We start from the raw sequence: 115,343 nt of genomic DNA on the forward strand, positions 1-115,343 counted from the left end.
TTTGGTCCCTCACCACCCACAAGCAGAAGGCCATGTTCAAGAGTCAGTTTGTTCGCCCTCATTTAGCGGACAAACACCGGCCCTTTGACGATGCCACGCCAAGCAAAGTGGTCGCTAATCAACACCGTTTTCGCCCACCACAATTTGTTATCGCCCGCAAAACCGGCCGTTTTTGGAAAATGCGCGACAAGATTTTCGAAGATGAACTACAAAACCGCCAGTAAGCCCCATGCCGTGGGCAAGTTCACTTTCTATTCATCTTGCCAGCTTTATACTCGGGCAACTTTGTAAAATAGGGTCCGGACATGCGAAACCGAACACTGACGCTTGCGCTTATACTCCCTTGTATGCTGACCATGCCAGCATTCGCCAGCGACGACACACAAAATGGGCACGAACTCATCCAAGATGCTTATAAAGAGGGCGCTCGCATCGAATTTGACGAGGATCAGGATGAAGTTTACGACGCGGTTAAAAAAGGGTTGATTAAGCCCTTCTCTGAACTCTATGCCACCGTTGATAAGCAGCTCAATGGACGTTTAATCAAAGTAGAGCTTGAAGAAGACGACAACGAGTGGGTTTATGAGCTTAAATTAGTGCATGAAAACAATGTCATTAAAGTCGAGTACAACGCGACCACTTTAGAACTGATGGAAATCAAAGGGCGCAATTTGCAAGACGTGATCAAAAAATAGAGTTTCTTACCGATGAAAATTTTAGTTGTTGAAGACGAGCCGCGTTTAGGTGAGCAAATTGTTCAATCTCTTGAGCAAACGGGATGGGTACCGGAGCTATCACAAGATGGTATTGACGCCCTGTATCGGGCTACTTCCGAAGAGTGGGATGCTATCGTACTTGATTTGGGGCTGCCCAAATTAGATGGGCTTACTGTCCTTAAAGGCATACGCGACGAAAACATCAACACGCCCGTCGTCATTTTAAGCGCACGCGACACCTTAACCCAGCGCGTAGAAGGGTTAAACGCGGGTGCAGACGATTATCTGACCAAGCCGTTTGAGATAGTCGAGCTGATCGCTCGTATTCGAGCGCAACTGCGCCGAGCCTCTGGCAACGCTTCGCCCGTACTGCAAGTTGGCGATTTGAGCCTCGACACCCGCTCTTCCAAGGTGATGTGGCAAGGCCACCCCGTGAGCTTAACCGCGCTTGAGTACAAGGTGGTCGCCTATTTCATGCACAACGCCGACAAAGTGATCTCCCGTACGGAATTGGTTGAACACATTTACAGGCAAGACTTTGACCGCGACTCCAATACGATTGAAGTGTTTATCGGTCGTATCCGCAAAAAAATCGCGCCACACATCATTAAAACCGTACGCGGTTTAGGGTACCAACTTGATGCCAGCTAAACTGGACTTACTCAAAAGCCTGAGCCTTAAGCGGCGTCTCTTTTTTGCTTCATTTCTTTGGGTTAGTTCCATGCTCCTCGCGGCGGGCGTCGGTATTCCCACGCTCGTCAAAGAGTATTTAGTGAGTGATATTAAAGGCCAATTGCAGCTTGCCATGGACGAAATCGCCGCCAACTTAGAAGCGAATGCACAAGGCAATTTGTTGCTTCCTGCGCGTCTTTCTGACCCCCGTTTCAGTCAGCCCTACAGTGGGCTCTATTGGAACGCGACATTGGGTGAGCAAACCCTGCGATCCCGTTCCCTTTGGGACAGAAACATCCAAACCAAAGCAACACCACTTGGTCAGCGTCTCATTGGTGCCAAGGAAGAGAATTTGATCGCGATAGAACAGCGCCTATATCTGCCCGAGTTTTCTACCCCGATAACCATTGTGATTGGCATGGATGAAGCGCCCGTTAAAGAGACACTACGCCAGCTCACTAAACAGTTGTGGATGATCCTCGGGCTGCTGCTCTTTGGTGTCATGAGCGTAATTGGCGTACAGATCGCTTGGTCATTTCGCCCACTCAATAAGCTGCAACAAGAACTCAAGGCATTGAAATCAGGCCAGCAAGATCAGTTGCAAGAAAGCTACCCCGCGGAAGTGGCACCGCTGATTAAAGACCTCAACGCCCTCTTGTTTCACTATCAAGAACTATTGCAGCGCGCACGTCACCACGCAGGCAATTTGTCCCACTCCCTAAAAACGCCGCTTTCGGTGCTGAAAAATGAAATATCGCAACTCAACGAACCAGAACGGCAGCAACTCTTACCGTCGTTGCAACAGATCCAAAACCACATTGATTACCACTTGAGCCGAGCCAGAATGGCGGGAGCGATGAACATTCTCTCGGTCAAATCCAACCCAAGCCAACGTGTCGACGCTATCGCCATGGCGTTTGATAAAGTCTACGCCGAGCGAGAAATCGTACTGGCCAATGAACTGGATGATGAACTTGACGTCGCCGTCGAGCAAAGTGATTTGGATGAGATGCTTGGTAACTTGCTGGAAAACAGCTACAAGTGGGGCAAAAGTTTCATTCGTATCTATGCAATCCGCCAACAAAGCACCATCGACATTGTGATTGAAGACGACGGACCTGGCATCGACGAAAAACATTTTGAACGGGTGACCCATCGCGGTGTCCGGCTCGATGAAACTACGGCAGGCACTGGGCTTGGGCTGAACATCGTCTCCGAAATGGCGCACAGTTATCGAGGTCAGCTAACGCTAGAAAAAAGTCAGCTGGGTGGCCTGAAAGCCATTTTGTCACTCAAATCGGCATAAGCCTGCCGTTTCTGACAGAAAAAGCTGAGGCATCGGGGTATTCACAGCAATTTCAGTTGCTCAAACCGCCATTGAGTGCTAGTATCCGCGCTCGCTTTGATAGGAATCTTGATTCCGATTGAAGCTTTACCATATATCTGTAAGGTCGCATTACAGAATATGAAGTTAAAAATGTTTACTAATTTGAGAGTAAAACTATGAAATTCGAAGCAGTCGTACGTACTGAACTAGGTAAAGGTGCGAGCCGCCGCCTACGTAACACTGGTAATTTTCCTGCTGTTGTATACGGCGGAGAAGCAGCACCAGTTGCAATCGCTCTGAACCACGATGACATCGTGAACCAAATGGACAAACCAGCATTCTACGAAGCAATCACTCTCGTGATCGCTGGCGAAGAAGTTCAGGTTAAGCCACAAGACGTTCAACGTCACGCGTTCAAGCCAAAAGTTGAGCACATGGACTTCATCCGTATCTAATTCCCTACCAAGGAATTAAATGGATAACTTCCAACCTTTTGCATAAATAAGATTTACGGCCTTACCAACCGGACAATCTAAAAAATTCGAGACCCCAGAGCCTTACCATCTCTGGGGTTTCACTTTTTATCAACACTGACTTTCTTTTCTGTTTTAAATTGCTCTCTTCTCCTTTATTCACCAATCTATTTTGAAAATGAACATAGATCATTGAGGACAAGACGATTAATTAGCATTTTCTAAATAATTTAGGTCAAACATACTCACGCTGCTGTGATGTTAAACAGAGATATCTTTATCATCCCATTCTGCTTTTGATATAACACATTAAATCTTAATAAAATATTTCTTACTCGGGTACTAAATTCTAAAGTGAGTCAAAAACCAACTAATATTGCTCACCAATTGCACACCTCTTATTTTTCATTTCTCTATTGATTCAAATTCAACGACCCAAATCACAAATTTATTTCAATTTAATAAAATATATCATCCAGAGCACTAAATTTGTGTATTTCTCGATAAGGCTTACAAGCTCATAAATTTCTTCTGCTAACAAAAGTACTAATAAGATTAGGATCACTAAAATTTAATATTAATTACGTATATTGCACGCCGTAACGATATGAAAATCACAAAGAAAGGATCCCTTATGAAGTTCTCCAAATCCCTGTTGGTGTTGTCCGTCGGTGTTGCTCTGGCGGGATGTGGTTCAGACAGCGATAACTCAGCCGCGACCGACAAAGACAAAGTCGTCACCTGTGCCACCGCAACTTCTTGTAGCAAATTTACTGTGCTGCACACCAATGATCATCACGGTCGTTTCTGGGAAAACAACAATGGTGAATATGGCATGGCAGCACGCAAAACGCTGATTGATTCGATCCGCGCAGAAGTATCGAGCAATGGTGGCACCTCAATTCTGCTCTCTGGTGGTGACATCAACACGGGTGTCCCAGAGTCCGACATGCAGGACGCCGAACCTGATTTTATCGGCATGAATCTGCTCGGCTACGACGCCATGGCGGTCGGTAACCACGAGTTTGACAACGAACTTAGCGTGCTGGACAAGCAAGCGAAACTCGCTGAGTTCCCAATGTTGGCGGCCAACATCTACAAAAAAGATGCCGATGGTAAAGTCACGGATGAGCGTTACTTCCAGCCGTATAAGGTATTCGATCTCAATGGCGTAAAAGTCGCCGTGGTTGGCCTAACCACGAAAGATACCGCGAAACTGGTCAACCCAGACAATGTGGCGAGCATCCACTTTGCCGATCCGCAAACGGAAATCAAGAAAGTTCTGGCAGAAATCGAAGCCAAAGAGAAAGTGGATCTTGTCTTTGCTACAACGCATATGGGCCACTATGCCAACGGAACACATGGTACTGAAGCACCTGGCGACGTAATGCTCGCTCGCTCGTTAGAATCCGGTAAGTTGGATGCGATTATTGGTGGCCACTCACAAAACCCCGTCTGTATGGAACCGGGCACCAATCAATACGCCAACTTTAAGCCGGGCGATGCCTGTGCTCCAGATCAACAGAACGGCACTTACATCATGCAAGCACATGAGTGGGGTAAGTACGTTGGTCGTGCAGACTTTGAATACTACGATGGCAAGCTGCATTTAGCTAACTACGCCTTGATTCCGGTTAACCTGAAGAAGAAAGACGCGGAGGGTAAATATCAGTTCATTACCAATGAAATCGAAGCTGATGCGACGGTTAAGGCTGTTCTTTCCCAGTATCAAAAGCAGGGTCAGGCGCTATTGGGAGAGAAAGTTTCAGAGACCGATGGCAAGCTGATTGGCGATCGCGCTATCGTCCGTTCACAGCAAACCAACTTAGGTCATCTGCTTGGTGAAGCTTATCGCACGTACAACTTAGTCAACGCAGACTTTGGTGTGATGAACTCTGGCGGTGTGCGCGCGTCTATCGAGGCGGGTGATATTACTTACCGCGACGTGCTGACGGTTCAGCCTTTTGGCAACTTTGTCACTAAAGCAACCATGACAGGCCAAGAGGTCAAAGATTACTTGAATGTGGTGGCCACTCTAACGGCGGGATCTGGCGGTTACGCGCAGCTCGACAACATCACCATGTCGGTGGATTGTGATGCCAAACAAGTCACCATCACAGATATCAACAACAAGGGCTTTGATCTCAACGCCACTTATAGCTTCTCTATCATTAGCTTTAGTGCCGCTGGCGGAGACAACTACCCTGTCATCGATGTGCAGTCAACTCAAATGACCGATGCTTCTGTGCTGCGTGAGTTTTTCGTCAATAACCCATCGATCTCTGCATCTGACTATGAGAAGAACTTGAACAACATTCAGTACCTCAGCAATGGTCAAGCGGTAAAAGGCTGTCCTGCACCTGCTCAGCCGGGCGCATAATCTTTCTACCTTTCCCTCAGACCGGAGCCCTGTGCTCCGGTTTTTTTGTACGGGTAATCTTATGAATTTGTTGTGTCTTTTCGTTAGCTGATAAAAAACCGTTTAAAGTACGATTGACGGCTGTTTAAGCGACTTCTATGTTTGATATTGTCTTTCAGTCAGCTGAATTGATTGACTCTGCGCCGTTTTATTCTCGCGCCAGAGCATGATGAGTGCTGTCGAAAGACGAGTTTGGCGTTAAAAATACTGCTCTCATACAATTTGTGTCTGTTTAAAGACCCCGAACCATGGGGGACACCACGATGTGTGCCTCAGTGAGCAGTGCGGAAACGCCAGTGTGTTTGGACTGCTGCATCGAGTTCGGGAGGTCAAAAATGAAACGAATCAGCAATAGCTACAGACTACAACTTATTAAAGAAGTGGTCACTCGCAGAGAACAGCAAGCGTGTAATGACCCCATGGCCAACTACATTCATCAACTATTAACGGAAAATCCCAACAGCAAATCGGATGCCGAGACGAACCATCGTTTCTCTGGTTGCCATTTCGATGAACATGCTGGCGGTTGGATAAGCGATCGTTGGGCGATGAAATAACCGTGGATGATAGGGAGCAATCGTGACAAATTCCCGGCTTAACAGAGCGCTTTGTCAATCTAGGCCGGGAATCGAGACTTGATTTGGCCATTTGCCGCCGAGAGAAAGGTGAGCTTAAAACAGTTCCTGTTGTGGTGAAAATCCAGTGTCGTCCTGCTGCAATGGTTTGTTGGCTTTACCCGCCAAGCGTTTGCGCTGATAACGCTGACGACAGAGCTTGATGATGTGCAGTTTCTGCGCAGAGGTAAACGTCAGCCAGTGAAAGCGCTCATCGCGATTGCGCATACACCCTTTGCAATAGCCTTTGTCATCGACCGTACAGACGCCCACACAAGGATTGGGTACGTTGAAAAATTCGAGCTGTTCCATATCCCTCCTGCTTTCTGAATTTCTTGTTCTACTCTAATCTCGTCACTCAACATCGTGGAAGCCGATTTTCCACAAAGTTTGACCTTCGCATAAACCAGTCAAAAAAGCCCTCAGAATGATGACCTTAAACTGACAAATACGCCGTGCGCTTAACTATACTTGCTCTGTTTTGCTCATTAGGAATCAATATCATGAAGCTTAGATCAAAAACCTTGCTCGCAGCAATTTCTCTCCCCTTGTTGCTGAGCGCCTGTGTTAGCAACGGAAACTCTATGACCTCAATAAGCGCGCAAGATCTGCAGCACCATCACTGGCAGTTAAGCCATATTGATGGAAAAGCGCTGACAGAAAATGAAGACACTCTCATTCCACGTTTAGAAATTGGCGAAAACCTTACCACCAACGGTTTTGCGGGTTGTAACCAATTTTTTGGCCAAGCCGAACTCAAAGGGACGCAACTGCGTATCGAGAAAATGGCCATGACGATGAAAATGTGCCACGAAAAACAGATGCAAGTTGAACAGCTAGTCTCCAGCACTCTCACTAATTGGAGTGAGGTGACTTTGACAAACGAAACTTTGACCTTAAAAAATGCGCAGCACGAGTTAATATTTACTCTGCGTGATTGGGTGAATTAGCGTCACGATTTCATCAAAAATGCCTTTTGCAAAGCAGCTTATCGCTGCTTTTTTATTCTATGTTGTCAAGGCACCAAAGAGATTGAGCCGCTCTTAAAACGCGGCCATTTTCATCCATTGACGAAGAAATTGCACAACCAATGGAAATCTCCTTCCTTTTGAAAGATTTTCAACTTTAATCTGGTCTCTCTTTTCTGACAGGTAATCACTCTTGACTTTTCACCATTAAGATTAATCTCATTGAGGGCGATTTTTTATTAACTTTGCGTTGATAATCAAAGGGGATAGATTAGTATCCACAAGAGGAAAAAAAGCCATTGGCTGCTCGCCAGTGGCTTTGCCGTTGCAACCTAACCAACGAAAAACACGGATTACGTATGAAAAAGCTTTTGAGCACCCTTGGTATTTTAGCCACCACATTGACGGCTTCTGGCTACGCAGAAACTTGGCAAGAAGTTGAACAGCAAGCCGATGGGCAAACGGTTTATTTTCACGCTTGGGGCGGCAGCCAAGAGATCAATCGCTATCTGCAGTGGGCAGGGAGTGAGTTAAAAACACGCTACAATGTCACGCTAAACCACGTCAAAGTGAGCGACATTGCACAAACCACCGCGCGTTTGATTGCAGAAAAAGCGGCGGGCAAAAACAGTGGCGGTAGTGTTGATATGGTTTGGATCAACGGTGAAAACTTCAAATCGATGAAAGACAACCAACTGCTGTTCGGCCCTTTTGTCGAGCAGCTACCGAGCTGGCAATACGTGGATAAATCACTGCCCGTCACGGTCGACTTTTCGGTCGCCACCGATGGTTTGGAAGCGCCATGGGGTGTTGGCCAGTTGGTCTTTATTCATGATACGCAAACCCTGAACAACCCGCCTCGCTCATTTGCGGAAATGCTCAGCTACGCGAAAGCTTTTCCTAACCGCTTAACCTACCCTCGCCCACCGGAGTTTCATGGCACCAGTTTTCTTAAGGCGATGTTGATTGAGTTGACTCAAAACGACCCTGCGTTGCAAAAACCGGTCTCTGATGCCGACTTTGCAAAAATCACCCAGCCTCTTTGGGCTTACTTAGACCAGTTTCACAAAGTGGCTTGGCGTGGCGGTAAACAGTTTCCGGCTGGCACCGCAGAATCACTCCAGTTGCTGGATGATGGACAAACGGATCTCGCGATTACGTTCAATCCCAATGCGGTCTTTTCAGCTCAAGCAAGCGGCAATTTAGCCCCAACCACCAAAGCATACGCGATGGACGCGGGGGCACTCTCGAACATTCATTTTCTCGCGATTCCATGGAATGCCAACGCCAGCGCTGGAGCACGCGTTGCGATCAACTTCTTGCTCAGCCCAGAAGCTCAATCGCGCAAAGGCGATCTGAACATTTGGGGAGATCCTTCGGTGTTGAGCAGCCAATATCTCTCAGGCAGCGCGAAAAACACTCAGCAGTTTAAATCCATTGCCGAGCCTCATCCAAGCTGGCAATCGGCGTTGGAGAAAGAGTGGCTCAAGCGTTACGGCAACTAAGCTAAACCGATGCTAAGAGCGCTTTATCTCGCCATGATCGCGGTGTGCATTCTCCCGACCCTGCCGGGTCTGATTGGAGTGTTGGTTTCCGCGCTCGGCTATGTACCGCCTATCGGCCTCAATCAGTTTTCACTGACTGGTTTTTCCGCCGTTTTTGCCTGGCATGGCGTTTGGCAGTCGATTGGTCTGACACTTTATTCCGCCATTCTGAGCAGCTATCTTGCCTGTTTGATAACATTTGCCATCTTACAGGCAGCCTGGAATCGCACATTTTGGCGCAAAGTGGAGCTAAGCCTTTCGCCGTTACTCGCCATGCCGCACGTCGCATTTGCGATTGGTTTTGCTTTTTTGTTTGCCCCGACAGGATTAGGCATGCGCGTTTTACAGCAGTGGTTCGGTTACGATCCCAGCGCTCAGACCGTTAACGATCTGGCGCTATTGGTTAAAGACCCTTACGCGCTGGGCTTAATTGTGATGCTCGCGCTAAAAGAAGTACCCTTTTTGCTGTTAATGAGCATTCCTATTTTGCGCCAGTTGAAAGTCGAACAAGTTGAGAAGGTTTGTCACTCGTTGGGGTATGACTCGGCGCAAACCTGGTGGAAATGCATTTTCCCGCAATGGTTCAGCAAGCTGCGTTTCCCGATGCTGGCCGTCATCGCCTACAGCTTGTCGGTGGTCGATGTGGCACTCATCATCGGCCCGACCAATCCTCCCACGTTTGCCGTATTGGTATGGCAGTGGTTCAACGATCCCGATCTATTGCTGTTACCACGCGCTGCCGCTGGTGCAGTGGTGCTGTTTGCCATCGCCAGCTTGCTGATAGCCTTTGCCAGAGTGATTGAATGGCTTGTGACACAGAAATATCGACGATGGCAATACGCTGGTCGGTTTGGTTTTGCTTTGCCAGGACGAGCACTCTTTCTGTCTATCGCCCTACTTGCCGTGTTGATGGCACCACTTTTGCTGCTGTGGAGCATTGCCCAGCGTTGGCGTTTTCCTGATCTGATGCCCAGCCAGTTTAGCTTGCGTTTCTGGCAACACGAGTGGCAGGGAACATTGGGCGTATTGCAGCAAAGTATGCTTATCGCCGTGATCTGTGCATCAATTGCGTTGTTACTAGCACTGATTGCTCATGAATATCGGCTGCGCTATCGCTGGCAAGTTCCGGGCTACGTGATCGCGATTCCTATGTTGATCCCTCAACTGTCAATCCTATTTGGCATGCAAGTCGTGACACTTTACCTAAGCAGCGACGGCTACTTTTTTTGGGTCTGCTGGGCGCATATCTTTTTTGCGTTTCCGTTCGTGTATCTATCGTTGGATGGCCCATGGCGAAGCTTTGATCAAGGATTGACTCGGGTCGCGTTAAGTTTAGGTAAATCACCACTGCAAGTTTGGCTTAAAGTTAAATTACCGATTTTGCTGCCAGCTGTCGCCTTTGCCTGGGCGGTCGGTGTCAGCGTCAGCTTGGCGCAGTATCTGCCAACCTTAATGCTGGGAGCAGGCCGTATCATCACCATTACGACCGAAGCGGTTGCTCTGTCGAGCGGTTTTGATCGGCGAGTGACCGCCATTTATGCTCTCTGGCAAGCATTGCTGCCATTGCTGTTTTTTTCCATAGCGATTGTCGTTAGCCGTTGGCAGGCAAAATATCGTCGTATTTCCATAAAAGGGTTACTCCTCCATGAGTCTTTGTCTCGAAAACCTCGCCATCCATAAAACCAGCGGCGAGCCACTGTTTTCCGCGTTGGATCTCACCGTGCAAAAAGGCGAGATCGTCACGCTAATGGGGCCAAGCGGTTGTGGTAAGTCGACCTTGTTGGATGCAATCGCGGGTCACCTTGCTAGCGAGTTTCGCTATAGTGGGCAAATTTGGCTCGATGGTGAGAAGCTTGATACGCTCGCCGCTCATCGCCGCCAAGTCGGTATCTTGTTCCAAGACGACCTACTGTTTCCTCACCTAACGGTTTGGGAAAATTTAGCTTTTGCCCTGCCCGATAATATCAAGGACGCCGAGCGTAAAACGCGCGCGATGGAAGCGCTGAAGTCCATTTCGCTCCCTATGCTCGCCAACTCCTTTCCCGACCAAATTTCCGGCGGACAGCGCGCGCGCATTAGCCTGACGCGTATGCTGTTGGCCCAACCCAAGGTGGCGCTGCTGGATGAACCCTATAGCAAGCTGGATAAAGATTTGCGTGCTCAATTTCGCCAGTGGGTGGTCGAACAACTGCGACAGGCGAACATCCCAACTTTGATGGTGACTCACGACGAGGATGACATCCCGGCTGGCAGCCGCTGCCTAACTTGGCCTTGGGAGAAGGAAAATGCTTGACCGTTTCACAATCAAAGCCATTCGCTGGCCGTTAACCCACAGCGCAACACTGGCTAATCAGTTGGGGATCAGCGCCAACCAAACCACAGTGGTCGGTTTTGCCATCGGTTGTTTGGCGCTCCCCGCCCTAGTTTGGCAACAGTACCACTGGGCGCTGGCTTTTATTGTGCTCAACCGCATTTGTGACGGATTAGATGGCGCACTGGCGCGCATTCAAGGTATCAGCGATGCGGGTGGATTTCTCGATATCAGTCTGGATTTTCTTTTTTACTCACTGATCCCGTTTGGTTTTGTACTGGCCAATCCGGAGCAAAATGCCATAGCGGGGGCATTTCTCATTTTCTCCTTTGTCGGGACTGGCAGTAGTTTTCTCGCTTTGGCGGTACTCGCCAGTAAACGCGGCATTGATAACCCTGCCTATCAACATAAATCGCTGTATTACATGAGCGGTCTGACCGAAGGGACAGAAACTATCGCCTGTTTTATCGCCTTTTGCCTCTTCCCGCACCATTTTGCCCTGATTGCTTACTTGTTTGGCGCGGCTTGCTGGTTCACAACCTTTACTCGGATTTATTCAGGTTTTCACACATTGAAAAGCTAATGGGATGACAAAGCCGGTTTTCGGTGCGTCTTTAGGGAGCAACCTTGCGCGTATAAAACCAAGCGAAGTAGGTAAAAAATTAGGCATTCAAACAGCGTGAAAAACAAAGTTCGATGTCTAAATGACTACAAACACGTTGTTATTTAGACATCACAACACTCAAGATAAACCAAATTAATCCAAATAAATCAATAGATTAAAAACTGGTACACAATCTGCTCTCTGGGGAAAACTTGATCAACATAATCATGACTGGAGAAGCAAAATGTTCTGTATTCAATGTGAACAGACAATTCAACCCCCTGTAGTCAAAGGCTGTTCATTCGCCCAAGGTATGTGCGGTAAAACCGCTGAAGTCTCAGACCTGCAAGATGTATTGGTTTATTGCTTGCAAGGCGTCTCTTTTTGGGCAACCCAAGCGCGTCGTTTCAATATCATCAACGATGAAATCGATCAGTGGGCTCCAAAAGCATTTTTTGCCACTCTGACTAACGTCAACTTCGATCCCGAACGCATCCTAGCGCTGACCTCGACTGCAGAGCAGTACAAAACCCAGTTGAAAAACGCGGTACTTTCAGCGAGCACACTCTCCTCCCAAGAATTGGATGAGTTCCCCAAGGTAGCCGATTTTGCACTCCCCAGCGCTGCCTCTGAGATCCTCGCCATAGCGCCTCAAGTCGCCGTCAACCGTGGTAAAGGAACGGTGCATGAAGACGTCATCGGCTTACGTCTACTTTGTCTTTACGGGTTAAAAGGCGCAGCAGCCTACATGGAACACGCACGAGTGCTGAGGCAAACCAGTGCAGAGATCTACGCCGAGTACCATGAGATCATGGCGTGGTTAGGCAGCGATCCCGACGATCTCAGCGCACTACTCGATTGCTCCATGCGGATCGGTTTGATGAACTATCAGGTGATGACGATGCTCGACCACGGAGAGACGGCCACTTTCGGTCATCCGCAGCCGACGGCGGTGAATGTCAAACCAGTCAAAGGCAAATGTATTCTGGTTTCTGGCCATGATTTGCATGACTTGGAGAAAATATTGCAGCAAACGCAAGGGACGGGCATCAACGTCTATACCAACGGTGAAATGCTGCCTGCCCATGGCTATCCTCAACTGCATAGGTACCCTCATCTGGTCGGTAACTACGGCAGTGCGTGGTAAAACCAGCAGAAGGAATTCGCCAATTTCCCAGAGGCAATTGTCATGACGTCCAACTGCCTGCTGAGCCCAAATGTCGGTCAGTACGCTGAGCGCCTGTTTACCCGTAGCATCGTTGGCTGGCCGGGCGTGGCTCACATTGGGCGTCGAAATTGAGGGGAAGTGGGTTTTTCGCGCTTATTCGTTAAGTTCACTTTCTGGCGAAGATTACCTGCAGCTCACCATTAAACGTATGGAGGGTGGTTTGGTCTCCAACTACATTTTTGAGTCACTGCTGCTGGGCGACACCGTACAAGCGTTTCCGCCAGCCGGCGAATTTAACTGCATCGATTCCCCGCCTAAATGGAGCCATGGGCAATAGAAAGCACTGCTGATCAGCGCGGGTTGTGGTGTGACTCCGGTTTTCGCCATGGCGAAATACTGGTTATGTAACGATGCAAAGGTCGATATTGCCTTTCTACACGTTGCGCGCTCTGCCGAAGAGACTATCTATTTTGACGATCTGCGCACCTATCAAAGTGTCTACGACGATTTCCATCTGCACTTGCTGCTGAAAAATGCCCAAGGCACTTCCCACCCTCAAGGTCGATTGGATGCACAGTGGCTGCAAAAACTGGTGCCTGATTTTCACCAGTGGACCGTCTATTTGTGTGGGCCGAACCAGTTCATGCAAGATACGCAAGCTTACTTGCAGCAACTTGGTTTTGATATGCAGCAGTTTCATCATGAGAGCTTTACCCCTGCCGAAAACACATCGCCTGTGCAAAGCGAACAAGGGGTACAGGTAAGCGTGCCAAACTTTGCACAAACCATTGATGCCAAGCGAGGCGAAGTGTTGGCCGACGTATTAGAAGGCGCAGGGCTGCCCCTGATTGTCGCCTGTCGAAGTGGTCTCTGTGGATCGTGTAAATGTCAAGTTCGCCACGGTTCGGTCATCTCCAGCAGTCAGGAAACCTTAAGTGCACAAGAGATAGAACAAGGCTTTGTGTTAGCGTGTTCGTCACAAATAGAATCGGATCTTGAAGTGACTTTAGGCTAAAGGGCAAAAAGCGCCAAGGTGGCGCTTCTTGTTTTGACGATGTGGCAGTTTTGGCGATGTGACGTTAGCTAAAGCGCAGCACTTTCAGCGCCGCTTCGCTGTCGATGTCCATGAACTCCGGCGGATTGAGCAAACGTTCGCGAAAAGTCAGTGATGGCGCTTCCTCTTGCATACTTTCAATCAAAAAGTCGCTGCTCACGGAAGGCGAGTTAACGCAGGCCAGCACCTCTCCACCCGTGGCGAGTAAGTCGGGTAAACGGCGTAAAATCTTCTTGTAATCGGATGTCAGCGCAAAGCTGCCCTTTTGGAACGAAGGTGGGTCAATAATGATCAAATCGTATTGGCCTGCCTTTTTGATTTTGCCCCAAGATTTAAAAATATCATGGCCAAGGAAGAACACCTGATTGAGGTTGTGTCCATTGAGTTTATGGTTTTCACGCCCTTTGGAAAGGGAGGCTTTCGCCATGTCGACGTTGACCACTTTGTCCGCCCCTCCGGCGATCGCCGCCAGCGAAAAGCCACAGGTATAGGCGAACAGATTGAGCACATTCTTCTGTTTAGCGTGCTCACGTACCCAATCACGACCAAAGCGCATGTCCAAAAACAGGCCAAAGTTTTGATTTCGTCCAATATCCAATTGATATTTAAGACCACTTTCAACTACCACAGGACGTGCATCCAGATCGCCCAGCAGCACTTCTGACGGCGCACCGTCTGCGTAGCGATGTTGGATCAGCATGCATCGGCCTTGCTTCTCTCGCCAGATATCCGACTGTGCAAAGCGCAGTAAACCCGCTCTTAGCTCAGTCAAAAAGTCTTCGTCAACTTGATGAAATAGATTGACGACCATCTGCCCTTGCAGCCAATCACAAGTGATTTGTTCTAAGCCAACAAAACGGCGACCACGGCCGTGAAACAGACGTCGTATTTCATCAGGTACACTCGCCAATTGCGCTTCGATATGTTGAAAAAACTGCGTCAGTTGGGAAACTTGCATTGAATTCTCTTTTTGATGGGTTGTTTGATTATTTGATGGTAGGCCACGACAACTGCCAAGGCGTCAGCCAGCTTTCAATGCCTTGTGAAACCACATCGCTATTCCATTTTTCCCCCAACGCAGGCTGGTGTCGCGGGTCGCAGACAAAGTGGAACGCTTCATCTTGGTAGGAAAAGCAGAGGCAAAATGCGTGTAAATAGCCTCTATCTGCTTCACTGCCCGCATTGTAGATAGCATCGCCGATGATCGCGGAACCAACCGATTTTAGCGCGACGCGGATCTGGTGGGTTTTCCCCGTGTGCGGCTTGCATAAAAACAGTCGTTCTCCAGGCTCTGCCGCCAAAGAGAAAAATTGGGTAATCGCAGGATTATGCTTGCTGCTGAGTAACTTCCACGCGGCGCGGCGCGAGCGTTCCATATCGCCAATCACCAGCCCTTGCTTTTTCTTCGGTTTTTTAGCTCCAAGCGCTAGATAAAATTTGGCTACCTTACGCTCGGCAAAAGCGCGTGAAAGCGCACTGGCCGCAGTTGCGCGTCGACCAAGCAATAAAATGCCCGAGGTCATTTTATCGAGACGGTGGATCAGATAGAGCTGTGTGTCACCACTTCGCTTCGCCACTTCATGCAATAACATGGTCTCACCATCATCTTTGTGTACGGAGACATTGGGATGCTTGTTGATAATGAGAAAATCAGGGTGAGTAAACAGAATGTCAAACATGGTAGTCAAGTAACTTTCGGGTGGCTGCCATCATCATGGCTGGTTTCATTATGAGGGGCGAAGTATACCTTTTCTCACTCTGAATACCAGTAACACAGCCGCAAGAAGTAAAGCCCCTTGCGGGGCTTAAAAGGTTATAAAATCGAGAAGAGGAACACAGCCATGATCGCTACCGGACATACGATGCGCACATACCAAGGCCAGATTTTCCAAAACAGGCCCTGAGCGATGTCTGGGTTGCCTTCTTTCAGTTCATTGAGCAGGTTGTTGCGGTTCCAGATCCAACCCACCACGATAGCCCATACCACACCAAGCAGTGGCTGCATGTAAACGGTTGAAATATCAGCAACTAGACCAAACAGAGCGCCAAAATTCAGCGAAATGACAATACTGACAATGAGGATCGCGCCACCAATGAGCCAAGTCGCGGTGTTGCGCTCCATTTTCAGCTCGTCTTGCGCACAGGAGACAGGCACCTCCAGCAAAGAGATCGAAGACGTGAGCGCGGCAATCACCATCAGGACAAAGAAACCGATACCCAGAATCACGCCGATCCCGCCCATGGTATCAAACATCGCAGGCAGCACCGCGAACACCAAGTCACCAGAGCTCATCAACTGGCCTGCGTCGTTAAAAATTTGCACGCCGTTGTTTTTGGCAACAAACATCGCAGGAAGAATCAGCAAGCCCGCCGCAAACGCGACACCCGTATCAATTGCCGCAACTTGACCTGCGGTTTTGGGAATATTGACCTCTTTTTGCAGGTAAGAGCCGTACACCATCATTGAGCCCACGCCCAAAGAGAGAGAGAAGAAGGCTTGTCCCATCGCATCGACCATCAAGCTTGCCGTGATGTGGGAAATGTCTGGAATCAGATACATTTTCAGACCTTCCATCGCTCCATCTTGAGTAAAGATGTACGCGATCATCACAGCAAAAAGAACGAACAGCATAGGCATCAAGCGAGTTGACCACTTTTCGATACCATCGGCGACGCCTTTTTGCACTACAAGAATAGTCAACAGCGAGAATAGAACGGCTAAGACGACGTTACGTGCACCACCGAAGTTGACCAGCCAGTCAGCTGCGCTTTGTAAACCGACCACTTCCAATGCAGGTGCTGCGGCAAAGCCCATCAACCAACCTGCCAAAATTGAGTAAAAACTGAGGATCATGGAAGCGGCGATCATGGCGATCAAACCAAACAAGCCTGCGGCTGCGCGATTTTTCGTCCAAATATTACGCAGTGAAGCAATCGGGTTCGATTGACCATGACGGCCTATCGTCAATTCTGCCACCAGCATAGGAAATGCCAGTAGGAAAACCATCGCCAAATAGATCACCAAAAATGCCGCGCCGCCGTTGCTCGCCGCTTTGGTTGGGAATCCCCAAACATTACCAAGACCGACAGCCGAACCTGCCGCCGCCATAATAAAGCCAAGTCTCGATGAGAAGTGGCCTCGATTGTTACTTGCCATAATTGTTACCGCTGTTGTGTGTGCTTTTTATCTTGTTTCGGCGTCAAACGTGAGGTGTAATAATTTTTGTACACCCATCGAAAATATCGGCCACGTGATGAATGTGGCAAGTAAATCAGTTTGAGCATAAAATTGGAAGCCCGGCTGACATAATTTCCTACCACAACTGTAATAATCATCATTAATCGCTGATTATTTACCCACAATGCAACATTTATGACCTGTTGTTAACAATTTTTAAACATGCTCATTCTGTTTGCGTGATACTGGTATCATTTGCTACCTATTCCTAATTGGTGTGTTTGCGCTTACTATCAAAAACGAGAAAAAATGTTTAGAGATCATGATGGATAAGTTCTACCACTTTCTTACTCTTGCTGGCATCGGTTTATATTGGGTACTGGTTGCGGGGGTCACCTTGCGAGTCGTGTTGAAGCGACGGGCCGTGAGCGTCTCGCTGGCATGGCTGATGATCATCTACATCTTGCCTGTATTGGGCATTGCCTGCTATTTCCTGTTTGGTGAGTTGAACTTAGGTCGTAAACGCGCCGAGCGAGCCAAAGAGATGTTTACTCCCTACGCCAAATGGTTTGCGCAGTTGAACGATTGCCAAGCACACACGCCAGAGTCGATGGGGCACCATATCTATCGGATAGATGAGCTGTGTAACAATCGCCTCGGCTTACCCGCTCTAAGCGGTAACTCGCTTTCGCTGCAACGCTCACCAGACGAGATCCTGCATTCTGTTATTCGCGATATCGAAGCGGCGCAAAGTTGCATTCGTATGGTGTTTTACATCTGGCATCCCGGAGGGCTCGCGGATTCGGTGGCCTCCGCACTGATTCAAGCAGCCAAACGAGGGGTGGATGTGAAACTGCTGCTCGATTCCGCAGGCAGCCCGCGCTTTTTCCGTAGCCCTTGGTATTCGATGATGAAAACCGCCGGCATTCACGTGGTTCAGGCATTAGAAGTGAGCCCTTGGCGGATATTCTTACGACGACTCGATTTGCGCCAACATCGCAAGATCATCGTTATAGATGATGAAATTGCTTATACAGGCTCGATGAATCTGGTTGACCCGGTTTTTTTCAAACAGAGCAGCGGCGTCGGACAGTGGATCGACATCATGGTGCGTATCACCGGGCCTACGGTGAATGTGCTCTCAGCCATCCATTGCTGGGACTGGGAAGTGGAGACTGGCTCTCGATTCTTACCAAGATTGCCCGAATGCCCTTTGGATGCCGAGCTGCATAAGCATCCCATCCAGGTGGTTCCCTCTGGCCCAGGTATGCCTGAGTATCTGATCTATCAAGCGCTGACGCTGGCGATCAACCAAGCCAACCATTCGGTGACAATCACAACCCCTTACTTTGTGCCAAGTACCGATTTGCTCGAAACACTCAAAATGACCGCGCAAAGAGGGATTCAGGTTGAGTTGATCATTCCGCACAAGAACGACTCTATGATGGTGCAGTGGGCCTCACGCGCGTTTTACACTGAGCTAATGGAAGCGGGTGTGAAAATCCATGAGTTTTACGGCGGCTTACTGCACACCAAATCGGTCGTCATCGATAAGCAATTCTGCCTAGTCGGCACGGTGAATCTTGATATGCGCAGCCTGTGGCTGAACTTCGAAGTCACTCTCGCTATTGAGGATCTGCAATTTACCTTAGAGATGCACCAGCTCCAGCAAGAATATAAAGCGCAGTCGCATAAACTGCGACTACAGCAATGGAATGAACGCAGCCTCTATTCTCGCTTCCTTGAAAGGCTCTTCTATCTGTTTAATCCTCTGCTGTGAACGTTAGGCCAAACGCTTTTAAGAAATGCTTTTTTGTTTGGCTTGTCCCCTTGCCAATCCCCTGCTGTCCATGTTTTAAATAGAGGATTCTTATTTAGGACAAGGAACTGATATGTCGCAAGGCAAACAAACAAAATTCGTGACGGCGGGACGCAACAAAAAGTGGACCAACGGAGTGGTAAACCCTCCAGTACAACGCGCTTCGACTGTCGTTTTTGAGAGTGTGGCGGAAAAGCATCATGCGATGGTGAATCGCGCCAACAAAACCTTGTTCTACGGACGTCGCGGTACGACAACGCACTTTGCCTTTCAAGAAGCGATGGTGGAAATTGAAGGTGGCGCGGGCTGTGCGCTTTACCCCTGCGGCACCGCAGCCATCAGTAACGCGATTCTTTCGTTCGTCGAGTCCGGCGACCATCTATTGATGGTGGATACCTGCTATGAACCCACCCGCGACTTCTGTGACAAAATCCTTAAAAAATTCGGCGTTGAGACCACTTATTACGATCCGATGATCGGTGAAGACATCCGTTCACTGATCAAACTGAACACCAAAGTGCTGTTTACCGAATCTCCGGGTTCTATCACCATGGAAGTACAGGACATTCCGACACTCGCACGCATCGCTCACGAGCACGGCATCATTGTCATGCTGGATAACACCTGGGCGGCAGGCGTGAATTTCTCGCCATTTGAACATGGTGTCGATATTTCCATTCAAGCAGCAACTAAGTACATCGTTGGTCATTCCGATGTGATGTTAGGCACCGCGGTTGCCAGCGAGCAATACTGGGATCAACTGCGCGAGCAAAGCTACTTGATGGGCCAGTGCGTTTCGCCAGATGACGCTTATCTTGGCCTACGCGGCATTCGTACTTTGGACGTGCGTCTGCGCCAGCATGCGGAAAACAGCCTAAAAGTTGCCGAATGGCTCGCAACGCGCCCCGAAGTCGACCATGTTCGCCACCCTGCTCTACCGAGCTGTCCGGGGCACGAATTTTTCAAGCGCGATTTCACCGGTGGCAACGGACTGTTTTCATTCGTGCTAAAAACCAGCTGTCCAAAAGCGACCACGGCACTGCTAGATGGAATGCAGCACTTTAGCATGGGCTACTCTTGGGGTGGGTTTGAAAGCTTGATCTTGGCCAATGAACCGAAGAGCTTTAACAGCCTGCGCACCATCGCCAATCCCAATTTTACAGGCACGCTCATTCGCCTACATATTGGTCTGGAAGATATCAACGACCTGATTGCCGATCTACAAGCCGGGCTTGAACGCTACAACGCTGTGCTGTTAGAAAAAGAAGTTTCACTCAGTCAGTAATCAAGATGTGACTCGCCCTCCGTTGTGGAGGGCGAGTTGTGTTAAAGGATTTGTCTTACTCACGCCCGAGTTAGTGTTGCGCTTTACAAGGACAGCCAACCACGTGATCATCGACCATACCAACCGCCTGCATGAAGGCGTAACAAATTGTCTCACCAACAAACTTAAATCCACGCTTTTTCAAAAACTTGCTCATTGCTTTTGATTGCTCGGTGGAGGCAGGCACTTGCTGCATCGACGTCCACGGATTCACCATTGGTTTATGTTCGACAAACTGCCACAACGCGTTACTGAGTGAGCCAAACTCTTGTTGTAGTGCAATCGCCGCTTTTGCATTACTGAACACCGAAGCAATTTTGCCTTTGTGTCTCACCACATCAAATCGTTCAATAATTTGATCGATACGCTCTTCGCCATACGTAGAGAGAAGCGATAAATCGTAGTCCTCAAATGCCTGACGATAACCTTCGCGCTTTTTCAGTACCGTAATCCAGCTTAACCCGGCTTGAGCACCTTCTAAGGTAATAAACTCAAATAATTTTTTGTCATCAAAAACAGGCTTCCCCCATTCAGCGTCATGATATTCACGCTCCAAGGGGTGGTTCATCGCCCATGCACAGGTATTCTGTTCTGTCATTCAATTATCCCTAAACAATGCGCTTTGCGGTCACGATAACCTCACCAAACAAAGCGCATCAAATCAACGCTCTCCCGTGCCTTATTTCGGCACAGCCACTTTATGGAACAGACGATACAGCACAGGTACGACAATCAATGTCAGTACTGTAGCAAATCCAAGACCAAACATAATTGTCACTGCCATCGGCTTGAAGAAAATATCAGGCAGTAACGGCACCATACCTAAAATGGTGGTAATCGCCGCCATACACACCGGACGCACACGGCTGAGTGAGGCATCAACCACCGCAATATAAGGGTCTTTACCCGATTTCATTTCTATTTCGATCTGATCCAGTAGCACAATACCATTTTTCAACAACATACCCGAGAGGCTTAAGAAACCAAGCAGCGCCATAAAGCCAAATGGGGTATTGAGTGCAAGTAAACCCGTCGTCACGCCAATCACCGCCAGGGGCACGGTTAACCATACGATGAGAGGTTCCTTAACCGAATTAAACAGGAACACGGTGATCAGGAACATGAATAGGTAACCCATCGGCATGGTCTGGAACAGCGATGCTTGCGCATCTCTTGATGACTCATATTCGCCGCCCCACTCTAGCGAATAGCCGGGAGGCATCGGAATCGCTTCAATTGCTGACATCAATCTCGTTTGTAGTGTCGCGGCGGTTTCTTCACCTAAAATGTCTGGGTCGGCCATCACCGTGAGAATGCGTTTGCGGTTTTTCCGTACTATGATGGGGTCTTCCCACTTGAGTTCATAACCCAAGGTGACCTGCTGCAATGGAATATACTCACCCAAAGCTGGGCTCCAGATCTTCATCCCCTCGATATTACGAATATCAACACGCTCAGCTTCAGGCAAACGCGCCATAATAGGCATCAAGGTTGTGCCATCACGGTATACCCCAACAGCCTTACCAGAAAACGACATCGCGAGGAAATCATCCACATCCGACTTGGTGATGCCATAGCGTCGTGCTTGGCTTTCATTAAATTGCGGCTCAAGTACTTTGGTCCGTTCTCGCCAATTGTGACGGACATTGGTCGCGCCGGGGTCTGCATACATCACGTCCATCACCTGTGATGCGATGGAGCGCAGCACTGTCGGATCCGATCCGACGATACGCGCCTCGATTTTCGCGCCACCACCAGGACCTAATTCAATCTGTTTCAGTTTGTAGTTAATTTCAGGAAAGTGATTACCGACATATTGGCGAAACTTATCCATCAGAGGTGCCAGTGTTTCGTAATTGGTCACGCGCGTCGTGATTTCGCCATAAGCGGCATAGCTTTTCTCAGGCGCGTAAGTCAGCATAAAACGCTGCAAGCCTTTACCAGCAGTTGTCGTTACATGTTCTACACCGTCTTGTTCTACCAACCAATCTTGCAATACTTTGAGTTTGGTGTTGGTCGCACGAATATCACTGCCTTCAGGCAACCAGATGTCCGCTTGGAATATCGGCGTCGTCGACGATGGGAAAAACGCCTGTTTAACCAAGGTAAAACCATACAAGCTGACGAACAAACCGACTAATAATACCCCTATCGTCAGCCACGCGCGCCGCATACAGAATTCGAGAAAGTTTTTGTATACGATAAAAATCATTCCCTTGTAGGGATCAACCTCGTCGCCATTTTGCTGCGCATTTACCTTTTGTCCTCTAAAAAAGAGATCGGCAAAAAATGGGGTTAGGGAGATAGCGGTGAACCAGCTCAACATTAAAGAAATCAATAGAACCGTAAACAACGTGCCACAATATTCACCCGATGCGTCCTGTGACAAACCAATCGGTGCGAATGCCGTTACAGCGATCACCGTGGCGCCGAGCAAAGGCCACTTGGTTTGCGTGACAATATCCGTCGCGGCTTGAAGACGTGTTCGTCCTTTTTGCGTGCCAATTAAGATACCTTCAACCACCACAATGGCATTATCGACCAGCATCCCCAGCGCGATAACCAAAGCCCCTAGGGAGATACGTTGCAAATCGATCTTAAAATACAGCATGAAGATGAAGGTACCGAGCACCGTCAGCAATAAGATCAAACCAATGAGTAACCCTGAACGTAATCCCATAAAAAACAGCAAGACAATGATCACAATCGCCACGGCTTGCCCGAGACTTACAACAAACCCACTGACCGATTTATCCACTTCTTTCGGCTGACTGTAAATTTCTGCTATGTCGATGCCAACGGGTTGTTGGTATTTTAGCTCGGCCAAACGTCGATCAAACAAATTGCCGACTTCCACCACGTTGACACCTTGAGCGAATGAAATGCCAATATTCAGCGCCAACTTACCGTTAAAGTTAATGATATTGCTAGGAACCTCAACATACCCACGTTTGATCTCTGCCACATCGCGCAGATAAATCAGCCCCTGCGCACCATTCTCTGTGATGATCAAATCGCCCAGTTGATCCACATTCTGAAACTCACCAGTAGGATGTATGCGAATGTACTCATCACCAATGCGAATCGCTCCGGCATCCGATACCGCATTCTGCGTTGAAAGTAAGTTGAACACTGTGTTGGGAGAAAGACCAAGGCTACTCAAGCGCTTCATCGAAACTTCAATAAACACTTGTTCTTGTTGCTGCGCAGACACCGATACCTTACTGACTCCATCGACCAGTTCCAGCTCTCGGCGCAAATAATCGACGTAATCCAGCAACTCTTTGTAACTGTAACCTTCTCCGGTAATCGCCAACAAAATCCCATACACGTCACCAAAATCATCAATCACTTGCGGCTCATTGACACCCGGCGGTAACTGGCCTTTCAAGTCATTGACTTTGCGACGCAGTTCATCCCAAATCTGCGGTAAGTCATTTGGCCCGTAGTTCCTTTTCATTGAGACGGTGATTTGTGACAAGCCTCGACTCGACAAGGAGTTCACTTCGTCTACATACGGAAGCTGTTGAATGGCTTTCTCTAGCGGGTAGGTCACTTCTTCTTCGACTTGCTGCGGTGTTGCTCCGGGATAGGAGGTCACCACCATGGCGTCTTTAATAGTAAAAGCAGGGTCTTCCAAACGCCCCAGACCAAAAAACGCCGCCGTACCACCAATCAAGAAAATCAACGAAATCATCCAGCTGATCACACGATTACGAATAAAATAGGCCGCAATTCCCGCTATTTCTTGGTCGCTTTGAGGCGAGTGTTGTTTGTTGTCAGTCATTGCTAGCCTCCTGAGCAATCACGTTTACCGCCATACCATCCCGCAGTCTGGCAATTCCCGCGACCACGACTTGATCATCCTTGTTTAAGCCTTGGTAGATCTGCACGCTCTCTTTCGAGGCTTTACCGACCACAACTTTGCGCTTACTTACCGTGCTATCGGCGTTCACAATCCAGACAAACTTGCTGTCCGTATCCAGCGGATCGCCATCAGCATTGAACACCGCTTCGATTGGTACTCGGATCCCTCGATTGAGCTCCAATCCCACCTGCTCTCCTCTCGTCGTCACTTCAACCGCCATGCCATCAAGAATGAACTCGTTTTCAGGCATTGGCATCGACAAGGTGACGGTAAACGTGCCCGTTGCGGGATCGGGTTCTGTGGTGAACTCTTGAATGCTTGCCATATATTCATTGCCACTAGGAACACGGACACTCGCTTGGACATGAGAAAGTTTTTCTTGGGATGGCTGGTTGCTATAGAGTTGATCGGGCAACTGTATGAGCACTTCCACGGCATCCAAACTGTGGATGTTGACCACTTGCTGGCCAACTTGAACATTCTCAAACTTCTCAACACTGACCCGAGAAATTATGCCATCCATCGGCGCTTTCAGTTGAGTAAATGAGAGGCGTAATTTAGCCAGTTCTAATTCGGCTAGGGCAATTTCTCTTTGTGCCGCAATTTCATCAAATTGCGATTTTGCCAACAGTCCTTTGTCAACCAGAGGTTTGGAGCGGTTGAACTGGCTGTCTACCACGGAAAAGCGCGCTTGGGCATTTTCAACGTCTAATCGATAGTCGGTTGGGTCGAGTTCGGCGATCATTGCGCCTTTAAGGATCCTATCCCCTTCACGAACATGCAGATTAGTGACCTCACCAGCAACACGAAAGCTCAACTGAGACCGTTGCGCGGCATGAGCCACCGCAGGAAAATAGAGATTGTCTGGTGTTGAGCTGTCTACCTGACTTGCCACTTTTACGTTGGGAATAACAGGGGCGGTGGCTTGTTGCCCTTCACCACATCCGCTCAACAGCGAGAGGGATGCCAACGCGCTAAAATATGTCCATTGCTTCACGTTACAGCCCTCGCTCTTTGATCCATTCACGCACTTTTATTCCTGCCTCTATACCGCTGACACCAGAAATAATGATCTTGTCGCCATCCTGAAGACCGCTCAATACTTCACGCTTAGGATTAAGTTCAATCGGCGCAGCCTGAACAATACCTTGTTCATCCACACGCCAGACATACTGCTGTTGCTCACGCATAAAAATGGCATTTTGCGGGATCTGCGTTGCGGCATTGGAAGACGCCACAAGACGCACATTGCCAGCCATGCCAGGTAATACCCCTAAATCTTGGGGGCGTTCCATAATCATGGTGACTTTGTAACTGCCTCTTGTGGAGTCTGATTCAGTATCTATTTCTTGAAAACGCAACGGAAATTCATGCTCAGGGAAAGCATCGAACTTCATACTGGCAACGGGCTCTTTTTCTGATGAAAAACGCCCGAGCAGATGGTCCGGCAATTGGAAAATCACCTTTAACAGTTGATTGCTCTGGATATTCATGACCGTCTGCTTCGCGCCAACGTATTCGTGCGTCTCCGCGATAACCAGTGATACTGTACCGTCGTAAGGAGCGACAAGCTTAGTGTAACGCAGGTTGGCTTCCGCTTGCTCTAAGGTGGCACGTGCCGATTTATGATTGGCTTGAGCCTGGTCAAAGTCTTGTTCTGAAACCACTTTGTCGGCGCGCAGTTTTTTAAAGCGTTCATATTGCACTTCAGCCAAGGTAAAATTCGCTTTGGCTTGTTTGCTAAGTAAGGCGTATTCGTCAGGATTTAGAGTGGCCAGCGTTTGGCCTTTACTCACTCGCTGCCCTGCGGTTACTTCAATGGTTTGCAACTGCCCAGGAACCCGAAAGGTCAGCACGGCTTTGTCGCCAGCTTCTGAAACGGCAGGAAAAGTACGTTCAAATTGGGAATTGCCAACGGAAACAGTAAATAACTTAGCTGGCCTGGATTCTGGTTCGGGAATTGGCGGGAGTTCTCGGCCACAACCACTGACTGTTGCCGCAACCGCCAGAAAAACAAACGCTCTTCTCATGGTAATCATCCGGTTAGATTTAAGTAACTAAACCTTAGATGACGTATGCTTTTTGTTCCAGTTCAGGTTGCTGAACTCTCGGTGGAACAGCAAAAATAAAGAGCAAGCCTGAAGCTTGCTCTCACTTTTTTGTTTGATTTGACTGGCACTTGGCTCGCTTAGAGCTTGCTAAACTCGCGGTTCACTTTGAACGTATCAGAAGTCACATACGCTTCCATATCGCGTACCCTGCCTTCAATTTTACTAAAGTCTTTTTCCAACACAGACAGCAGTTCTTCCGCGCTTTGCCCTGCCTGCCAAGGCTTTGCTTTGAGTTTGTGTTCCTGTTTTGCCTTGAGATTTTCTTCATATCTTATCGGCTGCTTTTCCAGCATCAACGTCATCGCGAAATAGGCCAAGATAACGAGAAAGCTGCCGCCGAGTAGCGCCGCCGAAATCACCAAGATACGAATCAGCCACACTTCCGCACCGAAAAAGTTGGCAATGCCCGCACATACTCCAGAAAGTTTGCCATTCACCGGGTCACGGTACAGTTCTCTATCACTCATATCTGCGCCTCCAATCAGGTGTTTCTGCGTCGAGAATGCGTTCCAGAGTCTCTAGTCGGTTCTGCAACGATTCTGCCCGTTCCGATAGAGACTCTAGCCTTTGCAGATCGACATTCGATAGCCCGCTGCTGGCTTTGCGCTTACTACGGTAATGAAGGAACAGCCAAAGTGGTGCGACAAAAATCAGAAAGACAGTTAATGGTCCAGCGATCATAAATGTCGTCATAGTGGCTCCTTGGATTATTTTTCTTGTGAGTTAACTTGTTCTTTTAGCTTTGCCAGCTCTTGTTCAATTTCGTCTTGCGCCTGAAGTTCGGCAAACTCTTGTTCAAGTGATCTGGACGCGCCACTGTTGGCGTAGAGATCCGCTTCCGCTTCAAGCTCATCGACTTTACGGGCGTATTGTTCAAATTTGGCCATCGCTTCATGGGTGCGGCCAGAACTTAGATGACGTTGTACATCGCGACGATTTGACGCCGCTTGATTGCGAATGGTCAACGCTTGCTGCTTGGCACGTGTTTCGGCAATTTTGGTTTCCAGTTTGCCGATTTCACCCGTCAACTTTTCGATGGTTTCTTCGACCAATGTCTGTTCAGTATGCAAGCCTTTGATAATATCTTGCAATTTTTGTCTTTCAATCAGCGCGGCACGCGCCAGATCTTCACGCTGTTTGGTCAACGCTAAGGTCGCTTTTTGTTGCCAATCGGCGATCTGTGCTTCCATCGCTTCAACTTTACGCGCCAGCTCTTTTTTATCCGCTAACGCTTTAGCGGAGTTGGTGCGCACTTCAACGAGTGTGTCTTCCATTTCCTGGATAATGAGACGAATCATTTTTTCCGGGTCTTCAGCCTTGTCGAGCAATGCGCTGATGTTGGAATTGATAATGTCTGCAAAGCGAGAAAAAATGCCCATAATGAAACTCCTCTGTGGCTCTCTGGACTCGTGCGCTGTGTTAGGGTGCACGACATAAAATACTTGGTTGCTAAAGGTATAACAATAAGCGTGCCAACTTAAATTTTTCTTTTTTTTCATACAGATAGCAAGTCGCTTGTCTGAACACCACACTATGCTATGATGATTCTCACCAATTTTTGGCAAATTTTACCACTTCGCCTCTGCTGACCATGAGAAGGATGTTATGAAGCAAAACCTTATCGGTGAATCGCCGGCTTTTCTTGCTGTGCTAGACAAAGTATCGCAATTGGCACCTATTGAACGCCCTGTCTTGATCATTGGCGAACGTGGAACGGGAAAAGAGTTGATAGCCCAGCGGCTTCACTATCTCTCAAAGCGTTGGGATAAGCCATTGCTGTCACTCAATTGCGCAACGCTCAGCGAGGGTCTGATTGACTCCGAACTGTTTGGTCACGAATCTGGCTCGTTCACGGGTTCAAAAGGAAAGCACAAAGGCCGTTTCGAGCGGGCTGAAGGTGGCACTTTATTTCTTGATGAACTGGCAACAGCACCGCTTATGGTTCAGGAAAAGCTACTTCGGGTGATTGAATACGGCGAATACGAACGGGTTGGCGGCCACCAAGCACTGACCGCCGATGTACGTCTAGTTTGCGCGACTAACGCCGATCTACCGCAAATGGCAGAAAGCGGTGTTTTTCGCGCCGACTTGTTAGACAGGCTAGCGTTTGACGTCATTATGTTGCCGCCGCTTCGAGAGCGTAGAGAAGATATCTTATTGTTGGCCGAACATTATGCAATCAAGATGTGTCGCGAGCTAAAACTCGATTACTTCGTCGGTTTTACGCAAAACGCCCAAAACCAGTTGAACGAATACCCATGGCCGGGCAATGTGCGTGAATTAAAGAATGTGGTAGAACGTGCTATCTACCGTCACGGAGTCGACCCTGACCCCATTGACGAATTGAGTTTCAATCCATTTGCCACCAGTTGGACACAGAAACACGCTGTAGTGACTCCGGCGGCTTCGCCCGCCAACCAGAAAGAGAGCCGCCCTAGCGCAACGACGGATCAGCCCTCCACCCAGTTTAATTTCCCATTGGATTATAAGCAGTGGCAAGAGAATCAAGATATTTTGCTGCTCACACAAGTACTGGAAGAGAGCAAATACAATCAACGCCAAGCGGCTGACTTGCTCGGCTTGAGTTATCATCAGTTTCGCGGCATGGTGAGAAAATACGCATTAGTTGGGCAAAACTAGCCTAACCTAGCACGAAAAAGCAGCGTGACAATGTTACACTTAACACAATCGCGCGAGTTGGTTTATTCAGGTGGAATACTTCTTCCCATAAGAAAAATTGCCTTGATAACGCCTTGCTGAAAAACGAATTTGTGTTTGGACCCCAGTGATAAAAATGGTAGATTAGTGCGCTATTTTGACGCTGATTCTCAGCTCATCCATATGAAACGTTTCATTTTATGAAAACATTGATACAGCTTGCATTCGGATTGATTGGCATCGGCCTACTTACGGGATGTGGTAATGAAGTTGACCACACAGAAATCCGTAAGGGCGGTTTTGTTTTCTGCGGCCAGAGTAATCTGAAAACTTTTAACCCTCAGCTCATTGATAGCGGGATTACCGCAGACGCGTTGAGTCCGCAAATTTACGATACTCTCCTCACGTTAGATCCCACCACACACCAACCGATCGCGAGTATTGCCCAGGATTGGCAGGTGAATAAATCTGGCACCGAATACATTTTTAATTTGCGAGCTGATGTCGCGTTTCAAAAGACGGCATGGTTTACCCCAACTCGCAACCTCAATGCGCAAGATGTGGTGTTCAGCTTTCGTCGTATCATTGATCCAACACATCCCTACCATTTGGTTGGCGGTGGCAGTTATCCTTGGTTTACGGGTATTGATCTGGTGAACTTATTGACCGATGTGGTTGCACTTTCCGATCATCAGGTAAAATTCATTCTCAGCCGTCCTAACTTTGCTTTTTTATCGAATCTCGCCACTAGCCACGCCGTGATCCTTTCCGCTGAGTATGGCCACCAACTGGCACAAAAGGACAGCAAAGAGAAAATGGACCTCTACCCTGTTGGTAGTGGACCTTTTGCGCTCGAAGAGTACCAAATCAATGATCTGGTTCGTCTGCGCCGCCATGAGCACTACTGGCGCGGGCCAGTTAAGATGGAGCAAGTGGTGTTCGATATTTCTCAGCGCGGAACAGGCACTTTGGCTAAGTTACTGCGCAATGAATGTGATGTGCTCAGTTCCCCCATATCGAGTCAGATCCCCGTTATTGAACAGCACCCCAGCATGGTTCTAACGGCGACACCTGCCATGAACGTTGCGTTTATTGCCATCAATACCAGCCATCTAGCGTTGCAAGATGTCCGTGTTAGACAGGCACTCAACTTGGCCATCAATCGACAAAATATCCTTGATTCTGTCTACTATGGCACGGGGACCATCGCTTACACCTTGCTGCCGCCAAGCTCTTGGGCATACCAAAAAGACAGCGTCAAGATTCGTTTTGACCGCAACTACGCCTTAGCCCTGCTGCGTGAGGCGGGCTATGAAAGCGGATTAACGCTATCTATGTGGGTCCCTTCAGAGCCGAGTGCCTATAATCCGAGCCCACGTAAAACCGCAGAACTGATTCAAGCCAATCTGGCCGATGTTGGGATTCAACTTAATCTGCTTTATGAAGAGCGTTTCGAACGAGTATTGCCAGATGAAACGGCCGCTGATCTGATTCTCACAGGCTGGGTCGCTGATACAGGCGATCCGGATAACTTTCTGCGCCCGCTGCTGTCGTGTAATTCTGAGCTTGCTGGCATTAACGTGGCGATGTGGTGCAACAGCGACTTCGATTTTCTGCTCGATCTCGCGCTTGAAACCGAAAAAAATCGTTATCGTTTAAACTTATATCGCCAAGCACAGAACATCCTCAATGAGGATTTCCCTGCCATTCCATTGGCACACGGCGTGCAATTCCGCGCCCACGACAAATCTCTGGTTGGTTTTAAATCCAGCCCGTTTAACTCGCAACCTTTCGACAGTGTGGAGAGAACCTATTAATGTTTTGGTACTCGGTTCGACGACTGAATCTGTTTGTCATTACGCTGACGATGCTTACCATCGCTGGCTTTTCCATTCTGCGCCTAGAGCCTGATTCGGTATGGGCGAGAGCGGATTTTTGGCAAGGTTGGCAGCTTTATCTCAGCGAACTAACTCAACTTAATTTTGGCGTGAGTAAGAATGGCAACCAAATCTTTGATGAGCTGGCAGTGGTGTTTCCCGCGACACTTGAGTTGTGTATTTTGGCCTTTCTATTGGCGCTATTTATCGGTATTCCGTTTGGCACGATTGCGGGAATGAAGCAAGGAAAATGGGTCGACACCACCATCTCATTCATCTCGATGTCGGGATACTCTGCGCCGCTTTTCTGGGTCGCACTGCTAATGTTGATGGTTTTTTCGTTGCACTTTGAACTCTTCCCAGTTTCTGGCCGTTACGATCTGCTTTACGAGATCCCTCATGTCACTGGGTTTGCTATTGTTGATGCGTTTTTGGCTCAAGGACCTTACAAAGCGCACGCACTGCAAAGTGTGCTTGAGCATTTAGTGCTCCCTTGCTTGGTACTGGCACTCGCGCCAACCACACAGGTGATTGGCCTGATGCGCGCTTCTGTGGCCGATGTCATGAGCCAGAACTACATTCGTGCAGCTCGCATCAAAGGTTTGAGCACTCGGCAGATCGTCACCCAGCACGTAATGCGCAATGCCATTCCGCCAATTATCCCCAAAGTGGGCGTACAACTTTCCAGTATGCTGACGCTGGTTATCATTACCGAGTCGATCTTTAACTGGCCTGGCGTGGGAAGATGGCTGCTTGATGCCCTCTCCAACCGAGATTATGCCTCCATTCAAGCGGGCGTTATGGTAGTGGCGACGCTGGTTCTGACGGCGAATATTCTGTCTGATCTGATTGGCGCGATGATAAACCCTCTGGTAAGGAAGGAATGGTATGCTAACCGATAGCGTCTACCAGGAAGAGCATATTCCAACGCAATTCGAGCGTTTCTGGCGTAGTTTCCGCAGTAATAATCTCGCAATGTTTGGTTTATGGTGTTTGGCGTTGATCACGCTCGTCACGCTGTTTGCGCCTCTGCTTGCACCTTACGATCCACAAGCGCAAACCAGCCAACTTTTGCATCCGCCTTCATGGAACCCAGCAGGCACAGTGGATTATTTTCTCGGTACCGATGACCTTGGCCGCGATATTTTGTCGCGTTTGATCATGGGCACTCAACCGACCTTCGGTGCTGCCGTGATCGTCACAGCTATCGCCGCTTTGATTGGCTGCGCCATCGGCATTTTGGCTGGCATGACCAAAGGCCTGTTGTCGAGTACCTTAAACCATTTGCTCGACACCATTATGTCCATACCTTCGCTCCTTTTGGCGATCATTTTCGTCGCGTTTTTCGGCGTTGGCGAGATGACGGTGCTGCTCGCGGTGTGTTTGGCGCTTATCCCGCGTTTTATTCGCTCGGTTTACATTGCGGTGCATACTGAGGTAGAGAAAGACTACATTATGGCCGCACGGCTTGATGGAGCAAATGACTTCTACTTGCTGTGGAACTCAATATTGCCGAATGTGCTGACGGTTGTCGCCGCTGAGCTGACGTTGGCGCTCTCCGTGGCGATTCTCGATGTCACCGCACTCGGTTTTCTTGGCCTTGGCGCACAAGCTCCCAGTACCGAATGGGGCGCAATCATTGGTGATTCGGTTGAACTGATTTATTTAGCGCCTTGGACGGTCACCCTGCCGGGATTATCGATCATGTTTACTGTGGTGGTGATCAACTTAGTCGGCGAAGGCGTGCGCCGCGCGCTCAATGCGGGGATTGAATAATGCCGCTGCTAGACATTCGTCATTTGACGATAGAAATCGAAACCCCTCAAGGCTTGGTCAAAGCGGTTGACCGAATGAGTTTAACCTTGAATGAAGGGGAAATTCGTGGTTTGGTGGGCGAATCTGGGTCGGGCAAAAGCTTGGTCGCGAAAGCGATTGTCGGCGTGTGTAAGGATAACTGGAAAGTCACCGCAGACCGTATGCGACTCGGCAACATCGACTTGCTCCAGCTCACTCCGAGCGAGCGCCGTCGCGTCATCGCCCGCGATATCGCGATGATCTTTCAAGAACCTTCGACCTGTTTGGATCCTTCTGAAGAGGTTGGCCATCAGTTGATTGAATCGATTCCATCGCGCACTTTCGATGGAAAATGGTGGGAACGTTTGAAATGGCGTAAAAAACGTGCGATTGCCTTGCTACATAAAGTGGGTATCAAAGATCACGAGCGCTTGATGAAAAGCTACCCCTATGAGCTAACCGATGGGGAATGTCAGAAAGTGATGATTGCGATGGCCATCGCCACCGCACCAAAGCTGCTTATCGCTGACGAGCCGACCAATGACTTAGATCCGATCACGCAAAATCAGATCTTGCGTCTGCTCAGTCGTATGAATCAGCTCAACAACACCACTATTTTGTTGATCGGCCACGATTTAACCAACATTACCCAGTGGGCTAGCCGCATCACTGTGATGTATTGTGGCCAATCGGTCGAATCGGCAGATACCGACAAAATCTTGGAAGGGCCTAAACATCCGTACACGGATGCTCTGCTCAAAGCCATGCCTGATTTTAACCACTGGATCCCGCACAAGCAGAAATTGCAATCGTTGCCCGGCTCCATTCCGCCTCTGCAACATTTGCCAATAGGCTGTCGACTTGGTCCTCGTTGTCCATACGCACAGCGTCAATGTGTGGAAATCCCTTACGCAAGACGAATTAAAAATCACAAGTTCAGTTGTCATTTCCCTCTTAATACGGAGAAAGATTCATGAGTGCTCTGCTGGAAGTGGACAATCTGTGCAAAGATTTTGTCACTCGTTCAGGCTTGTTTAGACGCAAAGTTCAGCATGCGGTCAAACCGGTGAGTTTTACCCTAGAAGCAGGGCAGACGATCGGTTTTATCGGTCAAAATGGCTCTGGAAAATCGACTCTGGCTCGCATGCTGGCGGGGATGGTTGAACCCACCTCAGGCGAGATACGCGTCAATGGTGAAAGACTGGAGCACAAAGATTACGCCACGCGCTGCAAGCTGATCCGAATGATATTCCAAGATCCCAACACTTCGCTCAACCCGCGTATTCAGATTGGACGCATTTTGGAAGGACCGCTGAAGCGAAACACCAACATGCCACCAGAAGCGCGTCTCAAACGTGTTAAAGACACTTTACTGCGCGTTGGCTTGCTGCCTGAACATGCCTACTTTTACCCGCAGATGCTGGCCGCAGGGCAAAAGCAGCGTGTTTGTTTGGCCAGAGCGCTGATTCTGCAACCCTCGATTATTGTCGCCGACGAAGCACTCAACGGTTTGGATATGGCCATGCGTTCGCAGATCATCAACCTGTTTCTTGAGCTTCAAGAAGAGATGGGTGTGTCGTTTGTTTACGTCTCGCAGCACATCGGTATCATCAAACACATTACAGACAAAGTGATGGTGATGCATGATGGCGATGTGGTCGAGTCTGGTGAGACACAACTGGTCCTTGGCGATCCTCAACACCCGATCACACAACGCTTGGTTGAAAACCATTTCTACAAAGCACCCGTCCATTATTGATCTCGGCAGGAACGACATTGGGCGATTGAGAGGATCACGCATTGGAGTCACGAATGAATCTCAAGATGAAGTCGCTGTGGAAAGGTTTTCTTGTGCTGCTTTTCTCTCCCGCCCTGCACTCTGCACCCCGGTTCGAAACTTGGCTTGACCCCGCGTTTGTCGAAAATGCCTTTATTCAAGTGGCGTTACGTGACGAATACAGCCCGGGCGAAAAGCCCATTCGCAAGTGGCAAGAGCCCATCTCTATTTTTGTTGAACATCAGGTCGGTGACCAAGCGCTGCACAACCAGTTGCTACAGATGCATATCGCCCACTTAACAAGTGTCACTGGTCTCTCGATTAAGGCGACCGATAACCGAAAGCAAGCCAACGTGGTCTGGGTGTTCACTCAAGAAGCAAACTATCAACAAGTGGTGAGTCAATGGATAGGCAAAGCGTCTGACGAAGAGCTCGCCAGTGCCATTTGCAAAGCAGGATTCAAGCAAAAAAATGGCGCGATCTATTCTGGCGCAGTGGTGATCCCTGTCGACAAGGCGCGAGAATATGGCAAGTTGGTCGCCTGTGTGGTGGAAGAGATCACTCAAGTACTTGGCTTACCGAATGATTCTGATGAAGCCTATCCTTCGATATTTAATGACCACTCGCCGGAAGAGCTGCTGTCACCGCTGGATGTGGTCTTACTCGCCCTGCTCTATCATCCAGAGATTAAAGCGGGCATGTCGGAAAACGAAGTCAAACCCGTCATTGAGCGAGTTTTACGCCAATTCGAGCACGACGGCACGTTAAAGAACGCGGTTAAAACGGCCAAGAGTGCTGAGCTTTTTGCGCTGGTGGGTTACTGATTGGGCGAAAAAATATCGCTTGAAATAAAAACGGCGCTCACATGCGCCGTTTTTATACTGTTCACTTTTGCTGTCAGCCAGCTTATTTGCGAGCGGCCTGTTTTTTCAGCTCAAAATCGAACTCGTCAGGGAACAGAATGACCCCTTCTTCGTTGATACTAGGAAACACTGCGACCGACAGTTGGTCTTCTTCCAAACCTTGCGTCCAACGACTGTGCCATTTATTGAGCGAAATGGACTCCGCCTGACACTCTTGCCAATCGCCCGTTGCCCACTCTTCGGCAAATTCTTTGTTTGGCCAGACAGGCACGCACTCGTCTTCGTCACTGTTGAGCATCACACAGCCATGCTCGTCGGTGAGGATCCATACTTGGCGCTGGGCAACAATCTCTTTAATGCAGTAACGCAGGCGCTGCTCTTGGTCGTAGCTGTTGATGGTTCGGATTTGATCTTGGGATAAAGGGGTCGTCATGGCGAATCTCCGCTCGTGCCGTTATGGGCTAAAATTGACCAGTAAAAACGCCCACCTGCGGCCGCAAATGGGCGTTTCCATTATGGGGTACTCCCCGAGGATCTACCAGCGCGAGTAGAAATACCCGGCGCTCATCCGCAGGTTAAACCAGCTCAACTTGCAGCCAAGGCCAGCCTTGTTTTTTGCGGCTCAAGGTGTTTTCCATCATCAGCAAACCGTCTTTCTCGTGTTTTGCCAATTTCTCTGCCCATTCACCTTTGTAAATCAGACGTGTCTGCGCGGTTGTGATGTCGGTGAGCATCACGGCTGCAAACGCCAGCGCTTGCTCGTCACAACGACGTTGCAGATCCGCTTCAAGCGCATCAATCATGCCATCAACCTGCTCAAGCGTCGCCAGTTCAACCTGACCAACCACCACATCACGGCCATTAAATGGGTAAGCTTTAAGATCTTTTTCCACCAACTGCGCCGCAGACAATCCTTCAATGTCTGTTTTAGCAATCAGTAGATCTTTGATGAACTTATCAAGATCCGTCACGCCCGCCAACTCTGCCAGCTCCATCACCGCCGCTTTGTCTTTTTCCGTGCAGGTTGGAGAAGCGAAACCAACGGTATCGGAAAGAATGGCAGACATCATCAGTGTCGCCAGCTCACGTGTAATTGGCGCATTTTCCATTTTGAACAGGTTGAACAAAATGGTGCAGGTACAGCCCACAGGCCAGATCCATGCTTCGAGTGGATTGACAGTCATCACGTCACCCAAACGGTGGTGGTCAACAATACCCAAGATTTCTGCTTCGTTGATGTCATCTGGCGCTTGAGCCAAGTCCGTGTAGTCAACCAGCCACACTTTCTCTCCTGCGACACTGGTGCGCAGCTCTGGCTGATCAACGCCAGCGGTTTCAAGAATGTGTTGAGTTTCGCGGTTGATTTCGCCTTGACGAATCGCTTTCGCTTCAAGGCCACGAGCTTTCAAAAGCTCAGTTGCCACCAAAGCGCCACAAATGCTGTCACTGTCCGGGTTTTTATGACCTACAACTAGAATCATTGTCTTTCCTATCTCAATATTGTTATTCCCGCCACGCTGCCGCTCAGCGGGTATGCTCACAAAGCCGCATACTTTACCTGATTTTTCTAGAATGTCATTGGCCGAAAACAAGAAAATCGCTGTTTCAAGCAAAGGGCAGAAAATCATTTGAGAATAATTGTCATTTACATATAATGAGAATAATTCCTATTTGTATGTAGTGAGGTACCTATGGAGATGACGAAATCTGTACAATCATGGACAAATCCATTTTATCTCTCGCAGTTTCACTTTGCGTACAAACGTCTGTTGTTACCGGTATTCCTGGTCGCTTTACTGGTGACGCCAAGTACGCAAGCCCTGACCGTTGCCGCCTTGTCTGACTCATTTTGGGCGGTCTCTTGTTATGTCGCGCTCACCTTAGTGATTTATCATTACTTGGCGCTTGTGGTGAAAAAAGATAACGCCCTAACCCGTTTGTACCATTATTCTCGCAATTATCAGGTATTGTTTGCCGCCCTGTTAGGCGCGCTACCCGGCTGTGGCGGTGCGATTGTCGTCACCACTCAGTTTGTCAGCGGGCGAATTGGCTTTGGCGCTATTGTTGCAGTATTGACCGCCACTATGGGCGATGCGGCGTTTCTTTTACTGGCTAGTGAGCCCATCACTGGGCTGGGTGTGGTCGCTCTCGGTGTGGTAGTGGGTACGCTTTCGGGCCTGACGGTGAACTACTTTCATGCCGATGATTTTCTGCGTCCAAACAAACCTGAAAAGGCCGTGTGTGATGTGTCGTGCCAAAAAATGTCTGCCGATCTTACCCAGGTGCAGCAACACGCGATTAATCTGCAAGGCACGTTCTGGCAATGGATGATTGTCCCTGGTGCTGTCGTTGCCCTGCTTGGCTCATTTCAAGTCGATATCAATCAGTGGTTGGGCCTTGGTGAAGAGCGCATTCAATGGCTGGGTGCTCTGTTAGCCATAGTTTGTATGTTGCTTTGGGCGCTCACCAAAGAGTTACAGGATTACCAGTCGACGGTGGCAGAAGATGACAAAAAGGCGGGCTCACACCCAATGCAAAAAGCGGCGCAAGACACCAATTTCGTCAGCGCTTGGGTGATCATGGCTTTTCTCGCCTTTGAGATGTTCAACCATTTCTCCGGTATCAATCTCACCGAATCACTGGCAGGCTGGGGGTTATGGATGCCGCTAGTCGGCTTAGCGGTTGGTATGCTGCCCGGATGCGGTCCGCAGATTTTGGTCACAAGTTTGTACCTCTCTGGCGCAGTTCCTCTGTCTGCACAGTTGGCAAATGCCATCTCGAATGACGGCGATGCGCTCTTCCCTGCGATTGCGATGGCACCCAAAGCCGCCTTGATTGCGACGATTTACTCGTCCATCCCCGCATTTTTGGTCGGATATGGCTATCTGTTTCTGTTTGAGTAAACCACTTTATCCGCAGCCCCGAGCGCTTTGATATCATGCTATTGATAGTGTTGATGCTACATTGCAGGAGTGCATGCCCAGCAGAAGGGCTGGGATAAACACTTTCAGGCCAACACAGTAAGAGATAGAAATGCGCTCTCAATGGCTCGTTTATGTGTGGAAGTTTTGAGGCGAACGGATGACGAGATAACAAGGCAAGAGCTATTGTCTGTCGCAAGTATTATAGCTCAGAAGACTTCCAAAAACGGCTGCGTCTTGGCTGGATTATGAGCGTTCCTTCACGCTTTGTACTGACTGAGCATATTTCAACCATGAGAAACCGCTTAAAAAATACCAGCCCGAAGGCTGGCAGATAAGACATCGATGGTTAAGCCACTTCTATTGGCCCGCCAAATGAGGTCACCGGAGGGGCTTTACCCGTGAATTTCTCGAAATCGACAATGCAGGTGTTGGCCGAGGTCGCCTGAGCTAGCTCAGACGAGCCAATGTCTTGAGTCAGCGTATTTGGGTCACCATAGGTATCCATCGCCCCCAACTTTTCACTCAGCGGACCGTACCATGCCCCTTCTTCAATACGAATCACACCACGCGGATAACTGTCGCTCAAAACGGCCCCAGCCAGCAGTTGGCCGCGATCGTTAAACACACGCACTAAATCACCCTGCTTAATGCCTTTGGCTTTGGCATCCAACGGGTTGATGTAGACAGGCTCTCGACCTTGCACAGCATACGTGGCACGAAACGCCTCGGATTCACACATCTGCGAGTGCAGACGCTTGTCTGGGTGGCACGACTGCAACCAGAACGGATGTTTGTCTGAGCCCGGGCCACCGTGTGAACGCTCCGATTTTTCAAACCACATTGGGTGCTCTTGGCAATGTTGGTAGCCGTAACGACCAATCTTACGCGATGTGATTTCGATAAAGCCTGACGGTGTGCCCAACGGGTTAATTTCCGGATCTTGACGGAAGTCGGCATGACGGACCCAAGGTTGACCTTGGCCAAAGTCCAGCACACTTTTTTCCCAGAATTCATCGAATTCTGGCATCTCAAACTTGCCTTGATTGGCTTTCTTACAGTCGTTGTAGAGGCTGCGAATCCAATCCATCTCACTCATACCGCGTGAGTATTCTTCACTGCGACCAAAACGTTCCGTCAACTCCTGCATGATTTGGAAATCGGGCTTAGATTGGAACAGAGGATCCACCAAACGGTGCATCGCAATCAAACCGCGGCTTGAGTAAGAGCCGTATACGTCGATGTCGTTACGCTCCCACTGGGTACACGCAGGCAACACGATGTCGGAGAAGCGACACGTTGCCGTCCAAGCAAAATCAATCGTCACTACGGTTTGTAGCTTCTGGAACGCTTGCTTCATACGGTTGCGATCTTGGTGGTGGTGCCATGGGTTGCAGCCGGAAATCACCATCATCTTGAAATCTGGCAACTTCACTTTACCGCCGTTGTAGTTGATCTCTTTACCTGGCTCTAGCAGACAGTCAATCCAACGCGCTACAGGAATAGTACGGCTGTAACCATTGAAGTCATTGTTGTCCCATTTTGGCTTCATGCCAGTATCGAGGTTTCGCGGGAAACCGCCGGGGCCAGCAAAACCAGTCGAGGGTACACCGATGCTTGAATAGTGGTGACCGTAAGAGATGCCCCCGCCCGGCAGACCAATTTGGCCAATCATCGCCGCCAGAACCGCCGCCGCCCAGTAAGGCTGCTCACCATGCTCCTGGCGCTGGATACACCAGCCCATCAGGATCTGCGTACGCCCGCCAACCAACGTGCGCGCGAACTCGCGGATTTTGTCGGCTTGCACGCCACAGATCGCTTCTGCCCATTCTGGCGTTTTCGCCACTTTGTCTTTGGTGTTGCCTTGAACGTAATCGATAAACTCGGCAAAACCGAGACAGTAGGTTTCGATGAATTTCTTGTCATACAGATTCTCGTTGTACAACACGTGCGCAATCGCCAACATGAATGGGACGTCGGTCATCGGGTTCACGTACAAATGTTCGTTTTGCAGATAACGCTGCGTCTTGTTCTTCACCGGATCGACCGAGATCACCTTGATCTCACCTTTAGCCACTTTGTCTCTTAGCTGCTCAAGGTAGGCGAACGACTCATGAGTTTCACAGTTCCAACCCACTTGCAGGTTTTTCACCGGATCATTCGCCCACAGAATGATGTTGTCGGCATTTTCTAGAATCTCAGACCAAGAGGTGCCTTGCGCGTACACTTCGGTGGAACCGAGTACATACGGCAAAATCGTTTGACCCGCGCCAGTCGAGTAGTCGCCCACTTTAGTAATGTAGTTACCGTGCATGCCAACAGCTCGCTGCATGTGCGCCGTACAGTTGTTGAATGAGCCCGTTTGGTTCCAGCCTGTTTGCCCAGCGTGTAGCGCCCAAGGACCGTACTCTTTTTGCACCCGCTCAAGCTCGCGATAGAAAAGATCTAACGCTTCATCCCAAGTCACACGCACAAAACGGTTGTTACCGCGTGTATCCGCGCTGTACTTATGTTTTTTCAGCCAGTCTAAGCGCACCATCGGATAGCGAACGCGCGATGGACTGTAGATGATGCCTTTAATGCCATTGAGCATTTCAGTCGGATTTTTGTCCAGCTCAAGCGGTTTGATCTCTTGCACTTTACCCGCATAGATGTGGGCGCGAAATGCGCCCCAGTGAGAGCCAGACACCTTCCAAGTTCCAGTGGTTTCTACCGCGTGTGCCGAAGCCGATGCCAATAAGCTAGGACCAATAACTGAGGCTGCGCTTGTCGTTGCAACCCCTTTGAGGAAACTTCTTCGCGTAATCGCCATGTAAATTACTCCATCCAAGGCTTATTAGTGATGACCTTCAGCATAATCTGAAGAGTGCTTCTGTAGATATTTGAGGATCAACGCTTCGCTGTCGGTATCGAGGTTGACGAACGCCAACATCCCATCGAACATGCCAGGCCAAGTGTTGGCATCAAAATGCGCTTCATCCGGCTGGGTATGACAGACCGAGCAGTTAGTTTTGTACGCTTCGCTCGATTTTTCCCACACAGGGTTGATGTCATTGAGCATTGACTCTTTTTTGAGCCACACTTTCGCCGCCACTTTTTCCCATGGCAGACCCGTGAGCTCATCGACTTTTTCTTCGCCCGTGGTCACCACTTTGTCATCCAGCGCGGCTTCTTTTAATAGCGAGGCCACTGCGATGTTTTTGCCGAAATCCTCTTGGATAACACGGCCAAACCCTTTAGCTTTACGCCAGCCGTCGATCTCAACCTCAACGTATTCGCCTTTCGCTTGCAAAACTTTAACCGTAGATGCCGGGTTAAGCAGACCCGCTTCGTTGGTGCCTTGCGCGTCAAAATAGATTGGCAGATGGCGCACGCTCACCAGCGATTTTCCGACCGAGTAATCTGTATTGGAGGCCATCTGTTCTAAGTCGCCAACGATTCCGCCAATGCTATCCATACCCGCTGGCAGCTTGTGCGCGATGCCCTTGTGGCAATCCACGCAGCTCTGATCTTTCTCTGCCGCTTGCTTCATTTGAATGCGCGCAGTTGGCGACATCAGCGAGAAGTCCATGGAGTCATAATCGTGGCAGTTTTTACACTCAAGCGATTTGTTGGCAGAGAAGCGCTCCCACTCATGCTTAGCCAGTTCGATACGGCGCGCTTCAAACACACCGGGTTCATCGTAATTACCAAAAACCTGTGCAAACACCTCTTTAGACGCTTGCATTTTGCGTGCAATTTTATCAGTCCAGTTGTGCGGAACATGGCAGTCTGGGCAAGTGGCACGAACGCCTGAGTGATTTTTCCAGTGCACCGTCTCTTGCAGTTCTTGATAAACGTTGTCGCGCATTGTGTGGCAGCTGATGCAGAACTCTTCTGTGTTGGTTGCTTCCAGAGCCGTATTGAAACCGCCCCAGAAGATTACCCCAGCGATAAAGCCGCCCATGGTCAACACGCCCAAGCTGATATGCATCGCCGGGCGCGACATAGTGCGCCAAATTTTAATGATGATTGATTTCATGGTTTGTTCTCTAAAAAACGTGTCGTAGATGTGGACTGAGCTCAAGGATTAGCCGTGACCGCCAGGAGGACCGAAAAAGAACACTTGTAGCATCCAGACAATAAATCCATACCCGCCGACAAAAGCGATACTTAACGCAGGAAAGAGAACGACCGTAATGAAGAGAAAGGATTGCCACTCTAAAGAGCGCTTTTCACCACTCTCAATTTTGTTAACATCACTCATACATTTGCCTACTTTGTATTGGTTTGTTTTGCTTACCTCAATCGAATGCAACGAGGTATCTAATGTCATCTTTAGCAAAATGTTAGACCATACCATTTGTAGGGTTCAATTAAATCTCTGCTTGCAGCAGCGGTTATTTAACACTTTTTTGAGCTCATCCAGAGATGTATCTGATTGATATTTCATGTGTAAATTTGTGAATGAATATGAAAAATTGTGCAGTTTGCAAATTTGTTAAAACAAAAACATAGCAGAAACAATTAAGCACAAAGTGGGAGAGAACAAACAGGAAAAAGGAGGGGAAATTGTCGTTGAACAACGCGAAAATGTAAAAAATTTGTAGTGCAGATGCTAAATTCTCATGCCGCTAAAAAAGCACTTTCGCCGCGAAATATACGTCGAAACCGACTTATTTTAAACCACACACGCTTGTTCCATTTCTGCTGGTAAGCCACTTCATTGACGATTAATTACTTTAGCCACCATATTTTCTACCAAATCACAGAAATGATGCCTTTATAGCCATTTTTCCAACATAAAATCGCAAGTAAAACGCCCAGATAACGAACGATTAACTTGTTATTTTTAGATAAGTTAGCGAATAAAAAGATACACACGCGCTTTGCGATAAGTTATCCACAGAAAATGTGGATAACCTAATTCTCTTACCCGCTATTAAGCTGACGATAGCGGCCAGTTACCGAATTTGACATCACACTTTTGCAATATCCAATCACTATAGTCTCACCAATGGTTTCAATAAGGACAGTTGACAATGGAAACTCAAGGCTTGGCAAGTTTGCACCGACACGAAAATGAGTTAGAGGAAGGGGTTTTAGACTGGCTCAAACATGAACCCGAAGAGTTGGTCGAACTCAAAGAGTGGATTGAATTTCAGGCATGACATGCATAAAAGAAGGGCAGACTCGCGTCTGCCCTATTGTTCATCAGTCTCTTAGGTAGATTAACCAATACCACATACCGACAAACACACCGCCACCGATGATGTTCCCCAACGTCACTGGCAGTAAGTTATTGATTAAGAAATTGCTCATGGTCAAATCAGCATAGTCAGCGATATTCGCGCCGGTGATTTGCCAGAATTCCGCTGGCGCAAACAGCTTGATGCCAACCGCCATCGGTACCTGGAACATGTTGGCAATGCAGTGCTCAAAACCCGCTGAGACAAACATCGCCACAGGTAAAATCATCACCGTGATTTTATCGGTTAGCGTACGACCACTAAAGGTCATCCAAACGGCGATACAAACAAGCACGTTACACATGATGCCAAGCGCGACGGCCTGAAAGAAACCGTGATGCAGTTTGTGTTGGGAAACAGCCATGGCGTTTAGCCCGACTTGTCCGTGGTCAAACATGTACTGCTTAGTGATCAACATACAGGCAACCAACAAAATGGCACCGACCAAGTTGCCGACGTACACGACCATCCAGTTTTTAAACAGCACCCGCCATGAGATTTTTCCGCTTGCACGCGCAACCAATGTGAGTACTGAGCTGGTAAAGAGCTCCCCGCCCGTCACCACAACCAAAATCAGGCCTAAACTAAAAGCCAAGCCCCCGACTAAACGCGTCATCCCCCAAGGAAGATCGCCAGCACCTGTGGTAACTGTGGTGTAGAAGACAAAAGCAATGCCGATATGAATACCCGCAGAAATAGCGAGTAAGAACGATTTTACGGGGTCTTTAGTTGCTTTGCCTTCACCGATCTCTGCCGCTCTTTCAGCAGCCTGGGGTGGCAGTAGCGAGTCAAACTGATTGAAGTTCATTGGTAGTTACAATTAGAAACAATTCCGAATGGCGCGGATAATCTCTCCTTTTCCGGACTTTTTCAAGGGGCATTTGGAATGTTTACAAAATTTGTTGCTTTCGTGACGACAAAAACTATATCCGATCACACTATGTAGATCCCTTTTGTTGTTAAAAAACAAGCTTCAGGAATTCTAAAGACAAAAACGCCCTGATAATGAAACCAATATCAGGGCGATGGATAAGGGGTTGAATACTACTCAGCGACTGTGGTTTCTACCACTTCGTCTGCTACTGCCGCTTCCGTTTCCACTACAGGCGTTTCCGCCACAGGTGCTTCTGCTACCGCTGCATCAACACCTTCTGCAACTTCGGTAGTTTCTGCTTGTACTGGCGTATCGGCGGCGTTTTTCGCTGGAATAGTTTGGCTCAGCGCCAACTGCTGTTTCAGATTCGCAATCAGCTCTTCAAGGCTCTTGATGTGCGATGCTTCACGATCAATTTGCGCTTGCAGAGAAGCTTCGCGCTTGCTGGCTTTCTCTGCCGCTTTTTGTTGCTCGCTGTTTTTCGCATTCAGTTCAGACACTTTGCGTTTTAGCGCGGTCACTTCATCCGCCAAGTCAGAGGTTTTATCTGCTGCGTGCATCTTTTCCACACTCGCTAAGATTTTCTCTGTCTGTTCGCGCAGCATAACGTTGCGGTAGTCAGAGCCATCAACAGCTTTTGAAATAGCCAGCAGTTTGTTCTCGATCTCTAAAACCGAGTTTTCAAATTTCTCATCTTCCACTGATGCCAATAACTTCACTTGGTGAGTCACTTGCTTAACGTGCTCGATTTCAAACTTCGCATTGAATACGGCTTGCTCGATCGCAGTTTTGTCACGTGGGTTGGTTTGCGCGATATTGGCGGCGATATTCACCACGTTTTCCGCTGTCGCAAAACTCACTGGCGCAACTTCGTTAAAATCCTCTTTCTTCAACGTTTTCAGTTCTTGCTGTAGCGGAAGAATGTAGATTTTCTTAACAACTTTGATTTCAAGTTGTTTAGCGTTGTTGAGGAACTCGACCTGCTTCGCTTGGGCCTCTTCAAGCTCATCGACAACCACATATGTAAACAGTTTCTTGTACTGAACGGCCAAGCGATCGTAATCCGCTTTGTAGTAGCTCACCGCGTCGATCTCATCGAGATATTCCATCTGAGCAATCGAATCGGCCAGAATAACGTCTGCTTTTTGTTTTAAGGTTTCTAGAGCGCGATAGTTCTGCTCAACCAGTTTAATTTGTTCATCGTACGCTTGCGCATAAGTGTCGCTTGAAAAGAGTGAGTAACTTTTACCCGCAAGTGACGGCTCTTTCTCTATTTCTGCATAGATTTTGCCAGCTTCTTTCCAAGCATTAAGCAGCTCACGATAGTTTTCTGGCGCATAGACGTTGAGAGAGTTCACATCTTCCAGAGTCTCAACCCAGTACTTGTGAGACTTTTGCACACCCTTGAATGGCGCACTGGTATCTTGGCTTGCTTGATTGGTTTCACTCGCCGTTGCGTTCTCTTCTGGAGTGGATTGACAGCCAACAATCGTCAACAGCATTGAGACCGCCAATGCTAACTTCATCTTTTTCATTGTTTTTTCCTTTTCTACGACTTATCGACTGCTTTTTTGCCTTCTGATGAAAAAGAGTTACCGCAAAACTGAGGTCGACAACCAGAGACAAAAATGTGCTTAATTAAATAGCCACCAACAAGCCGCTAATTTTCACAAACTTCGCTAAATATAATACAACTAATGTGTAAATAATACGTAGCATTGACTAGGCGAATAATAAAACAGCGTTTCTTGTACAAAAGCTTTTTCAGTGCACAAAATGAAGCACAACCTTTCAGACATTTAACATTTCTTGACCTTATTCATTGTCAGGAGCGCGAAGGCGTACTAAGTTGAAACGAAAATGATAATCGGAGTATGTCCATGAAATTTACCGAAGAGCACATCGCAGAACTGAACCTATTGCTTCAGTTCGATTTAAGTAGCGCAGCCACAGGTATTAAAGTTCACAAAGAAGCCTCTCAATCGACGCAAGAAGCGGTAAAACGTCTATTTGACAAAGGTTTATGCACGCAAATTGATGGCGGCTATTTAACCGACGAAGGAATTGAAGTCGCAGAGCATGCGGAGCGTACGCTCAGAGTACTCAGTTCTTAGTCGTATTGGATAAACGCTTTACGCGCTCAATAACGGCCAGCCTATCAACTTGAGCCAACCCTTGATTAAAAGTATCACGCCACTGAATTCCCAGTGGCGTGTTTTTAAAGGCAATATGAAGTTGTTTTTCGACCAACAACTTCTCATTCATTTTCACTCGCTGACGGAGAAAGTCCGCTTTAGGATCCGCTTCCACCAAGTAAGCTAAAACATTGGCATCAATCACCGCAATATCCAGCCGCCCCTTGGCAACCAGATAAATGTTCAATAAATCGCTGGCGCTTTGCTCAACGTAGAGTTGCTGCGCAGCGATCATCGCATCCAATTCCGGTGTATTGATATAGTCCTGCACGACGCCGACCCGAAAAGGTATGATGTCTCGCAAGCTCTTCCAACCTATAGGCTTATTGATATTTTCCACAAACCCGAGCGGGCCGCTACCAAGAGAAGTCGAAAACACATACTCTTGGGTGGCAAACTCATATTCAGGAAAGTAGCCGACGAATTGCTCACTTTTCGCTACTTTGGCGATTGCTCTTGGCCAAGGGTGAAACTCCACTTCCAGTGCATATCCCATCGCTAAAAATGCTTCGCGAGCAATCGCTACCGAGTAACCATTTTCGGGTAAGTTGGCTCCAGAATATGGCGGCCATTCCAATGAGGTGAGGTGTACCTTGGGCATTTCAGCTCGGCACACCACACTGTAACAAAGTACTAAAACCACCAACCACTTCATCACGGCTGCTCTCTCATTAATGATGGAGTACTTAGTAAAGATAATGCCAGATGGTTTAAGATGCGACTTTAACTCGCGACTTACACCGCTGCACTTCGTCGGATGAGAGTGAGCCAGATGTTTCTTTTCACTTTATTGCCTACAACCGCGTAACTCACTTAATTTCTAGGCAGACCCACTATTTGAGCTCGCTTGCAAGCGTTAGCGTAATTCGGCTGGTATTTTTAACAAAACACTGGTTAGATGCGTTTTATATTGCAATGAGTACTCTTTTGAATAATTGATTTCAGGTTTAGCGATGAAAAACATTCTTATCATTGGTGCGGGTTGGCTCGGTTTTCCTCTAGCACAAACACTCACAACACTTGGCCATACGGTGTTTATTACCCGTCGCTCACAAGAGGCGCTCGAAAGCCTCGATTTCGCCGCCAACAGAAAATGGCCGCTGGATCTCAATCATCCCGATGCGCGCCAACAGCTCAGCCACCATCTCAATACAAAAAAATTTGACGTAGTCATTGGCTGTTTTCCTCCCGGCTTTCGTAAAGGCCAAGGCGATGAGTATGCCCAGCACTGGCAACTGGTTGTCGATGCGCTAAGCAGCTCACCTGCAACTAAGGTGATCATGATAAGCTCAACCACGGTTTACCCAAATCGTGCAGAGAAAATGGTCGAAGATGCCGCCAGTTTGGCGATAGCGCAAAACAATAGCCAGTTTAGCGACAAAGCACGTATCATGCTGCAAGCGGAAAACGCACTCGTTCAATCTGGCCACCCTTTCACCATCTTACGCTTGAGCGGTTTGATAGGGCCACAACGTCATCCGGCTCGATTTGTCGCTCACTTAAAGCAGGTGAGTCGTCTTGCGCCTGCCAATATGCTACATCAGTACGATGCCGTAAACGCTGCGGTTTTTGCCGTCACTCATGCTGATGATCAGATCCTCAACGTGACAACGCCGCGCACCGTCGATAAGGCGACGTTTTATCAAAGCGCTTTAGAAGCGGCAGGGATGCCCGAAGCATTACCTGAGATAGTCGATGTGGCAGATAAAGAGATCCGCGCCGAAAAGCTGCTCTCACTGGGGTTTAAGTTTCACTATCAATCCACTCTGGATGCCTTGTCACTAACCAACGAGTCAACAAAGGGATAGTAAAAAGGTGAGAAAATGGGCTGCCATAAAAAACTCAAGGTAGCCCTAAAATATGTTACTTCCCAAGCGCCTCTTTGTAGTGCTGACGACAAACCGACACATAGCGGTCATTGCCACCAATAGCCACCTGATCCCCTTCTGCAATGGCATTACCATGTTCATCGGTGCGAATGACCATGTTGGCTTTACGGCCACAGTGACAGATGGTTTTCAGCTCAATTAACTTATCAGCCCAAGAGAGCAGATACTTGCTGCCTTCAAACAGTTCGCCGAGAAAATCCGTGCGCAGGCCATAACACAGTACAGGGATGTCGAGCTTGTCGACCACTTCGGTCAATTGATAGACCTGCTCTTTCGACAAAAACTGGCTCTCATCCACCAGCACACAGTGCCGTTTTTCCGCTTGGTTTAATCTGGCAATCTCATGATAAAGATCGCTTTCGCCAGTGAACAAATGCGCTTCTGCTTGCAAACCGATGCGAGAGCTCACCTTGCCGACACCATAACGATCGTCCAAGGCGGCGGTAAAAATAACCGGCGTCATGCCCCGCTCTTGGTAGTTAAATGCCGATTGAAGAAGCGTTGTTGATTTACCCGCATTCATTGCTGAGTAGTAAAAATACATCTGAGCCACAGATTGCTACCTAAAATGAAAAGTGAAAGATTCAAAGAAAAGGGCTGAATAATCAGCCCTTTTTAAAAAGATATAATTATTTGCGACGCCAGCTCGTCCCTTCTGGACCATCTTCCAGTACGATGCCCATCTCGTTGAGTCTGTCGCGAGCTAAATCAGCGTTGGCCCAATCTTTCGCCGCGCGAGAGTCATTACGCAGCTTGATCAGTGCTTCAATTTCGGCCACTTCGTCGTCGTTACCCGCATCGCCTTTGAGAAACGCTTCTGGATCTTGATGCAAAATACCAATCACATCCGCCAGTTCACGCATCAGCGCACCTAGCGCGCTCGCTTTCTCGAGGCTTTCGGTTTTTAAGCGGTTAACTTCGCGAGCCATATCAAACAGCACTGAATACGCCTCTGGGGTATTAAAATCGTCGTTCATTGCGGTAGTAAAGCGCGTTACATACTCTTCACCACCGGCTGGCGCGGCGCTGAGATCCAAACCACGAAGGGCAGTGTACAAGCGCTCAAGCGATGCACGTGCTTGGTTTAAGTTCTCTTCGCTGTAGTTAAGTTGGCTGCGGTAATGACCTGACATTAAGAAGTAGCGTACCGTTTCTGCATCGTAGTGAGACAGCACGTCACGAATAGTGAAGAAGTTACCGAGTGATTTTGACATTTTCTCTTTGTCGACCATCACCATGCCGCTGTGCATCCAAGTGTTAACGTACTTAGTCTCATGCGCGCAGCAAGATTGCGCGATTTCGTTTTCGTGGTGCGGGAACTGCAAGTCCGAGCCGCCGCCGTGAATATCAAAGTGGTTGCCAAGAATCGACGAGTTCATCGCAGAACATTCAATGTGCCAACCCGGACGACCCAGCCCCCATGGCGATTCCCACGTTGGTTCACCCGGTTTAGACATTTTCCAAAGGACGAAATCCAGTGGGCAACGTTTGGCCGTTTCCACATCAACGCGCGCACCCGCTTGCAGTTGATCCAGATCTTGCTTCGACAGCTTGCCGTATTCGTCGAACTTATTGACTTCAAACATCACGTCGCCGTTGTCGGCCACATAGGCAAAACCGCGCTCAATCAGCTTCTCGACCAGCTCAATAATCTCTTGGATGTATTGAGTGGCACGAGGCTCAACATCCGGACGCTTCATGTTCAAGGCGTCGAAATCGGCGTGCATTTCGCCAATAAGACGCTCTGTCAGCGAATCGCACGATTCACCGTTTTCGGCTGCACGTTTGATAATCTTGTCGTCGATATCAGTGATGTTACGCACAAATGTCAGGTCATAGCCTAAGTAGCGCAGGTAACGAGAAACCACATCAAACGACACAAACGTGCGTCCATGCCCGATGTGACAAAGATCATAGATGGTCACCCCACAGACATACATGCCAACTTTACCGGCCGTAATTGGTTTGAATTCCTCTTTCTGTCTGGTGAATGTGTTATATATCTTCAACATGATCTCTATCTAAGCTTGTGAATGAATTACAGGAGGGCGAGTATATCAACTCAATCTCTAATAGGTAATAGCAATTAACCGATAAAACGATAAACGGCTAAACTTCAGACACAAAACCTCGAATTGTTCGCACTGCGTTTGCATGCGACTGAACTTAGGCTAGAATTCTCATTTTGACAAAAACAGTAAAGGAACAGCGCATGATCACCCTGCACACAAATTTTGGTGACATTAAGATTCAATTGAACGAAGAAAAAGCACCGGAAACCAGTGCGAACTTCCTACAGTACTGCCGTGACGGTTTCTACGACAACACTCTGTTCCACCGTGTTATCGATGGTTTTATGATCCAAGGCGGCGGCATGGAATCGGGTCTTCGTGAAAAACAAACCCGTTCACCGATCAAAAATGAAGCGAACAACGGTTTGAGCAACAAAATCGGTACTATCGCGATGGCACGTACCATGGAACCGCATTCAGCCAGCTCACAGTTCTTCATCAACGTAAACAACAATACCTTCCTGGATTTCCGCAGTGAAAGCCTAGATGGTTGGGGCTATTGTGTATTTGGTGAAGTGGTTGAAGGCATGGATGTGGTAAACAAGATCAAAGGTGTGAGTACTGGTTCTCGTGGCATGCATCAAGATGTACCACTTGAAGAAGTGATGATCACAAGCACCACTATCCACGCGTAATCGCTCGCGGTATTTTCAACACGAAGAGTTGATGGGGAGGCAATGCCTCCCCTTATTTCTATGACGACACTATTTATTTCAGACCTGCACCTTAGCCCCGCACGCAGCGACATTACCGAGTGTTTTGTCCGTTTTATGCGTGATGAAGCGCCTCACGCGGATGCCCTTTATGTCTTGGGCGATCTGTTTGAATTTTGGATTGGCGATGATGACCAAACGCCGTTTGCCAATCAAATTCGCATGGAGTTCAAAAGGTTAACCGACAGCGGCGTTGCGGTTTATTTCGTGCAAGGGAACCGTGACTTTCTGTTGGGTAAGCGCTTTTGCAAACAAACGGGCATAACGCTGCTGGCAGACGTCACTACCATAGAGCTATATGGACGAAAGGCGGTAATTTTACACGGCGATACTCTTTGCACCGATGATGTCAGCTATCAAAAGTTTCGCCATACCGTGCATCAGCCTTGGTTGCAATGGCTGTTTAAACGCATTCCTTGGATGATCAAAAAGCGTATTGTTGCCAACGTCCAGTCCGGTGTTCGCGACGACAAGAGCCATAAGTCACTTGAAATTATGGACGTCAATCAGGGAGAAGTCGAAAAGGTGATGGCGCAATATCAGGTGACACTGATGATTCATGGCCATACCCACAGACCTAACGTCCATCACTTCGAAAATGCGCAAGGTCAGATGACACGTATTGTGCTTGGCGACTGGTATCAACAAGGCTCGGTTTTACGTGTCACAGCAGAACAGTTTGATCTGCAAACTCGGCCATTCACCCCTTGAGCAACAACAAAAAGTAAAGAGATGACCGGGTTAGCAAACTGTCGTATTGAGCATAGATCTTTTGTTAAAAGTCGCTATCATCAAGACAAACTCACATGCGTTGATCAGATTAAGTAAACCACTTGAAGTATTCATACGTTGCACGACAGCCCATTCTAAACCGGAATAAAAAGACGATTGGCTATGAGCTCCTATTCAGGGATGGACCGAAAAATACCTTTCCTGAAGTTGAGCCGGAGTTAGCAACCAGCCGTCTGCTGTCCGACCATTTTTTGTCTACCCATTACAGCACGTTGGGCGACAAACTAGGTTTTGTTAATTTTCCCTATCAAAGCCTGCTCAATCTCGTCCCTACCCTATTCCCCAAAGAAAGCTTAGTGGTAGAGATTTTAGAAGATTGCCCACCGACGGATGAACTGCTTGAGGCGGTTAAAACGCTGCACCGTGCAGGCTATCGCATCGCTTTGGATGACTTTGTGCCGAACCGTGCTTGGAAACGCTTTCTGCCTTTTATCCACATTATTAAATTTGATATCCGTATCGTCCCGATTGAGAAAGCGGCAGTCTATATTGGCTCACTCGCCCGCCTTAATATTGAATTCTTGGCAGAGAAAGTCGAAACCTATCAAGAGTATGAAGAAGCGATCGAGGCAGGCTTTCATTATTTTCAAGGCTACTTTTTTAGTAAGCCAGAAATGATTCAGAAAAAGAAGCTCAACCCTTCATTTCTCACCGTAGTGCAACTCTGTAAAGAGATCGCCGACGAGCCAATAGATTTTAATGAAGTGGAACGGCTGTTTTCTATTGATGTGACGCTCTCTTACAAGCTGATGACTTATGTCAACTCAGGTTATACCTTGGCGGCGAAAATTAAGTCGTTTCGTCAAGCGCTGATTTACCTTGGGGAAGATAGATTACGACGTTTTATCTCTTTGGTTGCGGTGGCATCGGTACAAGAGGATAAGCCGGATTCGCTCTACGCGCTCGCTGTGCAACGCGCTCGCGCTTGCGAGTTATTGCTTGGGTACACCAAAGCGCAGTACGACCCGGGGCAAGCATTTCTGACTGGTCTATTTTCACTTTTAGACTCCCTGCTTGACCAACCGCTCAACGATATCCTTAACGACATTCCGGTCGACGAAGAAGTCAAAACTGCCCTTATCGAACGAGAAGGATTGCTTGGCTATCTACTCTCGATGATCATCGCTTACGAACAAGCGGACTGGGAACTGGCCAGCAGATATCAACAACAGCTCGATATCAGTGAAAATCAGTTGTGTAAAGCCTACAGCCAAGCGACCAGTTGGACACAAGAACTGCTTTCGCAAACATCGTAATCGAGTATACTGCCACCAGCCCTCCTAGCGAGGGCTTTGTGTTTCTATTTTAGCTGGATACCGTTATGTCTTTATGCCCTTGTGGTTCTCAACTCACCTATCAACACTGCTGTGAAAAAGCGCACCGTAATCATAGTAATGCGACAACGCCGGAACAGTTGATGCGCTCGCGCTACACTGCTCATGTGTTGGGTTTGGTCGATTACGTTGTGAAGACCTACCACCCAAGCTGTCATGCCGAAGAACAGCGCGAAGGCATCGCTGAATCCATTGAGAATGATTGGTGCAAGCTTGAAGTGGTCAAAGCAGAAGCGGGAAGCAACAAGAACGAAGGTTTTGTCGAGTTCAAAGCTTACTTTAAGGAAGACGGCAAGCAATATTGCTTAAGCGAACGCTCACGTTTCGTTAAAGAAGAGGGGCTTTGGTACTACATTGATGGCACGTTTCCAGACGAAGAAGCCGAGCCAGATCCGCGTCTTAGTCAATCCATTAGCAGCTTGAAAGTCGGGCGCAATGATCCCTGTATTTGTGGCAGTGGCAAAAAGTTTAAGAAGTGTTGTGGGTGAGAGTAGGTTCTAGGTTCTAGGTTCTAGGTTCTAGGTTCTAGGTTCTAGGTTCTAGGTTCTAGGTTCTAGGTTCTAGGTTCTAAAGCCCGAGTGTACCAACTCTCGCTAGGTTGTTGAAATGAGGCGTTCCCGTATTCAGCACACTAAGTATTTGATATCCGACAGCAATCACTAACTTCAATGAAGTGCGCAAGAGCCCCTGCGCACTCTATCTAGGATCCGAGGACCTATGGACTAGGACCTCGTCTCTCCCTTACTTGTGGCGCTCTTTGAGCTTGTTGATCACATCACTCAGCGACAGGCCTTGATCTTGCAAAAGCACCAACAGGTGATAAATCAAGTCGGCGGATTCACACACTAACTCCGCCTTATCGCCCGACGTCGCCGCAAGCGCGACTTCAACGCCCTCTTCGCCCACTTTCTGCGAAATACGTTTGGTACCGCGAGCGTATAAACTGGCGGTATAGGAAGAGTCAGGATCGGCACTCTTGCGGGCAGCCAGTAGCTGCTCAAGTTGATGAAGCCACACCATTTGTGACTCCGCTTGCGCATCGCCATCCCAACACGTTGTCGTGCCAGTGTGACACGTCGGCCCAATCGGGTTCACTTTGACCAGCAAGGTATCACTGTCACAATCCAACGCGATGTTCACCAACTGCAAAACGTTACCTGAGGTTTCCCCTTTGGTCCAAAGGCGCTCTTTAGTGCGAGAGAAAAACGTCACTTGCCCTGTTTCACCCGTTTTTGCCAATGCTTCTTGATTCATGTAACCCATCATCAGCACTTGGCTCGATTGAAAATCTTGTACGATGGCTGGCACCAAACCGTCGACTTTCTGCCAATCAATCCGTCCCTGCAGGGCGTTCACGTCTGCTGTACTAAAACTCATACTCGTACCTCAATACCCTGTTGTTTTAAATACTGTTTCAGCTCACCGATATTAATGATCTGTTTGTGAAATACCGATGCCGCCAGCGCGCCGTCCACATTGGCTTTTTGGTACGCTTGCGCGAAGTGCTCCATTGCACCTGCACCACCAGAGGCAATCAACGGCACCTTACATACTTCACGCACCATGTTGAGTTGCTCAATATCGTAGCCGTTACGCACGCCGTCTTGGTTCATCATATTCAACACAATTTCACCAGCGCCGCGCTTTTGCACTTCTTGTACCCAGTCTCGGGTTTGCCACTGAGTCGCTTTAGTGCGCGCTTCATCACCAGTGAACTGATAAACCTGATATTGGCCAGTTTCTTTGTCGAAATAAGAGTCGATGCCAACCACAATGCACTGAACGCCAAATTTATCGGCAAGGTCGGTAATCAATTGCGGATTGGCCAAAGCGGGCGAGTTGATCGACACTTTGTCAGCGCCAAATTCAAGAATGCGTGCTGCGTCTTCGGCTGATTTAATCCCACCAGCGACGCAGAAAGGAATGTCGATCACTTCGGCAACGCGAGCAACCCAGCTTTTGTCGACCACGCGACCATCGCTGGAGGCTGTAATATCGTAGAACACCAGCTCATCAGCGCCCTCTTCTGCGTAACGTTTTGCCAGAGGAACGATGTCACCAATGATTTCATGGTTACGGAACTGAACGCCTTTCACCACTTGCCCATCACGGACGTCTAAACACGGAATTATGCGCTTTGCCAACATGCAAATGCCTCCTCTGCGCTGAACTTGCCATCGAGTAGCGCTCGACCAACAATCACTCCCGCCACACCGCTGCCTTTCAGTGCTTCAATATCCGCCAGTGAACCGATGCCGCCAGACGATTGAAACTGCACTTGTGGGTACTGTTTGCACAAATCCACATACAGTTCAACATTGGAGCCCGCCAAGGTGCCATCGCGGGAAATATCGGTACACAGTACGTGTTGTAGACCCACCGTCAGGTAGTCATCAATCAGCGCTTCGATGGTGACGCCTGAATCTTCCTGCCAACCGGAAATCGCCACTTTGCGCGTGCCGTCTTGGTCGATATTGATGTCTAGCGCCAGCACAATTTTCTCCGCGCCGTATTTTTCCATCCAACCTTTTACTAATTCAGGCCGTTTTACTGCCGTAGAACCCACCACGACACGCTGCGCTCCTGCTTCAAGCAGATCCACCACGTCTTGTTCTGTGCGCACACCACCGCCGATTTGAATATGCGCTGGCGTGCTAGCAAGCAGTTTGGCAATCAAATCAAGTTGGCGCGCCGAGGTGTCTTTCGCGCCCGTTAAATCCACCAAATGCAGCCAGTTGGCACCCGCTTGGTGGTACAAGTTAAACTGCTCTGCAGGGTCGACTTTGTATTCTGTCACTTGGCCGTAATCACCCTGATAGAGGCGAACGACCTGTCCTTCAATTAAATCAAGAGCCGGAATAATCACACTCAATCCCTTTTATAATTCTAAGAAGTTTTGTATCAGCTTCGCGCCCGCTTTTGAAGAACGCTCTGGGTGGAACTGCACGCCGTAGTAGTTACCACTTTGCACTGCGGCGGTGAACGGGTTACCGTACTCACATTCGGCAATGGTGTAGCTACCGACTGGCATCGCAAAGCTGTGGACAAAGTAAAAATACTCCCCTTCCTCGATGCCTTTAAACAGAGGATGCCCATTTTTCGCCGACACGGTATTCCATCCCATATGTGGTAGCGGCAAATTGCCCGTTTCAAGCAGCTTCACTTCGCCATCACAAAGGCCAAGGCACTCAACCAGTTCGTCCGCTTTTTGGCCTTTTTCTTGAGAAACCTTACCCAAGAGTTGCATGCCCAAGCAGATACCGAGCAGCGGTTTTTCTACCTTCTTAACAAGATCAATCAGATCGCGCTCTGCGAGGTTTTTCATCGCTTCACTCGCGGTGCCTACGCCCGGAAGGAACAGCTTGTCGGCAGAGAGAACCACTTGCGGCTCTCTGGAAATCACCACATCGTAGCCGAGACGTTCAATGGCAAATTTTACCGAAGAGACGTTAGCACAGCCTGTATCAATAATAACCACTTTCTGTTGTGTCACGGTTTTCTCTCCTTTAAAGCACGCCTTTGCTGCTTGGCAACTCGGTTCCTTCCACTTTAATCGCTTGGCGCAAAGTGCGACCAAACGCTTTAAATAAGCTTTCTATGATGTGGTGATCGTTGTCACCCGAGGAAGAAAGATGCAGTGTGCATGCTAAGGTATCAGTGAGCGAACGGAAGAAATGCACCACCATCTCGGTGGAGAGATCACCGACCTGCTCGCGGCCAAATTTCGCGTCAAATTTCAGGTATGGTCGACCAGAGAGATCCAAAGCGCACTGCGCCAAACATTCGTCCATTGGCAAGCTGAAACCAAAACGGCCAATACCACGCTTATCACCCAGCGCTTCTTTCAATGCCTGACCAAGCGCCAGTGCGGTATCTTCGATGGTGTGATGATCATCGATATGCAGATCGCCTTGCACTTGACACACCATTTTAAATCCGCCGTGTGTGGCGATTTGATCGAGCATATGATCGAAGAAACCAAGACCAGTAGAGATCTCATTACCGCCTTGCTCATCAAGATTAACCGCCACTTTGATGTCGGTTTCTTTGGTGGTGCGAACTACCTCAGCAACGCGCGCTTTCAAGGTGAGATCTTTCAGGATCTGTTTCCAGCCCATATTTTCTGGGTGGTATTGAATACCGCGAATAGCCATATTTTCTGCAAGTTGGAGATCCGTTTGACGATCGCCAATCACGTAAGAATTCTGGAAATCCACTTTCCCGGCCTGTAAGTACTCTTTGACTAAGCCAAGCTTAGGTTTGCGACACGAACAGTTCTCACGCTCAAAATGGGGGCAGATCAATACATCATCGAACTTTACGCCTTGAGATTCGAAAATCTCCATCATCATATTGTGTGGTGCGTCGAAATCTTCCTGCGGATAGCTGTCGGTCCCCAAACCATCTTGGTTGGTCACCATCACCAAGCGGTAGCCTGCCGTTTGCAGCGATAACAGACTTGGAATAACAAATGGCTCTAGTTTCAGCTTATCTAAACGGTCTACCTGAAAATCCACCGGTGGCTCGACAATCAAGGTGCCATCTCGGTCGATGAAAAGAATTTTTTGTTGCTTGCTCACGCTCACTTCCTTATTTTTTTTACCCTAAGTCCATGCTGGCTCAGGGCGATGCATTCTGCTTTACGAGTAGTAATTGCGAATAAAACCGAGTGTTTTCTCACACTCTTCACGATTACCAACACTGATCCGCACACAATCCTCAATCGGTGAATTGCGCAGGATAATTCCAGTCTCCCACGCAGCTTTAAATAGCGCATCACCATCAGGGAATTTAACTAACAAGTAGTTACCCCAGCCTTCAAATACTTGCAATCCTGGGATCATAGAAAGACCAACTTGTAAGTAGGCACGGTTGACGTTCAAATCGAGAACTTGGTATTTAGCGCGCGCTAATCCTGCCTGAGATAGCGCCTGCATGGCAATTTCCGTCACTGGCACCGGCACCGGATAGGGAGCAATCACTTTGAGCAATACGTTGATTAGCTCTTCGTTGGCCAACGTAAACCCACAGCGCAATCCTGCCAAGGCAAAGGCTTTGGAAAGGGTACGCAAAATGGCTAAGTTCGAATATTCACTCAGCAAATTCACTGTCGAAGCTTCAGGACAAAAATCGATGTAGGCCTCGTCCATCACCACAATCGCACGATCTTTGGTCATCTCAAGCAGGGTAATAATGTCTTCGCGTTTGACCAGATTGCCAGTCGGATTATTTGGGCTACAGACAAACACCAGTTTGACCTTATCCAAATTAGCTTCAATCTCGTTGAGATTGAGTTGCCAATCCGCCGTCAGCGGCACCGTTTTACGCTCTACACCAATCGTTTCCGCGCTGACCGAGTACATGCCGTAAGTCGGCGGACAATAGAGAATCGCATCTTGTCCCGGCTCGCAGAACGCCCGGATCAGCAACTCGATGCCCTCATCAGCACCGCGAGAGGTCAAGGTTTGCTCAGGCGCTATTCCGGCATACGCCGCATAGGCGGCAATCAGACCTTTCGGCTGGCACTCACTATAACGATTCAAGCGGGTAAAATCGGTACGATATTCATTGTCAAATGGCGATTCATTGGCGTTAAGCCACACATCACCGCAGCCACCGATGCGACGCGCTGAGAGATAAGGGGTCAGTTGTTGCACACTTTTACGCGCTAATTTTTCCATTTTTTCTTCCTTATCGACGCGACTGTAATTTTTCAACACGAATGGTCACGGCACGTTTGTGCGCATCCAACCCTTCGGCTTCGGCCATAGTGACGACGGTTGGCGCTAAGTTTTTCAGCCCCTCCGCAGAGAGCTCCTGAACCGTCATGCGCTTAGAGAAATCGGCCAACCCTAAGCTTGAGTAGGTTCGAGTGTAACCATAGGTTGGCAGCACATGGTTCGTGCCAGAGGCATAATCCCCAGCCGATTCTGGCGACCAATCGCCAAGGAAGATGGAACCCGCATTATCCAGTAGCGGCAGCAGCTCACGCGGCGCTTTGGTCTGCACAATCAAGTGTTCTGGCCCGTAGTAGTTGGAGATAGAGACCGCTTGAGTGAGCGAATCGGCAATGATGATGAGGCTCGATGCCAACGCTTTTTGCGCGATCTCGGCTCGGCTGAGCTGTTTGAGCTGACGCTGAACCGCATCGGTCACTTTATCGGCGATCACCACAGAAGGGGTAACAAGAACCACTTGAGAGTCAGGGCCATGCTCTGCTTGGCTAAGCAGGTCAGCAGCAATAAACTCCGCATCCGCGGTATCGTCTGCGATCACCAACACTTCTGATGGGCCTGCTGGCATATCAATCGCTGCACCGCGAAAATCTTTGCTGACCTGACGTTTCGCTTCAGTGACATAAGCATTGCCGGGACCAAATATTTTATCGACTTTGCTAACCGTTTCCGTTCCGTAAGCCATCGCGGCTATCGCTTGTCCGCCACCTAGGTTATACACCTCGTCGATATTACACAATTTGGCAACATAGAGAATCTCGTCCGCAATTGGCGGCGGAGAACAGAGCACCACTTTACGACAGCCGGCTATTTGTGCCGGCACACCCAGCATCAAAACCGTGGAAGGCAGTGGTGCGCTGCCGCCAGGAATATACAAGCCCACTTTTTGGATAGGACGAGTCACTTGCTCGCACACCACGCCAGGCTGAGTTTCTACTTTAATCGGCGTGGGTTTCTGTGCTTTGTGGAACTTATAAATATTGTCATACGCTTGCTGCAGCGCTTGCTTCATCTTTTCCGAAAGGCGCTCTGCTGCCGCATTAATGTCTGCGGTGCTGACACGAAGCGATTCAGGTTTGACTCGGTCAAATTTTTCGGTCAGCTCAAACAGGGCCGCATCACCGTCTTGACGTACTTTCTCAATCACAGCGGTTACCGCAGCGGTGATGTTCGCGCCTTCCGCCATTGCTGGTCTTTCGAGCAGTGAATCTTGCTGCGCTTCACTGAGTGACTGCCATACAACCGTTCTCATGCTGCTTACTCCATCATTTTCTCAATTGGCAGTACTAGGATAGAACTCGCACCGAGTTCTTTCAGCTGTTCCATGGTTTCCCAGAAAAGGTTTTCTGAACTCACCAGATGTACCGCCACTCTTTGTTTTTCCGCGGACAGCGGCAGTACCGTTGGATCTTCCGCACCAGGAAGAAGTGCTTTTACTTGTTCTAGCTTATCCACAGGTGCGTGCAACATGATGTATTTAGACTCTTTTGCTTGCTGAACCCCCTGCATACGAGTCAGCAGTTTTTCAATCAGATTTTGTTTGTCCGCATCAAATTGCCCAGCACGTTGGATCAGCGTCGCTTTGGATTGGAAGATGACTTCAACCTCTTTCAAACCGTTCGCCTCTAAGGTGGCTCCAGTGGAGACCAAATCGGCAATCGCATCCGCCAGACCTGCGCGCGGAGCTACTTCTACCGAGCCGGTCAGCATACAGGTTGAAAATGGCACGCCTTGCTCATCCATGTAAGCTTTGAGTAGCTGCGGATAGGTGGTCGCAATACGTTTGCCTGCTAAATCTTTGGGGCCGTTGTACACCGCGTCTTTATCCAAGGCAATCGATAGACGACAACCGCCAAAATCTAAACGTCTTAGTGTTTCGAACTCACACGCGGTCCCGGTCGCTTTGCGCTCCAAACGCACCTCTTCCAAGACGTTTTCACCGATGAAACCGAGATCCACCACACCATCCATGATTAAACCTGGGATGTCGTCATCACGAACTAAGAGTAAGTCGATAGGCATATTTTCAGAGTGAACCACGAGGCGCTCACCCATGATGTTGAACTTAACACCGCATTTTTTCAGCAGCAGTTGGCACTCTTGGCTCAAACGGCCTTTTTTCTGAATGGCGATTCTTAAACGTTGTGTTGGCATGACATAATCCCTGTGCTTCAATTTGAAATAGTTAAACCGTTGAAATTAAAAAACCCTCGGAAGATGTTGGTCTCCCGAGGGTTTAAAATCTGCATTCGACGATTTTCACCTCCGGAAGATTCCTGTCTCCCGGGTATGCGCTCATCTCCCGAAAGACTAGGCTGGGTGATGATGGTGATGAATGTTCATTACAAAAATGCGCATACTTATTTGCTCTTTACGTCGTTCACTTTGTTGCTAACCACACTAACCAAGCTGTGGAAATTTTGCAATAGTTTATTTTCAAAAATGACCAATTTGTATATGACAAATAAAATGGGAGGCTAACGCCTCCCATTTTATTTTCTATAAATCATTGAGTTAAGCTTTCTGCAAGGTCACTCTTTTGGATTTAGACATCCAAGAAAACACCGCGCACACCACGATGAAAGCGGCACTCGCAGCGGCCAGAGAGAGCGTTACTGACGCCGTCATGCCAAGCGCTACAAAGCCGATACACGAGACAAGTGCAACAGCAAGTGCATAAGGTAACTGAGTCGCGACATGGTCAATGTGATTACAACGCGCACCGGTCGATGACAAAATCGTGGTATCTGAAATCGGCGAGCAGTGATCACCAAAGACCGAACCAGCCAATACTGCACTCAACATCGGCAGCATCAACGCGATGTCCGTCGCCCCCGCCATATCACCAGCGATTGGCAGCATGATGCCAAACGTGCCCCAAGAGGTGCCGGTTGAAAACGCCATCAAACCGGAAAGCAGGAAGAGAATCACAGGTAACCAATGGGAATCAATATTGCCTTGCGCCATCGTCGACAAGTACGAGCCTGTTTTCATGTCGCCAATCACCGAGCCGATAGTCCAGGCAAACACGAGAATCAAAATCGCGCCAAACATTGATTTTGCGCCAATCCACAAGGTGCGAGCAATTTCGACCAATGCAAGGCCCTGTTTTAGCACGGTGAACAGCGCTACTGCTAGGCCGACTAAGCCTCCGTAAATCAGCGAAGTGCCAACATTCGTGTTTTCAAATGCCCCCAAAAGATTAAACGCTTTACCATCTGCGGCCAGCGCTTGTGCGCCGGTATAAAGCATCGAAGCGACGGTGGCAATAATCAGAGCAACGATGGGTAAGACAAGATCGGACACTTTTCCTTTTTCGCTTTCACGTATATCCAGCTCTTCGTCAATTTCATGTGCTTCTTTAAGATCGGTTTCCGCGTCATTGTCGAATCCATGGCCTTGCGAAGCGGCAATTTCATGCTCACGCATCTTACCAATATCAAGGCCAAACCAAGCGACAGCAAACACCATCAGCAAGGCAAAGATCGCGTAGAAGTTCATTGGAACCAAACGCAGGTATGCCCCTAACGCTGAATATTCAGTGATTCCATGTGAAACCAGAATGCCACCGATGATGGTCATAATGTACGCACCCCAGCTTGACGCTGGCATCACGACACACATTGGCGCTGCGGTGGAGTCAAGAATGTAAGCCAGTTTGGCGCGAGAAACGTAGAATCGATCGGTGACTGGGCGAGAAATTGCGCCCACAGCCAAGCTGTTAAAGTAGTCATCAACGAAAATAAAAACGCCTAAAAATGCGGCAAGAAGTTTAGAACCGCGCTTACTTTTTACTCGCGATTGTGCCCATTCGGCAAACGCACGAGTACCCCCGGAAAGAGTGAGTAACGCTGTGGTCATACCGAGTAGCAAAAGGAAACCCACAATACTCATATTCCAAGTATTGAGGCCGCCATCTTCAACGAAAACGGCCGATACTTTTTCACCAACATAAGTCGCCGCGTTGATTACAGAGTAACTGTTGAGCAAAATCGCTCCGAGAATAATACCGACGCCCAGAGAAACCAGAACCTTGCGGGTTAATATCGCCAAGGTAAGAGCCACTATTGGCGGTAGTAAAGAAATAGGAGATGTAGAAAAATCTATTAAATTCATGATCTTCAAAAACCAGTTTTTGGTTAGAGATCTACTGCAGAACAAACCGTCAGAAAAATTTCCGATGTTTTTGTTGAACTAAGCGACAGGGAAGTGAACACTTCACCCAACCCTACAGTAGCGCTCCATAGTTTATACATAAAAGACTATGGCAGTGTTGTTCCTATTCGAATACAACACCAGCAAGCCGCTTTGATATGCAACTTACTTCGGCAACTTACACCTTTCACTATTATTCATTGGCATCACCCCAATAATAGTTACTCTTTGTCGTTGCGCCTCTACGGCGATAACTTATTTTTAACCATTTATTGTTTATAAAAACAACAAAGCAACTAAGTTATCGCATCAGGTAGGCGTCATTGTACTCATCCTCATAGGCTTTGCAATACATCTGTCTAAAAACATCACCTAATAAAACAAGGGAAAATGCCCACGATATGTATCCAGTTGCGTCACGATGTTTAAATTGAGGTGGAATTTTTATCACGCTCAACTATGAATCGTAGATGTGAATTACACTTAATGCATAACATTTGTCACAGAAATTCGCACGATTAGCAAGTGCCTATAGCAAAGCTGTGGGATATAAAGTTAGTAACGATTAAACAATAAAAAAAACACTATAAATATTGCTTATATCGTATTTAGCGTTAATATTAGCAACGTAAAGAATTTATTCTTATTCGTTTTATCTGAACCTCGATATTATTATTGCGATGTCGACTTACTTAACATAGGAAAGGTTATGTCGGAACTAACAAAGACTCTACTTAATATTCGTAGCCTACGTGCTTACGCAAGAGAACTCACTTTAGAGCAACTAGAAGAAGCATTAGACAAACTGTCAACGGTTGTTGCTGAGCGTCAAGAAGCGGAAGCGGAAGAGCGTGCGGCAAAAGCTGAACAAGAAGCAAGACTGGCTGCAATTGCAGAGCAGATTGCAAAAGATGGAATTGACGTTGATGCGCTTATCAGCGCGCTTTCTGGCGAAACCAAAAGCAAGAGCAAAGGCAGTAAAAGTAAACGTGCTCCACGTCCTGCCAAATACAAATATGTTGATGTGAACGGCGAAGAAAAAACTTGGACAGGCCAAGGTCGTACTCCATCAGCAATTCAAGCGCAGTTAGATGCAGGTAAATCTCTAGAAGATTTCGAAATCTAATCTTAGCATTATATAAAAAAGGCTCCTTGCGGAGCCTTTTTTATTTTCTATTTAACGTTCCCAATACGCTTCTTCTAAGCTATCTTCCCGTTCTGGTAAGCCACGTGACAAACGAGGTGAGTGCTGAGCAAGAACTTCATAACTGGCACGATTTGCATACTTACACACTTGAGAAAAAGATGAATAAGTGAGAAATTCGTGCACATGCTTGCTTGAGTTGGGCACATTCTCTTTGTGGTATTTATTCGCTGCCATATCGTGCAACACCGCAGAAAGTGCCGCATCGCCCGCACCATTGGTATTTTTAATTTTCTCAGGGCCCCCCATATATGGTGAAATATGTGAGTAAACCTTAATCGGGTTTTCACATGACGCCTTTCGCGTCGGGCGACTAAATTCATAGCGATTAAACTCAGCAATACAGCCAGGCAAAAGAGGCAGTGATGTTTCACGTTTTGCACTCTCTTCGGAATAACCCGCCATAAATAATCCAAGCGGCCCCGCCGTACACAATACCAAGTCTGCCCAGTCGAGAGTTTTATCTGAAGCAGCAAGCGGATCGCTTTCACCGGTTAATGCCTCGGCTTCATCTTCATTCATCGCTACTACCGTGACATGATCATGAATAAATGATTGCCAAAACTGCGGATCTTCCTGAATAACAAACTTAGTGCCAAGGGTTAGTACAACGGGCACATGGTATTTTTTCGCGTATTCGATCGCTTTCATTGTGGCTTCCGGCATAGGATCGCCTTCCTTACAACGAATCAAATAAGCCGTCAAAACCAAGGCAGATGCTTTTTTAAAAATCTTTTCAGGGATACTTTGCGGCTTTAGCTGATTCATTTGACCTTCGCTGATCGCGAACGTTCGTTCACCGTCTTCGGTAATTAGCGCAAAACAGCGACCTATTGCTCCATCCACACCCTGCAAGTAATTTAGATCCATACGGCTGGATGTATTACATAAATAACGATAACCGTAGCTGCCAATTTTAATATCTTGGCTCATGACACCGAGTAGCGTTGAGCGATCATCGGCCAATACAGAGTAATTATGCAATGTATTTCCTATCGTCCCGCCCGCATATTCGTTGGTAATCAAATTCTCTTGTTTTAATTGCTGATAAAGTGCTTCTGCCGTTTGGTCATCAATAACCAATGAGTGACCTTTACTCAGACCGTATTTCTCAATCACCTCTGACGTCACTTTCGCTTCAATATCCACCAAAGTTTGGTCAATACCGATAACATGTGTACGCGTCATTCGTTTGCTTTCCTGCGCTTGGCTCACCAGCGGATCGCGGGCATGTACAGGAAAATAATGCTTTGATTTGCGTTGTCCGGGAAATTTCATAGTGCTCGTCTGAGTAAGGGGTTAAAAAAGAGAGCGGATTCTAACCTGCTGCCTAACCAGCGGCAATAAAGGCAATTATAGCAAACGTTTGCTCTGCTCTTTTTCTTTTGCGTGCGATTATTCCCCTTCCATAAAGCCAAGATCGGGTAGCTGATCGAGATGCTCGGCGTAACGTTTGAGATTAAATTTTCCTTCATTTCGCATCACATCAAAAATCTCAATTGAAACGGCGCATGCCATCATCGCAATGGCTTCCTCACGCGAATGGCCAGTCATCATTAAACGCATCAAGGTTTCTTTCACTTTAACTGGGTTGCCATCTTCGAGTTGATTTTCGATCACTTCAATCAATTCTGCTTCTTCTATAAACTGGTTTTCGTTACTCATAGGCTCTGTTCCGATTTGAAATTTGGCTCACTATGCCACAGTTCGCTTTTCTCTACGCACTCTATTCTCTTTTGGAGAACTATTTTGCGGAAAAATTCGGCAAAACGATTTGTGATTGCCGTCGCGGATCTGTTGCCGCTGTGTGCTTTCTGTTAGAATCTGCGTCCAGTTAATTGAAGTGGTGTTAAGTAATGTCTGATAACAGCCAAAAGAAGGTCATCGTTGGCATGTCCGGCGGTGTAGATTCATCGGTTTCTGCCTATCTCCTCAAGCAACAAGGCTATCAAGTCGAAGGCCTGTTTATGAAGAACTGGGAAGAAGATGATAACTCTGAGTATTGTACCGCAGCCGAAGATTTAGCGGACGCTCAAGCTGTTTGCGATAAACTTGGCATTCACCTGCATACGATTAATTTTGCCGCAGAATATTGGGACAACGTGTTCGAATATTTCCTTGCCGAGTACAAAGCAGGTCGAACGCCAAACCCAGACATTCTTTGTAACAAAGAAATTAAGTTCAAAGCCTTCCTTGAGTTTGCCGATGAAGTTCTTGAGGCAGACTACATTGCGATGGGTCACTACGTGCGTCGTACTTTCCCCGCTAACGGTGAAAAGCCGCAAATGCTGCGTGGTTTGGATGGCAATAAAGACCAAAGTTACTTTCTGTATACCCTGAGCCACGACCAAGTGGCGCGCAGCCTTTTCCCGGTTGGTGAACTGGAAAAACCCGAAGTACGCCGTATCGCTGAAGAACAAGGTTTGATCACTGCGAAGAAAAAAGACTCGACCGGTATTTGCTTTATCGGCGAACGTAAATTCACCGATTTTCTTAGCCGCTATCTGCCTGCCCAACCGGGTAACATTGAAACGCCAGAGGGTGAAGTCGTTGGTCAGCACCAAGGCCTGATGTACCACACCTTGGGCCAACGTAAAGGCTTGCACATTGGTGGCCGCAAAGGCGGTGGCGGTAATGAAGAGCCTTGGTTCGTCGCCGAAAAAGATCTGAAACGCAATGTGCTCATCGCCGTACAGGGGCAAGAGCACCCGCTATTGAAATCTGAAGGCTTAGTCGCCTCTCAACTGCACTGGGTGGATCGTGAGCCAATTCGCGAAGTGATGAAATGCAGCGTAAAAACTCGTTATCGCCAGCAAGATATTGCTTGTACAATCATTCCTATTGATGATGACAACATTAAAGTGATCTTTGATGAGGGGCAAATTGCCGTGACTCCAGGGCAATCGGCGGTTTTCTATCAGGGCGACGTTTGCCTTGGTGGCGGTATCATCGAAAAACGCATTCCATACACTCAAGCTTAGGAGACGTTACGTGGCGAATACACTTTATGACCGCACTATCGCTTTTGCTGGCATGTGCCAAGCTGTAGCACTGGTTCAAGAAGTGGCGAAAAACGGACATTGTGATCAAGATGCCTTTGCAACGTCGATGAAAGCCATCGTGAATACCAATCCAGCGAACACACTGGATGTGTTCGGCCATGAGCAAAGCCTCAAATTGGGGTTGGAATGTCTGGTCAAAGGCATCGACAGTACCCCTTCTGGCAACGAAATTACTCGCTATCTGATCAGTCTGATGGCCTTGGAAAGAAAGCTGGTACGTCGTAACGATGCGATGGCTCAGCTCGGCGACAGAATCCAGATGTTACAGCGTCAAACCGAGCATTACGATCTCCTCGAAGAGCAGATGATCAGCAACTTGGCGAGCGTTTATCTTGACGTAGTGAGTCCCATTGGACCACGCATTCAGGTAAACGGCACCCCTTCTGTGCTGCGTCAAACCGCCAATCAGCATAAGGTTCGGGCACTACTGCTCTCTGGTATTCGCTGCGCCGTATTGTGGCGTCAGGTTGGCGGCAAACGTCGCCACTTGATTTTCGGTCGTAAGAAGATGATCGAACAAGCCCAAATTCTCTTGGCCAGAATGTGATTGTTTAGCTCGCGATAAAACGCGAGCTAACTTTTTCGGGCTAAAATAAACTCCGCGCAAACGTTTGCGCAATATTCGTGACAATTGCCACAGTTATTGGTATAACGCTCACAAAATTTAGAAACCCAATTCAGGAGAACATCATGGAACTGTCAGCATTGACAGCTGTTTCACCAGTAGACGGCCGTTACGGAAGTAAGACGATTGCATTGCGCGAAATCTTCAGCGAATACGGTTTACTTAAGTACCGTACTATCGTTGAAATCCGTTGGTTACAAAAGCTTGCAGCAACCGATGCAATCAAAGAAGTCCCAGCGTTCAGTGCCCAAGCTAACCAATTCCTTGATGACATCGCGGCAAACTTTTCTGAGCAAGATGCGCTTCGCATTAAAGAGATCGAGCGTACCACCAACCACGACGTTAAAGCGGTTGAATATTTCCTAAAAGAAAAAGTGGCGAGCGTGCCTGAACTGCACGCAGTGAACGAATTTATCCACTTCGCTTGCACCTCAGAAGACATCAATAACACCTCTCACGCTCTGATGCTCAAAGAAGCACGTGAGACCGTGATTCTACCGGAAATCCGTAACCTGATTGACGCCATCAAAGCGTTGGCAGTGGAATATCGCGACATCCCTTTACTTTCTCGTACTCACGGCCAGCCAGCTTCTCCATCCACCATGGGTAAAGAGATGGCAAACGTGGCGTACCGTATGGAGCGTCAATACAAGCAGATCGAGAATGTTGAAATCCTAGCGAAAATCAACGGCGCGGTTGGTAACTACAACGCTCACCTTTCTGCTTATCCAGAGCTTGATTGGCACAAATTCTCAGAAGAGTTCATCACTGAGTCGCTTGGCGTGACTTGGAACCCATACACAACCCAGATCGAGCCACACGATTACATCGCTGAGCTGTTTGATGCTGTAGCCCGTTTCAACACCATTTTGATTGACTTCGATCGTGATGTTTGGGGTTACATTGCCCTTGGTCACTTCAAACAAAAAACCATTGCTGGCGAAATCGGTTCTTCAACTATGCCGCACAAAGTGAACCCAATCGACTTTGAAAACTCGGAAGGTAACCTTGGTCTTGCCAATGCCGTATTCGGTCACCTAGCGCAAAAACTACCCATCTCTCGCTGGCAACGTGACCTAACTGACTCAACGGTTCTGCGTAACCTCGGTGTCGGTGTCGGTTACGCCATCATCGCCTACACCTCTACTCTTAAAGGCATTAGCAAGCTGGAAGTCAACCGTGAGGCACTTTTGGCTGAACTGGACAAAAACTGGGAAGTTCTGGCTGAGCCAGTACAAACGGTGATGCGCCGTTACGGCATTGAAAAACCATACGAGAAGCTGAAAGAGCTCACTCGTGGTAAGCGCGTAGACGGTGAAGCGATGCGTCAATTCATCGACGGGCTGGAGCTTCCAGAGCACGAAAAAGCGCGTTTGAAAGAGATGACGCCAGCGAACTACATAGGTCAGGCGATTGAGCTGACTGATAAACTGTAAGTCGCTCAGTGTTAAAAAAGGTTGATGTTTTTGCATCAACCTTTTTTTGTTCACCAAACTTTATTATTGCTTTTGGAAAAAGAGAGTAATCGTCCCTACCTCGATACCAAACTTCTTTATTTTGGTTAGATTGAACACGTGCTTGTCATCTTGACGATACAACCAATCGTCAAAAGCAACCGTCACCGTGCCGTCATCCATTTTCAGTTCAAAGTCGTACTGCCATTGCAGTGCATTACCCTGCTCGGCGCCGTGAGCCACACCAATAATATCGTCAGCTTCTCCTTGATACTGGCCATTCGCTAGACGGGTGATTGTCCAGATGCGCTGGTCGAGTTCGCCATCATCAAACACGAAGTCTTCCACCAGCGTAAGTTGGTTACCAGTGACTTGGCCGACAATAGTGACCTCGAATCGCCGCGTCTGCTGGCCACTGAAGTCTTGTACCATACCCCATGCGTGTGTCTTTCCTGCAAAATAGCCAAAAAGGTCAAAAGTCGGCGAGGTTGCTTTGTACTGGGTGAGATCCGTTGAACACGCACTCAACAAAAAACACAAGCAGGTGATCAGCCAGCTTTTCATCCCATTCGCTGTCAATGTCAATGTCCATTTCATCGGCTTACCTGCCCTATCAGTTGTTGACGAAGCTGCGGATAATTACTCTGCGGCGATAACCAAATGGATAAAAAAGCGTCATTGAGCTCTTCATCGGCCACATAGCCAATCACTTCGTACTCACTTTGTGCCAAGCGTTTAAACATCAATTGCCCAGTTTGCCCGTCGGTCAAATAAGTAAGGCTATCACCCGCTTGAACATCCGGAAAGAGCTCACTGAGTACTGCTATCCAACGTTGTTGCGCCGCTTTAGCAAAACCGAGTTTTTGCCACTGCTCCTGCGTTGCTTTGAGCAGATCTTTTTGGCTGATATCGCGCAGGTAATTGATCTCCAGTGCTAATGGATGAGGGCTGACATCCGCCCCCTCTTCAAAACGCCCAGTTGAGGTCAAAAGGCGGGACTGGTAGATATCAAAAAACAGCCAGCTCAGCTGCGCCTCGCCAACGGTACGCCATTGTCGCCAATTCTGGGTATCAGCACCGCTCAGTTGCGCTTTCACCGGCAACGCAGCACTCGCCAACACGCACATCATTGCAATCAGAGTTTGCTTAACACGCGCTTTCACGAACGAAATTTTCATTGTCGTATACCTTGAGTATGCAAAACGTTATCACTATCCACTGCATCAACAAAATGAGAGAGGTCATCAAAAAGCCGTAACCAAACTGCACCGCGCCCAACTGCTCACCCGCGATGTAACTCAACGCTCCTGCGACGCCGCCAATCGCGCAGACTTGCGCGCGGCGAAAGCGCTTGAGAACCAAAATGAGCTGACTGGCATACCAAGCAAACAGCCACCACAAGCAGACCATCCACAGCGGTAACGCATCGGAGACAAAGTTGAGCAGCTCAACTTGCTGATTTATGCTGTCCAACACTGTGCCACTGATGGCAACTATAGCGATGCTTTTCAGCTGCCGAGGCTGGGTTTTACAGTTCCATAGCAAGGTGGCAATCACATAACCGAGCGCCACCCACTGCCAAGTCTCTTTGCCGAGCACGCACAGAAACCAACCAAGTTGGAACCAAGTCGAGACAAGCAACAATCGCATCATGCTGGCCGCTGAAAAGTCATGTGCACTGTGCTGATGGTGCGTGCTAAAAAGCCCCCTTCACAGTAGCTCAGGTAGTAGCGCCACATGCGAATGAAGCGTTCGTCATAACCCAAAGCACGCACTTCAGTTTCGGCTTGATTAAAACGACGGTGCCACTGAGCCAAGGTTTTGGCATAGTCGAGGCCGATATCGTAAAGATCCCTCAACAGCAAGTCGCTATGTTGTGTCGTTGCCTGAGCCAACGAGGTCACGGAAGGCAAAAAGCCACCGGGGAAAATGTATTTCTGGATGAAATCCACGTTATCGCTGTAGTACTCATAACGCTGATCGGCGATGGTAATGGCCTGAATCGCCATCAGACCACCAGGTTTCAGCAGTGATTGGCAGGTCTTGATGTAAGATGGCAAGTACTGCTTACCTACCGCTTCAATCATTTCAATCGAAACCAGTTTGTCGAATTGACCGCACAGATCGCGATAATCTTGCTTGAGCAGCGTGATCTGCCCAGACAAGCCAAGCCTATCGACCTGCTGCTGAGTGTATTCATATTGCTGCTCGGAGATGGTGGTAGTGGTCACCTTACATCCGTAGTGCTTAGCCATGTAGACAGCCATCGCTCCCCAGCCTGTGCCAATTTCGATCACGTGGTCACTGGGCTTGAGTTTCAACTGTTGGCACAAACGATCCATCTTATCGATTTGCGCTTGCTCTAAGCTGTCGGTCTCCTGCTGAAAAATCGCCGACGAGTAGAGCATATTTTCATCTAGAAAAGCACGATAGAGATCGTTACCAAGATCGTAGTGCGCATGAATGTTCTTTTTCGAGTTTTGCTGGGTATTGCGATTTGCCCAGTGGGCCATTTTATACACCAGCTTGCTCAGCCAGCTGCTTTGCTCTTCCAAACCGTCTAAGGCCGCTAAGTTGAGGGCCATCAGCTTCATCAGAGCCGTCAGATCCGGGCTGTCCCACCAACCGTCCATGTAGGCTTCTCCGGCAGCAATACTGCCACCGCGTAACACACGCGAGTAAAAGCCGGGATGTTTGACTTCGATCGTCGCAACGACATTTGCCCCAGAGTGATCGTTACCCGTGGTACCAAAACGCTCGCTGCGTTCGCGACTCTCAGTATGAAAGCTTTCAATAACGGTCAGAGTGCCCGTTTCCATCTTCTGCAGACATTGGAAAATGATTCTGCGCGCCGCCTTTTGCGTGGTAGAGAGTTGACGAGGCATAACCATGGATGACGTATTTAGCATGCAGAATTCTCCTTGTGCTTTTTATTTTTTGTCTCTGTTGCTGACGTTTGCTTATCTGAGTGCGAATCAGACTGGTATTTAGGATGGGAATAAAAGGGCGCCCCTTTTAGCCACAGCTTTAACGCATGCCAATAAATACCGAACACCACTTTTACTGTCTGGCTCGGCATTTTGATCAACTGCATCAACAAGTTTCTGCTGTTGAATGGCAACGCTTTCATCGCCATGGTCGCATCGAAGTGTTTTTCGCCTTTGTGGCACTCAAGATGAACACTCAAGTGATCACAAAGTGGTTTCAGCCGCCATTGATATTGTTGATCAAGCGGATTAAAAGGCGACACATGGAACGCTTTTTGTTGCGTCCAACCATATGTTTCATCGTCTTGATTGGCAGACACCGCATAGTAGTGGCGCTCATTCCACGGAGTATTACTCACTTCCGCCAACATATAGCGCCAATTCCCTTCCGCGTCATGCAAGTAATAAAAATTGACCGGACTGAAATAGAGCCCGAGATAACGTAGATGACAAACTGCGATCACTTTGCCCTGGCAATCCACCCCAGTCAGTTGGCGTACTTTTTCTTGCACCGCCGTTTTCAGATCGCCGCTGCCTAGGTAGTCACTGCGTTTCCATCTTGCCCAATGCCACCAGCGCTGGCCAAACCCCCAAACGGACTGCTGCAATGTTTCCAGTTCATCGAGATCAATCGCGGGCATAAACAGTGGGTAATTCAACGCGTGTTGTACCGGCGTAAAGCGCCTATGACGCACTGTGCCGACGTACAGCTGACTTTGGGTTGGGCTTGCCATATCATGCCGCTCCTTTGCGCTGCGCTTCAGATTGCGTTGCAGCAGAGATTGCTTTCACCACGTCGATCGCGCTGCGCACGCCGTCTTCGTGAAAACCGTTGTACCAATAGGCGCCGCAAAACCAAGCTTGATGTTGTCCTTGGATCTCTTCGCGACGTGTCTGGGCGGCAATCGACTGAGTGGTAAAGACCGGATGGTGATAGACAAAACGGCGCAGAATTTTGTCTTGTTGAATCGCTTCGCTGCGATTTAGCGTGACGCAAAACGTGTGCTCTGATTGGATATGCTGCAAAATGTTCATGTTGTAAGTCAGTGCAGGCAGGCGCTGCGCTTCTTCGGCATGACCATCTAAAAAATAGTTCCATGAGGCCCAAGCGGCTTTGCGTTTAGGCAATAACGATGTGTCAGAATGCAATACCACTTCATTGGCCTGGTAGGCCATATTAGACAAAATCTCTGTTTCCGCTGCGCTGGCATCCTGCAACATGTACAGCGCTTGATCGCTGTGACAGGCGAAAATCACTTGATCGAACCACTCCGTTTGCCCATTGACATGCAGTACCACCTTGTCCGCTTGACGTACCACTTTGCTGACTGGGCTATTTAAACGAATCTTATCGGCGAAACCTTGTGTCAGCGGAGGAATATACGCCTTGGAGCCCCCCTGAATCACATACCACTGTGGGCGGTTGGTGATGTCCAATAAGCCGTGATTGAGGAAAAAACGCAAGAAGAACGTCAGCGGAAACGCGCGCATATCAGCCAAGGTCGAAGACCAGATTGCCGCGCCCATAGGCAGAATATAGTTATCACTAAAGTAGTCACTGAAGCTATGTAACTGCAAAAACTCGCCGAGTGTCTGCACTTGCGCTGAGGAATCCTGCGCCGCCTGCTTGGCCAGACGGTTGAAGCGTAAGATTTCGCTGATAAAGCGATAAAACTGTGGCTTAAACCAATTGCGTTTTTGCGCAAACAGCGTGGTGGCGGTATGTCCGTTGTACTCCAGCCCATTGCTGTCGTTGCGCACACTGAAACTCATCTGCGTCGGCAAGCCTTGCACACCAATTTCGTCCATCATTTTCATGAAGTTGGGATAGGTGCGGTCGTTATAAACGATAAACCCAGTATCAATCGAGTAGTTCTGTCCGTCTTTTTCTATCTCCACCGTGGCGGTGTGACCACCGATATAATCGTTGGCTTCGAACAAAGTGACATCATGTTCTTTGTGCAGGTAGTAACCGCAGGTGAGGCCTGAAATGCCAGTGCCTATGATCGCAATCTTCATGCTTGATCCTTTTTGTTAAACAGCAGTTTTGACGTTAGCCACCTTTGCCATCGATAAGGCAAGCAAGCAATTAAGCGTAGGATGGTGGTAAAGCCCGCAGGGAAATAGAGGTACTCTTTACCCGCATTCAGTTGAGCTCGAATGGATTGTGACGCTTCATCGACCGATATCATCATCGGCATAGCAAAGGTGTTTTTATCGGTCAAAGGTGTTTGTACAAACCCAGGAAAAACCACCGAGACAGCGATACCTTTGGGTTGCAAATCCAGAGCTAAGCTTCTGGCAAAGTAGCTCACTGCAGCTTTCGACGCGCCATAAGCTTCTGCTCTTGGTAGCGCAAGCTCTGAGGCAATAGAGCCAACAATCACTAATCGATGCCCTGCTTGAAAGTGATGCTGGCAAGCCTCAATGCAGTTCACCACGCCCATCACGTTCACATTCATCACTCTTGCCACCAATTTGGCATCTACTACGCCATGGTCGAGGTATTCGCAATCACCAGCGTTGAAAATCCACATACTTGGGGTAAAAGGCAGAGCCGCCAAAGTCTCCTTCGTCTGCTCGTAGTCGGTGACGTCAAATTGCAAGCAGGAAATACGGGGGCTGTATGCCGCCAGCTCATTCAATGCCGCTTGGTTACGCCCACACGCAATCACATCAACGCCACTCGCCGCGTAATTTTGGGCAAGTTTTTTGCCGATGCCTGAAGTCGCGCCAGTAATGAAAACCGCTGTATTCATTGCCCTAGCCTCTTTTTAATCGCCTTAATCACACTGCCGAGCAGCGGTAGATGTTCATAAAGCATTTCGCCAAGATCAAAGTAGTCGCGGTGATAAATCACCTTACCCTCAGAAAAATGCAGATGAGAAACGCCCTGCACTTCAATCGCACAGCCTTTTTTGAGCTTGGGGTGTTGCAGTGTCATGGTCCAGGTAATAAAACCTCTGTCTTCCACCTGGCAGCGCTCATGAATAGAGAAATCACAGCGAATCACATTGCGATACAAAGCCTGAAAGTAATGGAAGAGATTGGAAAAACCTTCGAGACGATGCGCAGCATCTTCAAAAACCACGTCTTGGTGGTAAATCTGCTCAAGTAAAAACAGATTGTCCTTACTCAAGGTTTGATAACATTGCGCCACCCGTGATACATCCATTAACACCGCCTCCCAGATTAGTTGTACAACTTTTATCTACGTACAAGATAGAACAGCTTACCAAAGTTGTACAAGAATTATTTTGTATAAGTTTGTTGTGCGATTTGATACGCAAAAAAGACGGGTAGAGATCACTGAATACGAAAAAGGCTTGGTTTTTCAACCAAGCCTTGAGTAAGAGAAGATGCACTGGAGTTAGAACTGTCCACCACGCAGAGCAGAGATTCGTTTATCCAGTGGCGGGTGGCTCATCAGCAGTTCAGTCAGCGACTGTTTACCATTGATGCCAAACGCCATCATGGTGCCATCCAGTTTCGACTCTTGGCTGATCTTCAAACGCTCCAGCGCCGCAATCATTTTCTCTTTACCCACTAAGCGAGCCGCGCCTGCATCAGCGTGGAACTCACGGTGGCGGCTGTACCACATGGTGATAAAGCTAGCGAGGAAACCAAAGACCAACTCCAGAGCGATAGAGACACCAAAGTAGACCATCATATTGCTGCCTTCGCCCTCTTCATCGTCGTTTGAAGCCACTAGATTGGCAATAAATCGCGATAGGAAGATAACAAAGGTGTTCACTACGCCTTGCATTAACGTCATGGTCACCATATCGCCATTGGCAATATGGCTCACTTCATGGGCCAATACCGCTTCAGCTTCATCACGGGTCATGTTATGCAACAGCCCGGTTGAAACAGCCACCAGTGAATCATCACGTTTCGCCCCTGTGGCAAACGCATTGATGTCTGGTGAATCGTAGATGGCCACCGTCGGCATGCCAATGCCCGCCTGCTGCGCCTGACGGCTAACCGTTTGCAGCAACCAATGTTCGGTTTCGTTACGTGGGCTTTCAATCACCATGCCGCCAACAGAGCGCAATGCCATGCTCTTTGACATCATCAGCGAGATGAACGCACCACCAAAACCAAACACCGCCGCCATAACCAGTAACCCGGATAGGCTACCCGGTTTCATTCCGGTAACGGCGTAAACAATATTCAACACTAAGCTCAGTACCAATACGACAGCTAGGTTGGTGATTAAGAACAACATGACTCGCTTCATGACTTTTCTCCAGGGAAGCTTTTTACTTTAACGTCAGTGTGATCTGACTTCTTTGACTGATAGATATAGTCTAATTTTTTTAAAACAAGGTTAAGCGATAAATTGCAACATTTGTTTACTAATACATAGTGCGTGATGATGTGCAAAATAAGCAAAAATAATGCATAGTTATTTAAACGAAATCGTTAGACTTTGGTCTTATTGTGGTTCTCGTTGATCATGATAGATTCTCTAGCAGACAAAACAACGTCGATGAATTCTCGAAGTACAGCTAGGTAGGGAATTGAGATTGACGTCATCCATCAAACTAAGGGAATGATTATGGTAGAGTCAAACAACTATCAAATGGCGATTGATCTATTGTGCTGCCATCTGGGAATTTCTGAAGAGGAAGCGAAGCAGCAACTGGGCATTTCGACAGAACAGCAGGTTGCCAAGCAACTCTCTGATACTCAGCAAGCTCTTATGGGGCTGGTACAAGATAAATAAGTATTGAATACGCAGAAGGGCTACCAATGGGCGGCCCTTCTGCGTTGTTATCTGACAGATAAATGTAGTTCGTTATGCACTAAGCAATACTGTTACATCAATGTACTTACCCAAATCTTTTCGTTTTGCCTTGGGAATATAAGGAATTTCTCCGAGCTTAGGCACCGCTAACCGCGTTTCTAACATCTCAATGATGTCGGCATAGTGTTCGGTCCCCGGATTCACTCGATTAGCCACCCAGCCAATCAGATTCAAGCCATCGGATTTGATTACTTCTGCCGTCAACAAAGCGTGACTTAAACAACCCAACTTGATACCGACCACCAAAATAACGGCGAGTTGCTCTTGTTGCACCCAAGTAGACAAACTTTCTTCATCTGAGATGGGCACACGCCAACCGCCAGCGCCTTCGACTAACACCACATCGGCATTTTGCTTATGCTGCGCCAATTTGTTGCTTAGAAGGGCGTAGTCGATGGTGACCTGTTCATGTTTCGCCGCAATATGAGGAGAAGCGGGTAGTTCAAGCGCATACGGATTAACATCCTCATAGGCAACGTCAACCGTTGCAGCGGCTTGCAAATGCAGCGCATCGGAATTTCGCCAACCTTCTGCGGTTTTTTCACTGCCCGCAGCCACGGGCTTGTAACCGATCGTTTTTACCTCTCTCGCTGCCAACGCATGAAGAATGGCTTTTGAAGCCACGGTTTTGCCAACATCGGTATCCGTACCTGCAACAAAAAATGCCCTACTCATATCTCTATAACCCCTAAACAAACCTTATAACTGGCCGGTACATGCCCCAGATGGTTTTGAAATGTTTGATACTCGCGCTCAACCTGCGTCAATACCTTGCGGCTGGTTAAACCATGTGAACGACCACTTACGTGATTCGCCCCAATACCTTTGAGATCTCGCATCACGGCAAACGCTGATGGGTACCAAACTGTGATGTCGGTCAAGTCTAGATGATGGTTATGGCAATGAGATTGCGCTAACGCAATTTTTACCTGATTGGCAGAGATGAAATGGTTGACGTGTTGATATACATCAATTTTTTTCCACGCGGTTTTCAGCTCCAGCAGTGAACCATCCAGCAATGTGGAGAAAAACGCCGTGCCTTTTGGCTTGAGCACGCGTTTGATTTCTCTTAACGGATAGGCCAAATCCTGACACCACTGCAAAGCCAGGCTGCTAAAAACGTAATCAAATTCAGCGGCGTAAAAAGGCAAAGCTTCGGCATCAGCAACCTGATAGGTGACGCGCCAATCGCCACAACGTTTGCGAGCCGTTGCTAACATCTGTGACGAGAGATCAGCGCACACCACCGAAGCTCCCCTATCACGCAGCAACTCTGAGAAATAGCCAGTACCGCAGCCTAGATCTAAAACACGCCGCCCAGTGAGGTCTTCAGGCATTTTCTCTAGTAACCGGTGGCCAACATCACGCTGAAACGCTGCGTGTTGGTCGTAAGTTTTCGCAGCTTTACCAAACGCCAATGCAATCGCCTGTTTATCGCTATTGGCAGTGTCGGATAATAATACACTTTCTGCTTGCTTCAATTGCTCTCTCCCATCGCCTGCAGCAAACTGCGAGCCAGCACTCTAAGTTGCTCGGCACTGTGGTTAGCGGTGAGGGTAATTCTCAAACGCGAAGTTCCTTGCAAAACCGTTGGCGGACGAATCGCCGTCAGCCATAAGCCTTGCTGTCGACAGTGATCAGAGATAGCCATCGTGCGTTGTGCATCGCCTATAATCCAAGGTTTTATTGGTGTCGATGTATCCACGTAACCCGTCTCATTTTTCAGCAACAGAGCATACGTTTGTTGCAACTCATCTAACTTTTCTCTTCGCCAACGTTGCGTACGTATCATCTCAATCGCGTGTGTTAAGGCAAACGCCTGAGCGGGTGGAATCGCCGTCGAATAGACATGATGACGGGCAAATTGGGCCAGATAGTCGCCAGTGGATTGGTCGCATAAGATCGCCGCACCGGACAAGCCGAACGCTTTGCCAAAAGTGACCACCAAAAGCTCTGGTTTAATCGCAGCCAGATCGCAACTGCCCCGCCCCTCCTCACCAAGCACGCCAATGCCGTGCGCATCATCGATCGCCAGCCAAGCGTTTTTTTGCTTGGCGACCTGAGCGATGTTTGCCAACGGAGCGAGATCGCCATCCATACTGAAAACGCCCTCAGTAACCACAAGGCTGCGCCCTTTGGCATCCAGAAAAGTATCGAGATGATGAGTGTCGTTATGCTTCCACCGTTTCATCGTCGCGGGCGAAAGGTGGCCAGCTTCCTGCAAAGAGGCGTGATTAAGTTTATCTTGGTAAAGAAAATCGCCTTTTTCTAACAAACTGAACAACATGGCTTGATTGGCCGCAAAGCCCGAGCCAAACAAGATGGCCCGTTCAAAGCCTAACCAATCACATAAGGCTGCTTCGAGGTTGCTGTGCGCCGGGGAAAACCCCGTCACTATCGGCGACGCACCACTGCCACAGCCGTATAAACTCAGTCCTTGCTGCCATGCGCGTACTAGCGACTGGTCGTTTGCTAAGCCGAGATAATCATTGGCAGAGAAGTTGATATAGCGTTTGCCATCACATTCGAGCTCGGTTTGGTTGCCAGAGAAAATCACCTGAGTGCGCCGGCTCAAACCTTGCTGCGCTCTTTGCGAAAGCGCGCCTTCAATTCTGGACTTAAACGCTGGCGTCATAAAACAGGTCGTCTTTCGCCGGACGAGCAGCCACTCGTTCTACCACGCGATCAAGCAAGTCGTTTTCTTCAATTTCATCCGGTTTTTGCGACACTTGCTGGCGGTTAATCCCCAGCTTGTTAAACAGCAACATGTCTTTGTCTTCGGATGGATTGGGAGTGGTCAAAAGTTTGCAACCGTAGAAAATGGAGTTGGCACCCGCCATAAAGCATAAGGTTTGCATCTGCTCATTCATATTTTCGCGGCCAGCAGAGAGACGTACCGCCGATTGCGGCATCATGATGCGGGCGATGGCAATTAAGCGAATAAAGTCAAAAGGATCGACATCTTCTGCGCTTTCCAGAGGCGTCCCTTTGACTTTGACCAGCATATTGATCGGCACACTTTCCGGATGCACTGGCAAGTTGGCTAATTCCACCAGCAATCCGGCGCGGTCATGGGCACTCTCACCCATGCCAATGATACCGCCAGAACAGATTTTCATTCCCGCGTCACGCACGTGAGAAAGTGTATCTAGGCGATCTTGATAGGTGCGAGTGGTGATGATGTTGCCGTAAAACTCTGGCGAGGTATCAAGGTTATGGTTGTAATAATCAAGGCCCGCTTCGGCAAGCTGATTCGCTTGTTCGGGCGTGAGCATGCCCAGCGTCATACAGGTTTCTAGCCCCATCCCTTTAACGCCTTGGATCATCTCTTTGAGCAGCGGCATATCACGCTCTTTCGGATTTTTCCACGCAGCACCCATACAAAAACGCGTAGAACCTGCGTTTTTCGCTTTCTGCGCGGCATCCAGCACCCGTTCGACTTCCATTAAACGCTCTTTCTCAACGTCAGTTTGATAACGGGCACTCTGTGGACAATACTTGCAATCTTCAGGGCAAGCGCCGGTTTTAATCGACAGCAAAGTGCTGACTTGCACTTGGTTGGCGGGATGGTAATGACGGTGAACTTGCTGCGCTGCAAAAAGCAAATCCATAAAAGGCTTATCCATTAGCTCACGCACTTGCGCATGAGTCCAGTTGTGACGTACTTCCACGTGTATTCCTTGCGTAACTTTTTGTTAAGTCGTTTTCGTTTTGTTGACAGTCTACTGAGTCCCGATAAACTGTCAACGAAATCAAACACAACAAAGTTTACATTGGGTTACTTTGTAAGCATTAAGTTATTGGGACAACACATGGATTTAGCCTTCGACCGCCGCCACATCTGGCATCCTTACACTTCAACCTTAACACCTCTGACCTGCTATCCGGTCAGTGCCGCGCAAGGTGTGACACTGCAGTTAGAGGACGGTCGAACGCTGGTTGACGGCATGTCCTCATGGTGGTCAACCATTCATGGCTATAACCATCCACACCTGAACGCTGCGGCGCACGCTCAGATTGATCGAGTTTCCCATGTCATGTTTGGTGGCATCACGCACCAACCCGCCATTAATCTATGCAAGAAACTGCTGTCACTCGCACCGAGCAACCTTGAGCACGTCTTCTTAGCCGATTCGGGATCAGTGGCTGTGGAAGTGAGTTTGAAAATGGCGTTGCAATATTGGCACGCCAAAGGCGAGTCTCGCCCTAAGTTCCTCACGTTACGCCACGGCTATCACGGTGACACGTTCGCCGCAATGTCGGTCACCGACCCTAACAACTCCATGCACTCTTTATACAAAGGTTTTTTACCAGAGCACATTTTCGCTGATTCACCTACTGTCGGTTTTTGGGATGAGTGGAACCCAGACGATTTAGCCGATTTCACACAGCAAATCGACCAGCACCATGCTCAGGTAGCGGCGGTGATCTTAGAGCCTATCGTCCAAGGTGCGGGCGGCATGCGTATCTATCATCCTGAGTTTTTAAAAGGCGTCCGATCGGCTTGTGACCAATATGGCCTGCTGCTGATTGCCGATGAAATCGCCACGGGTTTTGGCCGCACGGGCAAACTGTTTGCTTGCGAACACGCGGATATTCAACCAGACATTTTGTGCGTAGGAAAAGCGTTGACGGGCGGCTATATGACGCTGTCCGCTACCTTGACCAGCAAACAGGTCGCCGACACCGTGTGCAGCGGGGAAGCTGGCTGCTTTATGCATGGGCCGACATTCATGGGCAATCCCCTCGCCTGCGCGGTTGCAACGGCGAGTTTAGAGCTAATCGAACAAGGAGATTGGCAGAAGCAAACGAGTGAGATTGAACGGCTGTTTTCTCAATTACTGCCATCACTGCAAGCCTACCCAATCGTCAAAGAGACGCGCTGGCTAGGCGCGATTGGCGTAGTTGAAACTCATCGTCCAGTCAATATGGAAGTGGTCCAAGCTCTGTTTGTCGAGCTCGGCGTGTGGATTCGTCCATTTGGCAAACTGATCTATATCATGCCGCCCTTTATCAGTGAGCGAGAGCATATTGAACAATTGGTCAACGCCATCGAGAGCGCGTTACAAAGGGAAGAGTGTTTTTTGATATAAAAAACCCAGCGCAGAGGCTGGGTTTGATATTTATTTGATCAAATTAACCGATGTGCGTTGCGCCGCCCATGTATTTCTGCAGCACTGTAGGGATAGCAATACGGCCGTCTGCTTCTTGGTTGTTTTCAAGAATCGCAACCATAGTACGACCAACGGCCAAACCAGAGCCGTTTAGAGTATGCACCAGCTCTGGTTTCTTCTCTGCTTTACGACGGAAGCGTGCTTGCATGCGACGAGCTTGGAAATCCCACATGTTTGAGCATGAAGAGATTTCACGGTAGGTATTTTGCGCAGGCACCCACACTTCTAAGTCGTAAGTCTTGTGAGAACCGAAACCCATGTCGCCAGTACAAAGTAGCACTTTACGGTAAGGTAGCTCGAGCAGCTGCAGTACTTTTTCTGCATGACCAGTCAGCTCTTCCAAGGCGCTCATTGAGTCTTCAGGTTTGGTGATTTGAACCAGTTCCACTTTGTCGAACTGATGCATACGGATCAAACCGCGCGTATCACGGCCGTAAGAGCCCGCTTCAGAGCGGAAACACGGCGTATGTGCCGTCATCTTGATTGGCAGATCCGCTTCGTCCGTGATGGTATCACGCACTAAGTTAGTCACAGGAACTTCGGCCGTTGGAATAAGAGAAAGCTTGCGCGGCTCTTCGTCACTGGCTTTTTCCGTCAACGGCTCAGTATGGAACAGATCCTTACCAAATTTAGGCAGTTGACCTGTGCCGAATAGGCTGTCTGCGTTAACTAGGTAAGGCACGTACATTTCTGTATAGCCATGCTCTTCTGTGTGCAGATCCAGCATAAACTGAGCGATTGCACGGTGCAGACGGGCAAACTGACCTTTCATTACGATAAAGCGTGCGCCCGTGATTTTTACTGCGCTTGCGAAGTCTAAACCACCGCCCATTTCGCCTAGGTCAACGTGATCTTTCACTGCGAAGTCGTAAGTTTTCGGCTCACCCCAGCGAGAGATTTCTAGGTTGTCGTTTTCATCTTTGCCATCTGGTACTTCATCGGCTGGCAGGTTTGGAACAGAAAGCGTGATCTCTTCCAGTTTTGCCATCAACGCGTCAAGTTCGACTTTCTTCGCATCCAGATCAGAACCTAGAGAACCGATTTGCTGCTTAACCGCTTCTGCGCCTTCTTTGTCGCCAGCGGCCATAAGCTGACCAATTTGCTTGGAGATGGAGTTACGCGTGGATTGTAAATTTTCAACTTCTACTTGAATGGACTTACGTTGTTCTTCAAGTTCACGAATAGTCTCTACGTCCAGCTTAAAGCCACGACGCGCCAGTTTAGCAGCTGTTTCATCCAGCTCTGTACGAAGTAATTTAGAATCCAGCATTGTTAATCCTATGCTTTTTGTTGTGAAATGACGTGCTCAATCCAGACGAACACGTTGAAAAAATTAACCAAATAAATGTATCCAAAAACGCCTACTTTTCATAGCGCTTTTGTGGGCTATTTGCGTCTAAATTAGCCAGGTAATCTAACTTTTCCGCGATTTTGCCCTCTAAACCGCGGTTTGTTGGCTGATAGTACTTACGTGATGCCATTTCTAATGGAAGATAGCATTCTCCCGCAGCGTAAGCCCCGGGCTCATCGTGTGCGTAGCGATAGCCTTCACCGTAGCCGAGATCTTTCATCAGTCCGGTTGGCGCGTTGCGCAAATGGAATGGCACCTCATATTCGGGCAAGTTGTGGGCATCGGCCAGCGCTTGTTTCCACGCGGTATACACGGCATTGCTTTTCGGCGCGCAGGCTAAGTAGACGATCGCCTGTGCAACAGCGCGTTCACCTTCTGCCGGACCTACGCGGGTGAAACAATCCCACGCGGCGAGCGCCACTTGCATCGCTCTCGGATCCGCATTACCAACGTCTTCAGACGCAATCGCCAGCAGACGGCGGGCGATGTAGAGTGGATCACAACCTGCGGCAATCATTCGCGCAGCCCAATACAAGGCCGCATCGGGATTCGATCCGCGAATCGACTTATGCAGCGCGGAGATCAGGTCGTACCAAATATCGCCTTTGTTATCAAAGCGGGAGACTTTTTCTCCCGCCACTTCCGCCAACAGCGCCAAGGTGATCTGCTTTTCGCCTTGCGCGTTTTCTTCGGCCATGTCGTAGAGCAGTTCCAGATAGTTGAGTGACATTCTCGCGTCACCATTCACCAACTCAGCGAGGCGACTTAGGACGTTGTCGGCAAAATGCGCAGAAATATTACCCAACCCGCGCGACTTGTCTTCTATCGCTTGACGCAGCGCAAGCAAGATTTCATCGCGACTAAGTGACGTGAGCTTGTAAACTCGCGCTCGCGACAGTAATGCGTTGTTAAGTTCAAAAGAAGGGTTTTCTGTGGTCGCACCAATAAACGTCACCGTGCCATCTTCAATGTGGGGCAAAAAGGCATCCTGCTGAGATTTATTAAAGCGGTGCACCTCATCGACAAACAAAATGGTTCGTCGCCCAGCAAGTTTGTTTTCACGCGCTTTTTCAATCGCCGCACGGATCTCTTTGACCCCCGATGTCACCGCAGAAACGCGCTCAACTTCCGCATTGGCGTAGTTTGCGGCCACTTCAGCCAAGGTGGTTTTACCCGTGCCGGGTGGGCCCCAAAGAATCATCGAGTGCAAATGGCCGGCTTCCAAAGCTCGGCGCAGCGGCTTTCCCGGCCCAAGAATATGTTGCTGACCGATATACTGTTCTACCGTTTCTGGCCTCATACGAGCAGCAAGGGGACGAAAATCCTCGTCCCCTGAAAAATCTAACGTGTAATTGGTCACGAGCGATTAATTCCTTTGATCATCCACTTCCACTCCCTCTGGAATGGCGAAGGTAAATCTGTCTGCATTCGGTTTGCCCAGCTTCACTTGGCTGAACTTGAACAGCCCTTTTTGGCCATCTTGTTCAATCACATTAAAGCCATTGACGATGCCTTTGGCATCGATATCGATTTGAAACTGGCCTTGGGTCGAATCGACTGCTTTCGGGCTTAAGGTAAAGACATTGCCTTGTTGCTCAACGCGATAATTCTGCCAATCACTGGCTCGATTGCGTGTGAGTAGAACAAAGGGGGTTTGCTCCGTCGCTTGCTCTTGCCAGTAAATGCTGACCTGTTCAATAAAAGGGCTGTAGTACCAGAGGGTTTTGCCATCGGAAACTAACAGGTTTTCATCCGGGAAAGTGGTGTTCCAGCGAAACAGACTCGGACGAGCAATTTCAACGGTTCCTTCCCCTTCCATAATGGTTTCCCCTTCGGGGCTGAGGACCGTTTGGGAAAATTGGGCGCTAAAGCCATCGTTGATCGCCAAGCGGTTGCTGAGCTCCTCCTGTGGGGAAGCCATTACCGACGCGGTTAGAAACATCAACGTAAACCATTTCTTCATTTTTCTACCTTTCTACAACTTGTGGCGAGAAAACTCGTGTTATTGGACGGCGATTCAATCCGTAAGTTCACTAATCTCTGGGTGGCGCGGGAGCTAGGACTTCTCGATTGCCGTTATGGCCCGGCGCGCTGACAATGCCCTGCGCTTCGAGTTGCTCTACGATCCGTGCTGCTCGGTTATAACCAATTTTAAAGCGACGTTGAACGCCAGACACAGAGCCACGACGCGATTGAACCACGTGCTCTACGACTTGATCGAATAGAGGGTCCAATTCATCGTCGCTTTCCATCTGTTCACCCGGCAACAGCGCTTCGGGGCCTTGATCGCCGCTGACAATCTCTTCGATATAATTGGGTTTACCACGCGCTTTCCAATTATTTACCACGGCATGCACATCGTCATCGGAAGCAAACGCACCATGAACGCGAATAGTGTGACTTGAACCGGGAGGCAAATAGAGCATATCGCCCATTCCCAGTAGCGATTCCGCGCCGCCTTGGTCCAAAATGGTCCGTGAGTCCGTTTTGGTTGACACGGTAAACGCCACACGCGTTGGAATGTTTGCTTTGATCAAACCAGTGATCACGTCAACTGACGGGCGTTGGGTCGCGAGGATCAAGTGAATACCCGCCGCGCGAGCCTTTTGCGCCAAACGTGCGATCAACTCTTCCACTTTTTTACCCACCACCATTATCAGGTCGGCAAACTCGTCGACGACCACGACAATGTAGGGCAGTTTTTCCAGTAATGGCGGTTCCGTGTCCATGCTGTCGCCGTCTTGCCACAGCGGATCGTGAATCGGATGACCCGCTTCTGTGGCCATTTTCAGCTTTTCATTAAAGCCTTTAATGTTACGGACACCCATCACCGACATCAGTTTATAGCGACGCTCCATCTCACCCACACACCAGCGTAGCGCGTTAGAAGCATCCTTCATGTCGGTAACCACTTCGGCCAACAGATGCGGAATGCCTTCGTAGACAGACAACTCAAGCATTTTCGGGTCGATCATGATAAAGCGCACCTCTTCCGGGCTGGCTTTATACAGCATGCTCAGGATCATCACGTTGACCCCGACAGATTTACCAGAACCTGTCGTGCCCGCCACCAGCACATGCGGCATTTTCGCCAAATCCGCCACCAGAGCTTCGCCCGCAATATCTTGCCCCAGAACCACGGTCGTCGGTGAAGTTGCCTGCTCAAACTGAGGGCTCGCAATCACATCAGAGAGATAGACGGTCTGGCGGCTCATGTTGGGCAGTTCGAGACCGACATACGGCTTGCCGGGGATCACCTCGACAACACGCACCGCCATAGCAGACAGCGAGCGCGCCAAGTCCATCGACAGGCTGGAAATGCGGCTAACCTTCACCCCTGGTGCCAAATCCAACTCAAAGCGCGTAATCACAGGGCCAGGGAAAATCCCCACAACGCGCGCTTTAATCTTGTAATCGGCCAGTTTTGACTCCACCAAACGTGCAATGTGCTCCAGCGCTTCTTTATCGATGAAATTTTCTCGCTTTTCTGGATGATAAAGCAGCTCTAACGTCGGCAACGGCTCTTGTGGTACAGGCAGGTTCTGCTCTTTTTTCATTAAGAACGGATTGTTTGCCCCTGCCATGTTTTGCTGAGCTTGGCTGACCATATTCTGAAAAGCGGTGACATCTTCATCGACTTGAGGCTCTTCTTCACTCTCCTCATTTTCATAAGGTGCGGATGTCTCTGTTTCTGACAAAGACCACGACTGCTGCCCAAATGGAGTTTGCGCTTGATACTCTTCTGGCTCTTGCATCCAAGGCGGTGAATCGAGTTCGTCTTCCAAGCTCGACATTACTGGCTCACGTCGATGTGGCTCAACCACTTCATCCCCAATCTTATCCAGCTCGGAGGCCGAAATGACAGGCTCAAACGATGGCTCATCTTGAGACCATGGCAGCTCTGCGCTCTCTGGCGCTGATTCTGCTGGCGACCTTGCCGTGTAAGATGTCACCGTCACAGGCTCTGAATACGAGGGCAATTCGGCTGGCATGTCATCGGCAAACATCGCCTCTTGCTCCAACTCCTCAATCGTCGCTGTCAGCTTTTGACTGCGCGTTTCTTGCGGAATTTCTGCGGCGATGTCTGCATGATAATTTGCCTGAGAAGGCATATGGATGGGATAGTCAGTTTGCGGCGAAGCGGCCATCGCTGGCTCTTCAAGGTATTCTTCGTCATGGTGCTGCGGCAAGTCTTGCGTTTTCTCGCTCACATTGGGCGTGTCTAACGACTCACGTTCTAAGCTGATGTTTTGTAGCTGAGGCTCTAATGTCTCCCCCGCGTCACCACGCACTTTGTTGACTAGCCAAACAAACAACCCAATGGCCAGATTACCGAGCGATTCAACAATGGCCAACCAAGAAATCCCGGTCAGCAAGGTAAAGCCCGCCCCCCATAAAAAGAGCAGCACTAACGTGGTGCCTAATAAATTGAGTACAGGTAAGGCCAAGTTAGTCAAGACATCGCCAATCACGCCACCAGAGGAGAAATACCAAATATCATCGAAATTGATGTCTGCCAAACCACAGCTGGTCAGAATTAGGATCACGAGGCCAAGTAGACGCGTCCCCCACAGCATCAAGTCGATGTGTTCGTCTTCATCTCGTTTGCGGAAAAACACCCACGCGGCGATGGTAAGTAACAAAGGAAGTGGGTAGGCTAACAAGCCAAAAGCGAAAAAGAGGGTATCGGCGATCCAAGCGCCTAAAATGCCACCGGCATTGCTAATTCCCCCACCCCATGCCGTTTGCGACCAAGAAGGATCGGCTGGGCTGAAAGTGATGAGTGCTGTCGCCAGCAAAACAGAGCTGAGCACACCGAGGATCAGACCGCACTCTTTCAGACGTTGAAAACCGTTCAGACGGGAAGACTGAGGCTCTTCGCTTGTTTTTATAATCGTTTCGACTTTCTTCGCGTTCTCTTTGAACATAAATCAACTTGAATCATTATTAATCTGAAACACTCCGAGCGGCCAAAGCCGCTCGGATTAATAAGTTGATTTAACCACATCGAAAGGAAAAACCCAACGTCTCGTCTGCGAAAGCAGGCATATAACCTGCTTTCCTTACAAGAATTTAACGGGTTTTAATCACCAGTTGATTGCTTTGCTTCACTTCTTCCATAACCACGTAGGTTCGCGTGTCGTTCACACCCGGTAGACGCAAAAGCGTGTCACCCAACAATTTACGGTATGCCCCCATGTCAGATACACGGGTTTTCAGCAAATAGTCGAAGTCACCAGAAACCAGATGACACTCTTGGATATCATCGAGCTTTTGCACTGCGGTGTTGAATTGCTCAAACACATCCGGTGCACCACGGTTTAACGTAATCTCAACAAATACCAATAGAGAAGCGTCAAGATACTGAGGGTTCAACAACGCGGTATAACCCGTGATGTAACCTTGACGTTCGAGACGGCGCACACGCTCCAAACACGGCGTTGGCGAGAGGCCTACGCGTTTTGAGAGTTCTACGTTTGAAATTCGACCATCTTTTTGCAACTCATTCAGAATGTTGCGGTCGATACGGTCTAGATCCTTGGACGGCTTTTTGTAGTTGTCTGCCATTTTTTATTCCACCTTATTACTTCCTTGCAAAAAAATATACTACAACTTTTTAATATTCAGTATCAAATTTTATTTAAACCCATCTATACTAGGCGTTAATTCGACAATACTACCCTACACATAGTCAATACAACCATAATAACTTAAGGAGTCAGGATGATTATTGGCGTTCCAAAGGAAATCAAGAACCATGAATACCGTGTTGGCATGATCCCAGCCAGCGTGAGAGAAGTGATCTCTCATGGTCACCAAGTGTTTGTTGAAACTAATGCCGGCGCAGGCATCGGTTTTTCAGACGATGACTATATTGCTGCAGGCGCATCCATTCTTCCTACTGCTGCTGACGTGTTTGCGAAAGCAGAAATGATTGTAAAGGTTAAAGAACCTCAAGCTGTCGAACGAGCAATGCTTCGTGAAGGGCAAATTTTATTTACCTATTTACACTTAGCCCCAGATTTTCCACAAACTGAAGAGCTAATCAAGAGCAAAGCTGTCTGCATAGCCTATGAGACTGTAACAGATCATATGGGTCGCTTGCCACTACTCGCACCGATGTCTGAAGTTGCTGGTCGCATGTCTATCCAAGCTGGCGCACAGACTCTTGAGAAGTCTCACGGCGGTCGTGGTCTTCTTCTGGGCGGTGTACCTGGCGTTGAACCAGCAAAAGTCGTTGTTATCGGCGGCGGCGTTGTGGGCGCGAACGCAGCGCGCATGGCGGTTGGTCTACGTGCGGATGTCACTATCCTTGACCGTAGCGTAGACACGCTTCGTAAACTGGACGAAGAATTCCAAGGCCGCGCTAAAGTGGTTTATTCTACAGAAGATGCGATCGAGAAGCACGTTCTAGAAGCGGATCTTGTTATCGGTGCCGTATTAATTCCGGGTGCAGCAGCGCCAAAACTGGTAACTAAAGAGCACATTGCGAAAATGAAGCCAGGCTCGGCCGTAGTTGACGTGGCAATTGACCAAGGCGGCTGCTTTGAAACGTCTCACGCGACCACTCACGCAGAACCTACCTACATCGTTGATGACGTGGTTCACTACTGCGTGGCCAACATGCCAGGTGCAGTTGCACGTACGTCCACTTTCGCATTAAACAATGCCACTCTCCCTTATATCGTGAAACTGGCTAATCTGGGTTACCAGCGTGCGCTGACTGACGACAAAGGCTTCTTAAAAGGCTTGAACGTCATTCACGGCAAAGTCACTTGCAAAGAAGTTGCAGACAACTTCAACCTTGAGTACATCGCACCAGCTGACGCTATTGCTATGTTCAACTAAGGTTACTCTGCTAGTCGAACACTCGGCTAAAGACGCAAAAAGCTCGCCATTGATGCGAGCTTTTTTATTCCTTTATTCATATAAATTATGAAAAAACGATCTATCAAAAATCAATTTCACAGCAATGTCACTTGGTAGATGCCATTTTTCGCGCTTGGATCAGCAGATTCCTTGGTGTAACGATTCGATCGCAAAATGTGAACAGATCCACATGATAACCATGCTGCTGCAAAAACAGCACTCGGTCATAGACTAGCCACATTTCCAACGGACGCTGAAAAATTTGCTGCACTAAGCTCAATCGCTCCATACGCCAGAAGCGCTCTTCACCCAATGTCTCAAAGCGGGCATAGTCGACCTTAGGCAAACATAACGACTTTTGCCTCGCAGCCCAGTGGCAAAATGCTGCAAAACCTGCATTTAACTGTGATTTTTTAATACTGGGCACAGGCACGTACTCTTCCAACTGCAACTGCTCTCGGCATATCAGATCAAAAGCAAGTCGATAAATCATTTCCTGCTCACGTTGGCGTTTGACGCGCTCACCACCGGTAACGGTTTGTTGCAGAGGAATGCGTAGCTCTTTTTTACTCAGCTTCAGTTTGGATTGCTGCGCGGGTATCGATAACGCTTGATAAGCTTCATCCTGAATTAAATGATAACAGCAGGGCGCAATGCTCATTGCAGCAACATTAGCGCTCGTACCGTTCTGTATCAGGCGGACATGAAGATCACCGCACGCGTGAAGCGCAACCGCGTGTTGATTGGGGTGAAAAAACCGCTTAGATCGCTCATCAAACGCATCGCCTTGGACAAACGACATCGCCAAATTGAGCTCGTCCGCCGCTTTCTGGCCCTCTTCACACAAAGCATGCTGATATTCGAAACTGGTAACAGGCTGCTGACTTTCGCCCGCCAACACGCGTCCGAGGTACCCTTTTCCCGCACACCATTCTAACCACGAATCACCAACGTGGTGATCCAGACAAACGGCTCCCATCGCGCTAATTTGCTGCAGTTTTCGACCTGGAATACCGTTACTGATCATGGGTGATAGGCTGATTTGTGTTTCAGCGAGCGAAGCAACATCCGCCATATCCTTGACAATAGATAAACTCGGGAAGAAAGGCTTTAGCTGCTCCTCCAGTATATCTGGCTGTGTTTTAAGTTGTGCGATTTGCTGATGGCTCAATAAAGACAACCAACTGCAAAGTTCAGGATGGGAAGCTTGCCAAGGCAGAGTGCTGGCTAAGCTGCGGTGAAATGGTTCGAAGCGCCAGAAATCTTGGTTTTCTAGCAACCAGTCGTTTATGAAATGAAATTGAGCCTGCATACTTCCCCCAAAACAAGCGAGTATTTTGGAGGAAGTCGATACGATTGGAAAGCGCTTAGCGTACTGGGAGGACGATATCTTTAAACATCTCTTCAATTTCCGCGTTCGATTTGAGCGAGATCGCCTGCTCAACCACAGGGCGAGTCAGATGCGGTGCAAAACGTTCCATAAAATCGTACATATAAGAGCGCAAGAAAGTCCCTCGACGAAAACCGATACTGGTGGTGCTGGCACCAAACAGGTGGCTGGCATCAATCGAGACCAAATCTTTATCCTGCTCTTTATCGACTGCCATACTGGCAATGACACCAACGCCAATGCCCATACGCACGTAAGTTTTGATCACATCAGCATCCGTCGCGGTAAAGACGACTTTCGGAGTGAGGCCGACACGATTAAACGCCGTATCTAACTCAGAGCGCCCTGTGAAACCAAATACGTACGTCACCAATGGGTAAGTCGCTAAGTCTTGAATAGTCACCTTCTCTTTGCGCGCCAGCGGATGATCTTTCGGCACAACAATTGAGCGATTCCAATGGTAACAAGGCAGCATAACGGCATCTTGATAGAGGTGTAGTGCTTCTGTCGCAATAGCGAAGTTGGCCGTGCCTTTGGCGATCGCCTCTGACATTTGGCTTGGCGTACCTTGATGCATATGCAGGGATACTTTCGGATAGCGAGCGGTAAAGCCTTTAATCACATCCGGTAACGCATAGCGGGCCTGAGTGTGGGTCGTTGAGATGTTCAGTGTGCCCATTTCCGGGTGAGTGTGCTCACCAGCCACGGCTTTGATACTTTCTACTCGCGCGAGAATTTCTTGGGAAATCCGCACGATGTCCTCACCCGCTCGAGTCACTTGAGTAAGATGTTTCCCACTTCGCTCAAAGATTTGGATACCCAGCTCATCTTCCAGCAATCGCACTTGCTTACTGATACCCGGCTGCGAGGTATACAGACTCTCTGCTGTCGCAGACACATTGAGATTGTGGTTCACAACCTCAACAATGTATTTCAGTTGTTGCAGTTTCATAGTCGCCTCGTAGTCCGTTACTCATAACTAAACTTCATCCACATGAGTAAAAACCATGCATTTTAGGTTCTCAAATATAATAATAAGTTATAACGTGGATAACGTATAAAGAACAGCGAAATTACAAACTTTCTATCCCCTCACAGCTCAGGATGCGACCAGACGACTATTTTGCAATCCACGCCTCATTCTTTACTTCGATTCGTAAGTTTTGATTACTAATCTTTTTCAGAACAGCAATAATCACTAAGAATATGATTAATAGGTGCATGAATGCCTTGTGTTCGTGTATCCTTACTTGTTAGCCGTCAATAATAAAAGCAGACACACACAGATATGAATATTGGTTTAATTATCGCTTTGGTCGCCGTATTACTGGTTCTGGTTCTTGGTTACAACATCATGCTTCAGTACAAGGTCAAAGTGGAAACCGCGAAACGACAGGAATCCGCCCGCTATGTCGCTGTCATAGATGCCACTGAAGAGCTGATTGGCCATGCGCACCATATTCCTTTTAGTAAGGAATTGCTTGTCTGCCTAAACAATCGCATCTTGGATGCGCTGGAAAATATGTCGGCGTTAGATCCTAAGAGCAAACAGCTCGCACAGCGAGTTGAAGGCATGAAGCAGCAGATTGAACATCTGAAGAACAACTATCAAGGCGGTGAAAGCACCGCGTTTAAAGTGCCCACCAGCGACAAGCAAGCCATTGTGATGCTCAAATTGGTTAAGCGCTTACGTGACACCATACGAAATGAACACAACAAAGGCCGTTTTGAAACCCAAGCCTATGTAGAAGAAAACGCTCGTTTGGAAACCATGCAGATCCGCATTAACATCGAAAACGTGATTAAACGTGCCAATGACTCGATTGCTCGTGGGCAAGCTGGTACCGCGGTGCAACTTCTGCGTAAAGGCATTGACGTCCTTAGCACCAAAAACGACGCCTACTCCATCCAAGCCAAAGAGAAGCTTGATATGATGCTCAGTGAGCTCGATAAACGTCGTTCCGACAAGCACGCTGAAGAGTTGCAGCAGATGGAAGATAAAGAGCGCAATAACGATATGGATGCACTCTTCGGTGACAAGAAAAAGTGGTAGAATCCGCTTCCAGGTTTCCAATCAACAAGGTCGCCATTGGCGGCCTTTTTACTTTGTTAGAACAGAACTATGATCAGTCTCAATGCCTATCAGGAGCTACTCGCGCCTATCCACGCTTTTTTGCACTGTGAAACACCGGATGAATGGGTTGAGCAAGCCAAAAAGCCAGAAAATCTAGCTACTATTTTGCTCGATCACTTACTGTGTGAGTTGAAAGCGGGCCAGTCTGCCATGTATCTTATCCGCAAATACGCGGTTGATAAAGAAAGCGCACACACACTGTTGGATTGGTTTAAACCCTATGAAGATTTTGCTTATCGGGGGATTGGCTCGATTGAAACACTCAAGGGAAAGAGCAATATTTCTAAAGCGATTATAGCCAAATCGAACTCACCATACAGCCAAGATCTGATAGATAAGATGGTGTTGCTTATCAAAGAAGAGCTGCATCACTTTTATCAGGTACTGGAAATCATGCAAAGCCGTGGGATTGAATATCAAAGCATTCCGGCCAGCCGCTATGCAAAGGGCCTACTCTCGCACATGAAGACTCACGAACCTGAAACACTGATTGATAAGTTGATCATCGGTGGCTATATCGAGGCCCGCTCTTGTGAACGCTTCGCCAAACTGGCTCCGCACATGGATGATGAAATCGCGAAATTTTACATCTCTTTGCTGCGCTCAGAAGCCAGGCATTACCAAGATTATCTCTCGTTAGCCGAGCAAATCGCAGGAAAAGATATCAGCGCAAGAATCACCTATTTTGGCAAAATCGAAGCGCAACTTATCTCTTCGCCAGACGATGACTTTAAGTTTCATAGTGGTGTGCCAGCCTTGCGTTAGTGCAACGTAGAACGGTTCTTTGTGCAAAGAAAAGGCCTGCACATGTGCAGGCCTTGCTCTAGTGATATTTACAATTAACTATTCGAAGTCGCTCGAATTTGGCAGTCTATCTAGTAGCTCATAATACTTACCAGCCACCGTACCAATATCACCTTTTAGGTAAGCTTGGATTAAGTTTAGGTCTTTTGACCATAGATCTTTATCCGCCGATTCTGCCGCTGTATAACCTGCGTATACGTTATCGACAGCAAACATCATGTCATCACCGTAGTTATTCGCTATCAGAAGAAAAGCGTCGTAATATGCAGCGTAAACGTCGTCAACACTGTGTGCTTTGCCTCCTTTATAGCTAAGTGTTGATGCAACATTATCATACACAATATCGCCAGCCGTTATATTGGCGGTAACGAAGCTATTAAATGAAGTAGAAATAAGTTCTACATCTGCTGCGATATCTGCATCGATAGCAACTTTCATTGCGTTTACCATAGGTGCGTCAAACAATAGAACCGCATCATGGTACGCAGGTTTAATATCCGTACGGAATACTCCCCATGCCTTATCGATGTTGGATGCAATGGTTGCTAAAACAGCAGCATCGTAACCGTCCAAGTATGTTTTCAAATCGTAACCATCTGAAGTAACGAGTTGGTTTGCATAACTGTAAGCCAGCTTATTAGATTTTGTTGCTACAAACTTCTTGCCCTCAATAACAAACTCAACTTTGTCACCAGCAATAATGCCATAGCGATCTTGCTGTTTAGTGAACGAATCAAACTGGGCTTTACCACGTGCTTTCACTTTAAAATCGTTCGATTGCATCTGACTTACACCCATATTGAGAATAACGTCAGCAATACGCTCTCGACTGCGATTAGATATTCCAAAGAACGTCTTAATACCGCGTGGCATTGGAGATAGTGACTCCATTTGTTCTGTCAGATGAATATTGACATTAACACCCTTCAGATTCGTATAAGCGTTACCTGCTTTATCCACAAGTTCTACTGGCTTATTCAATGACTTACCAGCCACAATATTCGCCATAATGTTTTCGTATTCCGCTTGAACACCAGGTATATCTAGCAACGATGCGAAACTGACTTCATCGGTATAGCGATTTGAGTAGCGACGTGCCAAGAAGTAGCTTGCCAATCCTTTATCTGGCCAGTTGCCTAGCACAGAAACCGCGTTCGACCATGGATAATCTGGATCAATGGTACCAATTGACGTTAAGAAACGACCATCTTTCGTTTCTGCGACCGCTTTATATCCAGTGTCTGCATCCTCAATAAACTCCGCAGCTAGCTTATCAAAACAGTTTGCTGCCGCTAAATCGTAATCAGCAGGAATAAGATGTGAATTGTTGTCCAACAATTTGCCCAATGAGACTATTTTTTGCGTACCAGAAGCATTTTCGATCACACACTGATGCTCTGGTGTACGAAGTACATCAAGGAAGAATGCGGCCGCTTTTTGAGCACCATACGCATAATCACAGAACCAAGTATTCGTTGCTCTGCCATCCACACAGTAAGTAGGATTTGAAGCTAAGCGTAGCAAGAAATCTCCTGGTTTATCAGTACTCGCGCTGTAACCTAGATTCGTGTAGATATTATCTATACGTTCTAGATCCTCCATTTTATCTCGAATTGACGACATTTCTGAATAACGACGAACAATGTAGTTTGGATAGTCTGATGAATATAATCCCGTCGTACTGTATACAGCCAGATTACGACGATCATAACTATCTAAATAGTTTTGCCACTCGTAAGAAACAATCTCATCTAGCGTTGTTCCTTCGTCAAAACGGTTACAATCACTGTTCAAAGAGACATTTCCGTCTGTACAGAAATCGTATTTTTTACGCTCAATCTCGTTGGCTTTATCTAAGTAATAAAGTACGCCATAGCGTGTTTTTGCGTAATCATCGACATTGCCGCTCAACGCAGCAGAATCGAAGCGACTAAAGTCACAGTTGTACAGTGATTTACCGTCGTTTTCCCCAGATAGTTTTTCTACTTCTGAGCAGACCATCAGCGACTCGTTGGCTGGATTGCTACCAAATTTATAAGCAAAGCTCTCTTCATAGGCTTTCTTAGCAGCAAGATAGGCACTATAAGCTGCTTTTTCTTCTTCAGAAGCATCTGCACTAGGCTCGACCAACGGTTCTGGTTTTGCAACAGAAGCATCTTGGATAGTTTCTACTTTTCGACCATAGCCAAACTTAAAGGCCGCAATGTCATATAACCCCCATGTTGGTGTCTCATCCAACATGCTTGGTGCATAATCCATTGTGGAGCTATAAGCAGGAATATTTGTCAATCCTAACTTGTGAGCTTGTTCCAAAGTATAATAGTTTGCCTTGTCGTTTGACCCTTTGAAGTTATGGCGCAATCCCATATTATGCCCAAGTTCATGAACCAAAGTGTTACTGTATGTAGCGACCGTAATTGCATTTGCGACGATGGTCTGTAGATCTTTAGGTAGTGCTTTCCAACGCTTTAGTTGACGTGAAACCTCATTTCCAGAATCATCCATCTTAATATCAAAATAGCGATCATCATCTAACTTTAAGTTATCGAGCATTGCTTTGCTCGTAGAAGAGACCCACGTTGCCTCAACTGGATAAACATTATTTTCTGACCAAAAAGCGAGTCGGTTTTCTTCAGCAGCAACCACATCTTCAAAAGCCATATCGTCGTTAAAGTTCTTAACCAGTGATGTTGGATTTTTCGTTGCTAGCCTACCCGGTAACAGTTCTTCTTTACTTATCATTGGCACTTGGCTGTTTTCATCGGCTTCAAGTTTTGCTATTGCCGCCATAGTCGCCAGAGATGCCACACGAGATTCTACTTCTGTCTTGGCTGCCTTGTCTTCAGTCGGCAAGGGATCTAAACCGTTAGTATCCAACTGATTGCGATTATAAAAACGAGCTAAATTGTCCCAGTTGTAAGGAACCGTCGTGCGTGAAACACCCGCATACTGGTTGACATGACCTTTTATGATCTCACCAGTCATCGGGTTTGATACCGAAGGGCCATATCCAAGAAGACCATTGGCTAATGGTTCATCGACCAAATTGATCACGTTGTAACGTAAGTCACCAGGATGCACACCTGCGGGTTGAGACTTGTTGACAATCTCAATTTCCGGTTTCCCTGCATCTGAGCCAAACACGTTCAGAGCTTGGTTCATTTTTTCAATAGATTGCAGCGTCGCATCTAAGAAGATTTTGTTTTTCTCTTCAAAGAAATTGTCTGTCAGATAGTATTTGATTGATTCTTGGTTTGGATTGAAACGATTAAGATAAACAACATCGCGATCATACTTGTTAGTAATAGGATTGAGTGCTTTCGTTGCGGTTGTAAAAAAGCCGATATCGTTTTCGTCCCCTACTGGGTACAGAATGGGCTGATAACCTTCGGTGGCAATTGCACTCTCATGCACTAATGAATAGTAGAAACGCGATTTGAACGCACCATCAACCAAGGCATCTGAAATGCTAGCTTTGGTAGCAAAATCGATATAGTCGGTAAGTTTGTCCATATCGACACGGAATGTACGCTCTAATTCAAAGTTGAGAACACCTTTCTTTGGATCGAACTCCCAAGAGATAAGCCTTGGTGTGCCTTGCTCAGAAACGCCATCCGTAAGGCCATAAAGATCTTCCATGTTAAACTCGGAGACTTCTAGATCCTCTGGTATAGGAGTAAAATGTGTTTTTTTTCTATAACTTAAGCTTGCATCACCGTTGACTTCTTCTTCATTAGTACAATCGCCGTAGGAATCTTCTTGGCAACGATATGCAGCGAAATCACCTGGGATAGTCAAAACTTGAGCAAAGTTAACCGTGTCATCATCGGCTACAAACTTGTCATCACCACAATAATTATTTTCATCTTTTGGTAAATGCGCATTTGGATAGTTCTTATCATAGCTGCGTACTTCCAAGCCTTCTTTAGTAAAGCAAAGCTCTACGTAGCGAGGATCGCCTTGTAAGAAAGGGAACTGGTTTAAAGCGAAGCGAGGTGCTGCTCCGGTGGTTGGAACATAAAACCAACGACCATCTTTAAGATCTTTTACCGCGATTTCTTTCGCATCTCTTTCAACATGGTCATAGGCCTGATCATCTGCTCCACAGCCTGCTAATAATGCTGTAATTGCAGATGCAAGAGCTAATCTTTTAAACATCATTTAGAAATCCTTGTTATTTATTTTATTCCTAGAAGGAGAACGTTACTGTTGCTGTATATGAGGCATTCTCTTGATCGAGCAGATCTATATTTCCTATGGTGCCTCTTTCTGCGTCTTGATAGAAACCAGAAGATGATGCGGTCAATGACATCGACCAACTATCACTGAAGCTATAATCTGCATACAGTGAACCTTCGTAGTTCCAACTGCTTCTCCGAGTCCCCTGATAACTAACCGTATTCCCTCCAAGTGCAGTTATGCCGATAGAAAGAGAATCCCACGATTTTACAGCCGAAGTAGACAACGAATATGTCCACTCGGTAAGTGACTTACCGCCAGCTGTTTTATATTTATGAAAATTCTTTCTCAAACGAGGAGAAATACTAAAGTCAATGTCCCACGCTGTTAGCGTGACAGGAACCGAAAGACGAAACGCTGTTTGCAATTCGTCTTTTTCAGAGGATTCGGAGGTCGGAATAGTGAATTGTCCACTTGCACCAATTTTTCCAGTCTCACCAAAATTGTAGAGATTCGAATAGCTCAGACCTAGAACAGAATCCGTCGCGTAAGTGCCGGTTTCGTCCTCAAAGGCTCGATATCCACCAGTCGAAAAGTAAACTTTGGTGTTGCTAGATAGCTTGTAGCTTAGATCACCACTCCAAGAGAGATTGCGAACAGAACGATGGTCATCTTTGTTGTAAATGTTGGTATCGTAAGATAGAGAGACGGCTCCACTCACATTACAAACAAAACAAGATGCGCTCTCTTCAGTTTTGGTCGATTCTGCCCCGCTGTTGTCAACCGTATTATTCTCATCGGCCAAGGCTGAGGTTGAGAATAATGCGGCTAATATCACAGCAAGTGGCGTCACCTTCCACTTTGTTGTGTGCTGCATACTTTTTAACTTCCATGAAAATTAAGTTTATTAGAATAAACTTAAATTTAAACAGTTTATCAATTTTAAAATGCACGTGTCCTTCGTGGCATAATAACCTCGATAAACCTCTTAACCGCAAAGCGTATCTTTGCGATTAAATCCTTATTCATCTTTTACTAATGTAACGAATGTTAAATCAATTGAAATAAATCTGTATTTTAGAAAAAACCTTCAGCTTATATAGCTACGCTACGAAATTTTCCGAGAGAGTTCTCGCTTTTTCCTTCTATACTTTGGATGAGTAATTGGTATAGCAGAAAGCAATTTCTTTGTATATTCATTTTGTGGATTATCATACAGCTCAATCGATTTTCCGTATTCCACTATTTTTCCAAAGTACATGACGGCAACATTATCGGATACTTGTCTCACTACCGATAAGTCATGAGAAATAAATATCATGGCAAGATTCATTTCTTGCTGCAGCCTCAAGAGTAAATTAATAATTTGTGCCTGTACGGAAACATCCAACGCCGATACAGATTCATCACAAATGAGTAATTTAGGTTTAAGCGCTATTGCTCTGGCAATACCAATACGTTGACGCTGCCCACCCGAAAATTCATGCGGATAACGGCTGACCGCATTCGCTGGTAGACCGACTTTTTCAAGTAGTTCAAGTACCCACTGTTTGCGCTCTGCTGCCGTCCCCACTTTATGGATAATAAACGGCTCTTCCAAAATCATTCCTATGGTATGGCGTTGATTGAGCGACTCGAGCGGATCTTGAAAAACGATCTGCATCTCTTTACGCAAAGGACGCATCTCTTTCGGGCTGAGTTGGGTAATATCCCGCCCTTCAAAATAGATCTTACCTTCGGTAGGCTCGAACAATTTTAAAATGGTTCGGCCCAAGGTGCTTTTACCACACCCTGACTCGCCCACTAGGCCAAGCGTTTCACCACGTTTAACAGAAAGAGATACCCCATCAACGGCTTTGACTGTGTACCCTTTCGCAAACAATTTTCTACCCGAAACAAAGTGTTGCTTGAGATTGTCGATTCTCAATATCTCTTCCATGATCACCCTCTGAACTCCGGAAATTTGCTGATATCGATAGGTTTAATCTCAATCAACTGTTTAGGGGCATGCTCTAAGCTCGGCATGAGTCCCATTAAGCGATCTGTATACGGGTGCTTGGGTGCATCAAACAGCTCAAAGACGTCCGCATACTCGACGATTTTTCCTGCATACATGACCGCAACATCGTCACAAATCTCCGCTACCACTCCGAGATCGTGAGTGATAAAAACGACGGCCATGCCCGTTTCCTGTTGTAATTCATTGATCAGATCAAGAATTGATGCCTGTACAGTCACATCCAGCGCCGTAGTCGGTTCATCACAGATCAAGATTTCCGGTTTGCAAGCCAATGCCATGGCGATCATGACACGTTGTCTCATTCCACCAGAAAGGTTATGGGGATACTCATCCAAGCGCTTCTCCGGCATCGGGATATGCACTTTTTTCAGCATCTCTAATGCATGACTGCGGCGCTCACTGCGGCTCAATTCTGGGCGGTGCAGTTTAAGCACTTCCATCAATTGTTTGCCGACCGTGTGCACTGGGTTCAGTGCCGTCATAGGGTCTTGGAAGATGATAGAAATGCGATCACCACGCATGGCGTACATTTCTTGTGCCGGTAACACAGCCAAGTTTTTCCCACGGTAAAGGATCTCGCCGCCGATGATTCGCCCGTAAGGTTTTGGCAATAACCCCATGATGGACATCGAGGTGACACTTTTGCCACATCCTGACTCACCCACAAGGCCCAATGTGCGGCCTTTTTTGACATCAAAACTGACGCCATGCAGTACTTGCACAGGCCCGCTATCCGTTAGAAATTCAGTCTCTAAGTTTCTGACACTTAGTACAACTTCACTGTCCATCTTCCTGACCCTATATCCTTTGGTTACAGCTTAAATCTGTCGTCAACAACCGTGACTTCAGGGAACGTCTTGCTTGCTTTCATCGCTTTTTCTGTCTCTTTCTTCACATCCTGATCGATCCAGAAATTGCCGATGTCCATAGGATGGAAGAAATCTTCGGTTTTCTTCGTCATTGGGTTTGCTGGCATTTTCAGCCAACGCCAGTGAACTGCTCGGGTGTAGGGCACCATATATCCAGGAACAATTATGGCTGCGTCACTAACGTAATCCTGAATTTGATGAGAGAGCTGGTAACGTTTTTGCTCGTCAAACTCCGCATCGTAGGCTTCGATCAACTTGTCCAACTCAGGACTGCTGAAGTTCGTGTGGGCGTTGGTTTGCGGTTTATTTGCGTTGTCCGAATGGAGATATTCCCAATAAGCCGGGATTTCACCCGACCCCATGTTTAGGAAAGCCAGTTGATGCTTTTTCTCCAGAATGTACTTAAATGCCGATGAGCCATCGACCAGATTTAAGGTAAATTCTAACCCTGCGAGTTTGGCTTGCTCTTTCAGATAGGCAATACGCGGCGTCCAGCTTTGGTAACCGTAGGTGATGGCAAAAGACAAGCGCTGACCTTTGTCATTCATGCGAATGCCATCAGGGCCAATCACGTTAAAGCCCGCTTTTTCAAAATGCGCTATCGCTTTCTCGGCGCTAAATTCTGGCGCTTTATTGTCGGCTTTGTCGTATTCACCATGGCCAAATCCGAGGCCGTGGGGTTTACGCGAATAATCACCACGCATGATGTTTTCGATCATGCCATCGTAGTCAGTGGCAAACATTAACCCTTTGCGCACTTCTAAGTTATCAAGCAGCGGCATGGCAGTGTTGATCCACAAACCGCCCGCGCCTTGCGAAGCTTGGTTGAATCCCCAGAATTTATGGATGTAGCCGTTTTTAAAACCTTCAGAATCGGCTTTGCTGTGCCAATATTCAGGCAGCACCATATCGAAAAAGTCTAAATTACCTTTCTCAAAATGTTTCAACGCAATGTCTTGGTCACGAATGATGCTGATGCGTACTTTGTCAACATTGTAGCGATTTTGGTAGTAACGATTGTGGTAACCCCACCAGTTCTTCACATGCTTAAAGGTAACACGCTTACCTTTGTCCACTTCATCCATGTAGTATGGCGCCGTGGTTGGCTCAGCTTTGAAGTTGTAAGCACGTACGAAATCGTCCGGCATACCGTCGTTGTTCTCGTCTTTAGCACCTTTGAAAAAGTGCTGTGGACGCGGCTGTAAGCCGTTGCTTGGCATGTTGATCAACACCATCAAGGCATCGGCGCTTTGTGCCGTCGACGTTTTGATCGCGATAGTGTAGTCGTCAAACTTCACCACTTCTTTGATGCTGTTAGTGAAGAAATCGTTATACCAGGGATCAATAATGTCTTTCGATTGGTAGTACTTCATCATGAAGACGTAGTCGTCGGCGGTTACTTTCTCACCGTCTGACCACTTAGCGTTTTTGTCCAGTTTGAAGTAAACCGTTTTATTGTCGGCATCAAACGCCCACGCCTCCGCTAATTGCGGGATCCACTTACCTGTGTTTGGATGACGCTGAGCCAATTTGGGCGCACCATCCATAAAGTAGTGACGCAGGCCAGAGTTGGCATCAGGGCCAACGCTACGTAATGTTTGCGGGAAACTGGTTAAGTATGTACGCAGCGTACCGCCCTGTTTCGCTTCCGATGAAGCGAATAGCGGTTCCTCAGTATTGCTGATCCAAGTGATGTCAGCAGGCAAGCTCTGTGCGTAAAGATTAAAACTGACTGCCGCTAACGCAGCAAAAACGGACAGCGCCACTCTATTATTTTTCATTTCTGTTTCTTCCTTGTTTTGGCGTTTCTATACGTATCTGGTGAATTTCTTAGGATCAAATGCCGCGCGGATCGCTTCGCCAATGAACGTCACCATAACGAGAATGGCGACGATGGAAGTGACCACGGACGAGACTATCCAAGGTGAATCCAGATTCGACTTTCCTTGTTGTAACAACTCACCCCAACTTGGCGTTGGTGGCATCAGACCTAGCCCCAAATAATCCAGTGCGGTCAGCGCAGTAATATTCCCGGCAATGGTAAACGGTGCGAGCGTGACAATCATCACCATGGTATTTGGCAAGATGTGGTGCATTAAAATACGCCATGTAGACGCGCCCAATGCTTTCGCTGCCAGAACATATTCTCGAGCCGACTCTTTATAGGTCATGGTACGCATGTACCACGTCATCCCCATCCAGCCAAATAATACGTTTATGGCCACAAAGAGGGCAAAAGTCGGTTGCGTGATGGAGACCAAAATCATGATGACATAGAGAAAAGGCACCATAGACCAAATTTCGATAAGCCGCTGAACAAAAAGGTCGAACTTACCCCCAAAGAAGCCCATCGCACAGCCGACAACAGTGCCTATGGCATAGGAGACCGCCATCGTCACCAGAGCGAACCCCATCGCAGTTCGAAAGCCATACACCAATCTGGCAAGAATATCGCGGCCAATCACATCGGTACCGAGGTAGTGTTTGGCTTGGGCATCTGGTGCAACGGGCGGGAAATCACCGCTAAAATCCTGCTCGTAAGGGTTCCATGGCACCAGTGGCATCAGCACGAAATTGGAGCCACCTTCTTGTTCAAATTGTTTTTTCAAGCTGCGGTAATCCGTCTCGCTTGAATAGTCCAAGCCAAAATCACTGCCTGGGCGAACATCACTCACCACAGGGAAAAACCAATCGCCGTTATATTTCACTACCAGCGCTTTGCTGTTGACGAGAAATTCAGCAAACAGCGAAAGCACCAGCAAAGTGACCAAGACGATAAATGACCAGTAACCACGCTTAATCTCTTTAAATGCACGAATTTTCTTCTGTGTTAAAGGGCTTACATTGATCATCATGCGCCGAACCTCACTCGTGGATCCGTTAGCGCTACGCAGAGATCCGATAAAATATTTCCAACCATCAACATGACTGCATTAATTGCCACAATTCCCATCACAACGGGATAATCCCGTTCAATGATCGATTCATAACCGAGTAAACCGATACCATCGATATTAAAAATAACTTCAATTAAGAAGGAGCCCGTCATAAAGAACAACAATGAATTACCAAAGTGGCTGGCAATGGGAATTAAACTATTCTGCAGAGCATGTTTACGTACCGCTTTTTGAAATGGTAGGCCTTTGGCAATCGCGGTACGAATATAGTCGGAAGACAGATTCTCCATTAGGCTGTTTTTCATCGTCATGGTTAAGGTGGCAAAATCACCAATTAAATAGCAGATGAGAGGTAATATTGCGTGCCACATGATGTCTTTAACTTGCTCTAAGAGTGTTTCATAATCGGAGAAATCATCCCCGACAAATCCCCCCATTGGAAACCATTCAAGGTTATAGGCGAAAACAGTAATAAGAAAAACACCAACCACATAACCTGGTAAAGCATAACCAACGAAGATCAGAATGGAAGAGGTTGAATCAAATACAGAGCCGTGTTTGATCGCTTTAAAATAACCAAGAGGGATGGAGATGAAATAACTGATAAAAAAGGTCATACCACCGTAAAACAGCGAAACAGGCAGACGCTCAGCGATCATCGTACCAACGGGTTCGTAATAACGTGTCGATTCGCCGAAATCTAAAACCAATAATCGACTAAGCCACTCTGCGTACGCTTCAAAGACGGGTTTATCTAAGCCGTAAAATGCATTAAGTTCGGCCATTTGCTCTTCAGAAAGGGCGGAGTTATTTCCTGCAACATTGACGGTCGCGGTGTCATTGCCAGAATGCATGCTTGCTAACATACGCTCTACTGGACCGCCAGGGACAAATCGCGTAATCGCAAAAATGAGGATAGTGATGCCGAGAAACGTAGGGACAATTAAGGCCATACGTCGAAGGATATACGATAACACCTACAATGAGCTCCATGCTGTGACAAATCAGTTCCAAAAGTTGCAACAATCCCGTTACAACAAAATCATGACCAAGCAGAAGGTACTCGATCACCTCAGCCGCCATGATTTGACAGCTAAGCACGCATTTAAAACAAAATACTGAACTGATATCAAATTCGAAACTGCTAATATGCCTGTCACATTAGCTTCACATCTTGAATAGATAATCACGGATCTTTTCTATCTTTCTCTCCTGTACTATTGAACTAGTCAATAGTTTCCCTTTTCATCAAGGTTTACCGAACTATCTCCTCCAGCAAAAGCAGAAAATGCACAAATAACATTCATTATTTGTGCATTTTTATGCATTTAAAACTTTTTATAAATATCCGCAAATAATGCGATCTATTTCACACTATACCTTCATAAGTATCACATGGCGAACCTATGAAACTAGAGAAGACTTGTATTTATAGACTCTAGTACATCTGCTGGATTTGCCGCTTGAGTGATTGGTCTGCCAATCACTAAGTAATCGGATCCCGCTGCGATTGCCTCAACCGGAGTCATAATACGTCGTTGATCCCCTTGCTCTGAGCCCTGAGGACGAATACCTGGAGTAACTAATTTAAACTCTTGCCCTAAATTTTGTTTCAATAGCGTTGCTTCTTGTGCCGAGCAGACTACACCGTCCAAACCTGCATTTTTTGTCAAAGAAGCCAAACGCATCACTTGCTGCTGAGGTTCCATATCTAAGCCAACACCTGCCAGATCGCTCTGTTCCATGCTGGTCAGCACAGTAACCCCAATTAAAAGCGGCCTTTCTTTTCCATACGGCAGTAGAATCTCTCGAGCAGCGCTCATCATACGGTCACCGCCACTGGCATGCACGTTTACCATCCATACCCCTAACTCCGCGGCCGCCCTCACTGCTTTGGCACAGGTATTTGGGATATCGTGAAATTTCAAATCCAAAAAGACGGAAAAACCACGCTTATGTAATTCACGAACGAAATCCGGACCAAATAGTGTAAACATCTCCTTGCCGACTTTCAGGCGACATGACATGGGTTCAATTCTATCCACAAAGGCAAACGCGTCTGCTTGATTGTCATAGTCTAAAGCCACGATAACTTTTTGGTCGATCATTTCATCTCCTAATATGCTCATTGCTAAAAAAATGCAGCTGGTATTGTGATACCAACTGCATTAAAACTATTCACCGTCCAATCCTCGGATTGGCTTAATCGTCCCCCACCCCTTACAAGAAGGGCAATGCCAATACAGTGAGTGTGTGGAAAAGCCACATTTTCGACATCGATAGTGAGGTTTAACTTTCAGTTGTTCACCGACCATGGCTTGCAAGGTGGTTAAACTCTCTTTTGCTCGTCCTTCTTCCGCTTCCGTGAGGTGGTAATCCATCAAACGGTAGAAGCCTTTCATGGTTGGGTTTTTAATCAGTTGTCTGGTGAGCAACTCTTGAGCAGCGGCAACGCTATCGTGATGCGCGACAAGCTGAGCTAGCATCAATTCTGCCGATACGCCCGCTTTCTTATTGATACATTCGCGAAGAAATTCAACCAGCTCATCTTCTTGCCCTAAGTGATGGTAGCACTCCGCCAAAATGGGTAATGCTTCGCTGACAAAGTCGGGATCTTGCTCCAACACCGCTGTCAGGTACTGGATGGTTTTGCGATACTCTTCATTATCGAGATATATTCGCCCAAGCGAGATCGAAGCACGAACACATTGAGGGTCTTCTGCTAAGGCTTTCTTGAAATAGCCAATGGCTTTGGTGCGATTGCCATCTTCCTGTTCCAACATCGCCAGCTCACACCAGTAATGCGCGATACTTTTACGAATCGAAGTTTTGCCTGTTTTGAGTAACAGATGGGCATAGTGAATGGCTTTTTCCCACTCACGAGTCTGTTGATAGATGCTCACCAACTGCTGTAAAGCCGCATCACGATGATCCGGTTCTTCGACAAGTTGCTCAAAAATCTTTTCTGCCCGATCCAAAAAGCCGGAAGCCATGTAATCTTTCGCTAACTGCTGCAGCGCTAAGTTTTTTTGATCCAATGTCAGGCCGGAGCGAGAGATAAGATTTTGGTGAATACGAATCGCACGATCAACCTCGCCCCGAGAGCGAAACAGATTGCCCAGAGCTAGATGCGTATCAATCGTTTCATTATCGACCTGTAGTAGCTCGATGAAGTGATCTACCGCTTTATCTGATTGATCAGATAAGAGTAGATTAAGACCCGTCATGTACTGCTGGGAGATCTGATGGGAGTGTTTCCGCTTGTCATCCTGTGCGCTACGATGGCCCATATACCAACCGTAAGCAGCCGCAATCGGGAGTAACAAGAAGAGTAATTCAAGCATTCAGCTAACTTGTCCTTAGGCTTGCTTTTCCACTTGGGTATTCTGCTTTTTCAACTGCTTGTTCAATTTGCGCAGTTTCAGTTGCATCTTAAATTGGATGCTAGCAAAGATGGCCCAAGAGAGAGCAAATCCCGCAACAAAAACCACGCCAAGCAAAGTTGATAAATGGAAGTCACCTTTTGCTAAAAGATAGTTAAATGTAACAACTTGCTGATTTTGTGAGCCTAAAGCCAGAGCTATAAGAAAGAGAGCTATAACAGCAATGATTTTTATAATTTTCATGTTTCATCACCCTTTGAGAGTTAGCCGATAGATTATGCAGGAAAACGTTTCTCCAGACCACGGATAATAACAATTATCTAATCATAAAAAAGCGGCATACACTAAGTATGCCGCTTTTAGTCAATATTCTGTTCATTTAGCCGAGATTTACGCGCTCACGTAACTCTTTACCCGGTTTAAAGTGTGGAACGTGCTTACCTTCCAATTCCACTTTGTCGCCCGTTTTAGGATTTCGGCCAACTCGTGGCTCACGGTAATGAAGTGAGAAACTACCAAAACCACGAATCTCAATACGATCGCCACTTTCTAAAGTCGAAGCCATGTGCTCCAGAATATCTTTGACAGCATCTTCAATCTCTTTCGCTGACAGATGCGTCTGTTCAGCACAGAGTCTTTCAATCAACTCAGACTTAGTCATAGTTTCCCCTTCGAGTCATTTTTATCACTCATTATAGTAAGTAATATCAATTCCAACAAACACTTGCTACAAAATGTAGTGAAAAATCCACCACCAAACTACCTCTTTTAAGGGTAAGTGTAGATTTATCAGCAAAACTATCAAGACCTTGTGTAAATATCTTCTGAAATCAATACTATGATTTTTAACTTATGTGACGCGCAGACAAAAAAAGGAGCCTTTCGGCTCCTTTTTTAAGACGTAGATTATTCGCCTTTAGCTGCTTTGAAAGCGTCAGCCATTGCATTACCAAACGCAGCGTCGTCCGCTTTGTTGATAGTTGCCATTGCTTCTTGCTCTTCAGCTTCGTCTTTCGCTTTGATAGACAGGTTGATTACACGGTTCTTACGGTCAACGCCAGTAAATTTCGCTTCAACTTTGTCACCAACGCTCAGGATCAATGATGCATCTTCGATACGGTCACGTGATACTTCAGAAGCGCGGATGTAACCTTCAACACCATCTTCTAGCTCGATGGTTGCGCCTTTCGCGTCAACTGCAGTTACAGTACCGTTTACTAGAACGCCTTTCTTGTTGTCAGCTACATAAGCATTGAATGGGTCATTTTCCATTTGCTTAACGCCTAGAGAAATACGCTCACGCTCAGCGTCTACAGCTAGAACTACTGCAGAGATTTCATCGCCTTTCTTGAATTCACGAACTGCTTCTTCTCCTGGTACGTTCCAAGAGATATCAGACAGGTGAACTAGACCGTCGATGCCGCCATCTAGACCGATGAAGATACCGAAGTCAGTGATAGACTTGATCTTACCAGTAACTTTGTCGCCTTTAGCTTGAGCTTCAGCGAATGACTGCCATGGGTTAGCTTTACACTGTTTCAGACCTAGAGAGATACGACGACGTTCTTCGTCGATTTCCAGAACCATAACCTCAACTTCGTCGCCAACATTAACAACTTTAGATGGGTGGATGTTCTTGTTAGTCCAATCCATTTCAGAAACGTGTACTAAACCTTCAACGCCTTCTTCGATTTCAACGAAACAGCCGTAGTCAGTTAGGTTAGTAACGCGACCAGACAGTTTGTGACCTTCTGGGTAACGTTTAGCGATTGCTACCCATGGATCTTCGCCTAGTTGCTTCAGACCTAGTGATACGCGAGTGCGATCACGATCGAACTTAAGAACTTTAACTAAGATCTCGTCACCAACGTTAACGATTTCAGATGGGTGCTTAACGCGCTTCCACGCCATGTCAGTGATGTGTAGCAAGCCGTCAACGCCACCTAGATCTACGAACGCACCGTAGTCAGTTAGGTTCTTAACGATACCTTTAACTTCGCTGCCTTCTTGTAGAGTTTCTAGAAGTTCATCACGTTCTACGCTGCTTTCAGATTCGATAACAGCACGACGAGAAACAACGACGTTGTTACGCTTCTGATCAAGTTTGATAACTTTGAACTCTAGCTCTTTGTTTTCTAGGTGAGCAGTGTCACGGATAGGACGTACGTCTACTAGAGAACCAGGAAGGAAAGCACGGATACCGTTTAGTTCAACAGTGAAACCGCCTTTAACTTTACCGTTGATGATACCAACAACAGTTTCAGCTTCTTCGTAAGCTTTCTCAAGAACGATCCAAGCTTCGTGACGCTTCGCTTTCTCACGAGAAAGTTGAGTTTCACCGAAACCGTCTTCTACAGCGTCCAGAGCAACGTCTACTTCAGAACCAACTTCAACTTCAAGTTCGCCAGCAGCGTTCTTGAACTGTTCAGCAGGGATTGCAGACTCAGACTTAAGACCAGCGTCAACAAGAACGTAGCCGTTTTCGATAGCAACTACAGTACCTTTAACGATAGTACCTTGTTGGAATTGGGTCTCGCTTAGAAACTCTTCAAAGAGTTGAGCAAAAGATTCAGTCATTTATTTAATCTTCAAAAAATTAAACTTCCATGGGTATCCTACCGCATGGGGTTATTAAATTCGCCAATCATCATCCTTGCGATCAACGTTCTTCACTGACTCAGCAGAATTACTCAGCCAGCTTCGATTCGATATATTGTAGTGCTTTTTCGACCACTTCGTCGATACTCATCGACGTAGAATCGAGCACAAGCGCATCCTCTGCAGGGCGTAATGGCGCCACTGGGCGGTTACGATCTCGGTCGTCACGCTCTTGGATCTCGCTCAAAAGGTCGTCAAATCTAACATCTAACCCTTTATCTTGCAACTGTTTAAGGCGTCGATGCGCACGCTCTTGTGCGCTGGCATCAAGGAAAATTTTGGCCTGCGCTTGCGGGAAAACAACGGTACCCATATCGCGACCATCCGCCACCAAACCTGGAGCCGTCTCAAAGGCGCGTTGACGACGTAATAGCGCTTCACGCACTCGTGGCAATGCTGCAACTTTTGACGCCGCCATGCCGGTTTCTTCTTTACGCAGCTCTTTAGAAACGTCTTCACCCTCAAGAATGACCTTGACCAAGTCGCCTTCAGCAATAAATTGTACGTCAAGATGAGTGGCTAGCGGGACAAGTGCATCTTCCGACTCGGTATCCACACCATGATGAATCGCGGCCAATGCTAAAACACGGTAAATTGCGCCAGAATCTAACAGTTGAAAGCCGAGCTTTTTCGACAGCAACATACAAAGAGTGCCTTTACCCGCACCACTTGGTCCATCTACGGTGATCACCGGAGTCTGAGAGGACATGTTCTTCTCCACTTTGTTTTCTTTCTTTGGGCGTATGCCCCATATCAGCGGCGCATATTATAGAGCGAAACCGCTTCTCGGGCGAGGACAAAAGCTGTGTAAAGCATTGCACATGGAAATGCTTTCTCAACGCGATGGCAAAAAAGAAAAGCGGCGAAAGCTTTTACTCTCACCGCTAGAGGTTTTACAGGCTGATTTGCTCAGAGCTGTCGCTTTAACATGGCTCTTTTACAAGATGGGCTTTTGCCCTCTTTCGACCAATTTCAGCAGTACGCCATCGGCCACCTTGCCAGCGACGCCCGCTAATTTATCGGCTAACTTTTTCTTTTGCGTATAGTGAATTGAAAGCACCGTTTTCTCTTTACAAGCGGCCACAATCAGATCATCGGAAGTGGCAATCTCATCGACTAAGCCAAGCGTTTGTGCCTGAGTACCAAACCAATGTTCGCCAGTGGCTACTTTATCTAGATCTAATTCCGGACGATGCTGACGAATGAAATCTTTAAAGAGTCCATGTGTTTCTTCCAGCTCTTGCTTGAATTTGTCTCTGGCTTTGTCGGTGTTCTCACCAAACATAGTGAGGGTGCGCTTGTACTCACCGGCCGTTAACTGCTCGAACTCGATATCATTTTTTTTCAATAACTTATTGAAATTAGGCAACTGTGCAATCACCCCGATCGAGCCGACGATCGCAAATGGCGCAGAGACAATCTTATCGGCGATACAGGCCATCATATAGCCGCCACTGGCTGCCACTTTGTCGACCGCGATGGTCAAAGGCAACCCGGCCGCTTTAATGCGATCCAACTGCGAAGAGGCCAGCCCATAGCCATGAACCATACCGCCACCGCTTTCCAAGCGGAGTAACACTTCATCTCCGGGTTTTGCGACTGCTAAAATCGCGGTCACTTCCTCTCTAAGCGAAGCCACTTCTTTTGCATCAATACTGCCATGAAAATCAATCACAAACAGATGCGACTCGCGTTTACTCTCTAAACGTCCCTCTTTGGCCGCTTTTTTGATCTCTTTACCGCGCGCTTTGTCTTTCTCTTTTTCTTCTTTCTTACTCGCTTTATCGCGAGCCTTGAGAAAAGCGTTATCGTGCAGGTAATGTTCTAAGTGCTCAACGGTATGCTTGTACTGCTCAGATAGATCCGTCACTTCCAGTTGGCCTTTTCTCGAAGATGATTTGCTACTGACTGATTTGACCAGCACCAGCAGCACTACCACCGCAACAATAAAGGTGACAACTTTGGCCAAAAACAGGCCATAGTCCAATAAAAATTCCAATGTGATACCCCCTAAAGTGTGAATTAGTGTATTGTAACCATCTTGTCACGATTACCAAGACTTTCCGTTGCATATCTGTTTGATTTTGCAACATAGGAACCATACAAAAATCAAGAAGGATTGAGCACGGTGGACTATTCAACCTCTGCAGATGCCCTGAACAATAAAGTGATTCTGGTAACAGGTGCTGGTGCTGGCATTGGTCGCCAAGCAGCCCTAACCTACGCAAAACATGGCGCGACCGTTATCTTATTAGGCCGCAACGTCAAAAACCTCGAAAGTATTTACGATGAAATCGAAGCGGCGGGTTACCCTCAAGCGGCAATTATTCCGCTCGATCTCAAGGGCGCGAGCAAGCAAAACTACATCGATATGGCGGAGACCATTGAAGGCCAGTTTGGTCGCTTAGACGGCCTACTACATAATGCTGGCGTGCTCGCTACATTGAGCCCGTTTGATCAGATCAGCGAAGAAGACTTTGACGATACGATGCAAATCAACGTCAAGGCGGAGTTTCTGATGACACAAGCGCTGCTGCCCTTATTGCGTAACGCTGAAGCAGGGCGAATTATTTTTACTTCATCAACGGTGGGTCATGTAGGGCGCTCTTTCTGGGGCTCGTACTCTATTTCTAAGTTTGCCGTTGAAGGTATGATGCAGATTCTGGCTGACGAAATGAGCAATACGCCGATACGTGTGAACGCAATTAATCCGGGCGCTACCCGTACCCGCATGCGCGAAAAAGCTTACCCTGGCGAAGACGCAAATAGCTTGAAAACACCGGCAGACTTGATGCCGCTTTATCTGCACTTGATGGATCCAGCCACACAAGTCAATGGTCAGTGCATTGATGCTCAACCAAAGCGTTCATAATCGCCTCTCACTGTTTGAGTAACTCTCTACCTTTGGGCCGCAGTACTTTCGTATTGTGGCCCTTTTCATTTTTACCGCTAAATTTTCTTGCCAGTTTCTCTTGCATCAATATACTGTATTTATATACAGGTGTAATTCTATGCAAGATATCATTCAAACTTTAAAAAATCAGCACTTAATCTGGCAAGCCGATCAAACCTCGACTGAGCAGAGTGACATTGTCATAAGCTCAGGCTATACCGAGCTAGATCATCTACTTGGTGGCGGCTTTCCTTCTCACGGCGTGGTGGAGATAGAGTCTAAGTTGGCGATTGGCGAGCTGCGTTTGCTGACATCCTTGTTGCAACAACGCTTCCAAGAAGGCATGGTCGTTTTGCTGCAACCACCAGCTCAGGTTAATGCCGCCTTTTTAGCTTACTTAGGCTATCCGTTAGCAGAAACGCTGGTTCTCCTGCCTGACTCGGAAAAAAAAGCATTGTGGGCGGCAGAACAATGTTTAAAAAGTGGCGCTTGTCGCTGCGTTCTGCTGTGGCAAAACGAGCTTGAAATTCATCAGGTAAAACGGCTCCAAGTCGCCAGTGAACAAGGCGCCAGTCTGCTTTTCGTTTTTCGTTTACCGAAACCCATGCGCCTTTCATTACCTCTGTCACTCAGCCTCACTCTACAGCCAAGACCATTTGGCCTCAGTGTTCAGGTGAAAAAGCGCAAAGGCGGTTGGTCGCGAGGTACCACTGAGATCGACTTTCGGCCACTCTTTACATCGTTAACCTTACCGAGCGCGACGTTACCCGATAGCGTGCTTTCTTTTCCTGTGGTTCGAGAGGGCTAGTAGGATGAATCTATGGCTCTATCTCCATTTTCCAGCTTTGCAATTAGACAGTCTTGCTGAGGCAGAGAAGGACGTTGCAATTGCCATCGTCAATAAGCACTCTCACCAAATCATGCAAAGCAATGCGGCCGCCAAAGCAGCCGGAGTTCAGCCTAATATGGGCCTTGCAAGCGCTGCTGCGCTTTGTGCCCATTTGCAGGTCGTGCCTTATGATGCAGAAATTGAGAACAATAGGCTCAAAGAGATCGCCCAATGGCTCTATCTGGTGACCGCCGATCTGGTGCTGATACCTCCGCAAGGACTGTTGATCCGCGCTAGCCATATGTTGCAGTTGTACTCTGGCCTCGCAGGTTACTGGCAAGTTTTATCGGCTCATTTAAAACCGCTTTCACTGCGCTTCCATTATGCTTGTGCTTACTCTCCCCTTGCCGCCATGCTGTTAGCCAAAGCAGGCAATGATTTGCTAAGTGATGATCGTGATGCCATTGCCCTGCGCTTAGGGCAGCACGATTTGCAATGCACTGAACTGTCCGTTGCAACGGTCGAGAAACTGCGCCGCGTCGGGATTAACACCTTAGCGGATTTATTGGCTTTGCCTCTTGCAGAGGTTGCACGGCGTTTTGATATCGATCTGGTCAACTATATCGGTAAGCTGACCGGGCAATTTAAACATCCCGTCGATTTTTATCACCCGCCCGCCCATTTTCGCCAAGAACTTGAGCTA

107 protein-coding genes, 2 pseudogenes, 1 riboswitch and 1 other annotated feature (2 of these 111 only partly in view) are annotated in these 115,343 nt (G+C 47.7%); of the genes and pseudogenes, 43 read left to right on the forward strand and 66 right to left on the reverse strand.

From position 1 onward, the window contains the following. The 7 genes from I3X05_RS10475 to I3X05_RS10505 all read left to right on the forward strand — a co-directional run. A protein-coding gene (locus I3X05_RS10475) for a DEAD/DEAH box helicase (RefSeq protein WP_337970701.1) crosses the window boundary here: on the forward strand, window positions 1-224 show its 3' end. The gene continues 1,522 nt to the left of window position 1, outside the view; the window shows 224 of its 1,746 coding nt (coding positions 1,523-1,746); its start codon lies beyond the left edge, outside the window; its stop codon occupies window positions 222-224. A gap of 81 nt (window positions 225-305) precedes the next feature. Then, a complete protein-coding gene (locus I3X05_RS10480) occupies window positions 306-695 on the forward strand; it encodes a PepSY domain-containing protein (protein WP_045571950.1) in 390 nt (129 codons plus the stop codon). A 12-nt stretch (window positions 696-707) separates the two neighbouring features. Beyond that, on the forward strand, window positions 708-1,367 hold the full coding sequence (locus tag I3X05_RS10485) for a response regulator transcription factor (RefSeq protein ID WP_045571951.1): 660 nt from the start codon (window positions 708-710) through the stop codon (window positions 1,365-1,367). Beyond that, the gene (locus I3X05_RS10490; RefSeq protein WP_337970702.1) at window positions 1,357-2,694 is read left to right on the forward strand and encodes an ATP-binding protein; all 1,338 of its coding nucleotides are present in this window, start codon (window positions 1,357-1,359) and stop codon (window positions 2,692-2,694) included. The genes I3X05_RS10485 and I3X05_RS10490 overlap by 11 nt, the downstream gene beginning before the upstream one ends. A 197-nt stretch (window positions 2,695-2,891) precedes the next feature. Beyond that, entirely contained in the window at window positions 2,892-3,170 is a 279-nt protein-coding gene (gene rplY / locus I3X05_RS10495; protein ID WP_039435460.1) for a 50S ribosomal protein L25, read from the forward strand. A gap of 652 nt (window positions 3,171-3,822) precedes the next feature. Then, window positions 3,823-5,568: a bifunctional UDP-sugar hydrolase/5'-nucleotidase UshA gene (ushA, locus tag I3X05_RS10500; RefSeq protein ID WP_193186314.1), complete on the forward strand. Its 1,746-nt coding sequence runs from the start codon at window positions 3,823-3,825 to the stop codon at window positions 5,566-5,568. Between the two features lie 374 nt (window positions 5,569-5,942). Then, window positions 5,943-6,164: a hypothetical protein gene (locus tag I3X05_RS10505; protein ID WP_039429576.1), complete on the forward strand. Its 222-nt coding sequence runs from the start codon at window positions 5,943-5,945 to the stop codon at window positions 6,162-6,164. A 114-nt stretch (window positions 6,165-6,278) separates the two neighbouring features. Here I3X05_RS10505 and I3X05_RS10510 read toward each other — a convergent pair whose 3' ends face one another. Further along, window positions 6,279-6,533 (reverse strand): DUF1289 domain-containing protein, encoded by a 255-nt coding sequence (locus I3X05_RS10510; RefSeq protein ID WP_045571954.1) that lies wholly within the window; start codon window positions 6,531-6,533, stop codon window positions 6,279-6,281. Window positions 6,534-6,724: 191 nt separating this feature from the next. On the opposite strand from I3X05_RS10510, the gene I3X05_RS10515 reads away from it, so the two are divergent. From I3X05_RS10515 to I3X05_RS10545, 7 genes and pseudogenes are all read left to right on the forward strand, one after another. Then, entirely contained in the window at window positions 6,725-7,171 is a 447-nt protein-coding gene (locus I3X05_RS10515) for an META domain-containing protein (RefSeq protein ID WP_045571955.1), read from the forward strand. Between the two features lie 377 nt (window positions 7,172-7,548). Next, window positions 7,549-8,694, forward strand: a complete 1,146-nt coding sequence (locus tag I3X05_RS10520) for an ABC transporter substrate-binding protein (RefSeq protein WP_045571956.1) — start codon at window positions 7,549-7,551, stop codon at window positions 8,692-8,694. A 9-nt stretch (window positions 8,695-8,703) separates the two neighbouring features. Then, window positions 8,704-10,413, forward strand: coding sequence for an ABC transporter permease (locus I3X05_RS10525; protein WP_337970703.1), 1,710 nt, complete (start codon window positions 8,704-8,706; stop codon window positions 10,411-10,413). Further along, window positions 10,379-11,026 carry an ATP-binding cassette domain-containing protein gene (locus I3X05_RS10530; protein ID WP_337970704.1) on the forward strand — a complete coding sequence of 216 codons (648 nt, stop codon included), beginning with the start codon at window positions 10,379-10,381 and terminating at the stop codon, window positions 11,024-11,026. The genes I3X05_RS10525 and I3X05_RS10530 overlap by 35 nt, the downstream gene beginning before the upstream one ends. Then, window positions 11,019-11,627 carry a CDP-alcohol phosphatidyltransferase family protein gene (locus I3X05_RS10535; RefSeq protein ID WP_337970705.1) on the forward strand — a complete coding sequence of 203 codons (609 nt, stop codon included), beginning with the start codon at window positions 11,019-11,021 and terminating at the stop codon, window positions 11,625-11,627. The genes I3X05_RS10530 and I3X05_RS10535 overlap by 8 nt, the downstream gene beginning before the upstream one ends. Before the next feature lie 265 nt (window positions 11,628-11,892). Next, window positions 11,893-12,933 (forward strand): annotated as a pseudogene (gene hcp / locus I3X05_RS10540) (hydroxylamine reductase); the annotation flags it as partial. Then, a pseudogene (locus I3X05_RS10545) lies at window positions 12,866-13,831 on the forward strand (2Fe-2S iron-sulfur cluster-binding protein). The pseudogenes hcp and I3X05_RS10545, both read left to right, overlap by 68 nt. 64 nt (window positions 13,832-13,895) lie before the next feature. Here I3X05_RS10545 and I3X05_RS10550 read toward each other — a convergent pair. The 3 genes from I3X05_RS10550 to I3X05_RS10560 form a co-directional block, all read right to left on the reverse strand. Further along, window positions 13,896-14,828 (reverse strand): class I SAM-dependent methyltransferase, encoded by a 933-nt coding sequence (locus I3X05_RS10550; RefSeq protein WP_045571960.1) that lies wholly within the window; start codon window positions 14,826-14,828, stop codon window positions 13,896-13,898. A gap of 28 nt (window positions 14,829-14,856) precedes the next feature. Further along, the gene (locus tag I3X05_RS10555; protein ID WP_045571961.1) at window positions 14,857-15,549 is read right to left on the reverse strand and encodes a TIGR01621 family pseudouridine synthase; all 693 of its coding nucleotides are present in this window, start codon (window positions 15,547-15,549) and stop codon (window positions 14,857-14,859) included. A gap of 134 nt (window positions 15,550-15,683) precedes the next feature. Further along, window positions 15,684-17,027: a sodium-dependent transporter gene (locus tag I3X05_RS10560; protein ID WP_045571962.1), complete on the reverse strand. Its 1,344-nt coding sequence runs from the start codon at window positions 17,025-17,027 to the stop codon at window positions 15,684-15,686. Window positions 17,028-17,373: 346 nt separating this feature from the next. On the opposite strand from I3X05_RS10560, the gene cls reads away from it, so the two are divergent. Further along, the gene (gene cls / locus I3X05_RS10565; RefSeq protein ID WP_193167081.1) at window positions 17,374-18,828 is read left to right on the forward strand and encodes a cardiolipin synthase; all 1,455 of its coding nucleotides are present in this window, start codon (window positions 17,374-17,376) and stop codon (window positions 18,826-18,828) included. A gap of 112 nt (window positions 18,829-18,940) precedes the next feature. Then, a complete protein-coding gene (locus tag I3X05_RS10570) occupies window positions 18,941-20,152 on the forward strand; it encodes a cystathionine beta-lyase (RefSeq protein ID WP_337970706.1) in 1,212 nt (403 codons plus the stop codon). A gap of 70 nt (window positions 20,153-20,222) precedes the next feature. On the opposite strand, the gene I3X05_RS10575 is transcribed toward I3X05_RS10570, so the two are convergent. The 7 genes from I3X05_RS10575 to pspA form a co-directional block, all read right to left on the reverse strand. Beyond that, window positions 20,223-20,789: a DNA-3-methyladenine glycosylase I gene (locus I3X05_RS10575; protein ID WP_045571965.1), complete on the reverse strand. Its 567-nt coding sequence runs from the start codon at window positions 20,787-20,789 to the stop codon at window positions 20,223-20,225. 81 nt (window positions 20,790-20,870) lie between these two features. Beyond that, window positions 20,871-23,978, reverse strand: coding sequence for an efflux RND transporter permease subunit (locus tag I3X05_RS10580; protein ID WP_337970707.1), 3,108 nt, complete (start codon window positions 23,976-23,978; stop codon window positions 20,871-20,873). Further along, entirely contained in the window at window positions 23,971-25,056 is a 1,086-nt protein-coding gene (locus I3X05_RS10585; protein ID WP_413470299.1) for an efflux RND transporter periplasmic adaptor subunit, read from the reverse strand. Before I3X05_RS10585 ends, I3X05_RS10580 begins: the two co-directional genes overlap by 8 nt. A gap of 1 nt (window position 25,057) precedes the next feature. Then, window positions 25,058-26,089, reverse strand: a complete 1,032-nt coding sequence (locus I3X05_RS10590; protein ID WP_045572067.1) for an efflux RND transporter periplasmic adaptor subunit — start codon at window positions 26,087-26,089, stop codon at window positions 25,058-25,060. Between the two features lie 158 nt (window positions 26,090-26,247). Continuing rightward, window positions 26,248-26,637, reverse strand: coding sequence for an envelope stress response membrane protein PspC (pspC, locus tag I3X05_RS10595; RefSeq protein ID WP_337970708.1), 390 nt, complete (start codon window positions 26,635-26,637; stop codon window positions 26,248-26,250). Further along, window positions 26,630-26,863 carry an envelope stress response membrane protein PspB gene (gene pspB, locus I3X05_RS10600; RefSeq protein WP_045571969.1) on the reverse strand — a complete coding sequence of 78 codons (234 nt, stop codon included), beginning with the start codon at window positions 26,861-26,863 and terminating at the stop codon, window positions 26,630-26,632. The genes pspC and pspB overlap by 8 nt, the downstream gene beginning before the upstream one ends. 14 nt (window positions 26,864-26,877) lie before the next feature. Beyond that, window positions 26,878-27,549: a phage shock protein PspA gene (gene pspA / locus I3X05_RS10605; protein WP_193167084.1), complete on the reverse strand. Its 672-nt coding sequence runs from the start codon at window positions 27,547-27,549 to the stop codon at window positions 26,878-26,880. 226 nt (window positions 27,550-27,775) lie between these two features. On the opposite strand from pspA, the gene pspF reads away from it, so the two are divergent. The 7 genes from pspF (at window position 27,776) to I3X05_RS10640 (ending at window position 35,100) form a co-directional block, all read left to right on the forward strand. Next, window positions 27,776-28,810, forward strand: a complete 1,035-nt coding sequence (pspF, locus tag I3X05_RS10610) for a phage shock protein operon transcriptional activator (protein WP_045571970.1) — start codon at window positions 27,776-27,778, stop codon at window positions 28,808-28,810. Between the two features lie 218 nt (window positions 28,811-29,028). After that, on the forward strand, window positions 29,029-30,645 hold the full coding sequence (gene sapA / locus I3X05_RS10615; protein WP_045571971.1) for an ABC transporter substrate-binding protein SapA: 1,617 nt from the start codon (window positions 29,029-29,031) through the stop codon (window positions 30,643-30,645). Beyond that, window positions 30,645-31,607 (forward strand): ABC transporter permease, encoded by a 963-nt coding sequence (locus I3X05_RS10620; RefSeq protein ID WP_337970709.1) that lies wholly within the window; start codon window positions 30,645-30,647, stop codon window positions 31,605-31,607. The genes sapA and I3X05_RS10620 overlap by 1 nt, the downstream gene beginning before the upstream one ends. Next, the gene (gene sapC / locus I3X05_RS10625) at window positions 31,594-32,481 is read left to right on the forward strand and encodes a putrescine export ABC transporter permease SapC (protein ID WP_045571973.1); all 888 of its coding nucleotides are present in this window, start codon (window positions 31,594-31,596) and stop codon (window positions 32,479-32,481) included. Before I3X05_RS10620 ends, sapC begins: the two co-directional genes overlap by 14 nt. Next, on the forward strand, window positions 32,481-33,476 hold the full coding sequence (locus tag I3X05_RS10630) for an oligopeptide/dipeptide ABC transporter ATP-binding protein (RefSeq protein ID WP_045571974.1): 996 nt from the start codon (window positions 32,481-32,483) through the stop codon (window positions 33,474-33,476). Before sapC ends, I3X05_RS10630 begins: the two co-directional genes overlap by 1 nt. Further along, window positions 33,473-34,258, forward strand: coding sequence for an ATP-binding cassette domain-containing protein (locus I3X05_RS10635; RefSeq protein ID WP_045571975.1), 786 nt, complete (start codon window positions 33,473-33,475; stop codon window positions 34,256-34,258). The genes I3X05_RS10630 and I3X05_RS10635 overlap by 4 nt, the downstream gene beginning before the upstream one ends. A gap of 65 nt (window positions 34,259-34,323) precedes the next feature. Continuing rightward, window positions 34,324-35,100: a DUF2927 domain-containing protein gene (locus I3X05_RS10640; RefSeq protein ID WP_045572068.1), complete on the forward strand. Its 777-nt coding sequence runs from the start codon at window positions 34,324-34,326 to the stop codon at window positions 35,098-35,100. An 82-nt stretch (window positions 35,101-35,182) separates the two neighbouring features. Here I3X05_RS10640 and I3X05_RS10645 read toward each other — a convergent pair whose 3' ends face one another. Then, on the reverse strand, window positions 35,183-35,572 hold the full coding sequence (locus I3X05_RS10645; protein WP_039429631.1) for a DUF2750 domain-containing protein: 390 nt from the start codon (window positions 35,570-35,572) through the stop codon (window positions 35,183-35,185). A gap of 142 nt (window positions 35,573-35,714) precedes the next feature. Beyond that, a complete protein-coding gene (locus I3X05_RS10650) occupies window positions 35,715-36,620 on the reverse strand; it encodes a manganese-dependent inorganic pyrophosphatase (RefSeq protein ID WP_045571976.1) in 906 nt (301 codons plus the stop codon). 210 nt (window positions 36,621-36,830) lie between these two features. Between I3X05_RS10650 and I3X05_RS10655 the strand changes: the two genes are divergently transcribed. Further along, window positions 36,831-38,042 carry a putative manganese transporter gene (locus tag I3X05_RS10655; RefSeq protein WP_193158060.1) on the forward strand — a complete coding sequence of 404 codons (1,212 nt, stop codon included), beginning with the start codon at window positions 36,831-36,833 and terminating at the stop codon, window positions 38,040-38,042. Between the two features lie 367 nt (window positions 38,043-38,409). Here I3X05_RS10655 and torA read toward each other — a convergent pair whose 3' ends face one another. From torA to torE, 3 genes are read right to left on the reverse strand one after another with little or no spacing between them, the layout of a single operon-like run. Further along, window positions 38,410-40,872: a trimethylamine-N-oxide reductase TorA gene (gene torA / locus I3X05_RS10665; protein ID WP_193158061.1), complete on the reverse strand. Its 2,463-nt coding sequence runs from the start codon at window positions 40,870-40,872 to the stop codon at window positions 38,410-38,412. 24 nt (window positions 40,873-40,896) lie between these two features. Beyond that, window positions 40,897-42,081, reverse strand: coding sequence for a pentaheme c-type cytochrome TorC (gene torC, locus I3X05_RS10670; protein ID WP_045571978.1), 1,185 nt, complete (start codon window positions 42,079-42,081; stop codon window positions 40,897-40,899). 48 nt (window positions 42,082-42,129) lie between these two features. Further along, on the reverse strand, window positions 42,130-42,306 hold the full coding sequence (gene torE / locus I3X05_RS10675) for a trimethylamine N-oxide reductase system protein TorE (RefSeq protein WP_039431579.1): 177 nt from the start codon (window positions 42,304-42,306) through the stop codon (window positions 42,130-42,132). A 775-nt stretch (window positions 42,307-43,081) separates the two neighbouring features. Between torE and I3X05_RS10680 the strand changes: the two genes are divergently transcribed. After that, complete coding sequence (locus tag I3X05_RS10680) at window positions 43,082-43,210, forward strand: hypothetical protein (RefSeq protein WP_264299506.1); 129 nt, start codon at window positions 43,082-43,084, stop codon at window positions 43,208-43,210. A gap of 43 nt (window positions 43,211-43,253) precedes the next feature. Here I3X05_RS10680 and focA read toward each other — a convergent pair whose 3' ends face one another. Together focA and I3X05_RS10690 are read right to left on the reverse strand one after the other, a co-directional pair. Continuing rightward, window positions 43,254-44,096, reverse strand: a complete 843-nt coding sequence (gene focA, locus I3X05_RS10685; protein ID WP_045571979.1) for a formate transporter FocA — start codon at window positions 44,094-44,096, stop codon at window positions 43,254-43,256. Window positions 44,097-44,332: 236 nt separating this feature from the next. Then, window positions 44,333-45,697 (reverse strand): hypothetical protein, encoded by a 1,365-nt coding sequence (locus tag I3X05_RS10690; protein ID WP_045571980.1) that lies wholly within the window; start codon window positions 45,695-45,697, stop codon window positions 44,333-44,335. Window positions 45,698-46,042: 345 nt separating this feature from the next. On the opposite strand from I3X05_RS10690, the gene I3X05_RS10695 reads away from it, so the two are divergent. Further along, the gene (locus I3X05_RS10695; protein WP_039439378.1) at window positions 46,043-46,276 is read left to right on the forward strand and encodes a TIGR02647 family protein; all 234 of its coding nucleotides are present in this window, start codon (window positions 46,043-46,045) and stop codon (window positions 46,274-46,276) included. Here the strand turns inward: I3X05_RS10695 and I3X05_RS10700 are convergent. Beyond that, the gene (locus I3X05_RS10700; RefSeq protein ID WP_045571981.1) at window positions 46,266-47,012 is read right to left on the reverse strand and encodes a substrate-binding periplasmic protein; all 747 of its coding nucleotides are present in this window, start codon (window positions 47,010-47,012) and stop codon (window positions 46,266-46,268) included. The two genes, I3X05_RS10695 and I3X05_RS10700, sit on opposite strands and share 11 nt — an antisense overlap. Before the next feature lie 298 nt (window positions 47,013-47,310). Between I3X05_RS10700 and I3X05_RS10705 the strand changes: the two genes are divergently transcribed. Beyond that, window positions 47,311-48,165, forward strand: coding sequence for an NAD-dependent epimerase/dehydratase family protein (locus I3X05_RS10705; protein WP_045571982.1), 855 nt, complete (start codon window positions 47,311-47,313; stop codon window positions 48,163-48,165). A gap of 55 nt (window positions 48,166-48,220) precedes the next feature. On the opposite strand, the gene I3X05_RS10710 is transcribed toward I3X05_RS10705, so the two are convergent. Both I3X05_RS10710 and cysS read right to left on the reverse strand, forming a co-directional pair. Then, window positions 48,221-48,799, reverse strand: a complete 579-nt coding sequence (locus I3X05_RS10710) for a thymidine kinase (protein ID WP_045571983.1) — start codon at window positions 48,797-48,799, stop codon at window positions 48,221-48,223. Window positions 48,800-48,875: 76 nt separating this feature from the next. After that, on the reverse strand, window positions 48,876-50,258 hold the full coding sequence (gene cysS / locus I3X05_RS10715) for a cysteine--tRNA ligase (RefSeq protein ID WP_193157809.1): 1,383 nt from the start codon (window positions 50,256-50,258) through the stop codon (window positions 48,876-48,878). Window positions 50,259-50,458: 200 nt separating this feature from the next. Here cysS and I3X05_RS10720 point away from each other — a divergent pair, with 200 nt between their 5' ends. The 4 genes from I3X05_RS10720 (at window position 50,459) to I3X05_RS10735 (ending at window position 53,645) form a co-directional block, all read left to right on the forward strand. Further along, window positions 50,459-50,953: a peptidylprolyl isomerase gene (locus tag I3X05_RS10720; protein WP_045571985.1), complete on the forward strand. Its 495-nt coding sequence runs from the start codon at window positions 50,459-50,461 to the stop codon at window positions 50,951-50,953. A 60-nt stretch (window positions 50,954-51,013) separates the two neighbouring features. Next, window positions 51,014-51,742 carry a UDP-2,3-diacylglucosamine diphosphatase gene (gene lpxH, locus I3X05_RS10725; protein WP_193167111.1) on the forward strand — a complete coding sequence of 243 codons (729 nt, stop codon included), beginning with the start codon at window positions 51,014-51,016 and terminating at the stop codon, window positions 51,740-51,742. Window positions 51,743-51,864: 122 nt separating this feature from the next. Then, entirely contained in the window at window positions 51,865-53,079 is a 1,215-nt protein-coding gene (locus I3X05_RS10730; protein ID WP_193167088.1) for an EAL and HDOD domain-containing protein, read from the forward strand. A 65-nt stretch (window positions 53,080-53,144) separates the two neighbouring features. Beyond that, the gene (locus I3X05_RS10735; protein WP_045571988.1) at window positions 53,145-53,645 is read left to right on the forward strand and encodes a YchJ family protein; all 501 of its coding nucleotides are present in this window, start codon (window positions 53,145-53,147) and stop codon (window positions 53,643-53,645) included. Between the two features lie 253 nt (window positions 53,646-53,898). Here I3X05_RS10735 and hisIE read toward each other — a convergent pair whose 3' ends face one another. The 9 genes from hisIE to I3X05_RS10780 all read right to left on the reverse strand — a co-directional run bounded on the left by hisIE (window position 53,899) and on the right by I3X05_RS10780 (window position 63,008). Further along, the gene (hisIE, locus tag I3X05_RS10740) at window positions 53,899-54,534 is read right to left on the reverse strand and encodes a bifunctional phosphoribosyl-AMP cyclohydrolase/phosphoribosyl-ATP diphosphatase HisIE (protein WP_039432431.1); all 636 of its coding nucleotides are present in this window, start codon (window positions 54,532-54,534) and stop codon (window positions 53,899-53,901) included. Then, window positions 54,531-55,304 carry an imidazole glycerol phosphate synthase subunit HisF gene (gene hisF / locus I3X05_RS10745; protein WP_039429666.1) on the reverse strand — a complete coding sequence of 258 codons (774 nt, stop codon included), beginning with the start codon at window positions 55,302-55,304 and terminating at the stop codon, window positions 54,531-54,533. The genes hisIE and hisF overlap by 4 nt, the downstream gene beginning before the upstream one ends. Next, complete coding sequence (hisA, locus tag I3X05_RS10750; protein ID WP_045571989.1) at window positions 55,286-56,023, reverse strand: 1-(5-phosphoribosyl)-5-[(5-phosphoribosylamino)methylideneamino]imidazole-4-carboxamide isomerase; 738 nt, start codon at window positions 56,021-56,023, stop codon at window positions 55,286-55,288. Before hisA ends, hisF begins: the two co-directional genes overlap by 19 nt. 12 nt (window positions 56,024-56,035) lie before the next feature. After that, the gene (gene hisH, locus I3X05_RS10755) at window positions 56,036-56,650 is read right to left on the reverse strand and encodes an imidazole glycerol phosphate synthase subunit HisH (RefSeq protein WP_045571990.1); all 615 of its coding nucleotides are present in this window, start codon (window positions 56,648-56,650) and stop codon (window positions 56,036-56,038) included. 13 nt (window positions 56,651-56,663) lie between these two features. After that, the gene (gene hisB / locus I3X05_RS10760) at window positions 56,664-57,737 is read right to left on the reverse strand and encodes a bifunctional histidinol-phosphatase/imidazoleglycerol-phosphate dehydratase HisB (RefSeq protein WP_337970710.1); all 1,074 of its coding nucleotides are present in this window, start codon (window positions 57,735-57,737) and stop codon (window positions 56,664-56,666) included. 60 nt (window positions 57,738-57,797) lie between these two features. Further along, complete coding sequence (gene hisC / locus I3X05_RS10765) at window positions 57,798-58,838, reverse strand: histidinol-phosphate transaminase (protein ID WP_337970711.1); 1,041 nt, start codon at window positions 58,836-58,838, stop codon at window positions 57,798-57,800. A gap of 10 nt (window positions 58,839-58,848) precedes the next feature. After that, entirely contained in the window at window positions 58,849-60,144 is a 1,296-nt protein-coding gene (gene hisD, locus I3X05_RS10770) for a histidinol dehydrogenase (protein ID WP_045571993.1), read from the reverse strand. 5 nt (window positions 60,145-60,149) lie between these two features. Beyond that, a complete protein-coding gene (hisG, locus tag I3X05_RS10775; protein WP_045571994.1) occupies window positions 60,150-61,046 on the reverse strand; it encodes an ATP phosphoribosyltransferase in 897 nt (298 codons plus the stop codon). Window positions 61,047-61,090: 44 nt separating this feature from the next. Continuing rightward, window positions 61,091-61,227, reverse strand: a sequence feature (His leader region). Between the two features lie 179 nt (window positions 61,228-61,406). Beyond that, entirely contained in the window at window positions 61,407-63,008 is a 1,602-nt protein-coding gene (locus I3X05_RS10780; RefSeq protein ID WP_045571995.1) for a Na+/H+ antiporter NhaC family protein, read from the reverse strand. A 110-nt stretch (window positions 63,009-63,118) separates the two neighbouring features. Then, window positions 63,119-63,300, reverse strand: a riboswitch (Lysine riboswitch). Between the two features lie 456 nt (window positions 63,301-63,756). Between I3X05_RS10780 and I3X05_RS10785 the strand changes: the two genes are divergently transcribed. Beyond that, window positions 63,757-64,173 carry an H-NS family nucleoid-associated regulatory protein gene (locus I3X05_RS10785; protein WP_045571996.1) on the forward strand — a complete coding sequence of 139 codons (417 nt, stop codon included), beginning with the start codon at window positions 63,757-63,759 and terminating at the stop codon, window positions 64,171-64,173. A 51-nt stretch (window positions 64,174-64,224) separates the two neighbouring features. On the opposite strand, the gene I3X05_RS10790 is transcribed toward I3X05_RS10785, so the two are convergent. Both I3X05_RS10790 and I3X05_RS10795 read right to left on the reverse strand, forming a co-directional pair. Beyond that, window positions 64,225-65,529, reverse strand: a complete 1,305-nt coding sequence (locus I3X05_RS10790) for an inosine/guanosine kinase (protein ID WP_045571997.1) — start codon at window positions 65,527-65,529, stop codon at window positions 64,225-64,227. Window positions 65,530-65,646: 117 nt separating this feature from the next. Then, window positions 65,647-65,916: a hypothetical protein gene (locus I3X05_RS10795; protein WP_045571998.1), complete on the reverse strand. Its 270-nt coding sequence runs from the start codon at window positions 65,914-65,916 to the stop codon at window positions 65,647-65,649. A gap of 191 nt (window positions 65,917-66,107) precedes the next feature. Between I3X05_RS10795 and mnmA the strand changes: the two genes are divergently transcribed. The 3 genes from mnmA to purB all read left to right on the forward strand — a co-directional run bounded on the left by mnmA (window position 66,108) and on the right by purB (window position 69,374). Beyond that, on the forward strand, window positions 66,108-67,232 hold the full coding sequence (mnmA, locus tag I3X05_RS10800) for a tRNA 2-thiouridine(34) synthase MnmA (protein WP_045571999.1): 1,125 nt from the start codon (window positions 66,108-66,110) through the stop codon (window positions 67,230-67,232). A 10-nt stretch (window positions 67,233-67,242) separates the two neighbouring features. Continuing rightward, complete coding sequence (gene hflD, locus I3X05_RS10805; RefSeq protein WP_045572000.1) at window positions 67,243-67,860, forward strand: high frequency lysogenization protein HflD; 618 nt, start codon at window positions 67,243-67,245, stop codon at window positions 67,858-67,860. 143 nt (window positions 67,861-68,003) lie between these two features. Continuing rightward, window positions 68,004-69,374: an adenylosuccinate lyase gene (purB, locus tag I3X05_RS10810; RefSeq protein WP_045572001.1), complete on the forward strand. Its 1,371-nt coding sequence runs from the start codon at window positions 68,004-68,006 to the stop codon at window positions 69,372-69,374. A 63-nt stretch (window positions 69,375-69,437) separates the two neighbouring features. On the opposite strand, the gene I3X05_RS10815 is transcribed toward purB, so the two are convergent. The 9 genes from I3X05_RS10815 to htpX form a co-directional block, all read right to left on the reverse strand. After that, window positions 69,438-69,956: a DUF3833 domain-containing protein gene (locus tag I3X05_RS10815; RefSeq protein ID WP_045572070.1), complete on the reverse strand. Its 519-nt coding sequence runs from the start codon at window positions 69,954-69,956 to the stop codon at window positions 69,438-69,440. A gap of 29 nt (window positions 69,957-69,985) precedes the next feature. Further along, window positions 69,986-70,570, reverse strand: coding sequence for a chalcone isomerase family protein (locus tag I3X05_RS10820; RefSeq protein ID WP_413470300.1), 585 nt, complete (start codon window positions 70,568-70,570; stop codon window positions 69,986-69,988). After that, the gene (locus I3X05_RS10825) at window positions 70,539-71,045 is read right to left on the reverse strand and encodes a DUF2878 domain-containing protein (RefSeq protein WP_193157808.1); all 507 of its coding nucleotides are present in this window, start codon (window positions 71,043-71,045) and stop codon (window positions 70,539-70,541) included. The genes I3X05_RS10820 and I3X05_RS10825 overlap by 32 nt, the downstream gene beginning before the upstream one ends. Next, window positions 71,042-72,301, reverse strand: coding sequence for an SAM-dependent methyltransferase (locus I3X05_RS10830; RefSeq protein WP_337970712.1), 1,260 nt, complete (start codon window positions 72,299-72,301; stop codon window positions 71,042-71,044). Before I3X05_RS10830 ends, I3X05_RS10825 begins: the two co-directional genes overlap by 4 nt. Then, window positions 72,295-73,113, reverse strand: a complete 819-nt coding sequence (locus I3X05_RS10835; RefSeq protein WP_337970713.1) for a DUF1365 domain-containing protein — start codon at window positions 73,111-73,113, stop codon at window positions 72,295-72,297. The genes I3X05_RS10830 and I3X05_RS10835 overlap by 7 nt, the downstream gene beginning before the upstream one ends. A gap of 1 nt (window position 73,114) precedes the next feature. Next, window positions 73,115-74,398 carry an NAD(P)/FAD-dependent oxidoreductase gene (locus tag I3X05_RS10840; RefSeq protein WP_045572004.1) on the reverse strand — a complete coding sequence of 428 codons (1,284 nt, stop codon included), beginning with the start codon at window positions 74,396-74,398 and terminating at the stop codon, window positions 73,115-73,117. Continuing rightward, window positions 74,395-75,138, reverse strand: coding sequence for an SDR family oxidoreductase (locus I3X05_RS10845; protein WP_337970714.1), 744 nt, complete (start codon window positions 75,136-75,138; stop codon window positions 74,395-74,397). The genes I3X05_RS10840 and I3X05_RS10845 overlap by 4 nt, the downstream gene beginning before the upstream one ends. Next, the gene (locus I3X05_RS10850; RefSeq protein WP_193167095.1) at window positions 75,135-75,554 is read right to left on the reverse strand and encodes a nuclear transport factor 2 family protein; all 420 of its coding nucleotides are present in this window, start codon (window positions 75,552-75,554) and stop codon (window positions 75,135-75,137) included. The genes I3X05_RS10845 and I3X05_RS10850 overlap by 4 nt, the downstream gene beginning before the upstream one ends. A 195-nt stretch (window positions 75,555-75,749) precedes the next feature. Next, the gene (gene htpX, locus I3X05_RS10855; protein WP_039432456.1) at window positions 75,750-76,619 is read right to left on the reverse strand and encodes a protease HtpX; all 870 of its coding nucleotides are present in this window, start codon (window positions 76,617-76,619) and stop codon (window positions 75,750-75,752) included. Between the two features lie 321 nt (window positions 76,620-76,940). Between htpX and I3X05_RS10860 the strand changes: the two genes are divergently transcribed. Further along, window positions 76,941-77,108, forward strand: a complete 168-nt coding sequence (locus I3X05_RS10860; RefSeq protein WP_171816764.1) for a hypothetical protein — start codon at window positions 76,941-76,943, stop codon at window positions 77,106-77,108. Between the two features lie 72 nt (window positions 77,109-77,180). On the opposite strand, the gene bioD is transcribed toward I3X05_RS10860, so the two are convergent. Genes bioD through bioB form a run of 4 tightly spaced genes read right to left on the reverse strand, consistent with a single transcriptional unit; the run spans window position 77,181 to window position 80,860 of the window. Next, entirely contained in the window at window positions 77,181-77,864 is a 684-nt protein-coding gene (bioD, locus tag I3X05_RS10865) for a dethiobiotin synthase (RefSeq protein ID WP_193167096.1), read from the reverse strand. Beyond that, window positions 77,861-78,670 (reverse strand): malonyl-ACP O-methyltransferase BioC, encoded by an 810-nt coding sequence (gene bioC / locus I3X05_RS10870; protein WP_193167097.1) that lies wholly within the window; start codon window positions 78,668-78,670, stop codon window positions 77,861-77,863. The genes bioD and bioC overlap by 4 nt, the downstream gene beginning before the upstream one ends. Then, window positions 78,667-79,824, reverse strand: a complete 1,158-nt coding sequence (gene bioF, locus I3X05_RS10875) for an 8-amino-7-oxononanoate synthase (RefSeq protein ID WP_045572009.1) — start codon at window positions 79,822-79,824, stop codon at window positions 78,667-78,669. Before bioF ends, bioC begins: the two co-directional genes overlap by 4 nt. Next, entirely contained in the window at window positions 79,808-80,860 is a 1,053-nt protein-coding gene (gene bioB / locus I3X05_RS10880; protein ID WP_039429718.1) for a biotin synthase BioB, read from the reverse strand. The genes bioF and bioB overlap by 17 nt, the downstream gene beginning before the upstream one ends. A gap of 141 nt (window positions 80,861-81,001) precedes the next feature. Between bioB and bioA the strand changes: the two genes are divergently transcribed. Beyond that, entirely contained in the window at window positions 81,002-82,282 is a 1,281-nt protein-coding gene (gene bioA, locus I3X05_RS10885) for an adenosylmethionine--8-amino-7-oxononanoate transaminase (protein ID WP_193277840.1), read from the forward strand. A 43-nt stretch (window positions 82,283-82,325) separates the two neighbouring features. On the opposite strand, the gene serS is transcribed toward bioA, so the two are convergent. The 5 genes from serS to lrp all read right to left on the reverse strand — a co-directional run bounded on the left by serS (window position 82,326) and on the right by lrp (window position 89,282). After that, complete coding sequence (gene serS / locus I3X05_RS10890) at window positions 82,326-83,633, reverse strand: serine--tRNA ligase (protein ID WP_045572011.1); 1,308 nt, start codon at window positions 83,631-83,633, stop codon at window positions 82,326-82,328. A gap of 91 nt (window positions 83,634-83,724) precedes the next feature. Next, a complete protein-coding gene (locus tag I3X05_RS10895; protein ID WP_045572012.1) occupies window positions 83,725-85,074 on the reverse strand; it encodes a replication-associated recombination protein A in 1,350 nt (449 codons plus the stop codon). Window positions 85,075-85,080: 6 nt separating this feature from the next. Next, window positions 85,081-85,677: an outer membrane lipoprotein chaperone LolA gene (gene lolA, locus I3X05_RS10900; protein WP_045572013.1), complete on the reverse strand. Its 597-nt coding sequence runs from the start codon at window positions 85,675-85,677 to the stop codon at window positions 85,081-85,083. Window positions 85,678-85,747: 70 nt separating this feature from the next. After that, complete coding sequence (locus tag I3X05_RS10905) at window positions 85,748-88,642, reverse strand: DNA translocase FtsK (RefSeq protein WP_045572014.1); 2,895 nt, start codon at window positions 88,640-88,642, stop codon at window positions 85,748-85,750. A 145-nt stretch (window positions 88,643-88,787) separates the two neighbouring features. Next, complete coding sequence (lrp, locus tag I3X05_RS10910; protein ID WP_039429735.1) at window positions 88,788-89,282, reverse strand: leucine-responsive transcriptional regulator Lrp; 495 nt, start codon at window positions 89,280-89,282, stop codon at window positions 88,788-88,790. A gap of 156 nt (window positions 89,283-89,438) precedes the next feature. On the opposite strand from lrp, the gene ald reads away from it, so the two are divergent. Further along, window positions 89,439-90,563 (forward strand): alanine dehydrogenase, encoded by a 1,125-nt coding sequence (gene ald, locus I3X05_RS10915; protein ID WP_045572015.1) that lies wholly within the window; start codon window positions 89,439-89,441, stop codon window positions 90,561-90,563. A gap of 127 nt (window positions 90,564-90,690) precedes the next feature. On the opposite strand, the gene I3X05_RS10920 is transcribed toward ald, so the two are convergent. Next, window positions 90,691-91,896 carry a methyltransferase gene (locus I3X05_RS10920; protein WP_193157806.1) on the reverse strand — a complete coding sequence of 402 codons (1,206 nt, stop codon included), beginning with the start codon at window positions 91,894-91,896 and terminating at the stop codon, window positions 90,691-90,693. A 55-nt stretch (window positions 91,897-91,951) separates the two neighbouring features. Next, on the reverse strand, window positions 91,952-92,926 hold the full coding sequence (cysB, locus tag I3X05_RS10925) for an HTH-type transcriptional regulator CysB (RefSeq protein WP_045572017.1): 975 nt from the start codon (window positions 92,924-92,926) through the stop codon (window positions 91,952-91,954). Between the two features lie 336 nt (window positions 92,927-93,262). On the opposite strand from cysB, the gene I3X05_RS10930 reads away from it, so the two are divergent. Then, entirely contained in the window at window positions 93,263-94,027 is a 765-nt protein-coding gene (locus tag I3X05_RS10930; RefSeq protein ID WP_045572018.1) for a hypothetical protein, read from the forward strand. Between the two features lie 69 nt (window positions 94,028-94,096). Further along, window positions 94,097-94,873: a tRNA isopentenyl-2-thiomethyl-A-37 hydroxylase MiaE gene (miaE, locus tag I3X05_RS10935; RefSeq protein ID WP_337970715.1), complete on the forward strand. Its 777-nt coding sequence runs from the start codon at window positions 94,097-94,099 to the stop codon at window positions 94,871-94,873. Window positions 94,874-94,951: 78 nt separating this feature from the next. Here miaE and I3X05_RS10940 read toward each other — a convergent pair whose 3' ends face one another. The 14 genes from I3X05_RS10940 to sohB form a co-directional block, all read right to left on the reverse strand. Continuing rightward, a complete protein-coding gene (locus I3X05_RS10940; RefSeq protein ID WP_337971190.1) occupies window positions 94,952-99,070 on the reverse strand; it encodes a zinc-dependent metalloprotease in 4,119 nt (1,372 codons plus the stop codon). Window positions 99,071-99,101: 31 nt separating this feature from the next. Then, complete coding sequence (locus I3X05_RS10945) at window positions 99,102-99,968, reverse strand: hypothetical protein (protein WP_193277836.1); 867 nt, start codon at window positions 99,966-99,968, stop codon at window positions 99,102-99,104. Between the two features lie 231 nt (window positions 99,969-100,199). Further along, on the reverse strand, window positions 100,200-101,030 hold the full coding sequence (locus I3X05_RS10950; RefSeq protein ID WP_337970716.1) for an ABC transporter ATP-binding protein: 831 nt from the start codon (window positions 101,028-101,030) through the stop codon (window positions 100,200-100,202). A 2-nt stretch (window positions 101,031-101,032) separates the two neighbouring features. Then, a complete protein-coding gene (locus tag I3X05_RS10955; RefSeq protein ID WP_337970717.1) occupies window positions 101,033-101,899 on the reverse strand; it encodes an ABC transporter ATP-binding protein in 867 nt (288 codons plus the stop codon). 23 nt (window positions 101,900-101,922) lie between these two features. Further along, window positions 101,923-103,761: an extracellular solute-binding protein gene (locus I3X05_RS10960; protein ID WP_337970718.1), complete on the reverse strand. Its 1,839-nt coding sequence runs from the start codon at window positions 103,759-103,761 to the stop codon at window positions 101,923-101,925. A 27-nt stretch (window positions 103,762-103,788) separates the two neighbouring features. Continuing rightward, complete coding sequence (locus tag I3X05_RS10965; protein ID WP_045572075.1) at window positions 103,789-104,832, reverse strand: ABC transporter permease; 1,044 nt, start codon at window positions 104,830-104,832, stop codon at window positions 103,789-103,791. Then, window positions 104,832-105,854 (reverse strand): ABC transporter permease subunit, encoded by a 1,023-nt coding sequence (locus tag I3X05_RS10970; protein WP_082069789.1) that lies wholly within the window; start codon window positions 105,852-105,854, stop codon window positions 104,832-104,834. Before I3X05_RS10970 ends, I3X05_RS10965 begins: the two co-directional genes overlap by 1 nt. Before the next feature lie 435 nt (window positions 105,855-106,289). Beyond that, window positions 106,290-106,985, reverse strand: a complete 696-nt coding sequence (gene pyrF, locus I3X05_RS10975) for an orotidine-5'-phosphate decarboxylase (protein WP_337970719.1) — start codon at window positions 106,983-106,985, stop codon at window positions 106,290-106,292. A 66-nt stretch (window positions 106,986-107,051) separates the two neighbouring features. Next, window positions 107,052-108,221, reverse strand: a complete 1,170-nt coding sequence (gene lapB, locus I3X05_RS10980) for a lipopolysaccharide assembly protein LapB (protein ID WP_193167102.1) — start codon at window positions 108,219-108,221, stop codon at window positions 107,052-107,054. Between the two features lie 15 nt (window positions 108,222-108,236). Beyond that, complete coding sequence (locus tag I3X05_RS10985; protein WP_045572028.1) at window positions 108,237-108,503, reverse strand: LapA family protein; 267 nt, start codon at window positions 108,501-108,503, stop codon at window positions 108,237-108,239. Between the two features lie 136 nt (window positions 108,504-108,639). Continuing rightward, the gene (ihfB, locus tag I3X05_RS10990) at window positions 108,640-108,921 is read right to left on the reverse strand and encodes an integration host factor subunit beta (RefSeq protein WP_039429764.1); all 282 of its coding nucleotides are present in this window, start codon (window positions 108,919-108,921) and stop codon (window positions 108,640-108,642) included. Window positions 108,922-109,166: 245 nt separating this feature from the next. Further along, window positions 109,167-110,837, reverse strand: a complete 1,671-nt coding sequence (rpsA, locus tag I3X05_RS10995; RefSeq protein WP_045572029.1) for a 30S ribosomal protein S1 — start codon at window positions 110,835-110,837, stop codon at window positions 109,167-109,169. 109 nt (window positions 110,838-110,946) lie between these two features. Then, window positions 110,947-111,627 carry a (d)CMP kinase gene (gene cmk / locus I3X05_RS11000; protein WP_045572030.1) on the reverse strand — a complete coding sequence of 227 codons (681 nt, stop codon included), beginning with the start codon at window positions 111,625-111,627 and terminating at the stop codon, window positions 110,947-110,949. A 228-nt stretch (window positions 111,628-111,855) separates the two neighbouring features. Next, window positions 111,856-112,917, reverse strand: coding sequence for a protease SohB (gene sohB, locus I3X05_RS11005; protein WP_045572031.1), 1,062 nt, complete (start codon window positions 112,915-112,917; stop codon window positions 111,856-111,858). Between the two features lie 129 nt (window positions 112,918-113,046). On the opposite strand from sohB, the gene I3X05_RS11010 reads away from it, so the two are divergent. From I3X05_RS11010 to I3X05_RS11020, 3 genes are all read left to right on the forward strand, one after another. Beyond that, complete coding sequence (locus tag I3X05_RS11010; RefSeq protein ID WP_045572032.1) at window positions 113,047-113,790, forward strand: YciK family oxidoreductase; 744 nt, start codon at window positions 113,047-113,049, stop codon at window positions 113,788-113,790. 139 nt (window positions 113,791-113,929) lie between these two features. Further along, complete coding sequence (imuA, locus tag I3X05_RS11015; RefSeq protein WP_045572033.1) at window positions 113,930-114,619, forward strand: translesion DNA synthesis-associated protein ImuA; 690 nt, start codon at window positions 113,930-113,932, stop codon at window positions 114,617-114,619. A gap of 4 nt (window positions 114,620-114,623) precedes the next feature. Beyond that, a protein-coding gene (locus I3X05_RS11020) for a Y-family DNA polymerase (protein WP_045572034.1) crosses the window boundary here: on the forward strand, window positions 114,624-115,343 show its 5' portion. 684 nt of this gene lie beyond the right edge of the window; 720 of the gene's 1,404 nt are visible here — the first part of the coding sequence; its start codon is at window positions 114,624-114,626; its stop codon lies off the right edge, out of view.

Source organism: Vibrio navarrensis (genome assembly GCF_015767675.1).
Taxonomy (GTDB): domain Bacteria; phylum Pseudomonadota; class Gammaproteobacteria; order Enterobacterales; family Vibrionaceae; genus Vibrio.

Excerpts from the sequence above, each read along its gene's own strand:
- I3X05_RS10480 (WP_045571950.1), top strand. The coding sequence starts at position 306 with ATGCGAAACCGAACACTGACGCTTGCGCTTATACTCCCTTGTATGCTG.
- I3X05_RS10485 (WP_045571951.1), top strand. The coding sequence starts at position 708 with ATGAAAATTTTAGTTGTTGAAGACGAGCCGCGTTTAGGTGAGCAAATT.
- I3X05_RS10490 (WP_337970702.1), top strand. The coding sequence starts at position 1,357 with ATGCCAGCTAAACTGGACTTACTCAAAAGCCTGAGCCTTAAGCGGCGT.
- rplY (WP_039435460.1), top strand. The coding sequence starts at position 2,892 with ATGAAATTCGAAGCAGTCGTACGTACTGAACTAGGTAAAGGTGCGAGC.
- ushA (WP_193186314.1), top strand. The coding sequence starts at position 3,823 with ATGAAGTTCTCCAAATCCCTGTTGGTGTTGTCCGTCGGTGTTGCTCTG.
- I3X05_RS10505 (WP_039429576.1), top strand. The coding sequence starts at position 5,943 with ATGAAACGAATCAGCAATAGCTACAGACTACAACTTATTAAAGAAGTG.
- I3X05_RS10510 (WP_045571954.1), bottom strand. The coding sequence starts at position 6,533 with ATGGAACAGCTCGAATTTTTCAACGTACCCAATCCTTGTGTGGGCGTC.
- I3X05_RS10515 (WP_045571955.1), top strand. The coding sequence starts at position 6,725 with ATGAAGCTTAGATCAAAAACCTTGCTCGCAGCAATTTCTCTCCCCTTG.
- I3X05_RS10520 (WP_045571956.1), top strand. The coding sequence starts at position 7,549 with ATGAAAAAGCTTTTGAGCACCCTTGGTATTTTAGCCACCACATTGACG.
- I3X05_RS10525 (WP_337970703.1), top strand. The coding sequence starts at position 8,704 with ATGCTAAGAGCGCTTTATCTCGCCATGATCGCGGTGTGCATTCTCCCG.
- I3X05_RS10530 (WP_337970704.1), top strand. The coding sequence starts at position 10,379 with ATGAGTCTTTGTCTCGAAAACCTCGCCATCCATAAAACCAGCGGCGAG.
- I3X05_RS10535 (WP_337970705.1), top strand. The coding sequence starts at position 11,019 with ATGCTTGACCGTTTCACAATCAAAGCCATTCGCTGGCCGTTAACCCAC.
- I3X05_RS10550 (WP_045571960.1), bottom strand. The coding sequence starts at position 14,828 with ATGCAAGTTTCCCAACTGACGCAGTTTTTTCAACATATCGAAGCGCAA.
- I3X05_RS10555 (WP_045571961.1), bottom strand. The coding sequence starts at position 15,549 with ATGTTTGACATTCTGTTTACTCACCCTGATTTTCTCATTATCAACAAG.
- I3X05_RS10560 (WP_045571962.1), bottom strand. The coding sequence starts at position 17,027 with ATGGCAAGTAACAATCGAGGCCACTTCTCATCGAGACTTGGCTTTATT.
- cls (WP_193167081.1), top strand. The coding sequence starts at position 17,374 with ATGGATAAGTTCTACCACTTTCTTACTCTTGCTGGCATCGGTTTATAT.
- I3X05_RS10570 (WP_337970706.1), top strand. The coding sequence starts at position 18,941 with ATGTCGCAAGGCAAACAAACAAAATTCGTGACGGCGGGACGCAACAAA.
- I3X05_RS10575 (WP_045571965.1), bottom strand. The coding sequence starts at position 20,789 with ATGACAGAACAGAATACCTGTGCATGGGCGATGAACCACCCCTTGGAG.
- I3X05_RS10580 (WP_337970707.1), bottom strand. The coding sequence starts at position 23,978 with ATGACTGACAACAAACAACACTCGCCTCAAAGCGACCAAGAAATAGCG.
- I3X05_RS10590 (WP_045572067.1), bottom strand. The coding sequence starts at position 26,089 with ATGAGAAGAGCGTTTGTTTTTCTGGCGGTTGCGGCAACAGTCAGTGGT.
- pspC (WP_337970708.1), bottom strand. The coding sequence starts at position 26,637 with ATGAGTGATAGAGAACTGTACCGTGACCCGGTGAATGGCAAACTTTCT.
- pspB (WP_045571969.1), bottom strand. The coding sequence starts at position 26,863 with ATGACGACATTTATGATCGCTGGACCATTAACTGTCTTTCTGATTTTT.
- pspA (WP_193167084.1), bottom strand. The coding sequence starts at position 27,549 with ATGGGCATTTTTTCTCGCTTTGCAGACATTATCAATTCCAACATCAGC.
- pspF (WP_045571970.1), top strand. The coding sequence starts at position 27,776 with ATGAAGCAAAACCTTATCGGTGAATCGCCGGCTTTTCTTGCTGTGCTA.
- sapA (WP_045571971.1), top strand. The coding sequence starts at position 29,029 with ATGAAAACATTGATACAGCTTGCATTCGGATTGATTGGCATCGGCCTA.
- I3X05_RS10620 (WP_337970709.1), top strand. The coding sequence starts at position 30,645 with ATGTTTTGGTACTCGGTTCGACGACTGAATCTGTTTGTCATTACGCTG.
- sapC (WP_045571973.1), top strand. The coding sequence starts at position 31,594 with ATGCTAACCGATAGCGTCTACCAGGAAGAGCATATTCCAACGCAATTC.
- I3X05_RS10630 (WP_045571974.1), top strand. The coding sequence starts at position 32,481 with ATGCCGCTGCTAGACATTCGTCATTTGACGATAGAAATCGAAACCCCT.
- I3X05_RS10635 (WP_045571975.1), top strand. The coding sequence starts at position 33,473 with ATGAGTGCTCTGCTGGAAGTGGACAATCTGTGCAAAGATTTTGTCACT.
- I3X05_RS10640 (WP_045572068.1), top strand. The coding sequence starts at position 34,324 with ATGAAGTCGCTGTGGAAAGGTTTTCTTGTGCTGCTTTTCTCTCCCGCC.
- I3X05_RS10645 (WP_039429631.1), bottom strand. The coding sequence starts at position 35,572 with ATGACGACCCCTTTATCCCAAGATCAAATCCGAACCATCAACAGCTAC.
- I3X05_RS10650 (WP_045571976.1), bottom strand. The coding sequence starts at position 36,620 with ATGATTCTAGTTGTAGGTCATAAAAACCCGGACAGTGACAGCATTTGT.
- I3X05_RS10655 (WP_193158060.1), top strand. The coding sequence starts at position 36,831 with ATGGAGATGACGAAATCTGTACAATCATGGACAAATCCATTTTATCTC.
- torA (WP_193158061.1), bottom strand. The coding sequence starts at position 40,872 with ATGGCGATTACGCGAAGAAGTTTCCTCAAAGGGGTTGCAACGACAAGC.
- torC (WP_045571978.1), bottom strand. The coding sequence starts at position 42,081 with ATGAAATCAATCATCATTAAAATTTGGCGCACTATGTCGCGCCCGGCG.
- torE (WP_039431579.1), bottom strand. The coding sequence starts at position 42,306 with ATGAGTGATGTTAACAAAATTGAGAGTGGTGAAAAGCGCTCTTTAGAG.
- I3X05_RS10680 (WP_264299506.1), top strand. The coding sequence starts at position 43,082 with ATGGAAACTCAAGGCTTGGCAAGTTTGCACCGACACGAAAATGAGTTA.
- focA (WP_045571979.1), bottom strand. The coding sequence starts at position 44,096 with ATGAACTTCAATCAGTTTGACTCGCTACTGCCACCCCAGGCTGCTGAA.
- I3X05_RS10690 (WP_045571980.1), bottom strand. The coding sequence starts at position 45,697 with ATGAAAAAGATGAAGTTAGCATTGGCGGTCTCAATGCTGTTGACGATT.
- I3X05_RS10695 (WP_039439378.1), top strand. The coding sequence starts at position 46,043 with ATGAAATTTACCGAAGAGCACATCGCAGAACTGAACCTATTGCTTCAG.
- I3X05_RS10700 (WP_045571981.1), bottom strand. The coding sequence starts at position 47,012 with ATGAAGTGGTTGGTGGTTTTAGTACTTTGTTACAGTGTGGTGTGCCGA.
- I3X05_RS10705 (WP_045571982.1), top strand. The coding sequence starts at position 47,311 with ATGAAAAACATTCTTATCATTGGTGCGGGTTGGCTCGGTTTTCCTCTA.
- cysS (WP_193157809.1), bottom strand. The coding sequence starts at position 50,258 with ATGTTGAAGATATATAACACATTCACCAGACAGAAAGAGGAATTCAAA.
- I3X05_RS10720 (WP_045571985.1), top strand. The coding sequence starts at position 50,459 with ATGATCACCCTGCACACAAATTTTGGTGACATTAAGATTCAATTGAAC.
- lpxH (WP_193167111.1), top strand. The coding sequence starts at position 51,014 with ATGACGACACTATTTATTTCAGACCTGCACCTTAGCCCCGCACGCAGC.
- I3X05_RS10735 (WP_045571988.1), top strand. The coding sequence starts at position 53,145 with ATGTCTTTATGCCCTTGTGGTTCTCAACTCACCTATCAACACTGCTGT.
- hisIE (WP_039432431.1), bottom strand. The coding sequence starts at position 54,534 with ATGAGTTTTAGTACAGCAGACGTGAACGCCCTGCAGGGACGGATTGAT.
- hisF (WP_039429666.1), bottom strand. The coding sequence starts at position 55,304 with ATGTTGGCAAAGCGCATAATTCCGTGTTTAGACGTCCGTGATGGGCAA.
- hisC (WP_337970711.1), bottom strand. The coding sequence starts at position 58,838 with ATGGAAAAATTAGCGCGTAAAAGTGTGCAACAACTGACCCCTTATCTC.
- hisD (WP_045571993.1), bottom strand. The coding sequence starts at position 60,144 with ATGAGAACGGTTGTATGGCAGTCACTCAGTGAAGCGCAGCAAGATTCA.
- hisG (WP_045571994.1), bottom strand. The coding sequence starts at position 61,046 with ATGCCAACACAACGTTTAAGAATCGCCATTCAGAAAAAAGGCCGTTTG.
- I3X05_RS10780 (WP_045571995.1), bottom strand. The coding sequence starts at position 63,008 with ATGAATTTAATAGATTTTTCTACATCTCCTATTTCTTTACTACCGCCA.
- I3X05_RS10785 (WP_045571996.1), top strand. The coding sequence starts at position 63,757 with ATGTCGGAACTAACAAAGACTCTACTTAATATTCGTAGCCTACGTGCT.
- I3X05_RS10790 (WP_045571997.1), bottom strand. The coding sequence starts at position 65,529 with ATGAAATTTCCCGGACAACGCAAATCAAAGCATTATTTTCCTGTACAT.
- I3X05_RS10795 (WP_045571998.1), bottom strand. The coding sequence starts at position 65,916 with ATGAGTAACGAAAACCAGTTTATAGAAGAAGCAGAATTGATTGAAGTG.
- mnmA (WP_045571999.1), top strand. The coding sequence starts at position 66,108 with ATGTCTGATAACAGCCAAAAGAAGGTCATCGTTGGCATGTCCGGCGGT.
- purB (WP_045572001.1), top strand. The coding sequence starts at position 68,004 with ATGGAACTGTCAGCATTGACAGCTGTTTCACCAGTAGACGGCCGTTAC.
- I3X05_RS10815 (WP_045572070.1), bottom strand. The coding sequence starts at position 69,956 with ATGAAAAGCTGGCTGATCACCTGCTTGTGTTTTTTGTTGAGTGCGTGT.
- I3X05_RS10820 (WP_413470300.1), bottom strand. The coding sequence starts at position 70,570 with ATGAAAATTTCGTTCGTGAAAGCGCGTGTTAAGCAAACTCTGATTGCA.
- I3X05_RS10825 (WP_193157808.1), bottom strand. The coding sequence starts at position 71,045 with ATGATGCGATTGTTGCTTGTCTCGACTTGGTTCCAACTTGGTTGGTTT.
- I3X05_RS10830 (WP_337970712.1), bottom strand. The coding sequence starts at position 72,301 with ATGCTAAATACGTCATCCATGGTTATGCCTCGTCAACTCTCTACCACG.
- I3X05_RS10835 (WP_337970713.1), bottom strand. The coding sequence starts at position 73,113 with ATGGCAAGCCCAACCCAAAGTCAGCTGTACGTCGGCACAGTGCGTCAT.
- I3X05_RS10840 (WP_045572004.1), bottom strand. The coding sequence starts at position 74,398 with ATGAAGATTGCGATCATAGGCACTGGCATTTCAGGCCTCACCTGCGGT.
- I3X05_RS10845 (WP_337970714.1), bottom strand. The coding sequence starts at position 75,138 with ATGAATACAGCGGTTTTCATTACTGGCGCGACTTCAGGCATCGGCAAA.
- I3X05_RS10850 (WP_193167095.1), bottom strand. The coding sequence starts at position 75,554 with ATGGATGTATCACGGGTGGCGCAATGTTATCAAACCTTGAGTAAGGAC.
- htpX (WP_039432456.1), bottom strand. The coding sequence starts at position 76,619 with ATGAAGCGAGTCATGTTGTTCTTAATCACCAACCTAGCTGTCGTATTG.
- I3X05_RS10860 (WP_171816764.1), top strand. The coding sequence starts at position 76,941 with ATGGTAGAGTCAAACAACTATCAAATGGCGATTGATCTATTGTGCTGC.
- bioD (WP_193167096.1), bottom strand. The coding sequence starts at position 77,864 with ATGAGTAGGGCATTTTTTGTTGCAGGTACGGATACCGATGTTGGCAAA.
- bioF (WP_045572009.1), bottom strand. The coding sequence starts at position 79,824 with ATGACGCCAGCGTTTAAGTCCAGAATTGAAGGCGCGCTTTCGCAAAGA.
- bioA (WP_193277840.1), top strand. The coding sequence starts at position 81,002 with ATGGATTTAGCCTTCGACCGCCGCCACATCTGGCATCCTTACACTTCA.
- serS (WP_045572011.1), bottom strand. The coding sequence starts at position 83,633 with ATGCTGGATTCTAAATTACTTCGTACAGAGCTGGATGAAACAGCTGCT.
- lolA (WP_045572013.1), bottom strand. The coding sequence starts at position 85,677 with ATGAAGAAATGGTTTACGTTGATGTTTCTAACCGCGTCGGTAATGGCT.
- I3X05_RS10905 (WP_045572014.1), bottom strand. The coding sequence starts at position 88,642 with ATGTTCAAAGAGAACGCGAAGAAAGTCGAAACGATTATAAAAACAAGC.
- lrp (WP_039429735.1), bottom strand. The coding sequence starts at position 89,282 with ATGGCAGACAACTACAAAAAGCCGTCCAAGGATCTAGACCGTATCGAC.
- ald (WP_045572015.1), top strand. The coding sequence starts at position 89,439 with ATGATTATTGGCGTTCCAAAGGAAATCAAGAACCATGAATACCGTGTT.
- I3X05_RS10920 (WP_193157806.1), bottom strand. The coding sequence starts at position 91,896 with ATGCAGGCTCAATTTCATTTCATAAACGACTGGTTGCTAGAAAACCAA.
- cysB (WP_045572017.1), bottom strand. The coding sequence starts at position 92,926 with ATGAAACTGCAACAACTGAAATACATTGTTGAGGTTGTGAACCACAAT.
- I3X05_RS10930 (WP_045572018.1), top strand. The coding sequence starts at position 93,263 with ATGAATATTGGTTTAATTATCGCTTTGGTCGCCGTATTACTGGTTCTG.
- miaE (WP_337970715.1), top strand. The coding sequence starts at position 94,097 with ATGATCAGTCTCAATGCCTATCAGGAGCTACTCGCGCCTATCCACGCT.
- I3X05_RS10940 (WP_337971190.1), bottom strand. The coding sequence starts at position 99,070 with ATGTTTAAAAGATTAGCTCTTGCATCTGCAATTACAGCATTATTAGCA.
- I3X05_RS10945 (WP_193277836.1), bottom strand. The coding sequence starts at position 99,968 with ATGCAGCACACAACAAAGTGGAAGGTGACGCCACTTGCTGTGATATTA.
- I3X05_RS10950 (WP_337970716.1), bottom strand. The coding sequence starts at position 101,030 with ATGGAAGAGATATTGAGAATCGACAATCTCAAGCAACACTTTGTTTCG.
- I3X05_RS10955 (WP_337970717.1), bottom strand. The coding sequence starts at position 101,899 with ATGGACAGTGAAGTTGTACTAAGTGTCAGAAACTTAGAGACTGAATTT.
- I3X05_RS10960 (WP_337970718.1), bottom strand. The coding sequence starts at position 103,761 with ATGAAAAATAATAGAGTGGCGCTGTCCGTTTTTGCTGCGTTAGCGGCA.
- I3X05_RS10965 (WP_045572075.1), bottom strand. The coding sequence starts at position 104,832 with ATGATCAATGTAAGCCCTTTAACACAGAAGAAAATTCGTGCATTTAAA.
- pyrF (WP_337970719.1), bottom strand. The coding sequence starts at position 106,985 with ATGATCGACCAAAAAGTTATCGTGGCTTTAGACTATGACAATCAAGCA.
- lapB (WP_193167102.1), bottom strand. The coding sequence starts at position 108,221 with ATGCTTGAATTACTCTTCTTGTTACTCCCGATTGCGGCTGCTTACGGT.
- I3X05_RS10985 (WP_045572028.1), bottom strand. The coding sequence starts at position 108,503 with ATGAAAATTATAAAAATCATTGCTGTTATAGCTCTCTTTCTTATAGCT.
- ihfB (WP_039429764.1), bottom strand. The coding sequence starts at position 108,921 with ATGACTAAGTCTGAGTTGATTGAAAGACTCTGTGCTGAACAGACGCAT.
- rpsA (WP_045572029.1), bottom strand. The coding sequence starts at position 110,837 with ATGACTGAATCTTTTGCTCAACTCTTTGAAGAGTTTCTAAGCGAGACC.
- cmk (WP_045572030.1), bottom strand. The coding sequence starts at position 111,627 with ATGTCCTCTCAGACTCCGGTGATCACCGTAGATGGACCAAGTGGTGCG.
- imuA (WP_045572033.1), top strand. The coding sequence starts at position 113,930 with ATGCAAGATATCATTCAAACTTTAAAAAATCAGCACTTAATCTGGCAA.